The sequence below is a fragment of the Pseudomonas sp. DC1.2 genome, from assembly GCF_034351645.1.
GTDB lineage: Bacteria > Pseudomonadota > Gammaproteobacteria > Pseudomonadales > Pseudomonadaceae > Aquipseudomonas.
In genome coordinates, this window is the sequence record NZ_CP133782.1 from 5,251,534 (window position 1) to 5,363,236 (window position 111,703).

Genomic DNA, 111,703 nt, shown 5'->3' on the forward strand with positions numbered 1-111,703 from the left:
TCTGCCCCCCGAACTCGCCCACCGTGGTGTGCGCCCGGCCGATCGCCTCGGTTTTACCCTGTTGCTCGCGGCGCTGATTCACCTGGCCTTGCTGTTGGGCGTCGGTTTCACGATGGTCGAACCCAAACAGATCAGCAAAACCCTGGAAATCACCCTCGCCACCTTCAAAAGCGAAACCAAGCCGAAAAAAGCTGATTTCCTCGCCCAAGAAAATCAGCAAGGCAGCGGAACCCTGGACAAAAAGGCGATTCCCAAGACCACCGAGATCGCACCGTTTCAGGACAACAAGGTGCAGAAAGTCACGCCACCGCCCGCCGCCAAGCCTGAAGTGCAAGCAGCGGCCCCCAAGGCTGCCGTGACCACTATTGCGCCGAAGCCGAAAAAGGCCGAAGCCAAGACTGAAGCGCCCAAAACAGAAGCCAAACCCAAGGTCGCTGCGCCGACGTTTGACAGCTCGCAGTTGTCCAGCGACATCGCCAGCCTGGAAGCGGAACTCGCCAACGAACAACAGCTGTACGCCAAGCGCCCACGTATCCACCGCTTGAGCGCGGCGTCGACCATGCGTGACAAAGGCGCCTGGTACAAAGACGACTGGCGCAAGAAAGTCGAGCGCATCGGTAACCTCAATTACCCCGACGAAGCACGGCGCAAGCAGATCTACGGCAATTTGCGGCTTATGGTCTCGATCAACAGCGACGGCTCGCTGTTTGAAGTGCTGGTGCTGGAGTCCTCCGGCCAGCCGTTGCTGGATCAGGCGGCACAGCGAATCGTCAGGCTGGCAGCACCGTTTGCACCGTTTACCGGGGATTTGTCGGATGTCGATCGGCTGGAAATCATCCGCACATGGAAGTTTGCGCGTGGGGACACGCTCTCCAGCAACTGACCAGCGCAAATTTCCCCTGATGGGAGCGGGCCTGCTCGCGCCTGTATTTGATCTCGGTTGATTACAGGTTGGGGGCACTTGCGGTGCATCCCCGACTTGTCAGTTCGCCCCTCCAACGCCACACTAGCGCTCATGAAAAACGTCAGCCCCAGCTACCTCAAGCATCAATTCCTGATTGCCATGCCGCACATGGCCGACCCAAACTTTGCGCACACCTTGACCTACATCGTCGAGCACACGGCCAATGGTGCCATGGGGCTGGTGGTCAACCGGGCGCAAGAATTGAGCCTGGCCGACATCCTCGAACAACTGCGCCCAGACATTGAACCGCCACTGCTCTGCCAGCACGTGCCGATCTTTACCGGGGGCCCGGTGCAGACTGACCGTGGTTTTGTCCTGCACCCCTCGGGGCAACGCTATCAGGCGACCGTTGATCTGGAGGGCGAACTGTCGCTGTCCACCTCCCAGGACGTGCTGTTTGCCATCGCCGACGGCGTCGGGCCGGGCAAAAGCCTGATTGCACTCGGTTACGCCGGTTGGGAAGCCGGGCAACTGGAGGCCGAGCTGACCGACAACGCCTGGCTAACCTGCCCTTACGACGCCGACATTCTGTTCAACACCAGCAGCGAATTGCGCCTGGAAGCAGCCGCTCGGCACTTGGGCGTCAATCTCAGTTTGCTGACCAGCCAGGCAGGGCACGCCTGATGGCTCTTCGTTTGATTTTGGGTTTTGACTACGGCACCAAGCAGATCGGCGTGGCGGTGGGCCAGGTGATTACCGGCCAGGCCCGCGAGCTGTGTACGCTGAAAGCACAAAACGGTATTCCCGACTGGAATCAGGTGGAAGCCCTGATCAAGGAGTGGAAACCCGACGCCGTGGTGGTTGGCCTGCCGTTGAACATGGACGGCACGCCGAGCGACATGTGCCTGCGCGCCGAGAAGTTCGCCCGCCGCCTCAACGGCCGCTACAACCTGCCCTTTTATACCCACGACGAGCGCCTGACCACGTTCGAAGCCAAAGGCGAGCGACGTGATCGTGGCGGGCAAAAAGGCAGTTACCGCGACAACCCGGTCGATGCCATCGCTGCCGCCCTGCTGCTGCAAGGCTGGCTCGACGAAAACACAGCACTGTTCCAATCCTGAAGCGCCGCCAAGGCGTCTCTCTAAGCGACACCCCGAGCCACACCCAGCGCCGCACCCGCAAAGCGGGCACGGGCCCAAGAAGGAGCAACCATGAGCCTGCCCAATCCCGCCGAACTGATCAGCCAGATGGCGATCCGTCTCACGGCACACCTGGAACACCGAGGCATCAGCGAACCGCGTTACATCGGTATTCACAGCGGCGGAGTCTGGGTCGCCCAGGCGTTGCTCGATGAATTGGGCAGCGACTCGCCCCTCGGTATCCTCGACGTGTCCTTTTACCGCGACGATTTCAGCCAGAACGGCCTGCACCCGCAAGTGCGCCCATCCGCGCTGCCTTTTGAAATCGAAGGCCAGCACCTGGTACTGATCGACGACGTATTGATGAGCGGTCGGACCATCCGCGCCGCGATGAATGAACTGTTCGACTACGGCCGTCCCGCCAGCGTAACGCTGGTCTGCCTGCTCGATCTGGACGCCGGCGAGCTGCCGATCCGCCCGAACGTGGTCGGCGCAACCCTGTCGCTGGCCGCTCACGAACGGGTGAAACTGTCCGGGCCGTCGCCGCTTGAACTAGAACTGCAAGACCTCGCCCTTTAATTCGCCCTATTGAGAGTCCCCCTCGCGATGACGCCTCTAGAAACCAAGCGCCCGCTGCAGCTCAATGATCAGGGCCAGCTGCGCCACTTCCTCTCGCTCGACGGTTTGCGCCGCGAGTTGCTGACGGAAATCCTCGACACTGCCGACTCGTTTCTCGAGGTCGGCGCCCGGGCGGTGAAGAAAGTCCCGTTGCTGCGCGGCAAGACCGTGTGCAACGTGTTCTTCGAGAACTCCACCCGCACCCGCACCACCTTTGAGCTTGCAGCTCAGCGGCTGTCGGCGGACGTGATCACCCTGAACGTGTCCACATCGTCGGCGAGCAAGGGCGAAACCCTGCTCGACACCCTGCGCAACCTCGAAGCGATGGCTGCCGACATGTTCGTCGTGCGTCACGGCGACTCCGGCGCCGCCCACTTCATCGCCGAACACGTGTGCCCGCAAGTGGCAATTATCAACGGCGGCGACGGCCGTCACGCCCACCCGACCCAGGGCATGCTCGACATGCTCACCATCCGCCGGCACAAGGGCGGGTTCGAAAACCTTTCGGTGGCCATCGTCGGCGACATCCTGCACTCGCGGGTGGCGCGCTCGAACATGCTGGCGCTGAAGACCCTCGGTTGCCCGGACATTCGCGTGATCGCGCCTAAAACCCTGCTGCCCATTGGTATCGAGCAATACGGCGTGAAGGTCTACACCGACATGACCGAAGGCCTGAAGGACGTCGACGTGGTGATCATGCTGCGCCTGCAACGCGAACGCATGACCGGCGGCCTGCTACCGAGCGAAGGCGAGTTCTATCGCCTGTTCGGCCTGACCACTGCGCGCCTGGCCGGGGCCAAACCGGATTGCATCGTCATGCACCCAGGGCCGATCAACCGAGGGGTGGAAATTGAGTCGGCCGTGGCCGACGGCCCGCACTCGGTGATCCTCAATCAGGTCACCTACGGCATCGCCATTCGTATGGCCGTGCTGTCGATGGCCATGAGCGGGCAGACTGCCCAGCGCCAATTCGAGCAAGGCCAATTCGAACAGGAGAACGCCCAGTGAAGCTCAGCATTCTCGGCGCACGCGTCATCGATCCGGCCAGCGGCCTGGACACAGTCACCGACATTCATATCGAAGCCTGCAAGATCGTCGGCCTCGGCGCCGCACCCGCCGGTTTTGTCGCCATCGACACCCTGGACGCCACAGGCTTGGTGGCCGCCCCAGGACTGGTTGACCTGAACGTCGCCCTGCGCGAGCCGGGTTACAGCCGTAAAGGCTCAATTGCCAGTGAAACTCGCGCGGCGGCGGCCGGCGGCGTGACCAGCTTGTGCTGCCCGCCAAAAACCAAACCGGTGCTGGACACCTCGGCCGTGGCCGAATTGATCCTCGACCGCGCCCGCGAGGCCGGCAACACCAAAGTGTTCCCGATTGGCGCCCTGAGCAAAGGCCTGGAAGGCGAACAGCTTGCCGAGCTGGTCGCCCTGCGCGACGCCGGCTGCGTGGCCTTCGGCAACGGTCTGGAGAGCTTTCGCAATACCCGCACCCTGTGCCGGGCGCTGGAATACGCGGCGACGTTTGACCTGACGGTGATTTTCAACTCGCAAGATCATGATCTGGCCGAAGGTGGCCTGGCCCACGAAGGCCCGACCGCCAGCTTCCTCGGTTTACCGGGGATTCCTGAAACCGCCGAAACCGTGGCCCTGGCCCGTGATCTGCTGCTGGTCGAGCAAAGCGGCGTGCGTGCGCACTTCAGCCAACTCACCAGTGCTCGCGGTGTCGCCCTGATTGCTCAGGCACAGGCGCGCGGGCTGCCGGTAACCGCTGATGTCGCCCTGTACCAACTGATCCTGACTGACGAAGCCCTGATCGGCTTCAACAGCCTTTATCACGTCCAGCCGCCGCTGCGCACCCGCGCCGACCGCGAAGGCCTGCGCGCAGCAGTGAAGTCCGGAGTGGTCTCCGTGATTTCCAGCCATCACCAGCCTCATGAGCGGGACGCAAAACTCGCCCCGTTCGGCGCCACCGAGCCAGGCATCAGCAGTGTTGAACTGCTGCTACCACTGGCCATGACGCTGGTCGAAGACGGTTTACTGGACCTGCCGACCTTGCTGGCGCGCTTGAGCGCCGGGCCTGCCGAGGCGTTGCGCCTGCCGGCTGGAAAATTGGCGGTAGGCGGGCCGGCAGACATCGTGCTGTTCGATCCGACGGCCTCGACCGTGGCCGGTGAAACCTGGCGTTCCAAAGGCGAGAACTGCCCGTTTCTCGGCCACAGTTTGCCGAGCGTAGTGCGTTACACCTTGGTCGATGGGCGGATTAGTCACCAGGCTTAAAACCGCGTCACCCCATCGCGAGCAGGCTCCCACAAGGACGCATCAGTCCTGCGGGAGCGAGTCGGCTCGCGATGGTTTATTGGAAAGCGCCGCGATTCTGGGCGTTACGCTCAGAAATCTGATCATTGAGCGTCCAGAAGTCATACAGCACCCCGACAAAGAACAACCCGCCCGTCACCAGGTACAGCAACCCACTGATCCACTTCCCCTGATACATCCGGTGTACGCCGAGCACCCCAAGGAATGTCAGCAGAATCCACGCAACGGTGTATTCGATCGGCCCGCAAGTGAACCGCAGGTCAGCCTCACGGTCCATTGCCGGAATCAGGAACACGTCGATCAGCCAGCCAATACCGAACAAGCCGAACGTAAAAAACCAGAGCGTCCCGGTCACCGGCTTACCGTAATAAAAACGATGAGCACCGGTAAAACCAAAAATCCACAGCAAGTAGCCAATCACTTTGCTGTGTGTGCTTTGTTGTACGGCAGGATGTTGATAGGTGTTCATTGATGACCTCGTTTCACACGATAGATAAATATTGTTGAATTCTTTGTGACTTTTTTACAGGCGTCCGACGTGTGGCAAATGTTACCTTGCCTCCTGTCAAAGCCTTGTAACACCTGACTTCTGTCCGACAATTGCTTCTAACTGCCGCTTCTTTGCCGCAGTTGACCGCCAGGTTGAATCGACCAACGGCCTCGGAAGGGACAAAAAAGCTGTTATAAAGTTGCGCGCTAACCTATATGAGCCTTGCCTAATGCGTCCATTTTTCAAGACATGGCTAACCATTTGCCTATTAATGCCACTGGCCGCCCACGCCACCAATCGTGAGCAACGTCTTCCAAACGTTAACGGTTTCACCCCAAAATCCCATGTTTCGGCTCCTACGAGCAAAAACAAGCAAAGCGCCAAACACACCACCCATTTGGCTCACGCCAATAACAAGCTGGTGCCGCCGATGGCGACCAAGCAAAGCAGCAATGTGCTGAGCCGTGCGGTCAACGCCCTCGGTACTCCATACCGTTGGGGCGGCAGCAGCCCAAGTAAAGGGTTCGACTGCAGTGGTTTGGTGAAATATGCGTTTAACGACGCCACGTTCAACCTGCCACGCACCTCCAGCGCCATGGCCAGCGGTCATGGGCAGAAAGTCGAGCGCAAGGATCTGAAGCCGGGCGACCTGATTTTCTTCAACATCAAGAGCCGGCAGGTGAATCACGTTGCCATTTACCTGGGCAACGACCGCTTTATCCACGCACCGCGTCGTGGCAAGTCGGTGACCATCGACACACTGAAGAAACCGTATTGGGAAAGCCATTACGTGGTTGCCAAGCGGGTTCTGCCAAAAGAACCGCACCAGATGCGCGTTGTTCAGCGCTGATCTCTAGCGTTTGATCACTCCCACGCGCTGCGTGGAAGTGATTGACTGCTTGTCAGAAGTTATCCGGCGAGCGCGCCTTCTCCCGTGCGTGCTCGCGGCTGACCAACCCCTTGGTCACCAACTCCTTCAAACACATGTCCAACGTCTGCATCCCCAAGTTCCCCCCGGTCTGAATCGACGAGTACATCTGCGCCACCTTGTCTTCGCGGATCAGGTTACGGATCGCCGAGGTGCCGAGCATGATTTCGTGCGCCGCAATCCGACCGCCACCGATCTTCTTGACCAGCGTCTGCGACACCACCGCCAGCAACGATTCGGACAGCATCGAGCGCACCATGGACTTCTCGTCACCCGGAAACACGTCGACCACACGATCGATGGTTTTCGCCGCCGACGTGGTGTGCAGCGTGCCGAATACCAGATGCCCCGTCTCGGCGGCGGTCAATGCCAGGCGAATGGTTTCGAGATCCCTCATCTCTCCCACCAGAATCACATCCGGGTCTTCGCGCAGGGCCGAACGCAGGGCGGTGGCAAAACTGCGGGTATCGCGGTGAACTTCGCGCTGATTGATCAGGCATTTACGCGATTCGTGGACGAATTCAATCGGGTCTTCAATCGTAAGAATGTGGTGATGGCGATTGTTGTTGAGGTAATCAATCATCGCCGCCAGGGTCGTGGACTTGCCGGAGCCGGTAGGCCCCGTTACCAACACCAGGCCCCGAGGCGAATCGGTAATCTTGCGGAACACGTCGCCCATGCCCAGGTCGTCCATGTTCAAGACCTTTGACGGAATGGTACGAAACACCGCGCCAGCACCGCGATTCTGGTTGAACGCGTTGACCCGAAAGCGCGCGACACCGGGCACTTCGAAGGAAAAGTCGGTTTCCAGGTGTTTCTCGTAGTCCACCCGCTGGGTGTCGTTCATGATGTCGTAGATCAGCTCATGCACCTGTTTGTGGTCCAGGGCCGGCAGGTTGATACGCCGCACATCCCCGTCCACACGAATCATCGGTGGCAGGCCGGCAGACAGGTGCAGGTCGGACGCGCCCTGTTTGGCGCTGAAAGCCAGCAACTCAGTGATATCCATAGCGCTCCTCAATTCCAGTAGAATGCCGCGAACCTTCAGACCGCTGGCGCCTCTTGATGTCCACGATAGCAGACAACATCGCACGGGTTAGTTCGCGTATTCACGCTGCCGCCATCGCCGCACAGCGCGACGAGCACAACGTTCAGCTTTTGGCCGTGAGCAAGACCAAGCCCGCCCAAGCTCTGCGTGAAGCTCACGCCGCCGGCATTTGCGACTTTGGCGAGAACTATCTGCAAGAAGCCTTGACCAAACAGCTTGAATTGGCTGACCTGCCCTTGATCTGGCACTTCATCGGCCCCATTCAATCGAACAAGACGCGGGCTATCGCCGAACATTTCGCCTGGGTGCACTCTGTGGATCGTTTGAAAATCGCACAACGCCTTTCCGAGCAACGTCCCGCTGATTTGCCGCCGCTGAACATCTGCATCCAGGTCAACGTCAGCGGTGAGGCCAGCAAGTCCGGCTGCACCCCGGCTGATCTGCCGGCCCTGGCCAACGCCATCAGCGCCCTGCCGCGAATCAAACTGCGCGGGTTGATGGCGATTCCCGAGCCGACTGAAGATCGGGTCGCTCAGGACGCCGCGTTCGCCGCCGTGCAGCGCCTGCAAGCCAGCCTGAACCTGCCGCTCGACACTCTCTCCATGGGCATGAGCCACGACCTTGAGTCGGCCATCGCCATGGGCGCCACTTGGGTCCGCATCGGTACGGCCCTGTTTGGCGCCCGCGACTACGGCCAGCCGCCAATGGCTGACTCACTTATCCATAAGGACCTGACATGAGCAAGACTCGCATTGCCTTTATCGGTGCCGGCAACATGGCCGCCAGCCTGATCGGCGGCCTGCGCGCCAAAGGTCTGGACGCAGCGCAGATCCGCGCCAGCGATCCGGGCGCTGAAACCCGTGCTCGCGTTAACGCTGAACACGGCATCGACGTATTCGCCGACAACGCCGACGCCATTCTTGACGCCGACGTCGTTGTACTGGCGGTCAAGCCACAGGCGATGAAAGCGGTGTGCGAAGCCATTCGCCCAAGCCTGAAACCGAATCAACTGGTGGTGTCCATTGCTGCCGGCATTACTTGCGCCAGCCTGAACAACTGGCTCGGCGCCCAGCCGATCGTGCGCTGCATGCCCAACACCCCGGCGCTGCTGCGTCAGGGCGTGAGCGGTTTGTTCGCCACGGCCCACGTGAGCGCCGAGCAACGCCAACAGGCGCAAGACCTGCTGTCGGCTGTCGGCGTCGCCTTGTGGCTGAATGAAGAACAGCAGTTGGATGCGGTCACCGCCGTCTCTGGCAGCGGTCCGGCGTATTTCTTCCTGCTGATCGAAGCCATGACCGCAGCCGGCGTCAAGCTCGGCCTGCCGGCCGACATCGCCGCCCAACTGACCCTGCAAACCGCACTCGGCGCTGCGCACATGGCGGTCGCCAGCGATGTCGACGCGGCCGAATTGCGCCACCGCGTCACCTCGCCGGCGGGCACCACGGAAGCGGCCATCAAGTCGTTCCAGGCTGGCGGCTTCGAAGCGCTGGTAGAAAAAGCACTCACCGCCGCCGCACACCGCTCCGCCGAAATGGCCGAACAACTTGGTCGCTAATCAGTTCTTACGAAGGAATCAATGATGCTCGGACTCAATGACGCTGCCATATTCGTGATTCAAACCCTAGGCAGTTTGTACCTGCTGATCGTGTTGTTGCGTTTCATCCTGCAAGTGGTGCGGGCGAACTTCTACAACCCGCTCTGCCAGTTCACCGTGAAAGCCACTCAACCGCTGCTCAAACCACTGCGCCGGATCATCCCAAGCCTGTTTGGGCTCGACATGTCGTCGCTGGTGCTGGCGTTGATCGTGCAAATGGCGCTGTTCGCGGTCATCCTGCTGCTCAAAGGTTTCAGGGTGGACGTGCTGTTCCTGGTTCCGTGGGCGTTGATCGGCATCTTCTCGCTGTTTTTGAAAGTGCTGTTCTACGCAATGATCATCAGCGTGATTCTGTCCTGGGTCGCCCCGGACAGCCGCAGTCCGGCAGCGGAGCTGGTGTCGCAAATCACTGAGCCAGTCCTCGCGCCCTTCCGCCGACTCTTGCCAAACCTGGGCGGCCTCGATATTTCGCCGATCTTTGCGTTTATTGCCCTCCAGTTACTGCAAAGCTTCCTGATCCCGCGCCTGGCGTTCTGGACCTACATGCCGGACATGCTTTTCGGCCTGATCTGATGAGCTATTTTCGCTGGGACGGTGATGACCTGATTCTGGAGTGTCACCTGCAACCGGCAGCCCGCAGTGACGATTTCTGCGGGCTGCACGGTGACCGGCTGAAAATCCGCCTGACCGCGCCACCGGTTGAAGGCAAAGCCAATGCCTACCTGATGGCCTTTCTGGCCAAGGCGTTCGGGGTGTCCAAAAGCCAGGTGAGTTTGATCAGTGGCGAGTTGAACCGGCAGAAACGAGTGCGCATTTGCTCGCCGAAAAAGCTGCCGGAACTACCGGATTTTGGGCGCCCGGCAGTTTGATCGCGTTGTCGTTCTTCGCGAACACGCCACGCCACCACAGGTGTCTGCATTCCAATGTGGGAGCGCGGCTAACCCGCAAAGGCCGTACCACGGTTTAACTGAATGAAATCAGGCCCGGCCTTCGCTTGCCGCTGGCCACACCGGTCTTTAGACTTACGCCTCATTTCAACGAGAGCAGGGTCGATGCCAACTGCCTTTCCCGCCGATTCTGTTGGTCTGGTGACGCCGCAAGTGGCGCACTTCAGCGAACCCCTGGCTCTGGCTTGCGGTCGTTCGCTGCCAGCCTATGACCTGATCTATGAAACCTACGGCACGCTAAACGCCACGGCGAGCAACGCCGTGCTGATCTGCCACGCCTTGTCCGGTCACCACCACGCGGCGGGTTTCCATAGCCCCGAGGACCGCAAACCCGGTTGGTGGGACAGCTGCATTGGTCCCGGCAAACCGATCGATACCCGCAAGTTCTTCGTGGTCAGCCTGAACAACCTCGGTGGTTGCAACGGTTCTACCGGGCCGAGCAGCCTCAACCCGGAAACCGGCAAGCCGTTTGGCGCCGATTTCCCGGTGCTGACCGTCGAAGACTGGGTCCACAGCCAAGCCCACCTCGCCGACCGCTTGGGCATCGCACAATGGGCCGCCGTGATCGGTGGCAGCCTGGGCGGCATGCAGGCGATGCAATGGAGCATCACTTACCCTGATCGCATCAGGCACTGCGTTGCCATTGCCTCGGCCCCCAAGCTCTCGGCGCAAAACATCGCATTTAACGAAGTGGCGCGTCAGGCGATCCTCACCGACCCCGACTTCCACGGCGGATCGTTCCAGGAAGCGGGGGTGATCCCCAAGCGCGGGTTGATGCTGGCGCGGATGGTCGGGCACATTACGTACCTGTCCGATGACTCGATGGGCGAAAAATTCGGCCGGGGCCTGAAGAGCGAGAAGCTCAACTACGACTTCCACAGCGTCGAATTTCAGGTCGAAAGCTACCTGCGCTATCAAGGGGAAGAGTTCTCCGGGCGCTTCGACGCCAACACCTATCTGCTGATGACCAAGGCCCTGGACTACTTCGACCCGGCGGCGAACTTCGGTGACGACCTGGCAAAAACCTTCGCGCATGCCCAGGCCAGGTTTTGCGTCATGTCCTTCACCACCGACTGGCGCTTCTCCCCTGCCCGTTCGCGGGAACTGGTGGACGCGTTGATGGCGGCCAGGAAAGACGTCTGCTACCTCGAGATCGATGCTCCGCAAGGCCACGACGCCTTTCTGATTCCAATCCCGCGCTACTTGCAGGCGTTCAGCAACTACATGAACCGAATTCCGCTTATATGAGCCGTTATCACGTAGGGAGAAAGCCATGAGAGCTGATCTGGACATCATCCAGGAATGGATCCCTGCCGGCAGCCGCGTGCTCGACCTCGGCTGCGGCGACGGTGAGTTACTGACCTGGCTGCGCGACCACAAGCAAGTGACCGGCTACGGCCTGGAAAACGACGCGGACAACATCGCGCAGTGCGTGGCCAAGGGCATTAACGTCATTGAGCAGGACCTGGACAAGGGCCTGGGCAACTTTGCCAGCAACAGTTTCGACATCGTGGTGATGACCCAGGCGCTGCAAGCCGTGCATTACCCGGACAAGATCCTCGACGAAATGCTGCGAGTCGGTCGTCAGTGCATCATCACCTTCCCCAACTTCGGCCACTGGCGCTGCCGCTGGTACTTGGCGAGCAAGGGTCGCATGCCGGTGTCCGACTTTCTGCCGTACACCTGGTACAACACGCCGAACATCCACTTCTGTACGTTCGAAGACTTCGAAGCGCTGTGCCGCGAACGCGAAGCCAAGGTCATTGATCGGCTTGCCGTAGATCAACAGCACCGGCACGGGTGGGCCAGTAAGCTATGGCCTAATCTGTTGGGTGAGATTGGTATCTACCGCGTCAGCAGTCCAGGGCTCACCGACCACAAGGTCGCAGTCTGAACCACGACATTGCGAGGAGAACGATGATGCATCGTTTAGCGTTGTTTCTACTTACCGTCTGCCTGAGCGTCAGCGCCATGGCCGCCGATGCCATCAAAGGCGAGCGCCAGGAAACCTTTGGCGACGTCACCGTACATTACAACACCTTCAACTCCACCTACTTGCAGCCGGACATCGCCAAGGCTGCCGAGTTGATCCGCAGCAAAAACCAGGGAGTGATCAACGTCTCGGTGGTCAAGGGCGGCAAGCCGCTGATCGCCAATGTCAGCGGCTCTGTCAAAGACCTGACCAGCAAGAGCGTCGCCCTCACCTTCCGCCAGATTACCGAGCCTGGTGCGGTCTACTACGTCGCCCAGTTCCCGGTGGCGCAGCAGGAAACCCGGACCTTTGAAATCAAGGTCCAGACCGGCGACACGGTTAACACCCTCCATTTCAACCAAGAGCTTTTTCCCGGCGAATGATGAACTTCACGCAACTCGTACTGGCCAGCCATAACGCCGGCAAACTCAAGGAACTCCAGGCCATGCTCGGCGAATCGGTGCAACTGCGCTCGGTCGGCGAGTTCAGCAGCGTCGAGCCTGAAGAAACCGGCCTGTCATTCGTTGAGAACGCCATCCTCAAGGCCCGCAATGCCGCTCGCCTCTCTGGCCTGCCGGCACTGGCCGATGATTCGGGGTTGGCGGTGGATTTCCTCGGCGGCGCACCGGGCATTTATTCTGCTCGCTACGCTGACGGCCAGTGCGATGCGGCGAACAACGCCAAGCTGCTCGAAGTGTTGAAAGACGTGCCGCAAGACAAGCGCGGCGCGCAGTTCGTCTGCGTTCTGGCACTGGTGCGGCATGCCGACGATCCGCTACCGATCCTTTGCGAAGGCTTGTGGCACGGGCGCATTCTGCCCGCCGCCAGCGGAGCGCACGGTTTTGGCTACGACCCGCTGTTCTGGGTGCCAGAACGTGATTGCTCCAGCGCCGAGCTGAGTCCGAGCGACAAAAACCTCATCAGCCACCGCGCCCGCGCGATGGTTTTGCTGCGCCAGCGTCTGGGACTGAAATGACCCACGACTCGTCCGCCTCGCCACTGATTTTCGGCGGCGATGCACACTCGCCCCGGGCCGCGCTGCCCACGCTGCCGCCCCTGGCGCTGTACATCCACATCCCGTGGTGTGTGCGCAAATGTCCTTATTGCGATTTCAACTCCCACACCGCCAGCCCCGTGCTGCCGGAGCAGGAATACGTCGACGCGTTGTTGGCCGATCTCGATCAGGATCTGCACGCGGTTTACGGCCGCGAGCTGAGTTCGATCTTCTTTGGCGGCGGCACGCCAAGCCTGTTTAGCGCAGAGGCGCTGGGGCGTTTGCTCGAAGGCGTGGAGCAACGGGTGAGGTTTGCCAGCGACATCGAAATCACCCTGGAAGCCAATCCGGGAACGTTCGAGCAGGAGAAGTTCGTAGCCTACCGGGCGCTGGGCATCAATCGCCTGTCGATCGGCATCCAGAGCTTTCAGGAAGAAAAGCTCAAGGCGCTGGGGCGCATTCACAACGGTGACGAAGCGGTACGTGCCGCCGGCATGGCCCGTCAGGCCGGGTTCGACAACTTCAACCTGGACCTGATGCACGGTTTGCCCGATCAGTCGCTGGACGACGCGTTGAGCGACCTGCGCCAGGCCATCGCGCTAAAGCCCACTCATCTGTCCTGGTATCAACTGACACTCGAACCCAACACCGTGTTCTGGAACCAGCCCCCGACGCTGCCGGAAGACGACACGCTGTGGGACATTCAGGAAGCCGGCCAGGCGCTGCTGGCCGAGCACGGTTACGCCCAGTACGAAGTCTCGGCCTATGCCCAACCCGGTCGTGCGGCGCGGCATAACCTGAATTACTGGAGTTTCGGCGACTTCATCGGCATCGGCGCTGGCGCCCACGGCAAACTCAGCCATCCGGACGGGCGTATCGTGCGCACCTGGAAGACGCGGCTGCCGAAGGACTACCTCAACCCGGTCAAAAGCTTCAAGGCCGGCGAGAAAGCCCTGACCAACGATGAACTGCCCTTCGAGTTCCTGATGAACGCGTTACGCCTGACAGCAGGTGTGGAATCGCGGCTGTACCCAGAGCGCACCGGCCTGCCGCTGGAAAGCCTTGCCGAAAGCCGCCTCGAAGCCGAACAAAGTGGGCTGTTGCAGGTCGAACCGACACGTCTGGCGGCCACCGAGCGCGGACAACTGTTTCTCAATGACTTGCTGCAGACATTTCTGAGCTGATTTCAGCCTTAAGGGAACACCAATGGATTTGATACTCGACCTGCTCGCCACCGTGTCCCGCTGGAGCCGCAGCAATCTGTCGGAAATCTCCCTGGCGCTGGTGGGCTGCTTGCTGGTGCTGTTCGGCGCGGACATCAAAGGTTGGGTCGATCAACGCCTGGGCAGCATCGCCGGTGCCTTGCGCGTCCCACTGATGGCCCTGCTCTGCATGATCGGCAGCGGCGCTGCGCTGATCTACGCCACGCCCTGGATCGTTCGCGGGCTGAGCCAGTTCAACAACTACAGCCTGGCGCCGGTGTTGGTAGTGGTGCTGGTGTTGATCGGCGTAGTGGCAGACCGCCGCTAACCCCAAACGCATCACAAAACTAATGTGGGAGCGCGCCCGCCCCCACAGTTTTTATTGCGTGACGGCTTAGGACTGTTTCTCGAACTTAAGATCCCACACGCCGTGCCCAAGACGTTCGCCGCGGCGTTCGAACTTGGTGATCGGGCGCTCGGTCGGGCGCGGCACACATTTGCCGTCCTCGGCCAGGTTGCGGTAACCCGGTGCGACGCTCATCACCTCCAGCATGTACTCGGCGTAAGGTTCCCAGTCGGTGGCCATGTGCAGCACACCGCCGACCTTCAACTTGCTACGCACCAGCTCCGCGAACGAGGCTTGCACAATACGACGCTTGTGGTGACGGCTCTTGTGCCACGGATCAGGGAAAAACAGCATCAAGCGATCAAGGCTGTTATCGGCCACGCAGCGGTTGAGCACTTCGATCGCGTCGCAATCGTAGACCCGCAAGTTGGTCAGGCCCTGAGTCAGCACGCCATTGAGCAGCGCGCCGACACCCGGACGGTGAACCTCGATACCAATGAAATCGTGTTCCGGCGAAGCAGCGGCCATTTCCAGCAGCGAATGGCCCATGCCAAAGCCGATTTCCAGGGAGCGCGGCGCCGAGCGGCCGAACACCTGATCGAAGTCCACCGGCGCATCGGCCAGCGGCAGGACGAACAGCGGCGTGCCCTGCTCCAGACCTTTTTGCTGACCTTCGGTCATACGGCCCGCGCGCATCACAAAACTCTTGATGCGGCGGTGTTGGCGGTCTTCGCCTTCTTCCGGCTGGATAGGCGTGTCGTTTGATTCAGTCATCAATGGCTCTTACTTGATCAGACCATCCAGCGGCGAGGAGGCGCTGGCATAGAGTTTTTTCGGCATACGGCCGGCGAGGTAGGCCAGACGACCTGCGACGATGGCGTGTTTCATGGCTTCAGCCATCATGATCGGCTGCTGAGCATGGGCGATGGCCGAGTTCATCAGCACCGCTTCGCAACCCAACTCCATGGCGATGGTGGCGTCAGATGCCGTACCGACACCGGCATCCACCAATACTGGAATCTTGGCTTCTTCGAGGATGATCTGCAGGTTGTACGGATTGCAGATCCCCAGACCCGTGCCGATCAAACCGGCCAGCGGCATGACCGCGATGCAGCCGATTTCCGCGAGTTGACGGGCAATAATCGGGTCATCGCTGGTGTAAACCATGACGTCGAAACCTTCCTTGACCAGCACTTCGGCGGCCTTGAGGGTTTCGATAACGTTGGGAAAAAGGGTTTTCTGGTCAGCTAGCACTTCCAGCTTCACCAGGTTGTGGCCCCCGAGAAGCTCACGGGCCAGGCGGCAAGTGCGCACAGCCTCAGTAGCGTCAAAGCAACCGGCGGTGTTCGGCAGAAAGGTGTAGCGATCCGGCGACAGGATTTCAAGCAGGTTCGGTTCGCCCGGGTTCTGCCCAAGGTTGGTGCGGCGCACGGCGAAGGTGACTATCTCTGCACCCGAGGCCTCGATGGCCAGACGAGTTTCTTCCATGTCGCGGTACTTGCCGGTGCCTACCAGCAAACGCGACTGGTAAGTACGACCGGCCAGGACGAAGGGCTTGTCGCTACGAACGATGCTCATGGGAAATCCTCTGTAGGGGTGAGGTTCTTGCAGAATTGCTTATTAACCAAACGCGGTGAAAACGTCGCGAGCGAAGGAAAGACAAGGCAAAAGCAGTCTACGGGTTGTAAATGAGCATTCCGAGCCTGTTTTTAACGCAGTATTTCTTGCGTGCGCCAAAGGCGCCCAGCATGCAGCAGTTTTCACAGTGTTTGGCGACTAGCCGCCGCCGATGGCGTGTACCACTTCGACCGAGTCCCCGTCACTCAACGTTGTGTCGGCATGCTGGCTGCGAGGGACGATATCCAGATTGAGTTCGACCGCCACCCGGCGTCCGGTGAGTTCCAGACGGGTCAGCAGGGCCGCAACGGTTTCGCCGTCGGGCAGTTCAAGGGATTCGCCGTTCAACTGAATGCGCATACCGAATGCCGCCATCGTTTTTAGGGGCAGGCATTCTAGCTCGATCAGTCTTGGCGACCCAAGCCATTCATCATGAAATGGACTGCACGGTCAGCTCAACCGCCAGGCGGCAAGGCCCAGGCAGAACCAGCCCACCAGAAACGCCAGACCGCCAAAAGGCGTGATGATGCCAAGCTTGCTGACGCCGGTCAGGGTCAACAGGTACAGACTGCCGGAGAACAGCATGATACCGACGACAAACGAGGCGCCGGCCCAGGTGATCAGGCGGCCCGGAACCTGTGTGGCCAACAGCGCGACGCCCAGCAACGCCAAGGTGTGTACCAGTTGATAAGTGACGCCGGTATGAAAGATCGCCAGGTACTCGGGCGTCAGGCGGTTTTTCAGGCCGTGGGCGGCAAATGCGCCAAGGGCAACGCCAGTGAAGCCGAAGAAAGCGGCCAGCATCAGAAAGCCACGCAGCATGGAGAACTCCAGTCAGACTCGATCAACAGGGTCTGTATAATGGCCCGCTCAACGGGTTCGGCCAAGCCATCTCTATGCTGCGTTTAATTTTCCGTCGCTTCACAAAAGCCCTGTTCTGGTTCGCGGTCGGCAGCGTTGTGCTGGTGCTGATCTTTCGCGTCGTGCCGCCACCGGGGACGGCGCTGATGGTCGAGCGCAAGGTTGAGTCGTGGGTCGATGGCGAGCCCATCGACCTGCAACGCACCTGGACGCCCTGGAATGAAATTTCCGACGACCTGAAAGTCGCAGTGATTGCAGGCGAGGATCAGAAATTCCCGGAGCACTGGGGCTTTGACTTCGGCGCCATCCAGGCCGCCCTCGCCCACAACGAACTTGGCGGCACGGTCCGCGGCGCAAGCACGCTGAGCCAGCAAGTCTCGAAAAACCTGTTCCTGTGGTCTGGCCGTAGCTGGTTACGCAAAGGGCTGGAGGCCTGGTTTACCGGACTGATCGAAGTGTTTTGGCCCAAGCAGCGGATTCTTGAGGTGTACCTGAACAGCGTGGAGTGGGACGACGGCGTATTTGGCGCCGAAGCAGCGGCCCGTCATCACTTTGGCGTGAGTGCTCGGTCGTTGTCGCGCCAGCAGGCCAGTTATCTGGCGGCGGTGCTGCCCAATCCGCGCGTGTGGAGTGCGAGCCATCCGACATCCTATGTATCAAGGCGCGCAGGGTGGATTCGGCAGCAGATGAATCAGTTGGGCGGCGACAGCTATCTGCTGGGGCTCAATGATTCACGGCGAGCGCCTTGGGCTCCGTAGCCCAATACAGTGTCATGTACGCCTGAGAACGCCTGTGAGAGCCCGCTTGCTCCCACAATGGAAAACGGCAAAGCAGAAAAATCGACACCCACAAAAACGCCCCGACCATTTTGAACTGATCGGGGCGTTTTTTATTGTCGGTTGCGCGGCTTAGGCGGCGATCGACAACTTGAGCTTGTTCATCGCGCTCTTCTCGAGCTGACGAATACGCTCAGCCGACACGTTGTACTTCTGCGCCAGGTCGTGCAGCGTCGCTTTTTCTTCTGCCAGCCAACGCTGGTAGAGGATGTCACGACTGCGGTCGTCCAGCACTTCCAGCGCTTCGTGCAGATTGTGGTTGGAGTTGTCACTCCAGTCCGCGTCTTCCAGTTGACGCGCCGGGTCATACCGGTGGTCTTCCAGATAGTTAGACGGCGATTGGAAGGCGCTGTCGTCGTCCGCTTCGGCGGCCGGGTCGAAGGCCATGTCATGGCCAGTCAGGCGGCTTTCCATCTCTCGCACTTCCCGTGGCTCTACGCCAAGGCTCTCCGCCACACGGTGAACTTCCTCGTTGTTCAGCCACGCCAGACGTTTCTTCTGGCTACGGAGGTTGAAGAACAACTTGCGCTGAGCCTTGGTGGTCGCGACTTTCACAATGCGCCAGTTGCGCAGGATGAATTCGTGAATTTCCGCCTTGATCCAATGCACCGCAAACGACACCAAGCGCACACCCATTTCGGGGTTGAAGCGCTTGACCGCCTTCATCAGGCCAACGTTGCCTTCCTGGATCAGGTCAGCCTGGGCCAGGCCGTAGCCGGAATAGCTACGGGCAATGTGTACAACAAAACGCAGGTGGGCGAGCACCATCTGCCGAGCCGCCCCCAAATCCTGCTCATAATAGAGACTCTCGGCCAGTTCACGCTCCTGCTCCGGCGTCAGCAATGGGATGCTGTTCACCGTGTGCACATAGGCTTCCAGGTTTGCGCCTGGGACCAGAGCATAAGCAGGTTGCAAAGAAGTGGTCATACGAAAAAACCTCCGACTTACATAACTCGTGCAGTTCAGCACTGCGAAAATTGACCGGGAACCGTAGGACAAGTTCCCCTGAACGCTGAAAGGTAAATACGCACAAAAATATACTACTTCGGCGCCAACTCCCTGAGATGACGAGCGACTGCAATCCATGCACCGATATAACCCAACAGCACCGCGCCAAGCAAGAGCGACAGACCATCGGCAACTGGCACTCCGGCCAGCGCAAAATTACTGCCGTACAAGCCGGCCAGCCCAACCACGGCGTCGTTCAGCCAGTCCAGGCCAAACGCCAGCAAGCCCCAGGATAAAACCCCAGCACCCAAGCCGTACAACGCCCCCATGTAAAGAAAGGGCCTGCGCACATAGCTGTCCGTGCCGCCGACGAGTTTAATCACTTCTATCTCTGTGCGACGGTTTTCAATATGAAGACGAATGGTATTGCCTATCACCAAAAGTAATGCAGACACCAGGAGCACGGTCAGACCAAAGACAAATCGGTCGCCCAGCTTGAGGATGGCAGCCAGACGCTCGACCCAGACTAGATCAAGTTGCGCCTGTTGTACCTTTGGCAGCTCGGAAAGTTTTTGTCTCAATGCTTCAAGCGTCGGTTTATCGACTTCATTCGGTGTAACCAGCACCACCCCCGGAAGCGGATTTTCCGGCAATTCCTTCAGCGCGTCGCCCAGACCCGACTGCTGCTGGAACTCTTCCAGCGCCTGATCACGGCCGACGTATTCGGCATCTGCCACGCCGGGCATGCCTTTAATCTGCTCGCGTAACGATTCGCCCTGCTCGGGGCTGGCGTCAAGCTTCAGGTAGAGGGAGATCTGCGCCGCACGCTGCCAGGAGCCGCCGAGACGTTCGACGTTATTGAGCAAAAGTGACAGGCCCATCGGCAAACTCAGGGCAACCGCCATCACCATGCAGGTAAAAAAGCTGCCGATTGGCTGCTTGCCGAGGCGACGCACGCTGTCCATAAGACTGGCACGGTGGCTCTCTACCCAAGCGCGGAACAACGTGGCGAAGTCCGGACCGTCGTCATCGTCGCGTTTTTTCTTCTGCGGCTGCGGGTCAGCGGCCTTCGGCGCCACTCGCTCGGAAACCTTGGGGCTGCGTGTCGCACTCATACGCCAGCCTCCCCGTCGCCAATCAATCGGCCGCGTTGCAGGGTCAGCATGCGGTGGCGCATGCGGGCGATCAGTGCCAGGTCGTGACTGGCGATCAACACGCTGGTGCCCAAGCGGTTGATGTCCTCGAACACGCCCATGATCTCAGCCGCCAGACGTGGATCGAGGTTACCGGTCGGCTCATCCGCCAACAACAAGGCGGGGCGGTGAACGATGGCGCGGGCAATGCCGACACGCTGCTGCTGACCGGTGGACAGGTCGCCAGGGTACAGGTCGGTTTTGTCCGACAGCGCCACGCGCTCCAGGGCCGAGTCCACACGCTTGGCGATCTCGGCTTTGGACAAGCCGAGGATCTGTAACGGCAACGCGACGTTATTGAACACCGTGCGATCAAATAGCAGTTGGTGGTTCTGGAACACCACGCCTATCTGCCGCCGCAGGTAGGGAATCTGTGCGTTGCTGATGGTGCCCAGGTCTTGCCCGGCCAGCAGCAATTTGCCGGTGGTGGGGCGCTCCATGGCCAGCAACAATCGCAACAAGGTACTTTTACCAGCGCCGGAATGGCCGGTAACAAACAAAAACTCGCCACGACGGACTCGAAAGCTCAGCTCATGCAAGCCGACGTGACCGTTCGGGTAGCGTTTACCGACCTGTTCGAAACGAATCATGAACGCTCCCGCTCGGCAAAGAGTGCCTGGACAAAGGGTTCTGCTTCAAAAGTGCGCAAATCATCAATGCCTTCGCCGACACCGATGTAGCGAATCGGCAAACCAAATTGCTTGGCCAAGGCGAAAATCACGCCGCCCTTGGCGGTGCCGTCGAGCTTGGTCAGCGCCAGACCCGTCAATTGCACGGTCTGATTGAATTGCTTGGCCTGGCTGATAGCGTTCTGGCCAGTGCCGGCGTCGAGCACCAACAACACTTCATGTGGCGCATCGGCGTCGAGCTTGCCGATTACCCGGCGAACCTTTTTCAACTCTTCCATCAGGTTGTCTTTGGTGTGCAGGCGCCCCGCAGTGTCGGCGATCAGCACGTCAATGCCACGAGCCTTGGCGGCTTGCACCGCGTCGAAGATCACCGAAGCCGAATCGGCACCGGTGTGCTGGGCGATCACCGGGATCTTGTTGCGCTCACCCCAGACCTGCAATTGCTCCACCGCAGCGGCACGGAAGGTGTCGCCGGCAGCCAACATGACCTTCTTGCCTTCCAGTTGCAGCTTCTTCGCCAGTTTGCCGATAGTGGTGGTTTTGCCAGCGCCATTAACGCCCACCACCAGAATCACGAACGGCTTGTTCTGCGAAGTAATGTTCAGCGGCTGTTCGACGGGTTTGAGCATCGCCGCCAGTTCTGCTTGCAGGGATTTGTACAACGCATCGGCGTCGGCCAGTTCCTTGCGAGCAACCTTCTGCGTCAGGCGCTGAATGATCACCGACGTCGCCTCGACGCCGACGTCGGCAGTCAACAGGCGGGTTTCGATGTCTTCGAGCAATTCGTCATCAATGTTTTTCTTGCCCAGAAACAGGCTGGCCATGCCTTCGCCGATGCTGGCACTGGTCTTGGACAGGCCTTGCTTGAGGCGAGCGAAGAAACCGGCTTTGGTTTCTTCAGTGCGCGGCGGCTCGGCTGGGGGCTCGACGATGGCGACCGGCGCAGCAGCGACCGACGCAATAACCGGTACAGGCGCAGGCACTGGCGCTTGAACAATCGGGGCAACGAATATGGGCGCGACAGGCTCAGGAACAACCGGCTCAGGTTCGGCCACGATCACTGGCGCCACAACCGGCTCAACCACTGGCACGTGAACCGGCTCAGGATTAAACCCGATCGGCGCAGGAATCGGCGGAGTGACGTGAGGCGCCTGCTCATCTTCGACCAATGCCACAGGCTCTTCTGCCACCGGCAACGTCAGCCATGGTTCGGCGGCCGGCATTACCGACGGTTCGGCTTCAGGCTCCACCACCGGTTGCAGCACCGGTTGCAGCACCGGTTCAGCCATGGGCAAGACAATCGGCGCAGGCGCTTCTTCTGTTAACGGCGCGGGGATTGGTTCAGGCGTTGGCTGTGGCTGTTCGACGACGGGTTCCTGCGGCTTTTTGCGCAGCCATCCGAACAGGCTTTTCTTCTCACCAGCCGCAGCTGGGGTCTTCTTGTCGTCGTTGGAACCAAACATGGAGGACGGCTATCTCACAGTAGCGACGCGCCAAAGGGCGCCCCGGCAAATAAATATTCGATGCAGAACAGACTGCAATTGACCCAGCTTGTTCACGCGCAACATTTTCTTGAGGCGCCAACGGCAGCTCAAAGGTCGACTAATACTAAGCACTGGACCGGCATCTTCGGCGAAAACGCAGAGTTTCGCTGATAAACGCAAAGCTTCTGCCGGCAACCCATACAGCCTTATGGCCATTCAAAGGCCTGATAGGCGTGGCCGCCAGTAAAACGGATCAGTATCCTAGCACCCTCTCGCCCGCTGACGCTAAGACCAAGCGGGCAGCTCAACAGGTTTAAAAACGTATGAATGCTCTAGCCCGCCGCGCTGCAGGCCTGCTGCTCAGCACAGTATGTCTGCCTCTTTCAGCCTTGGCTGCCGATCCACAACCCACCCATGAATTCACCCTCGACAACGGCTTGAAGGTCGTCGTGCGCGAAGACCATCGGGCGCCGGTGGTGGTGTCCCAGGTCTGGTACAAGGTCGGCTCCAGCTACGAAACTCCGGGGCAAACCGGCTTGTCCCACGCCCTGGAACACATGATGTTCAAAGGCAGCGAGAAAGCCGGTCCCGGCGAAGCTTCGTTGATCCTGCGCGATCTAGGCGCCGAAGAAAACGCGTTCACCAGCGACGACTACACCGCGTACTACCAAGTCCTGGCGCGCGATCGACTGGGCGTGGCCTTTGAACTCGAAGCCGACCGCATGGCCAATCTGCGCCTGCCGGCCGACGAATTCACTCGTGAGATCGAAGTCATCAAAGAGGAGCGTCGTCTGCGCACCGATGACAAGCCGATGTCCAAGGCCTACGAACGCTTCAAGGCCATGGCCTACCCGGCCAGCGGCTACCACACGCCCACCATCGGCTGGATGGCTGACCTTGAGCGCATGAAAATCGAAGAACTGCGCCACTGGTACACGTCCTGGTATGTGCCAAACAACGCCACGCTGGTGGTGGTCGGCGACGTCACCCCGGACGAAGTCAAAGCCCTGGCTCAGCGCTACTTCGGCCCCATTGCCAAGCGCGACGTACCGCCCGCTAAAATCCCGCTGGAACTGGCCGAACCCGGCGAGCGGCAGATCACCCTGCATGTGCAGACACAGCTGCCGAGCCTGATGCTGGGCTTCAACGTGCCGAGCATCGCTACCGCTGAAGACAAACGCTCGGTGAACGCCTTGCGCTTGATCTCGGCCCTGCTCGACGGCGGCTACAGCGGTCGCATCCCGACGCAACTGGAACGTGGCGAAGAGCTGGTGTCAGGCGGTTCGTCGAGTTACGACGCCTACAGTCGCGGCGACAGTCTTTTCACCTTGTCGGCCACCCCGAATACCCAGAAACACAAAACCATCGCTCAGGCCGAGGCTGGTTTGTGGAAGCTGCTCGATCAGTTGAAAACCAGCGCACCCTCTACCGCCGAGCTGGAACGCGTGCGAGCGCAGGTGATCGCCGGTCTGGTCTACGAGCGAGACTCGATCACCAGTCAGGCCAGCGCCATTGGTCAACTGGAAAGCGTCGGTCTGTCCTGGAAGCTGATGGACACCGAACTTGCCGATCTTGAAAGCGTGACCCCGCAAGACATCCAGAAAGCCGCCAAGCTGTATTTCACCCGCGAACGTCTCAGCGTCGCCCATGTACTGCCACTGGAGACGACTCATGAGTGAGCGTAAAAACACACGTCTGGTACTGATCGGCTTGATCGTTATCGCACTGATCGGGTCCGCCGCCGTTTACCTGCTGCGCCCGGCTGACTCCAAGGCCAGCGAAGCCCTGGACAAGGCAACGTCCAGCCAGAAACTGCAATCGCTGGCAGAACTCGACGGCAAGCCGCCGAGCCACCGGACCCTGAACGTGCAAACCTGGAGCACCGCCGAAGGCGCCAAGGTGATGTTTGTTGAAGCCCGTGAACTGCCGATGTTCGACATGCGCCTGATCTTCGCTGCGGGCAGCAGCCAGGACGGCCCTGCTCCCGGCCTGGCGCTGCTGACCAATGCGATGCTCAACGAAGGCGTGGCCGGTAAAGATGTCGGTGCCATCGCTCAAGGCTTCGAAGGCCTCGGTGCCGATTTCGGCAACGGTGCCTACAAAGACATGGCCGTCGCGTCCCTGCGCAGTCTGAGCGCGGCGGACAAACGCGAACCGGCGCTGAAGCTGTTTTCTGAAGTCGTCGGCCACCCGACCTTCCCTGCCGATTCGTTCGCACGGATCAAGAACCAGCTACTCGCCGGCTTCGAATACCAGAAACAGAACCCAGGCAAACTGGCCGGCCTTGAGCTGATGAACCGTTTGTATGGGGATCATCCTTACGCCCACTCCAGCGACGGCACAGCGAAAACCGTTCCGGCAATCACCCTGGCACAGCTTCGCGCCTTCCACGAAAAAGCTTACGCCGCCGGCAACGTGGTGATTGCTTTGGTGGGCGACCTGTCGCGTAGCGAAGCCGAGGCGATTGCGGCGCAGGTCTCCAGCGCACTGCCAAAAGGCCCGGCCCTGGCGAAAATCCCGCAACCGGTAGAACCGAAAGCCAGCATTGGCCACATCGAGTTCCCGTCCAAGCAGACCAACCTGATGCTGGCGCAAGTGGGCATCGACCGTGACGATCCAGACTACGCCGCACTGTCCATGGGCAACCAGATCCTCGGCGGCGGTGGTTTCGGCACGCGCTTGATGAGCGAAGTCCGCGAAAAACGCGGCCTGACCTACGGCGTCTATTCGGGCTTCACGCCGATGCAGGCCCGCGGCCCGTTCATGATCAACCTGCAAACCCGCGCCGAAATGAGCGAGGGCACCCTCAAACTGGTGCAGGACGTACTCGCCGACTACCTTAAAACCGGCCCGACCCAAAAAGAGCTCGACGACGCCAAACGCGAACTGGCGGGCAGCTTTCCACTCTCAAACGCCAGCAACGCGGACATCGTCGGCCAACTCGGTGCCATGGGTTTCTACAACCTGCCGCTGAGTTATCTGGAAGACTTCATGCAACAGTCCCAGAACCTGACCGTCGAGCAAGTCAAAACCGCACTGAACAAACACCTGAGCACGGAAAAAATGGTCATCGTTACCGCTGGCCCGACCGTGCCGCAAAAGCCGTTACCGGCCCCTACTGATAAACCTTCCGAGCAGCCGCTCGGGGTTCCGGAGCATTAATGGCCACTCGCCCTAAAAAACCTGTTCACAACGTCCATAACGGCGTGAACCAACTGCGCATCATCGGCGGTGAATGGGGCAGCCGAAAGCTGAGTTTCCCCGATGCACCCGGTCTGCGCCCAACACCGGACCGGGTGCGTGAAACCCTGTTCAACTGGTTGGCACCGTATGTTGCCGGCGCCAAAGTGCTTGACCCTTTTGCCGGCAGCGGCGCGCTGTTCCTCGAAGCCTTGTCGCGCGGCGCGGCAATGGGCCAGGCGCTGGACGCCAGCAACATCGCTGTCGCCAGTATCAAGGAGCACCTGGGCACGCTGCGCTGCACCACCGGTCAGGTACAGACCGCCGACGCGCTGCGCTACCTTGAAACCCAGACAGCCATTGCATTCGATGTGGTGTTTCTCGACCCACCGTTCAACCAGAACCTGCTGCCGACCGTCTGCACGCTGCTCGAAGAGCGCCAATGGTTAGCCGCAGAGGCCTGGATCTACACCGAAAGCGAAGACAAGCCGTCGATCCTTGGCTTGCCAGGCAACTGGCGCCTGCACCGGGAGCAGAAATCCGGGCGGGTTTACTACGCGTTGTGGCAACGTATGGCAGAGATCGCGGGTTAAGAGACCCGCCTGAAAAAGGTGCGCACCGGTTGCGCACCGCTGCATCGAGAGCAATCGTGCCCCAACCGCCAGAACGTTTCACCCCCGCCTTCGGCCTCGGCAACCCACACCTGCAAACCTTGTGGGGACCGCTGTGGCGCAAAACGACACACATCGACCGCCAGCGCGAACGCCTGTGGCTCGACGACGGTGACTTCCTTGACCTCGACTGGCACGGCCCGCACAGCGCCGACGCGCCGTTGGTGGTGGTGTTGCACGGGCTGACTGGTTCGTCGAATTCACCTTACGTGGCCGGCCTGCAAAAAAAACTGGCCGAACAAGGCTGGGCCAGTGTTGCGCTGAACTGGCGCGGCTGCTCGGGCGAGCCGAATCTGCTGCCCCGCAGTTACCACTCTGGCGCCAGTGAAGACCTGGCCGAAACCCTCCGGCATTTGCGCGCCAAACGCCCGCTCGCCCCTCTGTATGCCGTCGGCTATTCATTGGGTGGCAACGTGCTGCTCAAATATCTGGGTGAGACCGGCAGCGACAGTGGCCTGCTTGGCGCGGTCGCGGTATCGGTGCCCTTTCGCCTCGATCAGTGCGCCGACCGTATCGGCCAAGGGTTTTCCAAGGTCTATCAAGCGCATTTCATGCGCGAGATGCTGGCCTACATCAAGAACAAACAACGGCAGTTCCAACACGATGGACGTGAGGAAGGGCTGGCGGCATTGGCAGCGCTGGGCTCACTGGAAAACATGCGCACGTTTTGGGACTTCGATGGCAGGGTCACTGCGCCGCTGCACGGTTTTGCCGATGCCGAGGATTACTATCGCCGCGCCTCCAGCCGTTATTTCCTCGGCGCCATTGCGACACCGACGCTGATCATTCAGGCGGCCGACGATCCCTTCGTGTTCCCGCACAGCCTACCGCACGCCGAAGAACTGTCCGCGTGTACTCAGCTTGAATTGCAGGCCAGGGGCGGGCATGTCGGTTTCGTCGAGGGCTCCTTCAGCCAGCCGGGGTATTACCTCGAACGGCGGATCCCGCAGTGGTTGTCCGCTATCGACAGTGACTAAGGCTCTGGCTCCCATCGCCGGATCGACGTTTACTCGCCGGTAGCGACGCCCCGCGCGGGATCATTGATCCACTCGCTCCACGACCCGGCATACAAAGCCCCCAACGGATAACCCGCCAGACACAACGCAAACAAATTATGGCAAGCGGTCACACCGGAACCGCAATACGCCACCAATTGCGCCGGCGAGCGCTTGCCGAGTTTCGCGGCAAACCGCTGGCGGAGCTGATCGGCCGGCAAAAATCGTCCGTCGCTGCTCAAGTTATCGCTGAAAGCCGCGCATTGAGCACCTGGGATGTGCCCGGCAATCGGATCGATCGGCTCCACTTCGCCCTTGAAGCGCGGCAAGGCGCGAGCGTCGAGTAAGGTCAGTGCGGGCTGGCCGAGGCGCTGCTGGAGTTGTTCAGCGCTGAGCAACAACGACGTATCCGGCGCGCCGCTAAAGGTGCCGCGAGTCACCGACGGCGCATCGAGGTTCAGCGGCAACCCCGCCGCGTGCCAGGCCTTGAGCCCGCCATCGAGGATAAACACGCCCTCGCGCTTGCCCAACCAGGCCAACAACCACCAGGCCCGAGCCGCGTAAGCACCGGGACCGTCGTCATACAGCACCACCTCGCTGTCAGCGTTGATGCCCCAGGCTTGCAGCCGTTCGATGAGGTCCTGGGCTTCGGGCAACGGATGACGCCCGGTAACACCCTTGACCACCGCGCCACTGAGATCACGTTCGAGGTCTGCAAAAAGCGCCCCGGCAATGTGCCCCTCAGCGTAGCTACGCTGCCCGTAATCAGGGTCTTCGAGGGCGAAACGACAATCCAGAAGCACTCGCCCCGGCGCCTCCTTTTTCAGGTCCAGCGCTTGGGGAGTGATCAGTTGCGCAATGGGCATAACAGGCTCCTGTGATTAAGTCGTGGCCGATGCTACTGCACTTCTTCAAGCGCTTGAGCCAACGGCACGTAAAACTCTTCAAAGAGTGCATTGACCGCTTCGCGGGACTGGTCCGTGACAAACCCGGCTTCCAGCACTAACACCTGATAGACGCCTCGCTTGACGGCCTGCTCACTCAGATGATTAGAGTTTTCCCGCGTGGTACACAGGAAACGTACCCAGGAAGTCAGGATGATCCAGGCGTTGAGGGTCAGGGATTCAATCTGCACCCGGTCCATATTCAGAATGCCGGCCTCAACGAAGCCTTTATAGATAGCCGAGCCCTGAATCAGGCAGCGCTGGGAAAAACGCCGATAACGGGCGGCAAGATCAGGATCGCTTTCCAGCAAATGTTCGAGGTCGCGGTGCAAAAACCGGTAGCGCCACATGGCTGACAACAACGCCTTCAGGTAAAAACGCTTGTCTTCCACAGTGGCCGCTCGGCCCAGGGGCGGGCGCAGAAAGCTGTCTACCAAGCTTTCGTATTCACTGAACAGCACGGCGATAATCGCCTGCTTATTGGGGAAGTGGTAATAGAGATTGCCCGGAGAAATCTCCATGTGGGCAGCGATATGGTTGGTACTAATGCTGCGCTCGCCGAGTTGATTGAACAACTCCAGGCTGTTCTGCACGATGCGCTCGCTGGTTTTTATTCTGGGGGCCATGGCTTGAGCTTTAATCCAGAGTGCGGTGGCGAACATCTTACGACCTATCCGCGAGCGGAGAAAAGAAAGCTACGCACGGATGTCATTTGACTTTTTAGAGCACAGACTCTAAAAATCCTCCCACTACAATAATTCCGGAGCCCGCCATGCCTGCTGACATTGCCTACATCAAGAATCTACAGCAGCCCCAGGAAGAGCTCCAAACCCTGTTCGACGCCCAGCGAGCGGCTTATGCCGCCAACCCGATGCCGCCTGCGGCGCAGCGCCAGCAGTGGCTCAAGGCGTTGCGAGAGCTGCTGAGCACGGAACGCCAAGCCCTGATTGACGCCATCAGCCAGGACTTCAGCCATCGCAGTGCCGACGAAACCCTGCTCGCCGAGCTGATGCCCAGCCTGCACGGGATTCATTACGCCAGTCAGCACCTCAAAGGCTGGATGAAAGCATCGCGACGCAAGGTCGGCATCGCCTTTCAACCGGCGTCCGCCAAAGTCGTGTATCAACCCCTGGGCGTGGTCGGCGTGATAGTGCCCTGGAACTACCCGCTGTACCTGGCCATCGGGCCGCTGGTAGGCGCGTTGTCGGCGGGCAATCGGGTGATGCTGAAACTGAGCGAATCAACGCCTGCCACCGGCCTGCTGCTCAAGGAACTGCTAGGCAGGGTCTTTCCACAAGACTTGGTCGGCGTGGTACTCGGTGAAGCCGATATCGGCGTAGCGTTCTCCCGACTGCGTTTTGATCATTTGTTGTTCACCGGTGCCACCAGCATTGGTAAGCACGTGATGCGCGCAGCGGCCGAGAACCTGACCCCGGTGACCCTCGAGCTGGGCGGCAAGTCCCCGGCAATCGTTTCTCGCGACGTGCCGCTGAAGGACGCCGCTGAACGCATCGCTTTCGGCAAGACCCTCAACGCCGGACAAACGTGCGTCGCGCCGGACTACGTGTTAGTGCCGCAAGAACGCGTCGGTGCGTTCGTCGAAGCTTATCGTCAGGCCGTTCGTGGGTTCTATCCGACATTGGCTGACAACCCCGACTACACCGCCATCATCAATGACCGACAACTGGCGCGACTCAACGGCTACCTCAGCGACGCCACCAGCAAAGGCGCGCTACTGATTCCGCTGTTCGACCAAGGTCAAGGCCGCCGCATGGGCCATAGCGTGCTGCTTAATGTCAGTGACGACATGACCGTCATGCAGGACGAAATTTTTGGCCCGGTGCTGCCGGTCGTGCCGTACAGCGATCTTGATCAGGCTTTTGCCTACATCAATCAACGGCCACGTCCACTGGCGCTGTACTACTTCGGCTACGACAAACGCGAACAAAATCGTGTGCTTCACGAAACCCATTCCGGCGGTGTTTGCCTGAACGACACGTTGCTGCACGTCGCCCAGGATGACATGCCTTTTGGCGGGATCGGCGCCTCGGGCATGGGCCATTACCACGGCCACGAAGGGTTCCTGACCTTCAGCAAGGCCAAGGGCGTGTTGATCAAACAACGCTTCAATGCGGCGAAACTGATCTATCCGCCCTACGGAAAGTCCATTCAGAAACTGATCCAAAAGCTGTTTATCCGCTAACGGTCTTCACACCGGGTAATAACAATAATGAGCCCAAGCCTGTCCGATACTCCCGCGCTGTCACGGCGCGGCCTGCTGAAATTTAGCCTGGGCGCCAGTGCCTTTCTGGCCACTGCCGGGCTGGGTGCAAGCCTTAGCGGTTGCTCATCGAGCGTTGCGGCCAACGGCTTCTCGATTCTACGTAGCAGCGACTTGCTGTTTTTGCGAGCGCTGATCCCGGTAATGCTCGACGGCGCCGTCAGCGTCTCCAACCTGTCCATCGCCGTTGAGGACACCCTGAAAGCGCTTGATAACAGCCTCAATCATCTGTCGCCGGAGATACTCAAACTGATTCAGCAGTTATTCGACGTCCTGCTGATGGCCGTGACGCGCGGACCGCTGACCGGAATCTGGGGCAGTTGGGAAAACGCTGGTGCGGATGACATCCGGCACTTTCTAGACCGCTGGGAAAACAGTTCATTGAGCCTGCTGAAAATGGGCCATAGCTCATTGCAGCAATTGGTGATGATGGCGTGGTACAGCCGGGCTGAATCGTGGGCGCATTGCGGGTATCCCGGACCGCCGACCGTCTGAAAGTGAGTCACACGCGATGACGTCAGCCGCCTCACCACTGAACCCAAAATAACAAGAGAACCTGAAAATGCCCGTACCCGATCCGTTCCGCGAAGGCCTTGCCCGTGGCTGGAAAACTTACAACGGCGCGCAACTGACCCAGGACCTGCACCTGGAAGCGGACGTCGCCATCATTGGCAGCGGCGCGGGCGGCGGAACCACGGCCGAGATTCTCAGCGCCGCGGGCTACAAGGTGTTACTGATCGAAGAAGGACCACTCAAGACCAGCAGCGACTTCAAGATGCTTGAAGACCAGGCCTACACCAGCCTTTATCAGGAAGGCATCGGCCGTATGAGCAAAGACGGCGCGATCACCATTCTCCAGGGTCGGGCGGTAGGCGGCACCACGTTGATCAACTGGACCTCCAGTTTCCGCACCCCAGAGCCGACCCTGGAACACTGGGCCAAAGAACATAACGTCAAAGGCCACAGCCCGGCCGAAATGGCGCCGTGGTTCGAAAAAATGGAACAACGGCTGGGCGTGGCGCCCTGGCAGGTCCCGCCCAACGCCAACAACGACGTGATCCGCAAAGGTTGCGAAAAACTCGGCTACGCCTGGCATGTGATACCGCGCAACGTTCGCGGTTGCTGGAACCTCGGCTACTGCGGCATGGGCTGCCCGACCAACGCCAAGCAATCGATGATGGTGACGACTATTCCAGCCACTCTGGAAAAGGGCGGCGAGTTACTCTATCTGGCCCGCGCCGAAACGCTCTCGATCAAGGACGGCAAGGTCACAGGGTTGCAATGCGTAGCAATGGACGACCGTTGTGTGGCGCCTACCGGGCACACCATCACCGTCAAGGCGCGGCATTACGTACTGGCCGGCGGCGGGATAAACAGCCCGGCGCTGCTACTACGTTCTGAGGCGCCCGACCCGCACAAGCGTCTGGGCAAGCGAACCTTCCTGCATTTGGTCAACATGTCCGCCGGGTTGTTCGACGAAGTGATCAACCCGTTCTACGGCGCACCGCAGTCTATTTACTCCGACCATTTCCAATGGCAGGACGGCACCACCGGCAAAATGTCCTACAAGCTCGAAGTACCGCCGCTGCAACCCGCACTGGCCGCTACCCTGCTCGGCGGCTTCGGCCAGGAAAACTCACAACATATGGAAAACCTGCCCCACACCCACGCCATGTTGGCTTTGCTGCGCGACGGTTTCCATCCGGACAGCCCCGGCGGCAGCGTCGAGTTGCGCGGCGATGGCAGCCCAGTGCTTGATTACCAGGTTTCACCCTATGCCTGGGATGGCGTGCGTCGGGCTTTTCACAGCATGGCCGAGATTCAGTTCGCCGGTGGCGCGAAGGCGGTGATGCCGATGCACGTCGATGCGCGCTACGTGAAAACCCTCGCCGAGGCCCGCACGCTGATCGATGGCCTGAGCCTTGAGCTGTATCGCACGCGTCTGGGCAGCGCCCATGTGATGGGTGGCTGTGCGATGGGTGAAGATCCGAAAAACACCGTTACCGACAGCCTTGGACGGCATCATCAACTGAGCAATCTGTCGGTACACGACGGCTCGTTGTTCCCTACCAGCATTGGGGCAAACCCTCAATTGTCGGTGTATGGGCTGACCGCGCAACTGGCGACTTCACTGGCTGATCGCCTGCAAAACCCATAAAAAACCAGATTATTCCCGTCGTCTATAGTGCTTTCTTATCCAACAGGCGACTTTCCCGACCGGGAAGGCTGCGATACCATCCGACTCCCCAACGGACTCCCGCCAGGACGACGCGATGAACCGAGTGTTGTACCCAGGTACCTTCGACCCTATTACCAAGGGCCATGGCGATCTGGTCGAACGCGCCTCGCGCCTGTTCGATCACGTGATCATCGCTGTCGCCGCCAGCCCGAAGAAAAACCCGCTGTTTCCCCTGGAACAACGAGTGGAGCTGGCCCGCGAGGTCACTAAACATCTGCCAAACGTTGAAGTCGTCGGCTTCTCGACGCTGCTGGCGCACTTCGCCAAAGAGAAGAACGCCAACGTGTTCCTGCGTGGTCTGCGTGCGGTCTCTGACTTCGAATACGAATTCCAGCTGGCTAACATGAACCGCCAACTGGCGCCGGATGTGGAGAGCCTGTTTCTTACACCGTCCGAGCGCTATTCGTTCATCTCCTCGACGCTGGTGCGTGAAATTGCGGCCTTGGGCGGCGATATCACCAAGTTCGTTCACCCAGCTGTCGCGGATGCACTCACCGAGCGCTTCAAGAAGTAACGACCGCTAGAGCGGCGCCCGCGTGCACTGCCGGCGCCAATGCGGCACAATTGCGCGCATTGATTTATTGCGCCCGGGCCTGCCGCCCTGGCTGGAGTTAGCATGTCCCTGATCATCACCGACGATTGCATCAACTGCGACGTCTGCGAACCCGAGTGCCCGAACGCTGCCATTTCCCAGGGCGAAGAGATCTATGTGATCGACCCGAACCTGTGTACGCAATGTGTCGGCCACTACGACGAACCCCAGTGCCAGCAGGTCTGCCCAGTGGATTGCATCCCCTTGGATGAAGCGCATCCGGAGACTGAAGAGCAGTTGATGGCGAAGTACAAGGTCATTACCGGCAAGGCTTAATTACTGCGGTGTTTGTGCTGACGACATCGCGGTCAAGCTCGCCCACACGGTGTCTGTGTGTTGTTAATCAGGTGACGTGAACACAAAAATCCCCGTGCGGGCGCGCGATTGCTCGCGATGAGACCATCCGCAGCTCTGCAACCGGTCTCACTGGCGCTCCTCAAACCCATCTCCGACACACCCCAGGCATCGCACAAACGCAGCCTTCGCCGGATCAACCACCAGCGCTTTGCCCGCATCGCCGACCCCGCCACCCAGCGCGGTAAACGGCAAAGACACCACAAACACACCGGCGCCGATCACTGTCGCTGCCACCAATAGCGGTCGAGCAATCAACAAATCGCCGATCATGGCGTAGGCCGGTGGATTCTGGATCGCATAGCGAGGGTCGCCGCTGCCACCGTTTTCAGACGCCAGCACCGGCTGACCGATACCCAGCAGCAAAACAATGGCAAAGGTTCGAAACGAATTCATGGGACGGTCCTTCGACTAGGCATTGAGAACACTGACTATAGACCTTCGGGCCTGATCAGCTCTGACAGTGAGGGCAAAAAACGCTGGCGCGCTGCCCAAGTTTCACTTCACGCAACGGCGTACCACAGACTTTGCAAGGCTCACCGCCACGGCCGTAGGCGAATAACTCCTGCTGGAAATAACCCGGCTGACCGTCGCCGCCGATGAAGTCGCGCAACGTCGTGCCGCCCCGCTCAATGGCGTGGGCAAGAATACGTTTGATCTCGAGCGCCAGTTTCAAATAACGCCCCCGGGAAATGCTCTTGGCTTCACGGCGCGGGTCGATACCTGCGGCGAACAGCGCTTCGGTCGCATATATATTGCCGACACCGACCACCACCGCGTTGTCCATGATGAACGGCTTGACCGCCATGGAACGCGTGCGCGATTGCTGGAACAGACGATCGCCGTCGAACAAATCGGTCAACGGCTCCGGTCCCAAACGGATCAGCAACTCATGATTGAGCGGGTCGAGGCTCCAAAGCATGGCGCCGAAACGACGCGGATCGGTGTAGCGCAGCGCCAGGCCCGATTCCAGCTCGATATCCACATGCTCGTGCTTGGCGGCCGGCATGCCGACTTCCACCAGGCGTAAATTTCCCGACATGCCTAAATGACTGATCAGCGTGCCGACTTCGGCATTGATCAGCAGGTACTTTGCCCGTCGCTCCACCAACACGATGCGCTGGCCGGACAACCGCACATCCAGGTCTTCGGGGATCGGCCAGCGCAGACGCCGGTCACGCACGATGACCCGGCTAACACGTTGACCTTCCAAATGCGGTGCAATGCCGCGGCGGGTGGTTTCGACTTCTGGCAATTCAGGCATAGCGCTCTCGGATCAGGCGATCAACTCAGGACACGTCCGACACTCAGTGGCGGCCGCCGAGGTCGTGAATCGTTTGCTTAAGGCTTTCGAAGTCGTAGTCCGAGAGGCCGACATAATCGAGCACCAACGGCGCGATGCTGTGCCACTCATGGTCTTCAGTCTGATTACCCAATACGCGATAGGACGCGCAAATATGTTCGGCCATCTTCAGGATCGCCAGCAGGTTCTTCAACTGACTGTTGCGCGATGATTCATCGCTGAAAATCGCCAAGGCATTGTGGTGATTGGCGATAGCCGCAGTCACGTGCTCAGGCAGATGCCACGACTTGGCGGTGTAGTAACCGACCACGGCGTGATTGGTGTTGAACACCCGGTTCTCGGTGTCCACCACACGGCACTCGGGACCGGCGTTCGCATACGCTTCTTCCAGAACACTCATGTAATCAGGGAAGCGCTGCAACATCAGCGGCACACCACAATCGTGAAACAGGCCCAGCGCATAAGCCTCGTCACCGGTTTGGGTGCCGATACGCTTGGCCAGGGTCAGGCAGGTCATCGCCACATCCTGCGCGGTGTCCCAAAACCGGTTCAGGGTCACGATGGTGTCATCGTTCATCTCGCCCTTGATCGACTGCGCGTTGATCAGGTTGATGATCGAACGGCTGCCCAACAGATTCACCGCACGCTGGATCGAGGCAATCTTGTTGCTCAAACCGTAATAGGGAGAGTTGACGATCTTCAGCAAAGAACCAGAAAGGCCCGGGTCCTGGGCGATCAGCTTCGCAATCACCTCCAGATCCGGGTCAGGCATGTATTGCTCCATCTGCAGGTCCACCATGATCTGCGGTTGGGCCGGCACACTGATGCCTTGCAGGGACTGTTGTATCTGTTCGTTAGTCAGCTCTTGGGACATAAATACGCACTCTGGGGCAGGCGGCGATTCTAACCTTTATAAAGTTGAATTCGATATTTTGGCCGGTAGATCGCCGAAAAACGCATCAATTCACTTCGCCCAAACCCCAAGCTTTAGTCGCAAGAGGACACGCTCCTTCGCCACAGGTCTATCCGCCCAGCCGAGGTCTTGCGCAACACGTTATACTTCCGCTCTTTTTTCCGGAGCGACGTCATGTCCCTGCCTAGCCTGCGCCTTAAAGCCAACGCCGACCGTCGCTTGCGAAACGGCCACTTGTGGGTCTACAGCAACGAAATCGACGTGGCCGCCACCCCGTTGCACGGCTTCAATGCCGGCGACCAGGCAATACTCGAATCCGCCAGCGGCAAGCCGCTGGGCATCGTTGCCATGAGCCCAAACAACCTGATCTGTGCTCGCCTGCTGTCGCGCGACATCAAGTTGCCGCTGGACAAATCGCTGCTGGTGCATCGCATCAACGTAGCCCTGTCGCTGCGCGATCGCCTGTTCGACAAGCCGTTCTATCGCTTGGTCTACGGTGATTCAGACCTGTTGCCAGGTTTGGTGGTCGATCGCTTCGGTGACATTCTGGTGGTCCAGATCGCCTCGGCGACCATGGAAGCGCATAAAGAAGACGTGATCGCGGCGCTGACCCAAGTGCTCAAGCCAAGCGGCATTCTGTTCAAGAACGACTCTGCTGCTCGCGATGCCGAAGGCCTCAACCGCTACGTCGAAACCGTATTCGGCCTGGTGCCGGAATGGGTAGCGCTGGAAGAAAACGGCGTGAAGTTCGAAGCGCCGGTCATGCAAGGCCAAAAAACCGGATGGTTCTACGACCACCGCATGAACCGTGCGCGCCTGGCACCTTATGCCAAAGGTAAGCGCGTACTTGACCTGTACAGCTACATCGGCGGCTGGGGCGTGCAAGCAGCCGCTTTCGGCGCCAGTGAAGTGTTCTGCGTTGACGCTTCGGCCTTCGCCCTCGATGGCGTAGAGCGTAACGCGGCGCTGAACGGTTTCGCCGACAAAATGACCTGCATTGAAGGCGACGTGTTTGAAGCCTTGAAAGAGCTTAAAGCCAGCGAAGAGCGTTTCGACGTCATCGTGGCCGACCCTCCGGCGTTCATCAAACGCAAAAAAGACATGAAGAACGGTGAAGGTGCCTACCGTCGTCTGAACGAGCAAGCCATGCGCCTACTGAGCAAGGACGGCATTCTGGTCAGCGCTTCGTGCTCCATGCACCTGCCTGAAGATGATTTGCAGAACATCCTGCTGACCAGCGCCCGCCACCTGGATCGCAACATCCAGTTGCTGGAACGTGGCGGCCAGGGTCCGGATCACCCGGTTCACCCGGCCATTGCCGAAACTCGCTACATCAAGAGCATCACCTGCCGCCTGCTGCCAAACAGCTAATTAGTCAGGGTAACGGGGGGCCAGCAGGCTCCCCGTTTGCGTTCAACCGATGACTTTCAATCGGCTTATTTTGTTGGCCCATCATTAAAACCATCTATTTCTGACTCTTGCCGGCTTAACATCGCGCAGGAAGTTTCCCTGCGCTTCTTATTTGAAAGAATCAGCCTACAAGTTGTTAAAAGCCATAGGATACTTCTCACAAAATTACTGGAACTTTCCTACCCAATATCCACTTGATAAGAATTCATTACAAACTATGATTGAGTTGTCACCAAGAAGTGACGCCCACTTTCAACTACAAGGAGTTACACCATGAAAGCAATTACTCTGGAAACCAAAAAAATCGCTAACCTGGCTTTTCTGGTTGCACCGAAAGCCCGCTAAGTAATTGAGACGTTGGGGAGTGCCGGCTACCCAGCGTTTTATATGGTCCTGTCCAGAGCGAACTGCCAATAATGTACATAAATCCGCATTTATTCATATTGCCTCGTACACCAAGCCAAATAGTATGGGATTACAAAAACCACAAACAATTTGAACTCAATCTTGAATATACAAATCGACTGGCGCAACTTACCTGCAACCCTGCATTGTTCGACAACAACAACACAATAGACACTCAGTTTTTTAACACCGGAATCCTGACAACTTCAATGCCCGACACGGTTGAATGGGGCTGGGATGAACTGTCCAAAATATTCCATATCGGCACCAAAAATATTCCTTGCGAACACATTCCCGAAAACATTCATGAATGGTCGAGAGACTACCTGGATCATTGCAACGAAGTACTGGCCTCGCCCGCGCCGAATGCCCGTCTCGCCCGCCACTCGGCCAGCGAACTGATTGCCCTGCCCGCACCTTGCGAATTACCGGCCTGCCATCTGGTTGATGCGCTGTTCCGTCGAAAGACCTGCCGCACCTTCACCGGCGAGGCAATGTCCCTGCGAGATATCAGCACGCTACTTTACCTGTCCCTCGGTTATCTGAAAGAACGCGAAAACGATGTCGATGACGCCGTCGCCGCTGGTCTAGGCGCCCGACGCAGCAGCCCTTCCGGTGGCGGATTGAATGCCTGCGAAGGCTTTCTTTATGTGCAAAACGTCAATTGCCTGGAACCCGGGCTCTACGCCTACCACCCCGCCGAACATGCCTTGAGCTTCGTCAACCCGCTGCCGGGATCGCCTTTGGGCCAGCTTCTGTGTGGCCAGCATTTCATCAACGATTTACCTGCAGGGCTGTTCATCAGCGCCCGTTTCGACAAGTTGTGGTGGAAATACGAGCACTCACGGGCCTACCGAATGGCCTATGTCGAGGCGGGCCATATTTCCCAGACCTTTCAACTGGTCGCCACGGCACTGGGCATGAGCACCTGGTTGACTGGAGCGCTGGCCGACGACCAGGTCGAAACGCTACTGCAGCTTGATCACAGCGCAGAACAACCGCTGTTTTTCGTCGGCTGCGGCCAAAGTAATGGCCAAGTAATGTGCGAGGAACTGAAAATACTGATGAACCGCCAGGGCGTGCAACCATGACCGATGCCAGCGGCAGTCAGCCGTCCCTCTCCGATGCCTGGGGCCAGCGTTTCACCCTTGGCGACTGGGATGCTCGCGCCTCAGTACGAACCAGCAAGAACAGCTATCTGTTGCCATCGGACCTGGAGCATCAACTGCAAACACGCCACTGGTTCCCACCAGCCTTTTTACCCTACCTGAGTCACCCGACCATCAAACAGGCCGGCCCGTCGATCGTCCATCGATTAACCGCCAATCACCTGGTGTATTTCCTCGACTACACCACGCTGCTCGAACACCGAATCGTCAACCGCTCCGTAGAAACCATTGTCCACGACGAATTGGGCGTCAATATTCCCCAACGGATGAAAACCGCTGCACTTCAGCTCTACACCGACGAGGGCTATCACGCACTGTTCTCCAATACCCTCGCGGAGCAGATTGCCAGCCTCTACGGCATTGCTCAGCGCCCAGTGATGCCCCAGCGAATCAGCCGCCTGAACAACCTGCTGGGACAAACGCCTGACCGGCATAAGGCCTTGGCCTGGTTTCTCGTCGGCTTTGTGTCCGAAACAATCATCGCCAGGGAGCTACTCGACATTTGCCGCGACACGCTGGTATCCGGGGTCCAGGAAATGCTCAGGGACCACCTCGCCGACGAGGCTCGCCACAGTCGCTACTTCTCAGAAGTGTTCCATTATTTATGGCTGACGCTGAACAGCAGCCAACGAACATTCGCCGCCAGGCTGCTGCTGGACATCCTTCTGATTTTCTTTGAAGTCGATGAACGCTGGCTAAAGGACAGCCTGCGAAGCGTGGCCCTGGAAGAGACGTGCATCGCTAACATTCTCGCCGACCTGACAGGTCTGCAAGCCCTGACGCAGCGCGCCCGCTCCGGGGCTGGCGCCACGCTTCACGCCCTGAACCAGGCAGGGTTCTTCGACCTGCCCTACAACCAGCAACTTTTCACACAGGCAGGACTCGTCGATGGCTGAAGAGCAATCTACTGTCAGTCTCAAAAAACGCCGCTCCGCAATCATCCTGTTGATGGCCATGGTGCTACTCGGGGTCTTCCCGCTCGATGTTCTACTGCCATCGTTTCCGGCGCTGGCCGCACACTTTCGCACGACACCTTCCGATATTGCGCTGTCCATCAGCCTATTCGCCGTCGGCATTGCACTGTCCCAGTTGCTGATCGGGCCACTGTCGGACGTGATCGGGCGCAAGGCGCTGTTGCTGGCAGGTATGGGAATTTCCATGCTGGGGGCGATAGGCTGCGTGCTGTCCACGGACTACGCCTCCTTTTTGGTTTTTCGCGTTATCCAGGCAGTGGGCTGCGGCTGCTTCGTCCTCTCTCAAGCACTGGTGCAGGACCTGTTCAAGGGTGCAGAACGTGATCGCTTGCGGATTTTCATGGTCACCGTCACCGGGGTTTTCATTTCTGTCTCGCCACTGGCCGGCACCTTCCTGCAAGCCACGCTGGATTGGCAAGGCAGCTTCGTGGTGTTCACCGCGCTGGCGGGGGTGGTATTCGTAAAATCCTGTTTTTTTCTGGAGCGCTCTCCTCAAGGCGCAGCGGGTGGACCACCCAACTTCATTCAGTCTTATCGACGGGTTTTCGCCGACTTCGAATTTCTGGGTTACTGGCTAATATCAGCCTTCGCCTTCGCCTGCCATTTCTCGTTCATTATCATTTCACCGCTGATTTTCATGGAGCAACTTCAGCTCTCCCCTTACGACTTCTCGCTGACCCTGTTGGTCTACGGTGCGGCCTACCTGTTCGGTGGCATGGCCGCGACACTGTTGAGCCACCGAATCAGTCCCGGACAACAGATTGTCATCGGTCTGACCCTGATCCTGCTGTCGGGCTTGGGCCTGCTTTACCTGGGTCAACATTTCCCGCTGTCGGCAGCCACCGTGCTCATTCCCATGATCATTTGCACCGCCGGCACCACCATTGCCCGTCCCGCCGCCACCTCCAAAGCCATGAGCTTGTTTCCAGACAACGCGGGGACTTCGGCGTCGGCCGGGAGTACCTTGATTTTCATCTGCGGCGGATTGATCAGTGCGCTGATCAGTTTGAGCGCCGCGAATCTGCAAATGACGCTGGGCTACGCCTTTGTGATGCTGAGCGTCATCGCCTTGGTACTCAATCGTCGCATTAACAGCCGCGCCAAAAGCCTGAGCCCAAGGACAGACTAACGGCGACCGGCGGTCATCGAGCAAGGTGGGTATGCGCAGGGTCAACACTTTCCGGCATTCCCTCCTGACGCCAGCGGTGTAGAATCGCGGGATTCATCGCCATTCATCCCCCGGCGGGTTTATGAGCTCAGGCTGAGGCAAGCGGCGATCCCGCAAAGTCATCGGCAACTTCCGGACACGCGGCTATTTCTGAGTGTTCCAGACGTCAATAGAAGCTCACTCCCCTTTTGATACCTGATTTAGCCGCCCGGAGTGCTCCATGCCTGATTATCGCTCGAAAACATCCACCCACGGCCGCAACATGGCCGGCGCCCGCGCACTGTGGCGGGCCACAGGGATGAAAGATGACGACTTCAAAAAGCCGATCATCGCCATTTCCAACTCCTTTACCCAGTTTGTACCGGGCCACGTCCACCTCAAGGACCTGGGCCAACTGGTCGCCCGCGAAATCGAACGGGCCGGCGGTGTCGCCAAAGAATTCAACACCATTGCCGTGGATGACGGCATCGCCATGGGCCACGACGGCATGCTGTATTCGCTGCCGAGTCGCGAGATCATCGCCGACTCCGTCGAATACATGGTCAACGCACACTGCGCCGATGCCATCGTCTGCATCTCCAACTGCGACAAGATCACCCCAGGCATGTTGATGGCGGCCCTGCGCCTGAACATTCCGGTGATCTTCGTCTCGGGCGGCCCGATGGAAGCCGGCAAGACCAAGCTGGCCAGCCACGGTCTCGACCTGGTCGATGCCATGGTCATCGCCGCCGACTCCAGCGCTTCTGACGAAAAAGTTGCAGAGTACGAGCGTAGCGCCTGCCCGACCTGCGGTTCGTGCTCCGGTATGTTCACTGCTAATTCGATGAATTGCCTGGTGGAAGCCCTGGGCCTGGCGTTGCCGGGCAACGGTTCGACCCTGGCCACCCACAGCGACCGCGAGCAACTGTTCCTGCAAGCCGGCCGGACCATCGTCGAGCTTTGCCAGCGTTACTACGGCGACAATGATGAGTCGGTGTTGCCGCGCAATATCGCTAACTTCAAGGCGTTCGAAAACGCGATGACGCTGGACATCGCCATGGGCGGTTCCACCAATACCATCCTGCACTTGCTGGCCGCGGCGCAGGAAGCCGAGATCGACTTCGACCTGAAGGACATCGACCGCTTGTCGCGTCACGTGCCGCAACTGTGCAAGGTCGCGCCGAACATCCAGAAGTACCACATGGAAGACGTCCACCGTGCCGGCGGGATCTTCAGCATCCTCGGCTCACTGGCGCGCGGTGGCCTGCTGCACACCGACCTGCCAACAGTGCATAGCAAGACCCTGGCCGAAGGTATCGCCAAGTGGGACATCACCCAAACCACCGACGAAGCCGTGCATCACTTCTTCAAGGCTGGCCCTGGTGGCATCCCGACCCAAACCGCGTTCAGCCAGTCGACCCGTTGGGAAACACTGGATGACGACCGCGAAAACGGCTGCATCCGCAGTGTCGAACACGCCTATTCGAAAGAAGGCGGCCTGGCCGTGCTTTACGGCAACATCGCGCTGGACGGCTGTGTGGTGAAAACCGCTGGCGTCGACGAGTCGATTCACATTTTCGAAGGCAACGCCAAGATCTTCGAAAGCCAGGACAGCGCGGTGCGCGGCATTCTGGCTGACGAAGTGAAGGCCGGCGACATCGTGATCATTCGCTACGAAGGCCCGAAAGGCGGCCCAGGCATGCAGGAAATGCTCTACCCGACGTCTTACCTGAAATCCAAAGGCCTGGGCAAAGCGTGCGCCCTGCTGACCGACGGCCGGTTCTCTGGTGGCACCTCGGGCCTGTCCATCGGCCACGCGTCGCCAGAAGCCGCTGCCGGTGGTGCTATCGGTCTGGTACAGGATGGCGACAAAGTGCTGATCGACATTCCTAACCGCTCGATCAATCTGTTGATCAGCGATGAGGAGATGGCGACCCGCCGTGCCGAGCAGGACAAGAAAGGCTGGAAACCGGTAGAAAAACGTCCACGTAAAGTGACCACGGCGCTGAAAGCCTACGCGCTCCTGGCCACCAGCGCCGACAAAGGTGCCGTGCGCAACAAAGCGATGCTCGACGGGTTGTAAGGCTTAACCGTCGAACAAAAAAGCCCCACCCAGTGTGAACTGATCGTTTCCATGCAGCGCATGGAAACGATTATCGCAGTGCTTACTGAATCTCTTCCGGCTTGACGATCACCCAGTTTTTGTCCGCAGTCACCGGCAGGCCTTCTTTGGCCTGTGCTGCTGCGTGCTTGGCCATCATGCCGTTGAGTTGGGTCATGTACTTGTCCTTGCGGTTGACCCACAAGTGAATGCCGCCCTTGGCCACGTCAACACTGTGGAACAGCATGTAACCGTCGCTGGTCGGCGTATCGCCGCCCACCAAAACCGGTTTTTTCCACTCATCGATGTACGTCAGGATCGCCGCATGCTTACCGGCCATCCAGGTTGCCGGCGTCCACAGGTACGGCGTCAGCTCCAGGCCCATGTTGGCCTTCTCGTCATACTTGCCCGCGATGATCTGTTTGCGTGCGGTGGTCAGCTCGCCGGTCTTACGGTCCTTGAGCAGCGTGCTTACGCCGATCACGTTCTGTGGTTTGACGTTGTAGCCATACTTCGGATCGGCGGCGACCATACGTACCAGCTCTTCGGAGGCCGCGGTCATCACGTAGACCTCAATGCCGTTCTCCATCAGCTTGTTGTACAGCTCGGCCTGACCGGTGAAAACTTTCGGCGGCTGGACATCGATGGTCTTGACCACGTCGCCGTCGTAATACGTACTCGGTACCGGTTTGCCGGATGCCATCAGCTCATCGACGTAACCCTTGAGCTCTTGCAGGGTGAAGCCCGAAAAAACCTGAGCAACCCATGGGTAGCACACCATGTCGTCGATTTCGCAGAGGCGATAGTAATAGCTGAACAGGCTTTCCTTATGGTCAGCGGTGTCCTTGAACGGAATCAGTTTCAGGGAGGGGTCGAGGGTGTCGCGGGTGATCAGCCCCTTGTTTTCCATAAATGGCAGCAACGACTCTTCGAGGTCGTAGCGGTAACTGGTGTTGTCCATGTCGAACACCGCGAAGTTACCTTTGTTAGCGTTGGCGGCGATCATCGCGTCCAGCGCCTTGGCCTGATCGGCTGGCCAGTGTTTCAAGTCCGTAGCAAATACCTGGCCGGCGAGGCCAAGGCAGAGTGCAGCAGCCAGAAATTTCGGTGCGAACTTCATTAGCTTTCTCCCTGATTCAAAGAGATCGACGCTAACAAAAAACTGTGACAGTTCTCGCCTGCCCGCGACCGCTTGCGTCCTGATTCCGTCAGGCGCATTCCCCAAAGCGGCGGCGGCTTATTCCAAAAACGACAGTCCACCTCAGTTTTTGGTATTAATTCATTAGATATCAAGCTGTTAGGCTTGCCGGTTCGCAGCTGCCCCGGAAGGCAGTTGGCACAAGTCTTATCGGAGTCCTTATGAATCTGCCGCTGATTCTCAATCTACTGGTGTTCCTCGCCCTGCTCTTTGGCCTGGCGCAAACCCGTCACACCTCCTGGAGCCTGGCCAAAAAAGTCCTGCTGGCACTGGCCTTGGGCGTGGTATTCGGCGTGGTGCTGCATACCATTTACGGTGCCGGCAACCCAGTGCTGAAAGCCTCAATCGGCTGGTTCGATCTGGTCGGCAACGGTTACGTGCAGTTGCTGCAAATGATCGTGATCCCGCTGGTGTTCGCCTCAATCCTTAGCGCGGTGGCCCGTCTGCACAACGCTTCGTCGCTGGGCAAGATCAGCTTCCTGACCATCGGTACGCTGTTGTTCACCACCGCCATCGCGGCGCTGATAGGTATCGGCCTGACCAACCTGTTTGGCCTCTCCGCCGAAGGTCTGGTCGCCGGCACCCAGGAACTGGCTCGCCTGCAAACTATTCAGACCGACTACGCCGGCAAGGTTGCTGACCTGAATGTGCCGCAATTGCTGCTGTCGTTCATCCCGCAAAACCCGTTCGCCGACCTGGCGCGTGCCAAGCCGACCTCAATCATCAGCGTGGTGATCTTCGCCGCATTCCTGGGTGTCGCGGCGCTGCAACTGCTCAAGGATGACGTCGAGAAAGGTCAGAAAGTGATCAACGCTATCGACACACTGCAAGCCTGGGTGATGCGTCTGGTGCGCCTGGTAATGAAGCTGACCCCTTACGGCGTGTTGGCGCTGATGACCAAAGTGGTCGCCGGCTCGAACCTGCAAGACATCATCAAGCTCGGCAGCTTTGTCGTGGTGTCCTACATCGGCCTCGGCCTGATGTTCGTGGTCCATGGCTTGCTGGTATCGGCCGCCGGAATCAACCCGCTGCGTTTTTTCCGCAAAATCTGGCCGGTGCTGACGTTTGCCTTTACCAGCCGCTCCAGCGCCGCGAGCATTCCACTGAGCATCGAAGCACAGACCCGTCGTCTAGGTATTCCGTCGTCCATCGCCAGTTTCGCTGCCTCGTTCGGCGCGACCATTGGCCAGAACGGCTGTGCCGGCCTGTACCCGGCGATGTTGGCCGTGATGGTGGCGCCGACCGTGGGCATCAATCCCCTGGACCCGCTGTGGATTGCAACACTGGTGGCGATCGTGACCCTGAGTTCGGCCGGCGTAGCCGGGGTCGGTGGCGGCGCAACCTTTGCCGCGCTGATCGTACTGCCGGCCATGGGTTTGCCGGTGTCACTGGTGGCGTTGCTGATTTCGGTCGAACCGCTGATCGACATGGGCCGCACGGCGTTGAACGTCAGCGGGGCGATTACGGCGGGGACGATTACCAGCCAGATCATGCAGCAGACGGATAAAGAGCTGCTGGATGCCGATGAGCATGCGGAGTTGGCTCACGCTTAAGTAGCGCCCGACAGACCGCTATCGCGAGCAAGTTCGATGCCACAGGGGTTATGTGTCGATCACAAACCTACTGTGCGATCCAGCCTGCTCGCGATGCCTCTAGGCTTTTTCCCACACCTCAAAGGTGTACGCAGGCTTATCCCCTTGCGCCGCATTCTCGGTGTTCGACACCAACTTCCACTGTTCCAAATCAAATTCCGGAAACCACGCATCGCCCTCAGGGCTCAGCGCCACCCGCGTCAGGTACAGCCGGTCGGCCTGCGCCAGGCCCTGGGCATACAATTGCGCCCCACCGATCAGCATCAACTCATCGACGCCCTGCTCGCGCGCCCACGCTTCAGCGCGCACAACGGCAGCCTCCAGCGACGGATAAACCTCTGCACCGTCGAGCATGAGGTCCACCTGCCGACTGACCACGATGTTCAACCGACCCGGCAGCGGACGACCGAGCGAATCCCAGGTTTTGCGGCCCATGATGATCGGCTTGCCCAGGGTGGTGGCCTTGAAGTATTTGAAGTCCCCCGGCAAGTGCCAGGGCATGCTGTTGTCGACACCGATCACACGGTTTTCACCGAGGGCTGCGATCAGGCTAAGGGGGAGTGATTTAGTCATACGGGCGAGGATACCAGAGCCTCCCTTTCCCCGATAAGCACCACAGCGGTTATGCTCAGCGCTCATTTGAGCGACGAGATGGCGCGTGACTGAACTGACTCCTCTGCAAAACCTCTGGCTGACCGAAACCGTGCGCCTGCGTGAAGAACACGCAGGCGCCCTGGACGATCTGGAAGCCAACCGACTGGCCCGCACGGCGGGCGGTGATCTGCCGACGCGAATTCAGCGTCGCGCCCTGTGGCTGGCCGAACGTGATGGTTTAACCCATGCGCTCACGCACTGGCTGCAAGGTGCCCGCCTGGCGCTGCTGGTAGTGGCGGTGCTGGCGGTGGTCAGCGGTGCAGGCCTGGCCTTCGCTGCACTGGGCGACGGACAGGTCTGGGTGAATGTGTTCTGGGCCTTGGGCAGCCTGCTCGGGTTGAACCTGATTCTGCTGCTGAGCTGGGCCTCGGGCCTGGTGTTTGCCGGTGAGCACGGCGCCACACTCGGTCGTCTATGGCTGTGGCTTAGCGAAAAACTTGCCCGCGACGCCAAAGCCGCGCAACTGGCACCGGCGCTGCTGCTGTTATTGCAACGGCATGCACTCAATCGCTGGGCCATCGGCGTACTGGTCAACAGCACGTGGTTGCTGGCGATGCTCAGCGCGCTGGCGATCATGCTGACGCTGATGGCAACCCGGCGTTATGGCTTCGTCTGGGAAACCACCCTCCTCAGCGCTGACACCTTTGTCACCCTGACCCAAACCCTCGGCGCCCTGCCAGCGCTGCTCGGGTTTAATGTGCCCACGGTGGACATGATCCGCGCCAGCGGCGACACCGCGCTCAACGTCGAAAGTGCTCGTCAAGCCTGGGCGACCTGGCTGGTCGGCGTGGTGGTGGTTTACGGCGTGGTGCCGCGCCTGCTGCTCGCGCTGTTTTGCCTGTGGCGCTGGAAAGCCGGCAAAGACGCCCTGCGCCTGGACATCAACCTGCCTGGCTATGCGCAACTGCGTGAACGGTTGATGCCCAGCAGCGAACGCCTGGGCATCAGCGATGCGGCACCGGATCAGTTGCACCGTGTCGAAAGCGGTGTCAGCGACCTGCACAGCGATGGCGCGCTGCTGGTGGCCATCGAGTTGGACGACCAACGGGCGTGGCCGCCTCAGCTGCCAAAATCCGTGAACAACGCCGGCATTCTCGATAGCCGTGAGTCTCGAAACAAACTTCTTGAACAGTTGAGCCGCTTTCCCCCTGCACGTTTGGTCATTGCCTGCGACCCGCGTCGCTCGCCGGACCGCGGCAGCTTGGCGTTAATCGCCGAACTGGCGCGCAACGCCACCGCCACGCGGGTCTGGCTGCTGCAAGCACCCACCGGCGAAGCGCTGGAAGCGGAACGACTCGGCGACTGGCACACGGCGCTGCAACAACTCGAACTGCCATTCGCCGATTGCGCGCCGCTCAACTGGCTGGAGACCGGTCATGACTAAACCTTTGAAACTGGCGGTCGTCGGCCATACCAACGTCGGCAAGACCTCGTTGTTGCGCACCCTGACCCGAGACGTCGGCTTCGGAGAAGTGTCGCACCGGCCCAGCACTACGCGACATGTCGAAGGGGCGCGGCTGTCGGTCGACGGCGAGCCATTGCTCGACCTCTACGACACCCCTGGCCTGGAAGACGCCATCGCTCTGCTCGACTACGTTGAACGGCTGGACCGCCCAGGCGAACGCCTCGATGGCCCGGCGCGCGTCGCGCGATTCCTGGAAGGCAGCGAAGCACGGCAGCGTTTTGAACAAGAAGCCAAAGTGCTACGCCAGCTACTGGCCTCGGACGCCGGGCTCTACGTGATCGACGCCAGGGAACCGGTGCTGGCCAAGTACCGCGACGAGCTGGAAGTGTTGGCCAGTTGTGGCAAACCGCTGTTGCCGGTGTTGAATTTCGTCAGCAGCGCCCACCAGCGCGAGCCGGCCTGGCGCGAAGCGTTGGCGCGCCTGGGGCTGCACGCCTTGGTGCGTTTTGACAGCGTCGCCCCGCCGGAGGATGGCGAGCGCCGACTCTATGAAAGCCTGGCCTTGTTACTGGAACATTCGCGCGAACAACTGCAACGCTTGATCGCCGACCAGCAGGCCCAGCGCCTGGTCCGGCAACACAGTGCGGCGCGGCTGATCGCCGAGTTGTTGATCGACTGCGCCGCGTGCAGGCGCAGCGTGGCCAGCGACGCCGAGCAGGAACAGCACGCCATCAGTGAACTGCGTAAAGCCGTGCGACAGCGTGAACAACGCTGCGTCGAAGCACTGCTCAAGCTCTTCGCCTTCCGCCCGCAGGACGCCGCCGCAACTGATTTGCCATTGCTCGATGGCCGTTGGGGCGATGACCTGTTCAACCCCGAAACCCTCAAGCAACTGGGCGTGCGGGTCGGCAGCGGGATCGCGGCCGGCGCAGCAGCAGGGGCCGGTGTCGATTTGCTGGTGGGCGGCCTGACCCTTGGAGCGGCGGCGTTGGCCGGTGCCATTGCTGGCGGCGCCCTGCAAACTGCGCGCAGCTATGGCAGCCGCTTGCTGGACAAGATCAAAGGCCAGCGCGAACTGACCATCGACGACAACGTATTGCGACTGCTCGCCCTACGCCAGCGGCAATTACTACTGGCACTGAACCTGCGTGGACACGCGGCGGTGGACAGCATTCAAGTGGCCGCGCCCCAGGACAAGACCTGGCGCGAAGGCAAGCTGCCCGACGTCCTGAATAAGGCGAGGGCGCACCCGCAATGGTCGTCGCTCAATCCGCAGGCGAAGTTGAGTCAGGCGCAAAGGCAGGAGCAGATTGAGGTGTTGGCGCAGCAGCTTTAGACCGGCGGGGCCGGATCTCGCGCCAACGACCCTACGCCGCCAGCAACCGCAACGCCTTTTCCTTCAACAGGCCAAGGTCCATCACCGGCACCCCGATTGCCTTGGCCTGCTCATCCCAGTGCCGCATGCGCAAACTGATGGTGTGCAGCGGCTCCTGCTCGAAGGCATATGCCTGGGCAGCACTCATCACCCCGCCCTGATACTCAAGCGTGCGGCGGCTGGCTTCGCTCAAGCGCTCGTAGTAACCCGGCTCTTTGAGCGTCAGATAACGCTTGGCCTGAACGTGAGACTCCACCAGCCACGCCAGGCGCTCGCTGAAACCGGCTCGACGCAAATAATCGGCCCCCAGCCGTTCGTGTCTGACCACACCAAAGCCCCCCATGTTCTCGCCACTTACGGCGCAAATGTGCCCAATATCGTGAAAGAACGCGGCCAACACCACTTCGTCGTCGAAACCTTCGGCCATGGCCAGCGCGGCGGTTTGCGACATGTGTTCGATCTGTGACACCGGTTCTCCAATGTAATCGGTGTCGCCAAAGCGCTCATACACTCCGAAGACCTCGGCGACCACCTGTTCATGACGCGCCATCAACCGTCTCCCAATAACAACGCAACATTACGCTCAGCCATCGCCGGCCCGACGCTCATGCCAACGCCGGTGTGCATCAGCGCCACGCTCACGCCTTCCGCCGGGCGCAGGAACGAGAACGGGCTCGGCCCAAACGCGCCATAGACACCCTGCCAACGCTCAAGCACCTGCACCCGGCAATCCAGCGTTTGCTCGGCCAGCTCAATCATCCAGTTATCCACCTGTTCGGCGTTGAACGGCGATGGATCCCGGCCGTAATGATGGGAATCGCCGATGATCAATTCGCCATACGGCGTCGGACTGATCAGCAAGTGAATGCCGTTTTCGTGCAAATGCGGCGTGTCGCGCAGGATCTGCGCCTGCACGTCAGCCGCTTCCGGTAAATCAGCAAACGCGCCGTAGTGAACGCAGCTCAGCCCAGTGAGCAAGGCGTGTTGCAGGTTCAGGTTGATCCGCGGTCGGGCACGGAGCATTTGCAGACGGCAAATGTGCGGATTGAGCGCGGCAATTGGCTCGGCCAGCAAGGTCTGATAATCGTGGCCGGAACAGACGATGATCTGCTTGGCGCTGAACAGCCCGGCAGTGCTGTGCAAGCGGCCCGGCTCGACATCGCGCACCAGGGTGGAGAAATGAAACTCGACGCCCAGTTCGCGACGCAGGTAATCGATCAGCAATGGAATCGCTTCGCGGGAATACAGTTGCTGGTCGTCCTTGCCATGCAGCGCCGCACGGTGATGGCCAAACTGGCCACCGTACACATCCCGCAATGCTGCACCTCGCAGCAGTTCGACATTGTACTGATGCTCCACAGCGCGACCGTTGCAAAAAGCTTGCAGAAGGTGCTCTTCAGCCTCGGTACGAGCGAACAGATAGGAACCGTTGCGCTTGAGTGGCAGGCCAGCCCGCTGCGACCATTGGCCCCAGATTTCGCGACTGGCCTTGGCCAGTTCGAGCATCGGCCCCGGCGGTTGGCCGGTGACCAGGGCCTGGCCGAAGTTACGCACCGAAGCGCCCACAGGCGTTTCGCTGCGTTCGAAAACCGTGACGTTGAGGCCGCGCTTGGCGGCGGCGTAAGCGTGCGACAGGCCCAGGATGCCAGCGCCGACGATCAGCATGTCGTTGTGTCGTGTCATGTTGCTTCCCCAATGATCATTCCCACGCCGCGCGTGGGAATGATAGGTGGTGCTTACTTGGCAACCACCTTCTCGGACTTGCCGTCATAGCGCTTACGCCACTCGGTCAGGATTTCGTCGCGATGCTTTGAAGCCCAGGCAAAGTCGTTCTTGATCAAACGCTGCTCGTAATCCGCCGGCAATTCGGTCTGCGGCTTGGCAATGCCAGGCTGAGCGAGGACCGCAAAGTTCTCTTTGTAGAGTTCCATCGCTGCCGGGCTGGCAGAAAAGTCAGCCAGTTTTTTGGCCGCCTCCTCATGGGCTGTGCCCTTGATCACGGCGGTGGCTTCGATTTCCCAGCCCAGGCCTTCTTTCGGCAGGATGATGTCGAGCGGCGCGCCTTGGCGCTTGAGCTGAACCGCTGGGTATTCAAAGGAAATACCAATCGGGAACTCGCCCGATGCGGCCAGTTTGCAAGGTTTGGAACCGGAATGAACGTACTGCCCGATGTTCTGATGCAAGTCGTCCATGTACTGCCAGCCCTGCTGCTCGCCGAAGGTTTGCAGCCAGGCGCTGACGTCGAGGAAACCTGTGCCGGACGAGGCTGGGTTAGGCATGACGATCTTGCCTTTGTACTCAGGCTTGGTCAGGTCCTGCCAGCTCACGGGTTTACTCAAACCCTGCTTTTCGGCTTCGACGGTATTAAAGCAAATGGTCGCCGCCCAAACGTCCATACCGACCCAGGCAGGTGGGTTGGCGGCGTCGCGGTAGTTGCCACCGATCTTGGCCAAATCCTTGGGTGCATAGCTTTGCAACATGCCTTGCTGGTCAAGAATCGCCAGGCTCGACGCCGCCAGGCCCCAGACCGCATCAGCCTGCGGGCGGGCTTTTTCGGCCAACAATTTGGCGGTGATGATCCCGGTGGAATCGCGCACCCATTTGATTTCGACGTCCGGGTTAGCTTTTTCGAAAGCGTCCTTGTAGGTCTTCAGTTGCTCGGCTTCGAGCGCGGTGTACACCGTCAGCTCGGTTTTTGCCGCGAAGGCGTTCAGGCTGAAAGCAGTGAGGACAGCAGCGGCCAGGGCCAAAGGCTTGAACATGTCGTTTCCCTTTTGTTTACCAGCAGTTGAGTGGCGCAGGTGAATCAGTGGCCGGGCGCGGTCTGCCGCCAGGCCTGGGAGCGGCGCAACAACCCGCGCGAGGCCCAGGCCAGCAGCAGCGACACGCCCGCCGAGGTGAACAGAATCAGAGTCGACATGGCCGCTGCGCCGCCAACGTTGCCGGCGTCGTCCATGTTCAGCACCGCCACTGCCGCGAGGATGGTGTCAGGGCTGTAGAGGAAAATCGCGGCCGAGACGGTGGTCATCGCCGAGACGAACAGGTAGCGCACGATGTCCAGTAACGCGGGCAGGCAGATCGGCACGGTGACCCGCAGGAAGTGCCGATACAACGGCGCCTTGAGCGACAGCGCAGCGGCTTCGAACTCGGCGTCGAGCTGGCGCAGCGCAGTGGTGGCGGTCATTTGTGCGGTGGTCAAATAGTGAGCGATGGTGCAGACCACCAGCAGGGTCATGGTCCCGTAGAGCACATGCAGCGGGTTGCCGTTGAGGTTGAAGAAGAAGACATAACCCAAACCCAGTACCAGGCCCGGCACCGCCATCGGCACAAAACTGAGCATGCGCAAAGCCAGATTCAGTCCCGACTGGCCCTTGGTTTTTTCCATCAGGTACGCACCGGTGAAAATCAGCAGACTGCCAATCAGCGCCGTACACAGGGCCATCTTCACGCTGTTGCTGTACGCCAGCCAACCGCCGCCCGCCGTGTCGTTGAACTGGTAGTGGTTGAGCGACAGCGACAGGTTGTACGGCCAGAACTTCACCAGCGAGGAGTACACCGCCATGCCGAACACCAGCAGCAACATCGCGCAGATCAGCAGCACAATGGCCAGGTAGCAAGCGTCCCGCCGCATCGACGGCGCCGGTTTAAAGACTTGCGCGCGACCGCTCATGGCATCGCCATGACGGCGACGCAGCCAGGCATCGACCGCAAAACTGAACAGCGCCGGCAGCAGCAGGACCATGCCGATCAACGCGCCGCGCCCGAATTGTTGCTGGCCGACCACCGCTTTGTATGCTTCTAGCGCCAGCACTTGATAGTCGCCACCAACCACCACGGGCACGCCGAAGTCGGTGATGGTCAGGGTGAACACCAGACAGAACGCGGCGAACACCGCTTGGCGAGTCGCCGGCCAAGTGATGCTACGAAAGGCTTTGGCCGGACTGGCACCCATGCTGGAGGCGGCATCGAACAATCGCGCATCCGCCAGAGACAACGCCGACAACAAAATCATCAAGGCATGCGGGAAGGTGTAGATCACTTCACCGAGCACAATGCCCCAGAAGCCATAGATATTGTCCGAGAGCAGACCGCGCAGCAGGCCTTGGTTACCAAACAGATAAACCAGGGCGATCCCCGGCAGCATCGACGGCGCCATCAGTGGCAGAAGCGACAAGCCGCGCCAAAGGCTTTTGCCGGGAATCAACGTGCGTTGCAGGGCGTAGGCAAACAGGTACGCCAACGGTACGACAATGGCCGCGACGCTGAGCGACACCTTCAGGCTATTGCCCAGCAACCAGTGAAAATTGGCACTGTTCAGCAATTCCCTGGCGGCGACCAGACCGCCCCCCTGCCCTGCTTCGGCGCTGAAGCCGCGCCAGAAGATCGCCAGCAACGGCATCAATACCGCGACGCCGAGCAACACCAGCAGTAAGACTTTGCCCCCGAGCACAAACACCCGGTCACCGATCTCCGCGCGAGACGTCTGCCGAACCTGCTTGCGCGGTAGCGGCAGCGCGAGGTTCGCGCTCATCCGGCAAATACCTGCAAGCTGCGCGGCGGCAAGGCGACCATGATCTGCTGCGCTCCGAGGCGTGGAAGGGCTTCCGGCGCCAGTTCCGCCAGCAACGCGTGACCGGGCAATTGCTCGAGCTCGAAGCTCATGCGGCAGCGGTTACCGAGAAACGTAATCTCCCGCACCTTGGCCGGGAACAGATTTTCCTCGTGTACCGGCGGATTGACGTTGATCGCCTCCGGACGACAGAACAACCGGCCAGAAGCCGTTTTGACGCTACCTTCGGCCAAGCGCATATTCAGCCCGCCTACCTGAGCGTGGCTCTCGCTGCTGCGGTTGAATGGCAGCCAGTTGCCCTGACCGACGAACTCCGCCACGAATGGTGTCGCCGGGCGGTTGTAGATTTCCTGCGGGGTGGCGTACTGCTCGACCTTGCCGTTGTTCATCACAGCAATACGGTCGGCCATCAACATCGCTTCGTCCTGATTGTGGGTGACCATCAGCGTGGTGATGCCGAGGTTGCGCTGTAATTGACGCAGTTCGGTACACAGGTGTTCGCGAACTCGGGCGTCCAATGCCGACATCGGCTCGTCCAGCAGCAACAGCGAAGGCGCCGGCGCCAAGGCCCGAGCCAGTGCCACCCGCTGCTGCTGGCCGCCAGACAATTGGCCAGGGTACTTTTTCTCACTGCCGAGCAGACCGACCAGTTCCAGCATCTGACCGACCCGCTTGCGCACTTCATCGCGACCGCTGCCGGCGAGACCGTAGGCAATGTTCGCTTCGACGGTCAGATTGGGGAACAGCGCGTAGGACTGGAACAGGATGCCGTAGTCCCGGGCTTGCGGCGCCAGGTGGGAAACGTCGCGATCACCGAGGTACAACTCGCCGCTGTCCTGCTTCTCCAGCCCGGCGATGCAGCGCAGCAACGTGGTTTTGCCACAGCCCGACGGGCCCAGCAGACACACCAGCTCACCGGCCGCCACGTCGAGGGAAACGTTATCCAGCGCGGTGAAAGCGCCAAAGCGTTTCTGCACGCCGCGCACTTTCATCGGCGCGCCGGGGTGGGTCAGGGCAGTTGCGATCGAGTGGTTCATGGACAGGCCTCATCAAGCAGATGAAAGCCATCCTAGGTTTGTAATGCGTCCGTCATGTGGCAGCGAGGCAAAAACGGCTGATAGTGGTATTCGGGGATTTTGGTTCGAGTGCTGCGGTGCCTGATCTGCCGCCATCGCGAGCAAGCTCGCTCCCATAGGAGAACGCCGTCAACTGTGGGAACGAGCTTGCTCGCGATGAGGGATTCAAGGTTTGGGAAGGTCCATTTTGTAACCCGCTCCAGGCGCACCCTCGTGCATCGCCGCCTGAATGTCCGCGTACAGAGCGTTCGCCTCAGCGGTCGTGATAGATCGCGAGCAGTCACGCAGCACTACGCGCAGCAGGACATTCTCCTGGCCCGGCAACAGCCCTAGACGTTCAATGGCCTGCACGGGCAAATCGGCGAATTCCCAACGCCCTTTGATCTGCATTTCTTCAATCCAGTCAGAACAATCACCGGCAGCGTGCAACATCCTTTCGGTCAAGACTTCCTCACTCAACCCCGGCGTTACCGCTAACGAGATGTCACGAGCAATCGACGGCAGACGCGACACCGGAGTCCATGGGAGCAAATCATGCATTTGCGCCTGTACGCGCACGTTTTGATCGCGCAACAAGCGAATATCAGGAATGCCCTTGCGCAGCATGGTCAGACGATCCAACCCCATTCCGAGCGCCAGCCCTCCATGCCGCAATGGATCTATCTTCAAGCGTTCTAACAACGACTTCGCGATACGACCACACTCCAGCACCTCGACCGGCGCGCCGTCGTTCAACAGATTCACCTCGATTCCGCCCTCCGTGTAGTGATGCGGACTGTTGCTGTAGACCCAGGGTTTATCAGGAACGGCGGACTTCAAGATGTCGCTGACCAAACGCAATAGATGCTCATGCGTAGTGCGTTCCCGTAGGAACGAGGCTTGCCCACGAACAGGCCAGCCCCGTCGCCGCAGGTATCAGGCCGGGGCCATTTCCTGCGCCAGCCCGAGAAACGCCGCTGGCAACCGCGCGCCTTTGCGCTCTTTGAGGCAGTACAGATACTCAAGGATGTGCGGCGCATTCTCGATGGTCAGTACCCGCAACTGCGGATCATGCGGCACTTCCTGGCGCGCAATGATGCTGATGCCGATGTTGCGCAGTACCGCCTCGCGGATGGATTCACGGCTGCCAATCTCCAGCAACGGGCCAAAACTCACGCCGGCGCTGGCCAGCAACTCTTCCGTCAGACGCCGAGTGGTCGAGCCCGTCTCGCGCATCAGCAAGGTATGTCCAGCCAGTGCGCTGAGCGGCACGTGATCGTGAACCGCCAACGGATGATTGCGATGCACCGCCAGCACCAGCGGATCGCTGCCCAACACCCGACGAATCAGCCGTGCGTCGTCCAGTAACTGCGACGACGCGGCGACGTCAACCCGGTAATCCTCCAGCGCTTCGAGCACTTGCTGGGAGTTGCCGATTTCCACCGAAACCTCCACCTGTGGCAAGCGCTCGCGAAAGGTCTTCACCAGATCGAGGATGTAATACGGCGCGGTGGCGGCGATGCGCAGCGTGCCTTGGACTTGGCCACTGTTGCGCAGGAAAAACTCTATGTCGGCTTCCTGCTGCAACAGCACCTTGACCATTGGCAGCAACCGCGCGCCGTCGTCGCTGACGCTCAGACGGCGGCCACCACGGTAGAACAGCTCAACCGAGTAATGACTTTCCAGGTGTTTGATCTGGGTCGTGACCGTCGGTTGACTCAGGCCGAGCTTTTTAGCTGCCAGGGTGATACTGCCCAAACGGGCCACCATGTAAAAAGCTTTTAGCTCGGCACTCAGCACAGCCGTTCCTCATCGTCTATTTGCGCAACAGGCGCAAACCGTTGAACACCACCAGCAGGCTGACGCCCATGTCGGCGAACACCGCCATCCACATGGTGGCGATCCCGGCGAAGGTTACTCCAAGAAAGATAGCTTTGATCACCAATGCCAAGGCAATGTTCTGTTTCAAGATGCTCGACGTCTGCCGCGACAGACGAATAAAGGTCGGAATCTTGCGCAGATCATCGTCCATTAAGGCGACATCGGCGGTTTCGATAGCGGTATCGGTGCCCGCCGCCGCCATGGCGAAACCGATTTCCGAGCGTGCCAGTGCTGGCGCGTCGTTGATCCCGTCGCCGACCATGCCCACCCGATGCCCCTGTGCATAAAGAGCTTCGATAGCTTGCAATTTGTCGGTTGGCAGCAAGTCGCCCTGCGCCTGATCGATGCCCACTTGTGCGGCAATCGCTTGGGCGGTGTGAACGTTATCGCCCGTGAGCATCAGGGTTTTGATGCCCAGGTCATGCAATTGCTGGATCGCCTCGCGGCTGGATTCTTTTACCGTGTCCGCCACGGCAAACAACGCCAACGGGCCGGACATGTCGAGCAGCAGCACCACGGATTTGCCCTGTTTCTCCAGCGCAAACAGTTTCTCTTCCAGCGCCGGCGAACACAGGTTCAGCTCTTCCACCAACCGATGGTTGCCCAGGTGGTAGACCTGACCGTTGATTTCGCCGCGAACGCCACGACCGGGCAACGCTTCGAAGTTATCCACAACCAGCGCCGCCCCCTGTTTATCCAACGCCGCGTTGGCGATGGCCAATGACACCGGGTGATCGGAGCGACCGGCCAGCGCCGCTGCAATGGACGGGGCAGAAGCCTCGGCGGTCGGGTCGAGGGACAGGTAATCGGTCTGCACCGGTTTACCGTGAGTGAGCGTCCCGGTTTTGTCCAACGCCAGGTAATCGAGCTTGTAGCCGCCCTCCAGGTACACGCCGCCCTTGACCAGAATCCCTTTGCGGGCCGCAGCCGCCAGGCCGCTGACGATGGTCACCGGCGTGGAAATCACCAGTGCGCAAGGGCACGCCACCACCAGCAACACCAGCGCCCGGTAAATCCAGTCAAACCACAAACCGCTCATGAACAACGGCGCAATCACCGCCACGCCCAGCGCAAAGGCAAACACTGCGGGCGTGTAGATTTTCGAAAACTGATCAACGAAGCGCTGAGTCGGCGCCCGCGCGCCCTGCGCCTGCTCGACGGCGTGAATAATTCGCGCCAGGGTCGAGTTATTGGCCGCCGCCGTCACGCTGTATTCCAGCGAGCCGGCCTGGTTGATGGTGCCCGCGAAGACTTTGTCGCCGACGGTTTTTTCGATCGGCAAGCTTTCGCCGGTGATCGGCGCCTGATCGATGGTGGACGTGCCGGAAACAACTTGGCCATCAAGACCAATCCGCTCACCCGGACGCACCCGCACCCGCGCACCCAACTCGATGGTTTTGACGTCTTGCTCGACCCAATTGCCGTCGGCCTGCTGCACCGTGGCCCGCTCCGGGGTCATCTGCATAAGCCCGCCGATGGCGTTGCGCGCGCGATCCAGGGATTTGGCTTCAATCAGTTCGGCCACGGTGAACAGGAACATCACCATGGCTGCTTCCGGCCACTGCCCGATCAGCACGGCCCCTGTCACGGCGATGCTCATCAGCGCATTGATGTTCAAGTTGAGGTTTTTCAGGGCAATCCAGCCCTTTTTATAGGTGGTGAGGCCACCGCTGAGGATCGACACCAGCGCGATGATTGCGACCACCCAGGTCGGTGCGGCGCTGGTGAAATGAATCACCTCAGCGGCCAGCGCACCGACACCGGATAGCGCCAATGGCCACCAGTGTTTTTTCTGGGCTGTCGGCGCGGGCGCTTCAGTCCCTTGATCCATCGGCTCGGCGTGCATGCCAAGGGACTTGATGGCCTCGATGATCGGCGCGGTGCTTGGCAGGTCGTGGGTCACACCCAGCACGCGGTTGATCAAGTTGAATTCCAGTTGCTGCACACCGCTGAGCTTGCCCAGTTTGTTCTGGATCAGCGTTTGCTCGGTCGGGCAGTCCATTGCGTCGATGCGAAAACTGCTCAATCGCGCACCGTCGGTCGGCGTTTCGCTCAACTTAATCAGCGAAGGTGGTGCCGCGCTGGAAGAACAGCAGGCATCACCATGACTGCCGTGGTCATGCTTACGCACGGGCTGCAGCGTGTGGCTATGGCTATGGCTATGGCCATGATCGTGATCGTGATCGTGATCATGCCCAGTCTTGGGGGCGTGGGTGTGCAAGGAGTCGCTCATGGGTCGCGTCCGTAAAAGTGCTTGTTGCCAAGTAAAGACCCTGTAGCCACTATAGGGTCAAGCACCCATTTGGAGACGACGACAATGAAGATCGGCGAATTGGCAAAACTCACCGACTGCGCGGTGGAAACCATCCGTTACTACGAGCGCGAAAACCTGTTGCCGGAACCGGCCCGCAGCGACGGCAACTATCGCGTCTACGCGCAGGCCCACGCCGAGCGCCTGACCTTTATTCGCAACTGCCGCACCCTCGACATGACCCTGGAAGAGATCCGCAGCCTGCTGGCCCTGCGCGACAGTCCGCAGGATCAATGCGAGAACGTCAACGCGCTGATTGACGAACACATCCAGCACGTCAAGGCCAGGATCGATGGGTTACTCGCCTTGCAGACACAACTGCTCGACCTGCGCCAACGCTGCGGCGAAGGGCCGGACGTCGATCAGTGCGGGATTTTGCAGCGGTTGGAAGTCAGTGGCGGCGTGGTGGCGACGGAGGTTGAGCATTCCCATGTCGGCCGAAGCCACGGCCACTAGTGGTCAATGATCGTTCCCACGCGAGCGTGTGAACGATCAATTTGCCACAAGAGGACTAGCGTCGAATTTTTAAACCGCCATCGGCGCGGTCATCGGCGCGTGGTGCTGATAACCCTCAAGCGTGAAGTCGCTCGGCTCGATTAACTCCAGCCACTGCGGCTGGTAAATGCCGGTCTTGGCAAACTCCGGCACGCGGTCACTGATCACCAGTTTGGGCATCGGGAACGGCTCGCGCGTGAGCTGTTCGTTGAGCATGTCCAAGTGGTTTTCGTAAACGTGAGCGTCGCCGATGAAGTAGGTGAACCAGCGCGGCGTGTAGCCGGTCAGACGACCGATCAGGCTCAGCAGTGCAGCGCCTTCGGTGAGGTTGAACGGCGTGCCCAACCCTAGGTCGTTGGAGCGGATGTAGAGGGTCAGGGAAATTTCCCGAGTCTCGACATTCGGGTGGAACTGGTACAGCAGGTGGCACGGCGGCAACGCCATTTCATCAAGCTGGGCAACGTTCCAGCCGTGGAACAGGATGCGGCGGCTGCCCGGGTCTTTGATGATGGTGTCGATGCATTGGCGAATCTGGTCGATTGCCTTGTACAGCACCACGTAGGCCTGACCGTCTTCTTGGCCTTCAGCGATCTGGCGATAACCCTGGCTGAGGGTCTGCTCGATGGCGGCGGTGTTGCTGAGCGGAATCTGCTTGTACGCCGGCCATTTGCGCCATTGCACACCGTAGATCTCACCGAGATCGTCGTCGCCCTGACGGAACGGGTTGGCCAGCCACTGTGCGTTTTCGTTGGCGTTCTGGTCCCAGACCTTGCAGCCCAACGCGCGGAATTCGGCGGCGTTGTTCACCCCACGCAAAAAGCCACACATCTCGCCGATGGCAGACTTGAACGCCATTTTGCGCGTAGTGATCGCCGGGAAACCTTCCTTCAGGTCATAACGCAGCATCGCCCCCGGAAAGCTGATGGTGTTGATGCCGGTGCGGTTGGCCTGTTTGGTGCCGTTCTTGATGACGTGGGCCACCAGATCGAGATATTGCTTCATGAGTTACCTGTGTCCTTGAACCCGGGACGCAAGTCCCGGGGTTCGAATGTAGAGCGCGGCGTCTTAAACAGCCGGGGCAGCGGGCGTTGCCGGAGCGCGGTGATACGCCAGCCAGATCAGGAAGAGACCGGCGACAATCATTGGGATGCACAGAATCTGGCCCATGGTCACCCAGCCAAATGCCAGATAGCCCAGCTGCGCATCAGGCACACGGACGAATTCGACGATGAAACGGAAGATCCCGTAGAACAGCGCGAACATACCGGACACGGCCATAGTCGGCCTAGGCTTGCGCGAGAACAACCAGAGAATGACGAACAGTGCGACGCCTTCAAGAGCGAACTGATACAGCTGCGAGGGGTGACGCGGCAGCTGCGCCGGGTCGCTGAACGGCGGGAAAATCATCGCCCACGGCAGATCGGTCGGCTTGCCCCACAACTCGGCGTTGATGAAGTTGCCGATGCGCCCGGCACCCAGGCCAATGGGCACCATCGGTGCGACAAAGTCCATCAGTTGGAAGAACGACTTGCCGTTGCGCCGGCCGAACCACCAAGCCGCGACCATTACGCCAATGAATCCACCGTGGAACGCCATGCCGCCCTTCCACACTTCGAAAATCAGTGTCGGGTTGGCGAGGTAAGCACTCAGGTCGTAGAACAGCACATACCCCAACCGGCCGCCGACAATGACCCCCATCGACATCCAGAAAATCATGTCGGAGAGCTTTTCCTTGGTCCAGGTCGGGTCGAAGCGGTTCAGCCGCCGTGACGCCAGCAGCCAAGCGCCGCCGATGCCGATCAGGTACATCAGACCGTACCAATGGATTTTCAGCGGACCGATGGCCAGGGCCACCGGGTCGATCTGCGGGTAAGGCAGCATTGCGACTCCTCGTTAAAATTGGAACTTTAAAAACCTGGGCGACGCTGTCACCTCAGGATTAAGCCAGGATTGCGCGGAACCTCAGAGCAAAAAGCTCAGCCCCACACAGAACAGCAAAGCGGCGAACAGTCTTTTGAGCAAACGCGGCGACAGCGTGTGGGCCAGTCGGGCGCCGAGGCGAGCAAAAAACATACTGGTCAGGGCGATCCCCAGCAACGCCGGCAAATAAACAAAGCCGAGACTATGGGGCGGTAGCAATGGATCGTGCCACCCCAAAATCATGAAACTTAATGCACTCGCCAAGGCAATGGGCAGACCACACGCCGAGGACGTGGCCACCGCTTGCTGCATCGGCACGCTGCGCCAGGTCAAAAACGGCACGGTCAGCGAACCACCGCCAATCCCGAAAATCGCCGACGCCCAGCCAATAAAGCTGCCAGCCAGGGTCAGACCGACTTTACCCGGCACCGTTCGACTGGCCTTGGGTTTGAAGTCGAGGGCGAGTTGAACGGAGATGATCAACGCAAATACACCGATGATTTTCTGCAAATTCGGGCCACTGATCGCTTCGGCCGTCAGCGCGCCGAAACCGGCGCCGAGGAGAATGCCCAGGGTCATCCAGGCAAAAATCGGCCAACGCACGGCGCCACGGCGGTGATGTTCGCGCACCGCATTGACCGAAGTAAAAATGATGGTCGCCAGTGAGGTGCCGATGGCCAGATGGGTCAGGATCGAGGCATCGAAGCCCTGCAGGGTGAAACTGAACACCAGCACCGGGACGATAATGATCCCGCCACCGACCCCAAATAGCCCGGCCAGAACGCCTGCGCAGGCGCCCAGCGCCAGATAGAGCAGAAATTCCATGGCCGTACCCCAAGCTTCCCGAAAATAGGAGCGGCATGGTAACGGATGCAGGCCCTTGGGCTCCACTGTGTAAGCCGATGGATCGATGAGCGATGTCTGCGTAGAGTGAGCAAAAAAACACACAAGGATCACCTTATGTGCCTGATTGTTTTCGCGTGGCGGCCCGGTCACGCACAGCCGCTGATCGTCGCCGCCAACCGCGACGAATTCTACGCCCGGCCTAGCCTGCCGCTGGCGTCATGGCCACATGCACCGCATGTGCATGCCGGCCGCGACCTCGAGGCCGGCGGCACTTGGCTCGGCATCGGTGCCCTCGGGCGCTTCGCCGCGCTGACCAATATTCGCGACCCCCATCAGCCACCCGCCCGCAAGTCTAGAGGTGAACTGGTGGCACGGTTTCTCAGCAGCGACCTGCCAATTGATGAGTATGTGAACGATGTGGTTGCACGCGCACTGGAATACGCCGGGTTTAACCTACTGATCGGCAATGCTCAGGAGCTGTGGCACTTCAATGCCCGTGCGTCGCAAGCGGTGAGGTTAACGCCAGGCGTGTATGGGTTGTCGAACGCAGGGCTGGATACACCGTGGCCGAAACTGCTCAAGGCCAAGGCAGCGTTGAGCGACGTGTTGGATGACCCGCAGCCGGCGGCTTTATTGGCGTTGCTGAATGACCCACAGACGGCGCCGTTTGCCGAGTTGCCGGATACCGGGGTTGGGCTGGCGACGGAAAGCCTGTTGTCGAGTGTGTTCATCGCCAGCCCCACGTATGGCACGCGGGCGAGTACGGCGCTGATTGTTCAAGCAGATGGGACGCGGGTGATGGTTGAGCGCAGTTTCGGACCGTATGGCGGGCATTTGGGGGAAGTGGAGATCCGCATTTAGCCTTATGCCAACTTTACTGGCTTCATCGCGGGCAAGCCCGCGATGAAGCCAGCGCCGGTTTAGAGGGTCTTGGCCGAAGCCGGATTGATCATCCGCGCCAACCCAAGGTTCTTCAGCGCCAGTTGCAGCGAGCTGTGGATAACTTGCGGGTTGTCGATGGTCATCAGCTCGGCCAGCAACTCCTTGGCCTTGCTCAGGTTGATCTGACGCAGCATCCACTTCACTTTCGGCAAGTTGGTAGCGTTCATCGACAGGCTGTCGAAACCCATCGCCATCAGCAGCACCGCGGCGGCCGGATCACCAGCCATCTCACCGCAAATGCTCACAGGCTTGCCTTCGGCGTGGGCGTCACGCACCACGTTCTGCAAGGCTTGCAACACCGCCGGGTGGAGGTAGTCGTAAAGATCGGCCACTCGCGGGTTGTTACGGTCCACGGCCAGCAGGTACTGCGTCAGGTCATTGGAGCCGACCGACAGGAAGTCCACCATCCGCGCCAGTTCCTTGGTCTGATAAACAGCCGCCGGAATCTCGATCATTACGCCAATCGGTGGCATCGGCACGTCAGTGCCTTCGTCACGGACTTCACCCCAGGCCCGGTGAATCAGGTGCAGGGCTTCTTCGAGTTCATGGATACCGGAGATCATCGGCAGCAAGATTCTCAGGTTGTTCAAGCCTTCGCTGGCCTTGAGCATCGCGCGGGTCTGCACCAGGAAGATTTCCGGGTGGTCGAGGGTAACGCGAATACCGCGCCAGCCGAGGAACGGGTTGTCTTCCTTGATCGGGAAGTACGACAGCGACTTGTCACCACCGATGTCAAGGCTGCGCATGGTCACCGGTTGCGGATGGAAGGCCGCCAGTTGCTCGCGGTAGATCGCCAGTTGCTCTTTTTCGCTGGGGAAGCGTTGGTTGATCATGAACGGCACTTCGGTGCGGTAAAGACCTACGCCCTCGGCACCACGCTTCTGCGCCCGTGCCACGTCCGCCAGCAGGCCGGTGTTGACCCAGAGCGGCATGCGGTGACCATCGAGCGTCTCGCACGGCAAATCGCGCAGGGCATCGAGCCCCAACGCCAACTGTTTCTCTTCCTCGACCACCTCGGCGAACTGCTTGCGCAGCAAGTCGCTGGGGTTGGTATAGACCTCGCCGTGGTAGCCATCGACGATCATCTGAATGCCATCGACCTTGGCGTAAGGCAGGTCAACCAGGCCCATCACCGTCGGGATGCCCATGGCTCGCGCCAGGATTGCTACGTGCGAGTTGCCGGAACCCAGCACCGACACCAGGCCCACCAGCTTGCCCTCCGGCACCTCGCCGAGCATCGCCGGCGTCAGTTCCTCGCTGATCAGGATCGTGTTGTCGGGGTAAACCAGGGTCTGTTGACGCTCTTCCTGTAAATAGGCGAGCAACCGACGGCCCAGATCCTTGACGTCCGAGGCGCGCTCGCGCAGGTAGGCGTCGTCCATCAATTCGAAGCGATTGACGTGATCAGTGACCACCTGACGCAACGCGCCCTGGGCCCACTGGCCAGTCTTGATCACTGTGGTGACCTCGCTGCCCAGCGACGCATCGTCAAGCATCATCAGGTACACGTCGAACAAGGCCCGCTCTTCTGGACGCAACTGCGTCGCGAGCTTGGCCGACAAGGTGCGCATGTCGGCGCGCACACCTTCAATCGCGGTTTTGAACAAACCAAGTTCGGCATCGATGTCGGTGATGTGCTTGTCTGGCACCACGTCCAGATCAGCCGGCGGCAGCATGACCACCGCCGTACCGACCGCCGCCCCCGGCGAACCCGGTACGCCGACGAACTTGGCTTCCTGAATGCCTTTGCCCTGACGGCCCAGGCCACGGATCGAACCGGTAGCCTCGGCGTGGGCGATAACGCCGGCAAGCTGTGCGCTCATGGTCACGAGGAAGGCTTCTTCACCTTCATCGAACTGGCGGCGCTCTTTTTGCTGGATGACCAACACGCCGACGACGCGACGGTGGTGAATGATCGGCGCCCCGAGGAATGAGGCATAGCGTTCTTCACCGGTCTCGGCGAAGTAACGGTAGCGCGGGTGATCAGCGGCGTTTTCGAGGTTCAGGGGTTCTTCACGCGTGCCGACCAGGCCGACCAAACCTTCATTAGGCGCCATGCTGACCTTGCCGATAGAGCGCTTGTTCAAGCCCTCGGTGGCCATCAGTACAAAACGGTTGGTCTCGGGGTCAAGCAGGTAGACCGAGCAGACCTGGCTGCCCATCGCCTCTTTGACGCGCAACACAATAATCCCCAACGCCGCCTTGAGATCCTTGGCGGAGTTAACTTCCTGGACGATCTTGCGCAGCGTATTGAGCATGGCTCGGGGTCGAACTCCGTCGTCAGTCGCGCGTTAAAAGGCGCGGGGCAAGCTCTTTGAGAGCGCGTCGATACACCTCGCGCTTGAATGTCACCACCTGGCCCAACGGATACCAATAACTGACCCAGCGCCAGCCATCGAATTCCGGTTTACCGGTTAAATCCATCCGCACCCGCTGCTCGTTGGAGATCAGGCGCAGGAGAAACCATTTCTGTTTCTGGCCGATGCACAGCGGTTGGCTGTGGGTTCGGACCAGACGTTGCGGCAAACGATAGCGCAACCAGCCCCGGGTGCAGGCGAGAATTTCAACATCTTCACGCTCCAGACCCACTTCTTCGTTCAACTCGCGGTACAAGGCGTCTTCCGGCGTCTCCTGGGGGTTGATCCCACCTTGAGGAAACTGCCAGGCATCTTGATTGATACGGCGAGCCCATAGCACCTGGCCGGCATCATTCGTAAGAATGATCCCGACATTGGGGCGGAAACCATCGGGGTCGATCACGGCAACAACCTCGCAAACGCATGTGGCCGCATTGTTCCACAAAGGTTGTGAAGGCAGCAACGAGCCGGCCTACCTTATGTGCACTCTTGTGAAAAGTACGTATTCTTCAGGCCTTTCTACAGACTTTTCAGCGAGTAACTGCAATGCGGTTGGCTTTATTCGACTTGGACAACACGCTGCTGTGCGGCGACAGTGACCACGCGTGGGGCGATTACCTGTGCGAGCGCGGCTTTCTGGATGCTGTGACGTACAAGGCGCGCAACGATGCGTTCTATCAGGACTACCTGGCTGGCACGCTGGATAACGCCGCGTATTTGAATTTCTGCCTGGAAATACTCGGCCGAACCGACATGGCCACCCTGGACCTTTGGCACCGCGACTACATGCGCGATTGCATCGAGCCGATCATGCTGCCCCAAGCCCTCGAACTGCTGGCCAAACACCGCGAAGCCGGCGATAAGCTGGTGATTATCACCGCCACGAACCGCTTCGTCACCGGGCCGATTGCCGCACGTTTGGGCGTCGACACCCTGATCGCCACCGAGTGTGAAATGGTCGATGGCCGCTACAGCGGACGCAGCACCGACATTCCGTGCTTTCGCGAAGGCAAGGTGACGCGACTCAATCGTTGGCTGGAAGAGACTGGGTATTCGCTGCAAGGCAGCTATTTCTACAGTGATTCAATGAATGATTTGCCGCTGCTGGAGCAGGTGACGCACCCGATAGCGGTTGATCCGGATCCGAACCTGCGCGCTGAAGCGCACAAGCGTGGCTGGCCGGTGATGTCGTTGCGCGACTGAAATCGCCATCGCGAGCCGGCTCGCGATGGCGTCGCCCACGTCCAGCGCTTTAAACCGGTTTAGCGCCCATCAATCCCGCAATCGCGATAAAGCAGACAAAACTGAACAGCGCCAAGGCCCAGGTAAACGTGCCATTGCTCGTCGCAGGTGCTGTGCGCAGTCTGTTGAGGCGTACCAACAGCCAAAACCACGCCAGCGCCGCCACGCTGTAAAGCGCGCTCGACGCTAGAATCCAGGTCTGCCCCAGCGGCCACCCCACCAGATGTGCCATCCACCAGCCGGTAAACGGCATACTCAGCAACGCCACGCCCATCAATACCCAGATGAACACCAGTGGACGCCGTAACGTGCGGGCAGGCGCCGTCGCGTCACCCTTACGCCGCGCGCGCCACACCCACATTGCCAGCCCCAGCGCACTGACCAGCAGCAATACCGTCGCCACCACATGAGCCACTTTCAGGGCCGTTAACGTTTCCATTGTGCAGTTTCCTTATGACGTGCCCATCAGCGTAGCCGCTCAGCCGAGAAACAGCTGATAGGCCGGGTTGTCGCTTTCGTCCCAATACGGGTAGCCGATTTCTTCCAGCGCCGCTGGCACCAGATGGCGTTCGTTGTGAGGCACTTGCAGGCCCGCGACTACACGGCCATCTGCTGCGCCGTGGTTGCGGTAGTGGAACATCGAGATGTTCCAGCGCCCGCCGAGCTTGTTGAGGAAGTTGAACAGCGCCCCCGGACGCTCCGGAAACTCGAAGCGCAGCACCACTTCATCGACGACCTGCGCCGCGCGGCCACCGACCATATGCCGAATATGCAACTTGGCCAGCTCGTTGTCGGTCAGGTCCAGCACCGGAAAACCCTGTTCGCTGAGGCTGGCGATCAATGCACTGCGGGGGTCGGTGTCCGGGTGAGTCTGTACACCAACGAAGATGTGCGCTTCGCTGCCGGTGTTGTAGCGGTAGTTGAATTCAGTGATCTGGCGTTTACCGATGGCTTCGCAGAACGCCTTGAAGCTGCCCGGTTTCTCAGGGATGGTCACCGCGATAATGGCTTCGCGGCCTTCACCCAGTTCGGCGCGCTCGGCAACGTGGCGCAGGCGGTCGAAGTTAACGTTGGCGCCAGAGTCGATGGCCACGAAGGTGTGGCCGGTGACGCCGTACAGCTCGACGTATTTTTTGATACCGGCCACACCCAAGGCGCCGGCAGGCTCGGTGATTGAGCGCGTATCGTCGTAGATATCCTTGATTGCGGCACAGATCTCGTCGGTGCTGACAGTGATCACCTGATCAACATGATCTTTACAGATTTCGAAGGTGTATTGACCGATCTGCGCCACTGCAACGCCGTCGGCAAAGATGCCCACAGTCGGCAGCACCACCCGTTCGCCGGCCGCCATGGCGGCTTGCAAGCAGTTGGAATCGTCCGGTTCGACGCCGATGATTTTTATTTCAGGACGCAGGTACTTTACGTAAGCCGCGATCCCGGCGATCAAGCCGCCGCCGCCCACCGGAACGAAAATCGCGTCCAGGCGGCCAGGGTGTTGGCGCAGAATCTCCATGGCCACCGTGCCCTGCCCGGCAATAGTGTGGGGATCGTCATACGGATGAATGTAAACGTAGCCTTTTTCGTCGACCAATTTCAGCGAGTAGGCCAGGGCTTCCGGGAACGAATCACCGTGCAGCACCACTTTGCCACCACGCGAACGCACGCCTTCCACTTTAATTTCCGGGGTGGTCTTGGGCATCACGATGGTCGCTTTCACGCCCAGCACTTTCGCCGCCAGGGCCAGGCCTTGTGCGTGGTTGCCCGCCGACGCGGTGACCACGCCACGAGCGCGCTCTTCTTCGCTCAGCTGAGTCAGCTTGTTGTAGGCGCCGCGAATCTTGAACGAGAACACCGGCTGCAAGTCTTCACGCTTGAGCCAAATGTTGTTGCCCAGCCGCTCGGAGAGCTGGCGAGCAGTCTGCAGTGGGGTTTCTACGGCAACGTCATAAACGCGCGAGGTGAGGATCTTTTTGACGTACTGTTCGAGCATCGGAAAGCATCACTGGGCGGGTTGGGCAGGGCCAAGGAGTCTAACCCGGCTTTCGCCCAAGCGACCACACACATCAAGAGGTTTTAGCCCGGCATGAGGCTATAATGCCGCCCTTTCCGTTCTATCCTTGCCCGCTTCGGAGCCCGCATGACCCAGGATCAACTCAAACAGGCAGTGGCTCAGGCCGCCGTCGACTTCATCCTCCCCAAGCTCGATGACAAGAGCGTCGTCGGGGTCGGCACCGGCTCCACCGCCAACTGCTTCATCGACGCACTGGCCAAGCATAAGGGCGCGTTCGATGGCGCCGTTGCCAGCTCCGAAGCCACCGCTGCACGCCTGAAGGGCCACGGCATCCCGGTGTATGAGCTGAACACCGTCAGCGACCTCGAGTTCTACGTCGATGGCGCCGACGAAAGCGACGAGCACCTGAACCTGATCAAGGGCGGTGGCGCAGCCCTGACCCGCGAGAAGATTGTGGCGGCCGTGGCCAAAACCTTCATCTGCATCGCCGATGGCAGCAAACTCGTCCCGGTACTCGGCGCGTTCCCACTGCCGGTCGAAGTGATCCCGATGGCTCGCAGCCACGTGGCCCGCGAACTGGTGAAGCTGGGCGGTGACCCGGTATACCGCGAAGGCGTGCTAACCGATAACGGCAACATCATCCTCGACGTGTTCAACATGCAGATCACCAACCCTGTGCAGTTGGAAACGCAAATCAACGCCATCGTCGGCGTGGTCACTAACGGTCTGTTCGCGGCACGTCCGGCTGATTTGCTGTTGCTGGGCACCCGCGAAGGCGTAAAAACCCTGCGCGCCAAGTAATCAGAGACACCGACCCGGCTGTGGGCGCCGGCCCACAGTGTTTTTTTGGAGGGGTGTTGATCAGTTTTGGACGGGTTTTTTGAAGGTGTAGAACAGGTTCGGCTCACTGACCATGTACAGCGTGCCCGCTTCGTCCATGGTCACACCTTCAGCGCGGGGGATCGCATGCTTCAGCCCGTTGAAACCGCCCAGCAGGGTCATGAAGCTGACCTGTTCACCCTTCTCATCCAGCTCCAGCAGCATGTGCGAATCGGCTGACAGCGCCAGGGTGTGCCCCGTGCGCGGGTCAATGGCCAAGGCCGACAGGTTGCGGATGTCCAGTTCGTCATTAACCAGTTTCTGTTTATCCCCTGTCAGGGTCTGGCTCCCGTCGCTCTTCCAACTGAACAGCGCAGGCGGGCGCTCTTCGCCCAACAATAGCTGATGATTGCGCGGATCCCAGGCGACAGCCTCGAAGGCTTTGTTCTGGTTCTTCGATGGGCCGAGGTCGTACTTGGGGAAGCTGTCGCGGTGCAGCTCGCGGGTATCGGCGTCAATCTTGACGATGGAAAGCATGTGCTCACGCTCGTCGACAATGCCTAACAGGCCGTTTTCCATCACTGTGACCCCTTCCGGATTACTCCACCCCAGCAGCGGTATCTTGCGCAGCACATCACCCTGCAACGTCAATTCCACCAGAAACGGGTTCTTGCCCATGACCGAGAACAGGGTTTTGGATTGGGGATTATAGGCAAGGTCGGACGCTTCATCCTTCTCCATGCCTGGCAGCAATTTGGCGTCGATCACCACTCGATAATCCGGTAGCCAGACGCTTTGTTGGCGCTCGACTGGGCTTTCGAAGTATTCCAGCACCCAAAGCATGCCGCGATCGTCCCAATGCATCGCAAACGCGAGGCCGTAGGCGGCGCCAGCCACCAGCAAAAGCCAGGCATACCAACGCATGGCGAAGCGCGAGCGGCGGGCAGTGTTGAGCGCAGGTTGTGGTTGCGGAGGCATCAGGGGACGAATTCCAGAAATTCAGGCTACGGGTAATAGCACAACGAGGTGAAATAAGACGCACTTCGCCCCGGAAATATCCAGACAACCGTTGAAAAATGTAGGTGGCGGGGACGCCATCGGTAGAAGGGCACCGTCACAAGCAATAGTGGGGGCCCGCAACCTGGCTCCCACAGGGTTCAGCAATGCCTCAGTCAGCGAACGCTGCTGTTGAAGCTGCTCGCGCCGGGTAATTCCAGCACCAGTTCGTCACCGACATTCAGCGGGCCCACGCCCACTGGCGTGCCCGTAAGGATCACGTCACCGGCTTGCAGCGAGAAGCAGCCAGCCATGTACTGGATCATCGGCACAATCGGGTTGAGCATGTCCTTGCTATTGCCATCCTGGCGAATTTCGCCGTTGATGGTCAGGCGGATGCCGATGTCGGTCAGGTCGGCAAAAGTACAGCTGGCCACGAACGGCGCGATCACCGCCGCACCGTCGAAGGATTTAGCGATTTCCCACGGCAGGCCTTTCGATTTCAGCTCGCCCTGTTTGTCGCGCAGCGTCAGGTCCAGGGCCGGGGCGAAACCAGAGATGGCATCGAGCACTTCTTCGCGGCTGGGCTTGGTCGACAGCGGCTTACCGATCAACACAGCGATTTCCGCTTCGTAATGCACCGAGCCACGCTCGGTCGGAATGACGAAACCGCCTTCCAGCGCCACCACGCAACTGCCTGGCTTGATAAACAGCAGCGGCTCGGTAGGCACCGGATTGTCCAGCTCCTTGGCGTGTTCGGCGTAGTTACGGCCAATGCACACCACTTTCCCGAGCGGGAAGTGAATACGCGTTCCGTCGACATACTGGTGCTGATAGCTCATTACCGACTCCTGCTTCGTGGATTCTTCAGGGACCGCTGTTTCAAACAGCGAAAATCTTGCCCGGGTTCATGATGCCGTTCGGATCGAATACGGCCTTGACCGCTTTCATGTACTCGATCTCAACCGGGGAACGGCTGTAGGTCAAGTAGTCGCGCTTGGTCATGCCCACACCGTGTTCGGCGGAGATCGAACCGTTGTACTTCTCGACGGTTTCAAACACCCACTTGTTGACGGTTGCGCACTTGGCGAAGAACTCATCCTTGTCGAGGTTATCCGGCTTGAGGATGTTCAGGTGCAGGTTGCCGTCGCCGATGTGGCCGAACCAGACGATTTCAAAGTCCGGGTAGTGTTCGCCGACAATCGCGTCGATTTCCTTCAGGAATGCCGGGACTTTCGATACCGTGACCGAAATGTCGTTCTTGTACGGCGTCCAGTGGGAGATGGTCTCGGAGATGTACTCGCGCAGCTTCCACAGGTTTTGCAGCTGGCTTTCACTCTGGCTCATCACGCCGTCCAGCACCCAGCCCTGCTCGACGCAGTGCTCAAAGGTTTCCAGGGCGTGGTTGGCGACGTCTTCAGTCGTCGCTTCGAATTCCAGCAGTGCGTAGAACGGGCAATCGGATTCGAACGGCGCCGGCACGTCGCCACGGGCCAGGACCTTGGCCAAGGCCTTGTCCGAGAAAAACTCAAACGCGGTGAGGTCGAGTTTGCTCTGGAACGCATGCAGCACCGGCATGATCGAGTCGAAATCAGTGGTGCCAAGAACCATCGCCGTCAGGTTTTTCGGCGCACGGTCCAGACGCATCGTGGCTTCGACCACGAAACCGAGGGTGCCTTCGGCGCCGATGAACAACTGGCGCAAGTCGTAACCGGTGGCGTTCTTGATCAAGTCCTTGTTCAGCTCCAGCAGATCGCCTTTACCGGTGACCACTTTCAGGCCGGCTACCCAATTGCGGGTCATGCCGTAGCGAATCACCTTGATCCCGCCGGCATTGGTGCCGATATTGCCGCCAATCTGACTCGAACCGGCCGACGCGAAATCCACCGGGTAGTAAAGGCCATGTTCTTCAGCCTTGTTCTGCAACTGTTCAGTGACCACGCCTGGCTGACAAACAGCGGTGCGGTCGGTCAGGTTCACGTCGAGAATCTGGTTCATGTAGTCGAAGGACACGACCACTTCGCCATTCGCGGCCACCGCAGCGGCAGACAAACCGGTACGACCGCCGGACGGCACCAGTGCCACGTTGCGCTCATTGGCCCAGCGCACAATGGCCTGGACCTGCTCGGTGGTCTTGGGAAACACGATGGCGGTGGGGGCCGGGGCGAAATGCTTGGTCCAATCCTTGCCATAAGCATTGAGGGAGTCGGCATCGGTCAGGACCTTGCCAGGCTCAACCAGGGTCTTCAGCTCATCAATCAGCGCAGGATGGGTCATCGACAGAACTCTCGAACAATTCATGGTCATCCTGAGTACGCTTCACGTCGCAGGAATGAGTGTTTAGCGGGGTGCGTATGCTAGCATACCGCCCCCGCAGGGTAGTGCCCAAAGGCTGTTCTGCGGTGACGGCTTTCTTGCCGTCCGGGTCAGCTCCCGCTGTCCGATTCCTGCCATTTTTCTCCGGGATACAGGTTTACGCAGATGAGCAAGACTTCTCTCGATAAGAGCAAGATCAAGTTCCTTCTTCTCGAAGGCGTCCACCAATCGGCTGTCGACGTCCTCAAGTCGGCGGGCTACACCAGCATTGAGTACCTCACCGGTTCTCTGCCGGAAGCCCAGTTGAAGGAAAAGATCGCTGATGCTCATTTCATCGGCATTCGTTCCCGCACTCAACTGACCGAAGAAATCTTCGATCACGCGAAGAAACTGGTGGCTGTTGGCTGTTTCTGCATCGGCACCAACCAGGTTGACCTGAACGCGGCACGTGAGCGCGGTATCGCGGTATTCAACGCACCGTACTCCAACACCCGTTCTGTCGCCGAACTGGTACTGGCTGAAGCGATCCTGTTGCTGCGCGGCATCCCTGAGAAGAACGCTTCCTGCCACCGTGGCGGCTGGATCAAAAGCGCAGCCAACTCCTTCGAAATCCGCGGCAAGAAGCTGGGCATCGTCGGTTACGGCTCGATCGGTACGCAGCTGTCAGTCCTGGCCGAAGGCCTGGGCATGCGCGTGTACTTCTACGACGTTGTGACCAAGCTGCCGCTGGGCAACGCAACGCAGGTCGGCAGCCTCACCGAACTGCTGGGCATGTCCGACATCGTCACCCTGCACGTGCCTGAAACCGCGGCCACCCAGTGGATGATCGGTGAGAAGGAAATCCGTGCCATCAAGAAGGGCGGCATCCTGATCAACGCCGCACGCGGCACCGTGGTCGAACTGGACGCTTTGGCGGACGCGATCAAGGACAAGCACCTGATCGGCGCGGCCATCGACGTGTTCCCGGTAGAGCCTCGCTCCAACGACGAAGAGTTCGAAAGCCCGCTGCGTGGCCTGGATAACGTGATCCTGACACCACACATCGGCGGTTCCACCGCTGAAGCGCAGGCCAACATTGGTCTGGAAGTGGCGGAAAAACTGGTCAAGTACAGCGACAACGGTACGTCGGTATCGTCGGTGAACTTCCCGGAAGTGGCCCTGCCGGCTCACCCTGGCAAGCACCGTCTGTTGCACATCCACGAAAACATTCCGGGTGTGATGAGCGAGATCAACAAGGTTTTCGCCGAAAACGGTATCAACATCTCCGGTCAGTTCCTGCAGACCAACGAGAAAGTCGGCTACGTCGTGATCGACGTCGACGCCGAGTATTCGGACCTGGCGCAAGAGAAGCTGCAACACATCAACGGCACCATTCGTTGCCGCGTGTTGTTCTGATCGCAACTTGAGTGACGAAAAAGGGAGCTCCTCGGAGCTCCCTTTTTCATGCCGACGGAAAAGTCACTTCACCGTTACGGTGATCTTTTCGGAGACGACCGGTGGTTCGAAAGCCATGTGGCTCTTGTCGCCCAGTTCCAGCTGCAAGGTGTGCTTGCCAGGGGTCAGGGTCAGTTCGGTTTCGGTCTGGGCTTTGCCGAAATGCACGTGATTGGCGTCGACCGGGATGACTGCACCGGCGGCAATCGGGTCCTTGGCGTCGATCAGCAAATGGTGGTGACCGGTGTTCTTGGTATCGTCGCCAGCCGGAGCCAGGGCGACGCCTTGGACGCCGAACTTGACCTTGAAGGTCTTGTCCACGGTGGCGCCATTCTGCGGTGAGACGATAAACACTTTGGAACCTGCCGGAGCCGGGGTCGCCGCGCTGGCCATCATTGATGCCCCCAGCAGCAGACCAGCCAAAGCAGCACGTGAAATAAAGGTTTTCATTCTCTTCTCCAGTTTTTTCGTAAAATCCGCCTGGCCATGACAACTTCATGGCCATTCGTTGTCGAAGGCACTCGACAACCATAGCAAAGCGAGCCTGAACAGAGCGTCGCATTAATGAAATCAAGGAGTGACCATGCGTTTTTTGCCTGGCCTGATCTGTCTGCTACCCCTTTTGAGCCCTTTGGCTCATGCCGAATTGATCGACGACGTCAACGACCGCGGTGAACTGCGTATAGCCCTGGAGGCCAATACACCGCCCTACAACTTCAAGGAGGACGGCAAACTCACTGGCTTCGAGGTTGAGTTAGGCCAACTGCTGGCCAATGAACTGGATGTGCGGGCCGACTTCGTCGTGACCGAGGCGGGCGAACTGTTACCGGGTGTTGAAACCGGCAAGTACGACGTCGCCATCAACCACATAGCACTGACCCCGGATCTGAAGGATCGTTTCGATTTCAGCGCGCCTTATAGCTATGCCGATGCGCAATTGATCGCGCAAAAACAACAACTGCACTCGATGCAGCTCATGCAGTCGCTTCAGGAAACGGCGCCAAAGGCGGGCGCACCCACAGGCTTGGTGATTCCGTTTCAGAAGGGCAACCCGGCGTTTCACAACAGCCTTCAAAACGCGTTGCAGCGAATCAAGGCCGATGGCCGCTTGGAAGCGTTGACGCAGAAGTGGTTTGGGGCGCAAACGAGCGCAGAGCCCAAACCTTGATTTCAAACTGAGGTATAACCCTGTGGGCGCCAGCTTGCTCGCGATAGCGCAGGATCAGTCGATATCCAGGTGGCTGACACCGCGCTTTCGAAAGCAGATTCGCACACAGGTTTTGTGCCAGGGCTTCAGTTGAGGGTTGCCAATGCCGCTGCAGCCTCAGGCAGTTCAAGCTCGCTGAACACTTGAACCCCATGCCGTTTGAGCAGTGCTGCGGTCACGCCTTCGCCACGGACTTTCACCCCGCTGAACGTTCCGTCATAGGTCAGGACATTGCCGCAGGACGGGCTGTTGGCCTTGAGCACGGCAATGCGGATACCGTGCTTTTGCACACACGCCAGCGCTTGATACGCCCCTGAAAGAAACTCGGCGCTGACATCCTCGCCCGCGGTCGTCATGACCGGCTGACGGCCGTCGAGCACTTCAGCGCCCTGCCCTCCGGGAATTTCCGCGGCGGCCCGCGGTGTCGGTAAGCCACCCGCCACTTCGGGGCACAGCGGCACGACCCGTCCTTCTTCAATCCATTGCTGAAGTTGATCGAACGGCCCGCTCGCGCCACCGTCGTAACGCACGCGATGGCCGAGCAGACAGCGGCTTATCAGAATTTTTTGCATGATCAGAACGGCTCGTTACCCCGACGCCGGAACCACCCCGTCAACGACAGGCGATCACGGGTCGCGGGCAGGACTTCGTGGGGCACCTCCCCGGACAGAAACACCACCAGGCATCCGCCGGTCGGCACCACATCATGTTCGATGCCGTCCTCAAGGTACATGCGCAACTGGCCACCGTGTTCAGGCAGCCAGCCGTCGTTAAGGTAGATCACCGCCGACACCATGCGCCGATCATCGTCGCGAAAACGGTCGACATGTTTGAGGTAGAACGCGCCGGGCGGGTACAGAGCGAAATGGCTTTCGAAGTCTTCCAGTCCCAGGAACAAACCGCGATTCATGGCCTCGCGCAGACTGTCCATCAACCCCAGATAACGGTCGCAGGGCCCGCCCTCGCCGGGTTCGAGCCACTGAATATGATCGCCCCGAATACCCTCGCGAATCTCCGAGGTCGGCCCGCGCCCCACCGCCGCCGGGACCAGTTCGCCTTCGGCGGCACGTTTACGGCACTCGGCCGCCAGTTCCAGGGTCAAAGACTGGGGCAGGAAAATAGTCTGCTGTGACCAGCCGCGTGCAGCCAGGTCGTCGACGATACGTAACAGCAGCGGGTGATCAGAGGGTATTTGCATGGCGCGCATAGTATTCCTGTGCCTGCAAATCCGACAGCGCCGCGCAGCGGGTTTGATACGAATTCTCGACAAGTTCTTGTACCGCACGGAGAATAGTCGCCTGCTGACAGGAGTCCCTATGCGCCGTTTGCTTTTTTCACTGTTGATGCTCTGTGTTTTGCCCGCTTGGGCAGACGGCCACGACCAGCTGTACAAGGTTACCGGCTGGCCAGACCAACGCGCGCATTTTAACGATGCGCTGTCGGCCGCCCAGCAGCGTTATCAGAACAGCCTGCCGCCAGCCGTGTTCGACGCATTGGTGAACAACAGCAACCAGCGCTTCGCCCCTCAAGCCATCGACCAACGGGCCAAAGCGCAATTGCGCAAGACCCTCGCCGACCCCAAGCCCGCGTTATCGTTTTTTCAATCGGCCCTGGGCAAGAAAATCGTCGCCGCCGAACTGTTGGCGACCCGCCGCGATCAGTTGGCGAAAACCGCCAAGGGCTTGCCGAAAATCCAGGCCAGCGACAGCCGTGTATTAATCATCGGCCACCTGGCCCAGGCCCTCCCCGCCCGTGAAGCCGGTGCCGAAGTCAGCCTGGCGATTGCCGGCGTGGCGGCAGACAGCCTGAGTTCGATGATCCCCGGTTTGCTGGGCAGTGCTCAGGCACAGGGCATGTTGAATGGTCAGCGTCAGCGCTTGATGGATCAGATTGGCGCCGACCTCAATAACACGCTGCTGTATGTCTACCGCGACTTGTCAGATGACGAGCTGGAGGAATTCGCCACGTTTGCCGAATCCGCCGAGGGCAAGGCGTATTACCAGGCCGCGCTGGCGGCAATTCGGGCGGGGTTGGCGGTGGGGCAAAGTACCTCGAACCTGAGCCCGTAATTTCAGCGTCTGGACGCACACCGTTGAACTGCGCACTCATGTCGAAGCGAGCCGGCTCGCGAAGAGGCACGGACCTTCGCTAAAGATTGCGCCCCTTGATCCGCTTGCTCAAAAACCCAAAAAACTCCTGCCGCAATGCCAGCGTCTCGTTCGCCAGGTGATGCCGCGCCTCGGGCAGCATCAATACCTGCGGCCGATCAAACTTGGCCTTCAACACCTCAAGGTTATGTGACCAATCCACCGTCATATCCGCTTGCCCCTGAACAATCAGTGGCCGGCGCGGGCTGCTCGGTGCCGCTTCGATGCGCTTGATCCAGCGCCCCAGCGCCCCGACCCAGGCGGTCGGCAATCGCAGCGGCTGCAAGGGGTCAGCTTGCAGAAAGGGCAAGAAAGCCGGGTCGTTGGAGTTTTCGCTGAAGCGCCGGGCAATCCCTTTGACGAAAGGTTTGAGTACGTAATAGCTCACCTGCGACCATCCCCAAGCACGGGGTCGCACCAGCGGCGACAACAAAATCACCTGGCCCTGAGCCGGGGTGTTCACGCCTTGATTGAGCACATGATCAATCACGATTGCGCCACCGGTGCTCTGCCCGCACAAGTGCCATGGTTGCGGCAACTCCAGCGCCTGAGCCTCGCCGAACAGACCTTGCAGGGTGTCTTGATACTCGGCGAAATCCTTGATGCTCGCGCGCTCGCCGCTGGACAGGCCATGCCCCGGCAGGTCACAGGCGATCACCGCAAACCCTTGCTCCAGCGCCCACTCGATGACATGCCGATAGAGCCCGGTGTGATCGTAGAAGCCGTGAAACAAGAACAACGTCGCCCTCGCACGCTCCGGCCACCAGACCTGGCTGACCACCTCATAACCATCGACTTCGAAACGGCCAAGCCCGGTACGAAGCTTACGTCCTGGGAAGTCCAGCGCATAAAACCGCTGATAGGCCAGCGCCTCTCCCGACAGCGGCTGCCACTCGGCCAAAGGCCGCAGGCTGGCGCGCAAATGATCGGGGTCGAAAGTGGCAGGCATGAGGTCATCCGAAACGTGAAACTGACTTTATGGGCCTGCGATATTCATCTGTCGCGACAAGCATGGCAAGCTAGCCGACCTTCGAGGACTCAAACCCATGCGTTCGGCCTACCGCACCTCCTTGCTTGCCAGCCTGGTCGCCCTCGTGTGTGCCGGCGTCTTGTGGGCCGCTTACGACTGGTTTCAGGGCCGCTATTTACGAGCGTTCAACGAGCACACAGCGGTGTTTTCCGGTGATTCGTTACGCCTGCCTGACGACCTCGCCGGCCCTGGGCCCGTCCGCCTCGTCCACTTCTGGGACCCGGCCTGCCCATGCAATGTTGGCAACCAACAACACCTCACTGAACTGGTTGAGCACTATGTACCGCAAGGTGTGGCGTTTTATGCGGTACAAAAGCCCGGCAGCCACGGTCAGTTACCCAGCACCCTGCGCGGCCTGAAAAGCATTGCCGTGCTGCCCGGTTCCGAGCAAGTCGCCGTCAGCCCGGCGGTGGCCATCTGGGACCGCGCCGGCAAGCTGGCGTATTTCGGTCCTTATAGCGAAGGCCTGACCTGCAATTCGAGCAACAGCTTTATCGAACCGATCCTGCAAGCGCTGAACGAAGGCCGTGCGGTGAATGCGACCCACACGCTGGCGGTGGGTTGTTACTGTCCTTGGCCGGTGGCTGAACCGTAAGGCATTCCGGACTTTTCAAGGACGGCAGTGCCCGGCACAGAACGACTGTGCTACATGTTTGCAGCCTGCACGGGCGGCAACCCCGAAAGAACAAGGAGTCACCATGAAACGCGTCCTGACCGTACTTGCCCTGCTGATCGTCGCGCTTGCCATCGGGGCCGGCGGGTACGTGTACAGCAAGCAGCCGACGCGCCAAGGCCAAGTGGAACTGAAAAACCTGCAACGTTCGGTGACCGTGCGTTACGACGAACGCGGCGTGCCGCACATTCGCGCCGAAAACGAAACGGACCTCTATCGCGCCCTCGGCTATGTGCAGGCCCAGGACCGGTTGTTCCAGATGGAAATCATGCGCCGTCTGGCCCGAGGCGAACTGGCCGAGGTCCTCGGCCCGAAACTGCTGGAAACCGACAAGCTGTTCCGCAGCCTGCGTATTCGCGAGCGCGCCGAGCGCTATGTTGCCGACCTTGATCGCCAGTCGCCGGCGTGGAAGGCGCTGCAAGCCTATCTGGACGGCATTAACCAATATCAGGACGGGCATGCCGCGCCCGTCGAGTTCGACGTACTGGGGATCCACAAGCGCACGTTCACCGCCGAAGACAGCATCAGCGTCGCCGGCTATATGGCTTACAGCTTTGCCGTCGCGTTTCGTACCGAGCCTTTGCTGACTTACGTGCGCGATCAACTGGGCCCCGATTACCTGGCCATCTTCGACCTCGACTGGCAACCCAAGGGCGCGCTGGCCAAGCGACGCGCCACCCCCGCGCCAGCCCTGGCCGCCAGCGACTGGAAAGACCTGAACGCCCTCGCCCGCTTGAGCGAACAGGCCCTGGCCGATAACGGCTTGCCACAGTTCGAGGGCAGCAACGCCTGGGTGATTGCCGGCAACCGCAGCAAAAGCGGCAAACCGTTGCTGGCAGGCGATCCGCACATTCGCTTCTCGGTGCCTTCGGTGTGGTACGAGGCACAACTGTCGGCGCCGGGATTCGAACTCTACGGCCACCATCAGGCGTTGGTGCCCTTCGCGTTCCTGGGGCACAACCTGGATTTCGGCTGGAGCCTGACCATGTTCCAGAACGACGATCTGGACCTGATCGCCGAGAAGGTCAACCCGGACAACCCGAACCAAGTCTGGTATCACGAAAAATGGACGGACATGGTCAACACCGAGCAGCAGATCGCGGTGAAGGGCCAGCCGGCGGTGACGCTGACGCTGCGCCAGTCGCCTCACGGTCCGATCATCAACGATGCGCTGGGCACTGCCGCCGGCAAGACACCGATTGCCATGTGGTGGGCGTTCCTCGAAACACCGAATCCGATTCTCGAAGGTTTCTACCAGCTCAACCGCGCCGATACCCTGGCCAAGGCCCGCGCTGCGGCCGCCAAGGTGCAGGCGCCAGGTTTAAACATCGTCTACGCCAACGCCAAGGGTGACATCGGCTGGTGGGCTTCGGCGCTGCTGCCCAAGCGCCCGGCAGGGGTCAACCCGGCTTTCATCCTTGATGGCAGCACGCACCAGGCAGACAAAGAAGGCTTTTACCCGTTCAGCGCCAACCCTCAGGAAGAAAACCCCGCGCGCGGTTACATCGTTTCGGCCAACTTCCAACCGGTGTCGCCAACCGGAATGGAGATTCCCGGTTACTACAACCTCGCCGACCGTGGGCAGCAGCTCAATCGCCAGCTCAGCGACAAGAGCATGAAATGGGACAACGAGGCCAACCAGCAACTGCAACTGGGCACCACCACCGGTTACGGCCCGCGCTTGCTGGCGCCATTGCTGCCGGTACTGCGTGAAGTGGTGAGCGATCCCGGCGAATTGAAACTGGTGGAACAACTGGCGCAATGGCCAGGCGACTACCCACTCGATTCCATCAGCGCCACGGTGTTCAATCAGTTTCTGTTCAACCTGGCCGACGCAACGATGCGGGACAAGTTGGGGAATGATTTTTTCGAGACGCTGCTGTCGAGTCGGGTGATCGATGCGGCGCTACCGCGTCTGGCGGCCAACCCGGATTCGCCGTGGTGGGATAACCGCACCACGCCAGTCAAGGAAACGCGCGCCGACACGGTGAAAGTCGCATGGCAGGCGAGCATGGCGCACTTGAAAGCGACGCTGGGTACCGATTTCGCCCAGTGGCAGTGGGGCAAGGCGCACACCCTGACGCACGGCCACCCACTGGGAATGCAGAAGCCGTTGGACCGCATCTTTAACGTCGGCCCATTCTCGGCGCCCGGCAGCCATGAAGTGCCGAACAACCTCTCGGCCAGGATTGGCCCGGCACCGTGGCCCGTGACCTACGGCCCCTCGACCCGACGGCTGATCGACTTTGCCGACCCGGCGCACAGCCTGACCATTAACCCCGTGGGTCAAAGCGGCGTGCCGTTCGACAAGCACTACGAGGATCAGGCTGAGGCGTATATCGACGGCATGTATGTGCAGGCGCACTTCAGTGATGAAGAGGTGACGGCCAATACCCGCAGTACCTTGAGGCTGCTGCCAGCGCGGTCTGCGCGGTAGATTTTCGTTGCCTGGCAGGCTCGCGCACAGCGTGGACCGCGATCAATGTGCATGCGGGCCTGCTCTGGAAGAGGCCCGCATCGACGGCAAACACCGCTCAAACCATCGCCGCAAAATTCACCCTGAACTGCTGTGGTGTCACCCCCAGCCTGCGGTTGAACACACTGCGCATGTGCTGGGCATCGCGAAAGCCGCATTGCCAGGCGACCGTCTTGAGCGCGGCACCGGTACTTTCGAGCATGACCCGCGCCGCATCGACCCGCGCCCGCTCCACGAACTCGGCCGGGGTGACTTTCGCGTCCCTGGCGAACACTCGGGAAAAGTTACGGGCGCTCATGTTGGCCGCACGGGCCAAGTCGGCGATGCTTAGGTCTGCGTTGAGATTGGCCAATACGTAGAGCTGCACCAGCGCCACTGCTGAGGTCTGTTCGGCGTGTGGGGTGAGGAACGGGCTGAACTGTGATTGACCGCCCGAGCGCTGGGTGAACACCACCAACCGTTTCGCCACGCTGAGCGCGACTTCCGGGCCGTGATCCTTCGCCAGCAAATACAGCGACAGATCGATCCCCGCCGTCACCCCGGCCGAGGTGTACAGCTCGCCGTCCTGGACGTACAGACGGTCCGCGTCGACATGCGTCGAGGGGCACAACTGCGCCAACGCTGCGGCATCACTCCAATGGGTGGTCACGGTCCGCCCCTCTAGCAGTCCAGCACGGGCGAGGACGAACGCGCCGTTGCAGATCGAGCCAAACCGTTGCGCGACCGCGCAAGCGTCACGCAGCCAGGCCTCGAATGCCGCGCCGAAATCCCTGAACGGCAACTGCGGCCCACCGGCCACCAGCAACAAGTCATAAGCCTCGCGCGCCTCACTGAAGTGTCGGTGAGCGTTCAGTGATAACCCGTTGGAACACGGCATCACCCCACGCTCAACGCCGATCACCTCCAGCCGATAGTGGTCCTCCGGCGCCAGAAAGCGATTGGCCTCGGCGAACACGTCCATGGGTCCGGTGACGTCCAGCGACTGAACCCCGGAAAACACCACGATGCCGACGGTTTTTTGCATGGTTCAAAACGCCCTCAATGGGGTGATGCCACAGTCGAGGCAAACACAAAACCTGTGGGAGCGAGCCTGCACCATGGAATCATCCACGTGGACCGCGCTGACTGCCCACCCTAGCCAATCCAGCCCCAACAAGCGAGGTTGGCGCGATATGCCTACTCATTGGCCGGGATCGCAGCCATGGATCAATGGTCGGGTTGGCGGTACGGGCACAGACTTTACTCGTCAGCGCCACCACGGCGTTCTCCATGAGGAAAGCTCCATGAGCAGCATCATTGCCGGCATCAGGATTCCCGATAGCGCACTGGCCCAAGCCACCACCGAATACATTCGCGACGTCGAATCCGACCTGTTGTACCACCACTCACGCCGAGTCTTTCTGTTCGGAGCCTTGAGCGGAGAGCGCCAGTGCCTGGCCTACAACGCGGAGCTGCTGTATGTCGGCGCCATGTTCCATGACGTGGGTTTGGTGGCAGGTCTGCGCAGTGACCGTGAGCGTTTTGAGGTCGACGGCGCCAATGCGGCCAAAGCTTTTCTCAAGCCCTACGGGCTCAGCGATGACGATATTGAGCAGGTGTGGTTGTCGATTGCGCTGCACACCACGCCAGGCGTGACCCGGCATCTGCGCCCGAACGTGGCGCTGGTCACGGCGGGGGTCGAGATGGATGTATTGGGGATCGATTACGCGGCGTTTTCCCACGCACAGCGTGAGGACGTGGTGCATGCACACCCGCGAGGAGAAGGGTTCAAAGAGTGCATCCTGTGCGCGTTTGCCAACGGTTTCAAACACAAGCCGGACACCACGTTCGGAACGGTGAACGCAGACGTGCTGATAGACAGCCAACCAGGATTCAAGCCGATGAACTTCGTCGAGATCATCCGCAAATCCCCTTGGGCGGCCTGAAACAACGGTGGGAACGAGCAAGCTCGCGCCCAAGGCTGAACCGGGTTGGCCACGGCTTCATGGCCAACCCTGCATCAGGTTCAAGTCGCTTGCGAAGGCTGTGCGCGACGCACGTCCGGTTGCTTCCAGGAGTCGGCAGCACTTTCATCGATGGCCTGCTGAATCGCACGTTTGCGCGCTTCTTCGGCACGGCGACTGAAGAACCAAACCATGAAGGTAACGATCGACACCGCCAACAGGATCAGGCTGGCCACGGCGTTGATCTCAGGTTTCACGCCCAGGCGCACAGCCGAGAACACTTCCATCGGCAAGGTCGTGGAACCGGGACCGGAGACGAAGCTTGCCAGCACCAAGTCATCCAACGACAGCGCAAAGGACATCATGCCCCCGGCTGCCAACGACGGCGCGATCATCGGAATGGTGATCAGGAAGAACACCTTCCATGGCCGCGCACCGAGGTCCATGGCCGCTTCTTCGATGGACAGGTCCAGCTCACGCAAGCGCGCCGACACCACCACCGCCACATAGGCGGCACAGAACGTGGTGTGGGCGATCCAGATGGTCACGATGCCGCGTTCCTGTGGCCAACCGATCATCTGCGCCATGGCCACGAACAGCAGCAACAGCGACAGACCGGTAATCACTTCGGGCATGACCAGCGGCGCGGTGACCAGACCCCCAAACAATGTACGGCCCTTGAAGTGAGTGATGCGAGTCAGCACGAACGCGGCCAACGTGCCCAGCGCTACTGCTGCAATCGCCGTGTAGCAGGCAATCTCCAGCGAACGCATCACTGAACCCATCAATTGCGTGTTATCCAGCAGGCCCACGTACCACTTGATCGACCAACCACCCCACACCGTGACCAACTTCGATTCGTTGAACGAATAGATCACCAGAATCAGCATCGGCAGGTAGATGAACAGCAACCCCGCCACCAGCATGAAACTTGAGAAACTGAAGCGCTTCATTCTTTGCCCTCCATTTCTTTGGCCTGGCTGCGGTTGAATAGGATGATCGGCACGATCAGGATCCCCAGCATGACAACCGCCAGGGCAGACGCTACCGGCCAGTCACGGTTGTTGAAGAACTCTTGCCACAGCACTTTACCGATCATCAGGGTTTCCGGACCGCCCAGCAGTTCCGGGATCACAAACTCGCCCACGACCGGAATAAACACCAACATGCAGCCGGCGATGATGCCGTTCTTGGACAGCGGAATAGTGATCTTCCAGAAGCTGTTGAAGGTGCTGGAACCAAGGTCCGAGGCGGCTTCGAGCAGGCTGTTATCGTGTTTCACCAAGTTGGCGTAAAGCGGCAGGATCATGAACGGCAGGTACGAATAGACCACGCCGATGTAGACCGCGATGTTGGTGTTGAGGATCTGTAGCGGTTCGTTGATCCAGCCCATGCTCATCAGGAAGCCGTTGAGCAGACCGTTGTTGCTGAGGATGCCCATCCACGCGTAAACGCGGATCAGGATCGCGGTCCAAGTCGGCATCATGATCAGCAGCACCAGCACCGTCTGTAGCTCTTTGCGGGCACTGGCGATGGCGTAGGCCATCGGGTAGCCGATGAGCAGGCAGAGGACGGTGCTGAAAAACGCCATCTTCAACGAGCCGAGGTAGGCAGCGATGTACAACTCGTCATCGCCGAGCATCGCGTAGTTGCCCAGGTTCAGCAGCACTTGCAGCTTTTGGTCAACGAAGCTGTAGATCTCGGTGTACGGCGGGATCGCGACGTCGGCTTCAGCAAAACTGATCTTCAGGACGATGAAGAAAGGCAGCATGAAGAACATGAACAGCCAGATAAACGGAACCCCGATGACCAGTTGGCGGCCACCGGGAATTATTCGACTGAGTCGGCGCTTGAGCTTTCGCATGTTCATGAGCGAAGCACCACGCCGCTGTCGTCTTCCCACCACACGTAAACCTCGTCACCCCAGGTCGGACGCGCGCCACGGCGCTCGGCATTGGCCACAAACGACTGCACCAGTTTGCCGCTCGGCAGTTCGACGTAGAACACCGAATGGCCGCCGAGGTAGGCAATGTCATGCACTTTGCCGCTGGACCAGTTGTATTCGCAGGTCGGCATTTGGGCAGTAACCAGCAGTTTTTCCGGCCGGATTGCGTAAGTCACGGATTTGTCTTGCACCGAGGTACTGATGCCGTGGCCCACGTAGATGTGACGGTCCAGGTCTTTGCAAGTGATGGTCGCGTGGCCTTCGGCATCGTCGATCACTTCGCCTTCGAATATGTTGACGTTGCCAATGAACTCGCAGACCAGACGGCTGGTTGGGGTTTCGTAGATGTCGATCGGGCTGCCGATCTGGGCAATCCAGCCCAGATGCATGATCGCGATGCGCTCGGCCATGGTCATGGCTTCTTCCTGGTCATGAGTCACCATCACGCACGTTACGCCGACGCGCTCGATGATCTCCACCAACTCCAGTTGCATCTGCGAGCGCAGTTTTTTGTCCAGCGCTCCCATGGGCTCATCGAGCAACAACAGCTTCGGCCGCTTGGCCAGCGAACGCGCCAGCGCCACCCGCTGACGCTGGCCGCCGGACAACTGATGCGGCTTGCGCTTGGCGTACTGGCTCATCTGCACCAGCCTGAGCATCTCGGCCACGCGGGCATCGACTTCAGACGACGGGATCTTGTCCTGCTTGAGACCGAAGGCGATGTTCTGCGCCACGGTCATGTGCGGAAACAAGGCGTAGGACTGAAACATCATGTTGATCGGCCGCTCGTAAGGCGGCATGTCGGTAATGTCTACGCCATCGAGGAAAATGCGCCCCTCCGTGGGTCGCTCGAACCCGGCGAGCATCCGCAGCAAGGTGGATTTGCCCGAACCCGAACCGCCAAGCAAGGCGAAGATTTCGCCTTTCTTGATTTCCAGGGACACGTCGTCCACGGCAATCGTCTCGTCGAACTTCTTCGTGACCCGGTCGATTTTGACCAACACCTCTTTAGGTGTCTGGTCGCCCTCGAGGGCTTTCTTGTAGGCGCCGGAGGCAACTGCCATTTACGAAACTCCCAACAAAATTTGCAGTTCGCCCGACACAGGCGAACCTTGGATAGTTTGAGCCTTGACGCTATTTACCCGACTTGACCTTCGTCCAGCTGCGGGTCATCAAACGCTGAATGTTCGGGGGTAACTCGACGGAGACGTAGGTTTTGTCGAGCACCGCTTGCGGTGGATAAACCGCCGCATCGGTGCGGATAGACTGCTCCATCAACGTGTCCGCCTTGGGGTTTGGGTTGGCGTAGCCGACAACATCGCTGACCTGTGCGATGACCTCAGGTTTGAGCAAATAGTTGATAAACGCATGCGCTTGCTTGACGTTGCTCGAGTCTTTCGGGATTGCCAGCATGTCGAACCACAGCGCGCCACCCTCTTTCGGAATGGCATAGGCGACGTTCACACCTTTACCCGCCTCGGCCGCACGCGCCTTGGCCTGGAAAATGTCGCCGGAGAAACCGATCGCGATGCAGATATCGCCGTTAGCCAGATCCGAGATGTATTTGGAGGAGTGAAAGTACGTCACGTAAGGGCGCACTGCCAGTAACTTTGCCTCAGCCTTTTTGTAGTCTTCGGGGTTGGTGCTGTTGGCGTTCAGGCCCATGTAATTGAGGACCGTGGGCATCATTTCATCGGCCGAGTCGAGGAACGCCACGCCACAACTGTGCAGCTTCTTGATGTTTTCCGGCTCGAACAACACGCTCCAGGAATCAATCTTGTCGATGCCTAATACCGCTTTGACCTTGTCGACGTTGTAACCGATGCCGTTAGTGCCCCACAGATACGGCACCGCGTACTGGTTGCCCGGATCGTTCTGCTCCAGGCGCTTGAGCAGCACCGGATCGAGGTTCGAGTAATTGGGCAACTGCGACTTGTCGAGTTTCTGGAACGCTCCGGCCTTGATCTGTTTGCCGAGGAAGTGGTTCGACGGCACGACCACGTCATAACCGGTGCGCCCCGCCAGCAACTTGCCTTCCAGGGTTTCGTTGGAGTCAAACACGTCATAGACCGGTTTGATGCCCGTGGCTTTCTGGAAATCAGCCAGGGTGGTCGGAGCGATGTAATCCGACCAGTTATAAATATGCACAGTGGGTGCAGCCTGGACACTGAAAGCGAGTGTCAAGCCAGCGCCAACCCACAGGGCATTGCGCAACAAAGAAAAAATAGGCAAGTAGAGGTCCTCTAAAATTAGTTGGGCCCAAGTTGCCCAGCGTTACATGACAGCCACGGCGGCCTGGCAACAAATCCGGCGCGCAACTTACCCTCGATAAACCAATCCAGCAAAACTTTCTGTCATTTAATGTTTCCTGTTGCCACCGCCGCGCAGACGACAGCAACAGGAAAGTGCTTCAAACCGGCTTATTTACCGGATTTGATCTTGGTCCAGCTGCGGGTCAGGATCCGCTGGCTTGCGGCCGGCAAATCGGCAATCGCGTACAGCTTGGCCTGCACATCCGCTGGCGGGTAGATGCCTGGATCGCTGGTGATTTCTTTATTCACCAGCGGTGTTGCCGCCGCGTTGCCGTTCGGGAAACGCACAGCGTTGGTGATTTCAGCCATGATTTCCGGCTTCTGCAGGAAGGTCATGAACTTGTAGGCGCCTTCGACGTTTTCGGCATCTTTAGGGATGGCGACCATGTCGTAGAAGCTGCCCGCACCTTCTTTCGGAATGTTGTAGCTGACTTTCACCTTGTCACCGGCTTCAGCCGCGCGGGACTTGGCTTGGTAGACGTCACCCGAGTAACCCACGGCGACACAGATATTGCCGTTGGCCAGGTCCGAGATGTACTTGGACGAATGGAAGTAACCGATCGAAGGACGGATCTTCAGGAACAGTGCTTCAGCTTCAGCCAGTTGCTTCTTGTCCTGGCTGTCGGTTGGATAGCCCAGGTAATGCAAGGCAATCGGAATCATCTCGGTCGGTGAATCCAGGAAGCTGATCCCGCACGACTTCAACTTGGCGGCGTTTTCAGGCTTGAAGATCAAGTCCCAGGAATCGGTCGGTGCATCAGCACCCAATGCGGCCTTGACCTTCTCGGCGTTGAAACCGATACCGATCGAACCCCACATGTAAGGGAAGGCGTGTTTGTTACCCGGGTCACTGACCGATACGGCCTTGAGCAGCGACTCGTTGAGGTTTTTCCAGTTAGGCAGCTTGGACTTATCCAGTTCCTGGTAAACCCCCGCCTTGATCTGCTTGGCCAGGAAGTTATTCGACGGGACGACGATGTCGTAGCCGGACTTGCCTGCCAGCAACTTGGCTTCGAGGGTTTCGTTGCTGTCGAACACGTCGTAGACGACTTTGATGCCCGACTCGGCTTCGAATTTCTTGATGGTGTCCGGGGCGATGTAGTCGGACCAGTTGTAGACGTGCAACACCTTGTCATCTGCCTGAACAGCACCCGCCATCACGCCCATCAGGGACATGGCGAGGAGGGTCTTGCCAGCTAACTTCATACCTAACGCCTTCATGGGTAATGCTCCAAATTTTCTTTTTTGAACCACTTGTTCAGCGGCCGAAACTGGGCAACTGGAACCGCGGCTAGTCTGGCAACATCCAAGGCGGTCTTTCAAGGAAAGGCCATCCTTTCTTAATGCTCTGAACGACAGTGCCTAAAGCACTCGCGCCCAGAGCCTAGCACTTAGCCTTCGAGCACCTGCAAGGTCAAGTCCAGGCACTTGCGTGCCTTGGTTACCAACTCATCGATCTCTGCCGGTGTAATCACCAGTGGCGGAGCAATGATCATGGTGTCGCCCACGGCACGCATGATCAGACCGTTGTCGAAGCAGAACTGTCGGCAAATCATGCCCACACCCTTACCGTCATATCGTTTGCGCGTGGCCTTGTCCTGGACCAGTTCGATCGCCCCCAACAGACCCACGCCGCGCACTTCCCCCACCAGCGGATGATCGCTCAGCGCCCTTAGACGCTTTTGCAAATAGGGTGCCGTTTCGGTACGAACCCGCTCGATAATTTTTTCGTCGCGCAGGATACGGATGTTTTCCAGCGCGACCGCAGCGGCTACCGGGTGCCCTGAATAGGTAAAGCCGTGGTTGAAATCTCCGCCTTCATTTAATACCGCGACTACTTCATCGCGCACGATGAGGCCTCCCATCGGGATGTAGCCGGAGGTCAGGCCCTTGGCGATGGTCATCATGTCCGGCTTCAAGTCGTAGTAGTCGCTACCGAACCACTCGCCGGTGCGGCCGAAACCGCAAATCACTTCATCGGCCACGAACAGAATGTCGTACTTGGCGAGAATTTCCTTGATGCGCGGCCAGTAGCTATCAGGCGGAATAATCACGCCGCCGGCACCTTGAATCGGCTCGGCAATAAAGGCGCCTACATTGTCCACGCCAACGTCCAGAATCTTCTCTTCCAGTTGATTGGCCGCCCACAGCCCGAACGCGTCAGGGCTCATGTCGCCCCCCTCGCCAAACCAGTAAGGCTGGGCGATGTGGACGATGCCCGGGATCGGCAAATCGCCCTGTTCATGCATGTAAGTCATACCGCCCAGGCTCGCGCCGGCAACGGTGGAACCGTGATAGCCGTTCTTGCGACTGATGATGACTTTCTTCTTCGGCTGGCCTTTGATCGCCCAGTAGTGGCGAACCATACGCAGCATGGTGTCGTTGCCTTCGGAGCCCGAGCCGGTGAAGAACACGTGGTTCATGCCTTCAGGCGCGATGTCAGAAATGGCTTTGGCCAGTTCCAGTACCGGAGGGTGGGCGGTCTGGAAGAACAGATTGTAGTAAGGCAACTCGCGCATTTGTTTGCTGGCGGCATCCGCCAGCTCATCGCGACCGTAGCCGATGGCCACGCACCACAGACCGGCCATGCCGTCGAGAATCTTGTTACCTTCGCTGTCCCAGAGGTAAACCCCCTTGGCGCTGGTAATGATGCGTGGGCCTTTCTCTTTGAGCTGTTTGAAGTCGCTGAACGGGGCCAAGTGATGCTCGCTGCTCAGGGCCTGCCATTCACGGGTTTGCGGGTTGCTGCTAGTCATGCGAATTCTCCTAAGATTCGAATAGTGGGCGCGGCCAAGTGCCGCCGCGCCCGACGCCTCAGACGGCAAAGAGCAGAAATTCCCGCTCCCACGAACTGATGACGCGCTTGAAGTTTTCATGCTCGGCCCGCTTGACCGCGACGTAGCCCGTAATGAATTTCTTGCCCAGGTACTTCTCGATGGTCGCGCTGTTTTCCATACGCTCCAGCGCGTCTTCGATGGTCAGCGGCAGGCGCAGGTTGCGGCGTTCATAACCGCGCCCAACCACCGGCGCGCTGGGGTTGATGCCTTCGACCATACCGATGTAACCGCAGAGCAGGCTCGCGGCAATCGCCAGGTAGGGGTTGGCATCGGCGCCCGGCAAGCGGTTTTCCACCCGACGGTTTTGCGGCCCGGCATCCGGAACCCGCAGGCCCACGGTACGGTTCTCTTCGCCCCACTCCACGTTCACCGGGGCCGAGGTGTCTGGCAGGAAACGGCGGAACGAATTGACGTTGGGAGCAAACAACGGCAGCAATTCAGGAATGAATTTCTGCAGGCCACCGATGTGGTGCAGGAACAACTGACTCATGCTCCCGTCTTCATTGGAGAAAACGTTCTTGCCGGTCTCAATGTCGATGATGCTCTGGTGCAAGTGCATCGCACTGCCCGGCTCACCGGTCATGGGTTTGGCCATGAAGGTCGCTGCCACGTTGTGCTTGAGCGCCGCCTCGCGCATGGTGCGTTTGAACACCAGAATCTGGTCGGCCAGGGACAGTGCATCGCCGTGACGGAAGTTGATTTCCATCTGCGCCGTACCGTCCTCATGGATCAGGGTGTCGAGGTCCAGCTCCTGCAATTCGCACCAGTCATAGACGTCTTCGAACAGCGGATCGAATTCGTTCGCCGCTTCAATCGAGAACGACTGACGACCGGTTTCCGGGCGACCGGAACGGCCTATGGGCGGTTGCAGCGGGAAGTCCGGGTCTTCGCAACGCTTGGTCAGGTAAAACTCCATCTCCGGCGCCACGATCGGCTGCCAGCCACGCTCGGCATAAAGCTTCAAAACCTTTTTAAGCACGTTGCGCGGCGACAGCTCGATCGGGTTGCCTTGCTTGTCATACGTGTCGTGGATCACCTGAGCGGTAGGCTCGACGGCCCACGGCACCAGAAAGACGGCGTTCTGGTCGGGGCGGCAGATCATGTCGATGTCGGCCGGATCGAGCAGTTCGTAATAGATGTCATCTTCGACGTAGTCGCCGGTCACGGTCTGCAACAGAACGCTCTCGGGCAGACGCATGCCTTTTTCAGCAATGAACTTGTTGGTCGGCGAAATCTTGCCCCGAGTGATACCGGTCAAGTCGCCAATCATGCATTCGACTTCTGTGATCTTGTGGTCTTTCAACCAATCAGTGAGCTGGTCGAGGTTGTTACTCATAAATGCCTCTAGGCTGGGTTTCCTGACTCTTATAAGTCAGGCGTTGTTTGACGCATCGGCGTCGCGTGATAAAGCGGGCCGGGCACACCAATACCCGTGTAAATCAACGGGAGGGTTATCACATCGCGTGCAGAATCATTAGCAGTACCCGATGCATAGGCTGGGCCGCTACCGTGAAACGGTTCTATATTGGAGAGAGTGTCGGTAAAGACAATGCCATACAGACCGTCCAGAATATCTGACGACCTTGGCAAATTAGCGGGGAACGAAAGAATCAACGGCACGGTGCTGACCATCGAGGCCACAGCGTGAACGTATGGATCGCCACTGATGTGATAAGCATACAGACCGACTTGCTTTGAGCAGGCGGTGATGCCGATTAACGGCAGGCGAGACATGAAGCACCCCTATATTATTGCTGTTATGGGTTTGAATCGAGCTTAGCCTTGTTCATTTTTTTACACAACACCCCCGTAAAAAATACAACACGGCACGCTCAAGCCCGCGGGCGCTACAAGCCCCAAGGCCAAAAAAACGCCCCAAAGTGCCTCAAAAAAGCCCTGCAAGCGCTTTTTTAGGGCAAAAAAGGCCTCGCTTGACTTCGGCATGCCGTTCGGGTTGACTGAAACCCGAAGAGCTCAATGATTGATATTTTTAACAACAAAGGTGTTGCATCATGTCGGTACCCCCGCGTGCCGTTCAGCTTAACGAAGCGAACGCGTTCCTTAAGGAACATCCTGAGGTTCTGTACGTTGACCTTCTGATTGCGGATATGAATGGTGTGGTGCGCGGCAAGCGCATCGAACGCACCAGTCTCCACAAGGTTTACGAGAAAGGCATCAACCTGCCGGCCTCTCTATTTGCTCTGGATATCAATGGCTCTACGGTGGAAAGCACCGGCCTGGGTCTGGACATCGGCGATGCTGACCGAATCTGCTATCCCATCCCAGACACCCTCTGCAATGAGCCTTGGCAGAAGCGCCCGACCGCGCAACTGTTAATGACCATGCACGAACTCGAAGGCACGCCGTTCTTCGCCGACCCTCGTGAAGTGCTACGACAGGTCGTGGCCAAGTTCGATGAGATGGGCCTGACCATCTGCGCTGCGTTCGAACTGGAGTTCTACCTGATCGACCAGGAGAACGTGAACGGGCGGCCTCAACCGCCGCGCTCGCCGATCTCCGGCAAACGCCCGCATTCGACACAGGTCTACCTGATCGACGATCTCGACGAATACGTCGACTGCCTCCAGGACATCCTGGAAGGTGCGAAAGAGCAAGGCATCCCAGCCGATGCCATCGTCAAGGAAAGTGCCCCGGCTCAGTTCGAAGTGAACCTGCACCACGTGGCCGACCCGATCAAGGCCTGCGACTATGCGGTTCTGCTCAAGCGCCTGATCAAAAACATCGCCTACGACCATGAGATGGACACTACCTTCATGGCCAAGCCTTACCCAGGCCAGGCGGGTAACGGTCTGCACGTCCACATCTCGATTCTCGACAAAGAAGGCAAGAATATTTTTGCCAGCGAGGATCCCGAGCAGAACGCCGCACTGCGTCACGCGATCGGCGGTGTGCTCGAGACCCTACCGGCGCAGATGGCTTTCCTCTGCCCGAACGTCAACTCCTACCGTCGTTTCGGCGCACAGTTTTACGTGCCGAATGCACCCTGCTGGGGTCTGGACAACCGGACTGTTGCAGTGCGCGTACCCACTGGCAGTGCCGACGCCGTTCGCCTGGAACACCGCGTTGCCGGTGCCGATGCCAACCCGTACTTGCTGATGGCTTCAGTCCTGGCCGGCGTACACCACGGCCTGACCAACAAGATCGAGCCGGGCGCGCCCGTGGAAGGCAACTCCTACGAGCAGAATGAGCAAAGCCTGCCGAACAACCTGCGCGATGCATTGCGCGAGCTGGACGACAGCGAAGTCATGGCCAAGTACATCGATCCTAAGTACATCGATATCTTCGTGGCCTGTAAGGAAAGTGAGCTGGAAGAGTTTGAACACTCCATCTCCGACCTTGAGTACAACTGGTATCTGCATACCGTGTAATCGGTTGCCGTAAAAAGAACGCCGCCGGCCTCAAAGCTGGCGGCGTTTTTTTATGGATTTTAGGCAATGGGACCGAGTCGACTGCCCGCGAAGGCGTCTGACAAGACAACATCAAACCCTGCTCGTACAATGCACGCTGCCCCGCAGGAGACGCCAATGACCCGCCCCGCCATTATTCGCAAACCTCGCGCACGCAGCCAGGCCCGGATCGATTCGATACTTGAGGCCGCCCGCACGCTGCTGGCCGCCGAGGGCGTGGCCAGTCTGTCGATCTACAGTGTTGCCGAGCGCGCACAGATCCCGCCCTCCTCCGTCTACCACTTCTTCGCCAGTGTACCGGCGCTGCTCGAAGCCCTGACTGCCGATGTTCACGCTGCGTTTCGTGCCTGCCTGCAAGCCCCCATCCATCACGAAACACTCAACTCCTGGCACGACCTGTCACGACTGGTGGAGCAGCGTATGCTCGCCATCTACGACGAAGACGCCGCCGCCCGACAGCTGATCCTGGCCCAGCATGGTCTGACTGAAGTGACCCAGGCTGACCGTCAGCACGACATCGAGCTGGGCGACCTGATGCACAAACTGTTCGACCATCACTTCGAATTGCCGAGACTTGCGACGGACGTCGATGTCTTTGCCCTGGCCATGGAGCTGGGCGATCGGGTTTATGCACGCTCGGTGCAGCAGCACGGGCAGATTACGCCGCGCATGGCGGAAGAAGGGATGCGGGTGTTTGACGCTTATTTGGGGCTATACCTGCCGCCGTATTTGCCCAAACGTTTACTGTGATTGTTCCACGAGTCATTCCCACGCAGCGCGTGGGAACGGCCGGGCTCGCACCCTCCGGGGTGTTCGCAATCACATGTTTATAGCTTGGCGATGGAGACTTCGGTGGATTTCACGAATGCAATCACTTCGCTGCCGACCACCAGTTCAAGCTCTTTCACCGAGCGAGTCGTGATCACCGACGTGACGATGCCGGAAGCAGTTTGAACGTCGATCTCCGACAACACGTCGCCCAGCACGATTTCCTTGATCGAGCCTTTGAACTGGTTACGAACGTTGATGGCTTTGATAGTCATGATGTTGATTCCTGTCGTTGAGAGGAGGCTTGAGTTATTGAGCCCAGCGCAGTTGCGTAGGCAAAGGTGAAACAGGTTCCGGCTCCGGCGGCTCGCCGGGCAGAGACAACACACGGTTGAGCACTTCGGTTTCCAGCGCCGCCAGCCGATGGGAGCCGCGCACCCGAGGGCGCGGTAGCTCAACATGAAGGTCGAGGCCGACTTCGCCCTCCTCGATCAGAATCACCCGATCAGCAATGGCCACCGCTTCACTGACGTCATGGGTCACCAGCAACACAGTGAAGCCGTGTTTTTTCCAGAGTCGTTCGATCAGTTGCTGCATTTCAATTCGGGTCAACGCATCCAGAGCGCCCAAGGGTTCGTCCAGCAGCAATAGGCGCGGTTTGTGGACCAACGCGCGGGCCAGGGCCACACGTTGCTTCTGTCCACCGGACAAAGCGGCTGGCCACTCGTCGGCGCGATCGGCCAGACCTACCGACTCCAGTGCTTCCAGTGCTTGCGGGCGCCAGTTGCCCTTGAGCCCAAGGCCGACGTTGTCGATGACCTTCTTCCAGGGCAGCAGGCGCGCTTCCTGGAACATCAATCGAGTGTCTTCCCGTGCCTCACTCAGCGGCGCGGCACCGGCCAGCAACTCACCGCCCGAGGGCAAGTCAAGACCGGCGAGCAAGCGCAGCAAGGTGCTTTTGCCGCAGCCGCTGCGACCGACCACGGCGACGAACTGACCCGCCGGGATGTGCAGGTCGATTTCACGCAACACCTGCCGCGAACCGAAGGTTTTTTGCAGTTTGCGCACCGCCAGCGGAATACCGCGCAGCAAGCGCGGGGGTTGTTGAGCCGTCATACCGCACCTCCCTTGGCGACTTGATAGGCCGGATGCCAGCGCAGCCACACGCGCTCAAGTCCACGGGCCGCGAGGTCGGCGAGTTTGCCGAGCACCGCGTACAGCAAAATGGCCACGACCACGACGTCGGTCTGCAAGAACTCTCGAGCATTCATCGCCAGGTAGCCGATGCCGGAACTGGCAGAAATGGTTTCGGCAACAATCAGCGTCAGCCACATGAAGCCCAGTGCAAAACGCACCCCGACCAGAATCGACGGTAACGCGCCCGGCAAAATCACTTGGCGGAACAGGCTGAAACCGGACAAACCGTAACTGCGCGCCATCTCCACCAGCGCCGGATCGACATTACGAATGCCGTGATACGTATTGAGGTAAATCGGAAATACCGTGCCCAAGGCCACCAGGAAAATCTTCGCCGACTCATCAATGCCGAACCACAGAATCACCAGGGGGATCAGGGCCAAGTGCGGCACGTTACGAATCATCTGCACCGAGCTGTCGAGCAACCGCTCGCCCCATTTCGACAGACCGGTGATGAACCCCAACGCCAGCCCGATGCTGCCGCCGATCACAAAACCCAGCGCCGCGCGCCAACTACTGATCGCCAGGTGCGTCCAGATTTCACCGCTGCGCACCAGATGCGTGGCGGCTTCGATCACGGCCACGGGTGAGGGCAGAATTCGCGTCGATAACCAACCCGCCGACACTGACAACTGCCACACCGCCAGCAACAGCAATGGCAACGCCCAAGGCGCGAGGCTGTGGATAATTTTCTTCATGATCGCGCCTCAGCTCTGAGACGCGGCTTTGGGAAGAATGTCGTTGGCGACCATCTCGCCAAACGGGCTAACGTAACTGGCACCTTTAGGCAGCTCAGGCCGTTCGATGTCCAGGTGCGGGAACAGCAACTCGGCGACGCGGTAGGACTCCTCCAGGTGCGGATAACCGGAGAAGATAAAGGTGTCGATGCCCAGGTCCGCGTATTCCTTGACGCGAGCGGCCACGGTCGGACCGTCCCCCACCAACGCGGTGCCCGCACCGCCGCGCACCAGACCGACGCCAGCCCAGAGGTTAGGGCTGACTTCCAGATTGTCGCGGCTACCACCATGCAAAGCCGCCATGCGCTGCTGCCCCACCGAATCGAAGCGCGCCAGAGACTCCTGGGCGCGCGCAATCGTCTCGTCATCGACATGGGAAATCAGCCGATCAGCGGCTTGCCAAGCTTCTTCATTGGTCTCGCGGACGATTACATGCAAGCGAATGCCGAAACGCAGGGTGCGTCCCAGCTTCGCGGCTTTGGCGCGCACCTGGGCAATTTTTTCGGCCACGGCAGCCGGGGGTTCGCCCCAGGTCAGGACCATCTCGACTTGTTCTGCGGCGAGGTCCTGAGCCGCTTCCGACGAGCCGCCGAAGTACAGCGGCGGACGCGGTTGCTGAATCGGCGGGTAAAGCAATTTCGCGCCTTTCACGCTGATGTGCTGACCGTCGTAGTCTACGGTTTCGCCTTCCAGCACACGGCGCCAGATGCGGGTGAACTCCACCGAGGCCTGATAGCGCTCTTCATGACTGAGAAACAAACCGTCGCCGGCCAACTCTTCCGGATCACCGCCGGTCACCAGATTGAACAGCGCCCGCCCGCCGGATAAACGATCCAGAGTCGCTGCCTGCCGCGCCGCCACCGTAGGGGAAATGATCCCGGGGCGCAGGGCGACCAGAAATTTCAAACGCTGGGTCACCGGGATCAGCGACGCCGCCACCAACCACGAATCTTCGCAGGAGCGGCCAGTGGGAATCAGCACCCCACCAAAACCCAAACGATCCGCCGCTTGCGCGATCTGTTGCAAGTAACCGTGGTCAACGGCGCGAGCGCCTTCGGCGGTGCCAAGGTAATGGCCGTCGCCGTGGGTAGGCAGGAACCAGAAGATATTGAGGCTCATGGAGTGGTCTCCTTAGGAAATCAAATTACTGCGCTGTGGCAACGGCGGGCGTGGGCGTGGGCGTCCAGATCACATCTTTAATGCTGAGCGGCTTCGGAATCAGCTTGAGCTGGTAGAAGCTGTCGGCAATTTTCTGTTGGGCGGCGACCACTTCAGGGGTCAGGAACGATGCACCATAGCCCTGGCGTTTTACCGACGTCAGGGTGATGTCCGCCGACAGACCGAGCAGTGGCGAAACTTGCTGGGTTACATCGTCAGGATTGGCCTTGGACCATTCGCCGACAGCGCGCACTTCTTCAATGAGGGCCTTGATCACCTGAGGATTTTTCTGTGCGTAAGGTTTGGTCGCCAGGTAGAACTGGTGGTTGTCAACGATGCCTTGGCCATCGCGCAGGGTGCGCGCTTGCAGTTGTTGCTCGGCAGCCGCCTGGTACGGATCCCAGATCACCCACGCATCCACGCTGCCCCGCTCGAACGCGGCGCGAGCATCAGCGGGCGGCAGGAAGACAGTCTGGATGTCGGTGTACTTGAGGCCGGCCTCTTCGAGGGCGCGGACCAGCAGGTAATGGACGTTCGAGCCTTTATTGAGCACGACCTTCTTGCCCTTGAGTTCCCGCACCGATTTGATCGGCGAATCCTTGGGCACCAGGATCGCTTCGCTGTGAGGCGCCGGTGGCTCGTAGGCGACGTACAGCAGGTCGGCGCCGGCCGCCTGCGCAAAGACCGGCGGAGTTTCGCCTGTGACGCCGAAGTCGATGGAGCCGACGTTCAGCCCTTCGAGCAACTGTGGGCCGCCGGGGAATTCAGTCCATTGCACTTCTACGCCTTGGGCAGCGAGGCGCTTTTCGAGGGTGCCTTTGGCTTTGAGCAGCACCAGAGTGCCGTACTTTTGATAGCCGATCCGAAGGGTTTCGGCCTGAGCTTGAGTAATGACGCCGAAGGACACAGCCGCAACAAACAGAGCGACCAGACCACGACGCAAAATGACAGTGCGCATGGCGCTCTCCTTTTTGCTGTTGGGTTTTGGCTGCACCTGCCAAGCCGTTAGCGGCTGAGTAAGGTGAGTGCTTCACATTTCAGGGTGGCTTGAGTGCTGCTTAAATACTCCAGCGAGCACTCAACAGACGTTCGTTCAATAAGCCGGGATCGAGCGGCTTGGGCCGCCGCGCCATGGCGCTGAAAAACTGCTCCAACGCCTCATTCAACCGTTGCTCCAGCGCTGGAACCAATTGCGCCTGGGCACTGCCTTCGCCATACGCAATCTGGCTGTCCTCGGCAAAAATCCCCTGGAGCATTTCCTGGGCTTTCAACGCTGACAACACTGGCTTGAGCGCGTAATCCACCGCCAGCATGTGGGCGATGCTGCCGCCCGTCGCCATCGGCAACACCACCTTGTGGCTCAAGGCGCGCTCGGGCAACAGGTCCAGTATGGTTTTCAGTGCGCCGGAGAACGACGCTTTGTAGACAGGCGTCGCGATCAACAGGCCATCGGCATTGTCGATCTGTTGCAGCAGGTCGATCACCTTCGGGCTGTCGAAGCGTGCATGCAGCAAGTCTTCGGCCGGGAAGTCCCGTACCTGATAACTCACCACTTCCACTCCTTGCCCTTGCAACCAACGCTGAGAATGCTCCAACAGCACTCCGGAACGAGAGCGTTGGCTGGGACTGCCACCGAGAGAGACGACCAGCATTCAGACGATTCCTTAAGCGGTGTGGGCGATTCGCGGTTCGCGATCTCGTTTCGAAGGAATGACCTTAACAGGTGATTTATATATCGATAAATCATATTTATTCATTTGATTATTCCTTAAGGTTCTATGCGGATTGCCTAATTCCAGGCAAAAAAACAGGCCGTCGGAACGGCCTGAAATCCCTTGCTGTGTGAATCCAGTTCACATCTGAATGCTGCGGCACACACACGACTTGAATACTTACCTGTTCGGCTGCGGCGTCAGGCGCAGGTAGGGCTTAACGGCGCGGTAGCCTTTGGGAAAGCGCTTGTTGATCTCATCTTCGTCCTTGAGCGACGGCACAATCACCACCTCGTCACCGTCCTGCCAGTTAGCCGGCGTGGCCACCTTGTAGTTATCGGTGAGTTGCAGCGAATCGATCACCCGCAGGATTTCATGGAAGTTACGACCGGTGCTGGCCGGGTAGGTGATGGTCAGCCGTACTTTCTTGTTCGGGTCGATCACGAACAGCGAACGGACCGTCAGTGTGTCATTGGCATTCGGGTGAATCAGGTCGTACAAGTCCGAGACCTTGCGGTCTGCATCGGCGAGGATCGGGAAGTTGACGATCGTGTGCTGGGTCTCGTTGATGTCTTCGATCCACTTGTGGTGCGAGTCCACCGGGTCCACGGACAGGGCGATGGCCTTGACACCCCGCTGCGCGAACTCTTCCTTCAGCTTGGCGGTAAACCCCAACTCAGTGGTACACACCGGCGTGAAGTCTGCCGGATGGGAGAACAGCACCCCCCAGCTATCGCCCAGCCATTCGTGGAAACGGATGGTGCCGGCGCTGGAGTCCTGCTCGAAATCGGGGGCGATGTCGCCCAGTCTGAGGCTCATGGTGCTGCTCCTGATGAGTGCTGATTGAGCTCAACTGTGCCTGTGTTTGCGATTAGTTAAAAAGAATAAATATCGATTTATTTAGAAGATAAAAGAATATTAAAGATCTGTTCACTGGACCCGAACGAGCATCAGGACGAACATCAGCCCCAAGGTTCGAGAAGGCCTTGAGTAGCTGCAAAGAGGGAAATTCGGGGAAGGCTTGCGGGGGTGAGTCTGAACTGAAAATGTAAAAAGCCCCACTCGGCGTGTTGCCGGGCGGGGCTTGTCTACTCAGGCTTGCAAGAACGCGCTGATTACAACAGCGGGATCGAGTAGCTGACGATCAGACGGTTTTCGTCTTGGTCGCGAGTAGCAACATCGGTGCGCCACATTGCATTTTTCCAGGCAACACCGAGGTTTTTCAGCGGGCCTTGTGGAACAACATAACCTACGGTCAGGTCACGTTCCCACTCAGTCTTGTCGCCAGTGGTAGAAGCAATGTTGTTACCACGCAGGTAGATCACACCAGCGGTCAGGCCTGGCAGGCCGACTTTGGCGAAGTCATACGCGTAGCGAGCTTGCCAGGTACGTTCGCCAGCACGGGCAAACTTCTGGATCTGCATGTCGGTAGTGGTGCTGTTCGACGAGCCATCACCTTGGTTCAGCCAAGGGAAATCGCTGTCGCCCTTGGTGTACTGGTAGCCGCCGCCGAAGGTGTGACCTTCAACCGAGTACAAAGCCAGGTAGCTGTAGAGGTCGTTGTCGACTTTACCGCTGGTCTGAGGCTTGTTGTCACTGTAGTAACCGGACGTGTAATACCCAGAAGTATTGCCGTTGGCACCGTTGTCACGGCTGCGGTAGTAACGCAGGTCACTTTTCAGGACGCCAGGACCGATGGACCAGTTATGTACCAGGCCCAGGAAGTTCTGCGAGTAGAAATCCTTCAGCTCGCCGTAGTAGTACGAAGCGGTCAGGTCTTTGGTGATTTTGTAGTCAGCACCACCGTAGTAGAACTTGTTGCTGAACTTGCCGGTGTCGTAGTTGGAGCCTTTGTTGGCGCCAGCGATCGACAGATCTTCGTCGTTGCTGGAGTTACGGCCCTTCGCGGACTCGATCTGACCAGCGGTCAGGGTCAGGTCTTTGATGTCATTCGAGGTGATCTGGCCACCGGTGAAGGTTTGTGGCAACAGACGACCGTCGTTGGACTTAATGACCGGGTTGTTTGGCTGCAAGGTACCGATTTTCAGCTCGGTCTGGGAGATCTTGACCTTACCGGTCAGACCCAGGCTACCGAAGTCTGGAACAGCGCTGTTGCCATCGCTCGGGAACACGGTGCCGCCAGAAGCGGTGCCGCTGGAGTTACCGCTTTTGGCCGGGCTGGAATCCAGACGCACGCCGTACAAACCGATAGCGTCAACACCGAACTGAACAGTACCTTGGGTGTAACCCGAGATGAAACGCAGATCGAAGCCTTGGCCCCATTCTTCGTTTTTGTTCGCGCCGGTACCGCTACGGTTATCGGTGTTGATGTAGAAGTTACGCAGACCCAGGGTGGCCTTGCTGTCTTCGATGAAACCCGCGGCGCCTGCTTGCTGCGCCAAAACCCCTACGGCCACTGCCAGGGCCAAAGTGGACTTATTCATGTTTCGCTCCTCTCGTTTCTAATTCTTGTGTTCCTGGTCCTGGGTCGTATGCCCTGGATCCTAACGGTTCGCGATTAGCGCCCGACCGTGACTGATAAGTCAATCGTAACCATCAGTGTCTACGACCTTGGTCTAATCGCCGTGATTTGGTCCATGCAGGGTAGTGAGTTCCTGATAAATCCAAAAAGAACTATTTCATTCTTTTTCATACCGCTAGGGAATATAGCTCATTGCTACAAATTCGCGCCGGGCTACGGGCTATCGGCGCATAAGCTCATTCCTAGAGGATATTTATTTGCCTTTTTTTTGATCGATTAGCTTTGGCGCATCAGGGATACGTCAATCCCTATCGAAAAGGCGACGCCATAATGGCCAAACGCGCACTATCCAGTCAAATTGTTACAGTTTGTATATCAATATTAATTTCATGAGGTATTCAAGCCGCCAACCCCAAGGTCGGCTATCAAACCGGTGTCGACCCCAGCAAAGTACCTCAGGCAGATGGCGTTTTTGAGACAGCAATGGGACAGAAAATTGACTGGCTCTGTTTCAACAGTGAAACAAACGAAGTCAGGACCATCGCGTCCGGCGATGTGCAGAGCGGCAACCCTGACTCCAGCACCCTGCGGCAGCAGCATCAATAAACCGGAAGATCTGATCGACAACCCCCTCGCGACACCCTTCGCTTCTACCGCCCATTACTGCCAGTTCAGCGCCTTAAAGCACGAAGGCCTGGACACTTCGAACGTTAAAGTAATGAACCCGCAACCGGCGCCAATCACCGCTGCTCCGAAACGTGATCACGTTGACGGCGCCTTGGCCTGGTCACCGGCCCTGGGGGAAACCCGTAAGACGGGCAAGACTTTGACCGACGCCGCAGAGGTTGGCTTATGGGGCGCACCAACCGTCGATAAAGATAGCTAAACCGCTGATTCGTTGGCGATGCAAAAACTCGCAAAATTGACGGAGGCCAATGCCGCCGGCATACCGAAACTGTTGACAACGAAGTTCTTGAAGGCGCAACGGAAAATAGAACCCGGGCTGTCCGACTGCGCGCCGTCTGACAGCGCGACATTCGTACAGCAGTAACGGTCATCTCGGGTGATGAGGGTTCCCACGCGCGACGTGGGGACCCTGCGTCAGAGGGTTTTTTCGAAGATTTTCGAGTTGCGCTGATAGTTGTAAAGCGACGCCCGCGCGGAAGGCAGGCGTTCGACGCTGCTCGGCTCGAAGCCTCGCTCGCGGAACCAGTGAGCCGTTCGGGTGGTCAGGACGAACAGGGTTTTAAGCCCTTGTGCCCGGGCCCGGGTTTCAATTCTTTCCAGCAACTCATCACCGCGACCGCCATGGCGGTACTCCGGGTTCACCGCCAGGCACGCCAACTCCCCGGCTTGCGAATCAGCAATCTGATAAAGCGCCGCACACGCGATGATCATTCCTTCGCGTTCGACCACACTGAATTGCTCGATCTCACGCTCCAGCACTTCACGGGAACGCCGCACCAGAATCCCCTGCTCTTCCAGCGGACTGATCAGGTCAAGCAAACCGCCGACATCTTCGATGGCGGCCTCGCGCACCACTTCGAATTGCTCCTGCGCCACCAGCGTACCGCCACCATCACGGGTGAACAGCTCCGTCAGCAACGCGCCATCCTCGGCATAGCTAACGATGTGACTGCGTGCCACGCCGCCCCGGCAGGCTTCAGCCGCCGCATCCAGCAGTTCCGCCTGATAGTTGCTGCCCAGCCGTTGCAAATGTGCCGGTACTTGTTGCGGCCGCAACTCGCGAACCAACCGACCGTTTTCATCGATCAGCCCCAAGTCAGCGCCAAACAACAGCAGCTTGTCCGCCGCCAGATCGATGGCGGCGCGGGTCGCGACGTCTTCGCAGGCCAAATTGAAGATTTCACCGGTCGGCGAATAACCCAACGGCGACAGCAGCACGATGGAGCGCTCGTCCAGCAGACGATTGATGCCCTTGCGGTCGACCCGGCGCACTTCGCCGGTATGGTGATAGTCGACACCTTCCAGCACACCGATTGGCCGTGCCGTCACCAGGTTGCCGCTGGCCACGCGCAGGCGAGAGCCCTGCATCGGCGACGAGGCCATGTCCATCGACAACCGAGCTTCGATGGCAATGCGCAGTTGACCCACCGCATCGATCACGCACTCAAGGGTCGCGGCATCGGTGATGCGCATACCGTGATGGTAATGCGGGGTCAGGCCACGCGCAGCCAGGCGGGTTTCAATCTGTGGGCGCGAACCGTGAACCAGCACCAGTCGCACACCGAGGCTGTGCAGCAGCACCAAGTCATGAACGATATTGCCGAAGTTCGGATGCTCGACGCCGTCGCCGGGGAGCATCACGATGAAGGTGCAATCGCGGTGGGCATTGATGTAAGGAGACGCGTGACGAAGCCAATTAACGTAGTCGGGCATGAACCTGGGCCTGTAATAAATAGCAGCCAAATAATGGGCAAAGCAGAAAACGCACAACGGGCTGATGGTTATCGTCGGAACAGGCTTGGCGACACGCGCGCTCTCCTCATGAATACGGGTTTGGACCCTGGCAATTTATACGAGCGATGCCGGTGTCAGGCAGTAATGCTCAATCAGTTGCCGTAATAGATGCACCGTAGGCTGCAAACGTGACATTTCGAGGTATTCCCCCGGTTGGTGCGCGCAGGCAATGTCGCCAGGGCCGAGCACCAGTGTTTCGCAGCCAAGGCGCTGAAGATAAGGCGCTTCTGTGCCGAATGCCACTGCTTCGGCGCGATGACCTGTGAGCTTTTCCGCGACGCGCACCAGCTCAGCGTCCTCGGCCTGCTCGAACGGCGGCACTTCCGGGAACAGCGGCGCGTAATCAATTTTCACCTGATGCCGTTCAGCAATCGGGTTGAGCTTCTGTAAAATCGCCGCGCGCAAAGCGGCAGGATCCATGCCTGGCAACGGTCGCAGATCGAATTCCAGCGAGCACTGGCCACAGATCCTGTTGGGGTTGTCGCCACCGTGGATGCAGCCGAAGTTCAGGGTCGGTTGCGGCACGCTGAACTGCGGGTTGCGGAACTCACGCTGCCATTGCAAGCGCAAGCCGCGCAGTTCGCCCATTGCATCGTGCATGGCCTCAAGGGCGCTATGGCCCAGGCTTGGATCAGAGGAGTGACCGCTGCGACCAAGAATGTCGATGCGCTCCATCATCACGCCTTTGTGCAGGCGAATCGGCTTTAGGCCCGTCGGCTCGCCGATCACCGCCGCCCGACCCAAGGGACGTCCAGCTTCAGCTAATGCCCGCGCGCCGGACATCGAACTTTCTTCATCGCATGTGGCGAGGATCAGCAACGGCTGCTTGAACGGTTGATCGAGCAATGGGATGACCGCTTCAATGGCCAGGGCGAAAAAACCCTTCATGTCGCAACTGCCCAGGCCCACCCAGCGACCATCGACTTCGCTCAACTTCAACGGATCGGTTTGCCACAAGGCACCGTCGAACGGCACGGTGTCACTGTGCCCGGCCAATACCAGGCCACCAGGACCGGAACCGAAACTGGCCAGCAGGTTGAACTTGCCGGGGCTGACCTGCTGGATATCGCAGGCAAAACCCAACTCGCAAAGCCAGGTCGCCAGCAAGTCGATCACCGGGCGATTGGATTGATCGAGGCTGGGCTGAGTGCAGCTCACAGACGGTGCGGCGATCAGCGCAGCGAACTGGTCTTTCATGGACGGTAAAGGCATCGCTGAATCCCAACGGCCGATTTGACGCTCATCATAGAACCATCTGACGTCAGGAATAAACCGCGGCGGCGCGTAGCACCTCACTCGCGGTCGTCCTCCAGCGTCAACAGACCTTATCGCGGGTGAGTCCTGTACACTGCTCGGCCTTGGCAGCCACACATTCCCCCGGCTGCGCTCCCGATCCTGGATTTTCCGGCCATGCAGAAAGAAACCGAAATCAAACTCCGCGTCAGCCGCGAAACCCTCGCCGCCCTGCGCGAGCACCCGCTCCTGAAGAAACGCAACAAAAGTGGCTGGGAACGCCGTGAGTTGATGAACCAGTACTTCGACACGCCTGAGCGCGACCTGGCCCGTGCCAAGGTTGCCCTGCGCCTGCGCCGCGATGGCGAAGAAGTGATTCAGACCCTCAAGACCCGAGGCCAGAGCGTCGCGGGCCTGTCCGAGCGTAATGAATATGACTGGAACCTGCCCAAAGCCAAGCTCGACGTGAAGAAACTCGACGGCGAATGCTGGCCCGAAGAGCTTGCCGAGCTGGACAAGAAAACCCTGAAAGCCATCTTCACGACCGACTTCGTGCGCGAACGCGCTGAAATCGCTTGGGGTCGCGGCAAGGCCAAAGTCGTCATTGAAGCGGCGCTGGACTTCGGTCACGTAATCGTCGGCAAACAGAAAGAAGAAATCTGCGAGCTGGAACTGGAATTGCGTGAAGGCGAGCCTGCCGCGCTGCTGGAACTCGCCGCCGAACTGGCCGCCACCCTGGCGCTGATGCCGTGTGACATCAGCAAAGCCGAGCGCGGCTATCGTTTGTACGACGCCAACAGCTACTCGCTAAGCCTTCCTGCACCGCAAATCAGCGCGGAAACTCCATTGGACGATGCCTTCGCCGCCTTGAGCTGGCACTTGCTGGGCAGCAGCCAGCGGCTCGCCGAGCAGTATCGTTTCAACGGCCACTGGCGCCTGTTGCAGGACTGGGTCGAAAACCTGGCTGAATTGCGCGCACTGCTGAGCAGCCTTGGCCAAGCCGCCCCGCGCCAGTCGACCCACGATCTGCGGGTGGCGCTGGATGCGTTGCTGGAAGACTGGCGTCCGCTGGTTCAAGCCGGACAAGACGACGAAGACGTGCGCAAAGCGGCGCCGGAACAGTTCCTCGAAGAACTCGAAGACCCGCGCTGGGGCCTGTTCTCGCTCAATACCTCGCGCTGGCTGTTGGCCCGCACTTGGGCGGCCGACCGTAACACCCGTGGCAATCGCCAGGGCGCAGCGCAACTGGGTAGCTGGCTGCCGCGCCTGCTGGGCGAAGAAGCCACGTCCTTGCAGTTGCAGCGTTACCAGCAACAGCCGGAAGACCTGGCAGAACAACTGCCGCGTATCGAGCGCATTCAGGCTTGGATGCACCATGCCCGCAACGTGCTGGACATCCCGGAAATGGATCGCCTGTACGGTGAGTTGAACAAACTGGCGCAACTGGCTCACGAACCGATCACCGACGAATCGCTGGATGCGCGTAAGCAGCAGGCGATTGCGGTGTATCAGAATCGCGCCTGGAAAATGCTGCTGCGCATGTAAGGACGCCCTCGCGGGTAAGCCTAGCGCCCACAGGATCGCCAAAAACCTGTGGGCGCCAGGCTTGCCCTTTCACTGCAAAAATTCAGACCGGCAAACTCGTCGTGGACTTGATCTCTGATAACGCCACGATCGAATTGACCTCTTGAATCCCCGGCACCATCGACAGCTTCTCGAAAAAAAAGCGCTCATACGCCTCGATATCCGCCGTCACAATCCGCAGTAAAAAGTCCACCGACCCCATCAGCACATAACACTCCAGCACTTCGGGGAAACCGCGAATCGCCTCGGTGAACTCAGTGAAGTTAGAGCGCCCGTGGGCGTTGAGTTTGATTTCAGCGAATATCTGCGTATTCAGGCCGATTTTCTTACGGTCCAGCAGGGTCACCTGAGCACGAATGATCCCCTCCTCCTTCATCCGCTGAATCCGCCGCCAGCACGGCGATTGCGAGAGCCCTACCTGCTCCGCGATCTGCGCACTGGAAAGCGAGGCATCCTCCTGTAGCAACGCGAGAATCCTGCGATCGTAACCATCCAACTCGGCACGCATAAAAAAACCCTTAAAAGATAGTTTGTCGAATCGAACGATTCGCCTAATAGGCAATTGACCCCATCATAGATAAGAAATACCCACAGCCGAATGTAAAAATTTCTCCAATGATTTTGGAGATCGACCATGCCCCACCTTGAAGCCGTGAACACCCCACCGAGCCGCGCCGATGTGTGGAACGCCAGCAATACCCATTGCCGAGTTCGCTACCACTTGCTGGCCGAAGCCGAACCGGACCTGCTGTGCCGCGCCCTCAACCTGTTTGCCTTGCAGATGCTGACCCCCGAACACGTCAACGCGCAGCGCCTGAACGATCTGCTGTCGATCGACATCGTCATCGATGGCCTGAGCAGACACCGCGCCCACGTGATTGCGGAAAAATTACGTAACGTAATCAGCGTCTGCTCCGTACACCTGCAAGACGCCGATTCAGCTTGGGATCAGCCGACACAAGCAGCAGGTTGAAAGAACTCGAAACGGCTTCGTCAGGTAGTGGCCCAACGGGTGGCAAGTGCGAGACTATCCTTTGCGAACTGTTGTTCATAAGGAGGCCCGCATGTCCGTTCAACTTGCCACTCAGGACCGTTGGCTGGATCTCAATGATTTGCTGAGAGAACTGGTCGCCCAGGGATTTATCAGCCAAGACTCGGCCGAGCAGGCGCTCAATGCCCGACGCCGCACCGCCGCCAATGGCCAGATGCACCCGCTGGAGTTCATTGCCAGCCAACACCTGAACGACCTTAGCCGGCCCGGCAAACACCTGGACTTGGAAAACCTGACGCTGTGGCTGTCGCAACAGGCCGGCCAGCCCTACTTGCGTATCGATCCGCTGAAGATCAACGTCGCGGCTATTACCCCGCTGATGTCCTACGCCTTCGCCCAGCGGCATAAGATTCTAGCCGTGTCCATCGACCTCGACGCGGTCACCGTGGCCAGCGCCCAACCCTACGTCAATGGGTGGGAAGCAGACCTGACACACGTGCTGAAGCTGCCGATCAAACGGGTGGTGGCCAACCCGGTAGACATCCAGCGCTTCAGCGTCGAATTCTTCCGTCTGGCCAAATCCGTCAGCGGCGCGACCAACACCGATCAGCAGATGAACACCCTGGGCAATTTTGAGCAGTTGCTCAACCTGGGCGCCAGCGATCAAGAGCCGGACGCCAACGATGCACACATCGTCAACATCGTCGATTGGCTGTTCCAGTACGCGTTCCAGCAGCGGGCCAGTGATATCCATATCGAACCGCGACGCGAGCAAGGCACGGTGCGTTTTCGCATTGATGGCGTGCTGCACAACGTCTATCAATTTCCGCCGCAAGTGACCATGGCCATCGTCAGCCGCCTGAAAAATCTGGGCCGGATGAACGTCGCGGAAAAACGCAAACCGCAGGATGGCCGGGTCAAAACCAAGACCCCGGACGGCGGCGAAGTCGAACTCAGGCTGTCGACGCTGCCCACCGCGTTCGGCGAAAAAATGGTCATGCGTATCTTCGATCCGGAGGTGCTGCTCAAGGACTTCGACCAACTGGGTTTCTCTGCCGAAGACCTGCGCCGCTGGCAGGACATGACCCGCCAACCCAACGGCATCATTCTGGTCACAGGGCCCACGGGCTCGGGCAAGACCACCACGCTCTACACCACCCTGAAGAAGCTGGCGACGACGGAGGTCAACCTCTGCACCATCGAAGACCCGATCGAAATGGTCGAGCCGGCTTTTAACCAAATGCAGGTCCAGCACAATATCGACCTGACCTTCGCCGCCGGCGTGCGCGCCCTCATGCGGCAAGACCCGGACATCATCATGATTGGCGAAATCCGCGACCTGGAAACCGCCGAAATGGCGATTCAGGCGGCGCTCACTGGCCACTTGGTGCTTTCGACCCTGCACACTAACGACGCGCCCAGCGCGATCAGCCGACTGCTGGAACTGGGCGTGCCGCATTACCTGATCAAAGCCACAGTGCTTGGGGTCATGGCCCAGCGTCTGGTACGAACGCTGTGCCCGCACTGCAAGGCACCGCTGACCTTGAGCGAAGAGGACTGGCAAACCCTGACCAAACCCTGGCAGGCACCGCTGCCGAGCAAGGCACAAAGGGCCATCGGTTGCCTGGAGTGCCGTGACACCGGCTATCGCGGGCGCGCCGGGGTGTACGAAATCTTGCAGATGACTGACGGCGTGAAAGCGCTGATCAGCGCCGACACCGACCTGCTGGCTATCCGGCGGCAGGCATTCAAGGAAGGCATGCGCAGCCTGCGGCTGTCGGGCGCACAGAAAGTAGCCGCCGGTTTGACCACGATAGAGGAGGTGCTGCGGGTGACACCGCAGAGCGAGCACCTCTGAAATATTTTGTGTCGCCTCATGATGCAAGAGGCGACTCATCGGTTCTTATCGCCGACCTGCACCGTTACACTCCTGCCATTGCAATTTCACTGAACCAGACATCAACAGGGAATCGTTATGCAGATCGGTAGCGTGCTTTTACTTTTTGTCGGCCTCGTGGTCGCTATTCTATTCATGGGCTTCAAGGTGGTGCCTCAGGGCTACCAGTGGACGGTCGAGCGTTTTGGTCGCTACACCAACACCCTCAAGCCTGGCTTGAACATCATCATTCCGGTCATGGACCGTATCGGCCGCAAGATCAACGTGATGGAAAGTGTGTTGGACATTCCACCCCAGGAAGTCATCACCGCTGATAACGCCACGGTGCAGATCGATGCCGTGTGCTTCTTCCAAGTGGTCAACACGGCCCAGGCCGCCTACGAGGTGAACAACCTCGAGCACGCCATTCGCAACTTGTTGCAAACCAACATCCGTACAGTCCTCGGCTCCATGGAGCTGGACGCCATGCTAAGCCAGCGTGACGGGATCAACGAAAAACTGCTGCGTACCGTCGACGAAGCTACGGCGCCTTGGGGAATCAAGATCACCCGGATCGAGATCAAGGACATCAGCCCACCGGCTGACCTGATGGCCGCTATGTCGGGCCAGATGAAAGCCGAGCGGATCAAGCGCGCGCAAATCCTCGAAGCCGAAGGCCTGCGAGCTGCTGCAATCCTGACCGCCGAAGGCAAGAAGCAGGCGCAAATCCTGGAAGCCGAAGGGGGTCGCCAAGCGGCATTCCTCGAAGCCGAAGCACGGGAACGTCAGGCCGAAGCTGAAGCCCAGGCCACGAAGGTGGTGTCCGAAGCCATCGCGGGCGGCAACGTGCAGGCGGTCAACTACTTCGTTGCGCAGAAGTACATTGATGCCTTGGGCAAGCTGGCCTCGGCCAATAACAGCAAAGTGATTCTGATGCCGCTTGAGGCCAGTTCGATGATCGGTGCTGTCGGCGGCATCGGCGAAATCGTCAAGGCCACGTTCGATAACAAGAAAGCCTGAGGCGCGCCATGTGGGCATTTTTGCAGCACTTATCGTTCTGGGACTGGTTAGCACTGGGCACGGTGCTGCTGATTCTTGAAGTGTTCGGCGCAGGTGGCTACCTGCTGTGGATCGGCATGGCCGCCGCGGCGGTGGGCGTGTTGACCTTTATGTTGCCCAACATGCCGTGGGAAATGCAGTTTCTGCTGTTCGGCCTGCTCTCGATTGGCACGGCTCTGTACTGGTGGTCACGCCAGCGCAGTGCGGTAAGGATGAGCGATCAACCGAACCTGAACTTGCGCGGACAGGAGCTGATCGGAAA

The 111,703-nt window shown here is 59.4% G+C and carries 109 protein-coding genes and 3 pseudogenes (2 of these 112 running past the window's edge); 53 read left to right on the top strand and 59 right to left on the bottom strand.

The window, feature by feature from the left end:
- From RHM68_RS23845 to RHM68_RS23870, 6 genes are all read left to right on the top strand, one after another.
- Positions 1 to 883 carry the 3' portion of an energy transducer TonB gene (locus tag RHM68_RS23845; RefSeq protein ID WP_322219449.1) on the top strand. The gene continues 17 nt to the left of window position 1, outside the view, so only the last 883 of its 900 coding nucleotides appear in the window; its start codon lies off the left edge, out of view; it ends in the stop codon at positions 881 to 883.
- Between the two features lie 132 nt (positions 884 to 1,015).
- Entirely contained in the window at positions 1,016 to 1,588 is a 573-nt protein-coding gene (locus tag RHM68_RS23850) for a YqgE/AlgH family protein (protein WP_322219450.1), read from the top strand.
- Positions 1,588 to 2,025, top strand: a complete 438-nt coding sequence (ruvX, locus tag RHM68_RS23855) for a Holliday junction resolvase RuvX (RefSeq protein WP_322219451.1) — start codon at positions 1,588 to 1,590, stop codon at positions 2,023 to 2,025. Before RHM68_RS23850 ends, ruvX begins: the two co-directional genes overlap by 1 nt.
- A 90-nt stretch (positions 2,026 to 2,115) precedes the next feature.
- Complete coding sequence (gene pyrR, locus RHM68_RS23860) at positions 2,116 to 2,622, top strand: bifunctional pyr operon transcriptional regulator/uracil phosphoribosyltransferase PyrR (RefSeq protein ID WP_322219452.1); 507 nt, start codon at positions 2,116 to 2,118, stop codon at positions 2,620 to 2,622.
- A gap of 27 nt (positions 2,623 to 2,649) precedes the next feature.
- Complete coding sequence (locus tag RHM68_RS23865) at positions 2,650 to 3,669, top strand: aspartate carbamoyltransferase catalytic subunit (RefSeq protein ID WP_322219453.1); 1,020 nt, start codon at positions 2,650 to 2,652, stop codon at positions 3,667 to 3,669.
- Entirely contained in the window at positions 3,666 to 4,937 is a 1,272-nt protein-coding gene (locus RHM68_RS23870) for a dihydroorotase (RefSeq protein ID WP_322219454.1), read from the top strand. Before RHM68_RS23865 ends, RHM68_RS23870 begins: the two co-directional genes overlap by 4 nt.
- A 76-nt stretch (positions 4,938 to 5,013) precedes the next feature.
- On the opposite strand, the gene RHM68_RS23875 is transcribed toward RHM68_RS23870, so the two are convergent.
- Positions 5,014 to 5,445, bottom strand: a complete 432-nt coding sequence (locus tag RHM68_RS23875; protein WP_322219455.1) for a TM2 domain-containing protein — start codon at positions 5,443 to 5,445, stop codon at positions 5,014 to 5,016.
- A gap of 250 nt (positions 5,446 to 5,695) precedes the next feature.
- Between RHM68_RS23875 and RHM68_RS23880 the strand changes: the two genes are divergently transcribed.
- Positions 5,696 to 6,316 carry a C40 family peptidase gene (locus tag RHM68_RS23880; RefSeq protein ID WP_322219456.1) on the top strand — a complete coding sequence of 207 codons (621 nt, stop codon included), beginning with the start codon at positions 5,696 to 5,698 and terminating at the stop codon, positions 6,314 to 6,316.
- Between the two features lie 52 nt (positions 6,317 to 6,368).
- Here RHM68_RS23880 and RHM68_RS23885 read toward each other — a convergent pair whose 3' ends face one another.
- Positions 6,369 to 7,403 carry a type IV pilus twitching motility protein PilT gene (locus RHM68_RS23885; RefSeq protein WP_322219457.1) on the bottom strand — a complete coding sequence of 345 codons (1,035 nt, stop codon included), beginning with the start codon at positions 7,401 to 7,403 and terminating at the stop codon, positions 6,369 to 6,371.
- Positions 7,404 to 7,459: 56 nt separating this feature from the next.
- Between RHM68_RS23885 and RHM68_RS23890 the strand changes: the two genes are divergently transcribed.
- The 10 genes and pseudogenes from RHM68_RS23890 (at position 7,460) to RHM68_RS23935 (ending at position 14,479) form a co-directional block, all read left to right on the top strand.
- A complete protein-coding gene (locus tag RHM68_RS23890; protein WP_322219458.1) occupies positions 7,460 to 8,182 on the top strand; it encodes a YggS family pyridoxal phosphate-dependent enzyme in 723 nt (240 codons plus the stop codon).
- Entirely contained in the window at positions 8,179 to 8,997 is an 819-nt protein-coding gene (gene proC, locus RHM68_RS23895; protein WP_322219459.1) for a pyrroline-5-carboxylate reductase, read from the top strand. The genes RHM68_RS23890 and proC overlap by 4 nt, the downstream gene beginning before the upstream one ends.
- Before the next feature lie 24 nt (positions 8,998 to 9,021).
- The gene (locus RHM68_RS23900; RefSeq protein WP_322219460.1) at positions 9,022 to 9,609 is read left to right on the top strand and encodes a YggT family protein; all 588 of its coding nucleotides are present in this window, start codon (positions 9,022 to 9,024) and stop codon (positions 9,607 to 9,609) included.
- On the top strand, positions 9,609 to 9,905 hold the full coding sequence (locus tag RHM68_RS23905; protein WP_322219461.1) for a DUF167 domain-containing protein: 297 nt from the start codon (positions 9,609 to 9,611) through the stop codon (positions 9,903 to 9,905). Before RHM68_RS23900 ends, RHM68_RS23905 begins: the two co-directional genes overlap by 1 nt.
- 183 nt (positions 9,906 to 10,088) lie before the next feature.
- Complete coding sequence (gene metX / locus RHM68_RS23910) at positions 10,089 to 11,231, top strand: homoserine O-succinyltransferase MetX (protein ID WP_322219462.1); 1,143 nt, start codon at positions 10,089 to 10,091, stop codon at positions 11,229 to 11,231.
- 22 nt (positions 11,232 to 11,253) lie between these two features.
- A pseudogene (gene metW, locus RHM68_RS23915) lies at positions 11,254 to 11,877 on the top strand (methionine biosynthesis protein MetW); the annotation flags it as partial.
- Positions 11,878 to 11,903: 26 nt separating this feature from the next.
- Positions 11,904 to 12,338: a DUF4426 domain-containing protein gene (locus tag RHM68_RS23920; protein WP_322223926.1), complete on the top strand. Its 435-nt coding sequence runs from the start codon at positions 11,904 to 11,906 to the stop codon at positions 12,336 to 12,338.
- Positions 12,335 to 12,931, top strand: a complete 597-nt coding sequence (gene rdgB, locus RHM68_RS23925; RefSeq protein ID WP_322219463.1) for an RdgB/HAM1 family non-canonical purine NTP pyrophosphatase — start codon at positions 12,335 to 12,337, stop codon at positions 12,929 to 12,931. Before RHM68_RS23920 ends, rdgB begins: the two co-directional genes overlap by 4 nt.
- A complete protein-coding gene (hemW, locus tag RHM68_RS23930; protein ID WP_322219464.1) occupies positions 12,928 to 14,133 on the top strand; it encodes a radical SAM family heme chaperone HemW in 1,206 nt (401 codons plus the stop codon). The genes rdgB and hemW overlap by 4 nt, the downstream gene beginning before the upstream one ends.
- Before the next feature lie 22 nt (positions 14,134 to 14,155).
- A complete protein-coding gene (locus RHM68_RS23935; RefSeq protein WP_322219465.1) occupies positions 14,156 to 14,479 on the top strand; it encodes a DUF3392 domain-containing protein in 324 nt (107 codons plus the stop codon).
- Between the two features lie 66 nt (positions 14,480 to 14,545).
- Here RHM68_RS23935 and trmB read toward each other — a convergent pair whose 3' ends face one another.
- The 4 genes from trmB to RHM68_RS23955 all read right to left on the bottom strand — a co-directional run bounded on the left by trmB (position 14,546) and on the right by RHM68_RS23955 (position 16,936).
- Positions 14,546 to 15,271, bottom strand: a complete 726-nt coding sequence (trmB, locus tag RHM68_RS23940; RefSeq protein ID WP_322219466.1) for a tRNA (guanosine(46)-N7)-methyltransferase TrmB — start codon at positions 15,269 to 15,271, stop codon at positions 14,546 to 14,548.
- A 9-nt stretch (positions 15,272 to 15,280) separates the two neighbouring features.
- The gene (locus RHM68_RS23945; RefSeq protein ID WP_322219467.1) at positions 15,281 to 16,075 is read right to left on the bottom strand and encodes a thiazole synthase; all 795 of its coding nucleotides are present in this window, start codon (positions 16,073 to 16,075) and stop codon (positions 15,281 to 15,283) included.
- A 198-nt stretch (positions 16,076 to 16,273) separates the two neighbouring features.
- On the bottom strand, positions 16,274 to 16,474 hold the full coding sequence (gene thiS, locus RHM68_RS23950; RefSeq protein WP_322219468.1) for a sulfur carrier protein ThiS: 201 nt from the start codon (positions 16,472 to 16,474) through the stop codon (positions 16,274 to 16,276).
- 90 nt (positions 16,475 to 16,564) lie between these two features.
- Positions 16,565 to 16,936, bottom strand: a complete 372-nt coding sequence (locus RHM68_RS23955) for a DUF423 domain-containing protein (RefSeq protein ID WP_322219469.1) — start codon at positions 16,934 to 16,936, stop codon at positions 16,565 to 16,567.
- Positions 16,937 to 17,010: 74 nt separating this feature from the next.
- Here RHM68_RS23955 and mtgA point away from each other — a divergent pair, with 74 nt between their 5' ends.
- Entirely contained in the window at positions 17,011 to 17,733 is a 723-nt protein-coding gene (gene mtgA, locus RHM68_RS23960) for a monofunctional biosynthetic peptidoglycan transglycosylase (protein WP_322219470.1), read from the top strand.
- A 150-nt stretch (positions 17,734 to 17,883) separates the two neighbouring features.
- On the opposite strand, the gene rpoH is transcribed toward mtgA, so the two are convergent.
- The 4 genes from rpoH to ftsY all read right to left on the bottom strand — a co-directional run bounded on the left by rpoH (position 17,884) and on the right by ftsY (position 22,044).
- Complete coding sequence (gene rpoH, locus RHM68_RS23965) at positions 17,884 to 18,738, bottom strand: RNA polymerase sigma factor RpoH (RefSeq protein WP_322219471.1); 855 nt, start codon at positions 18,736 to 18,738, stop codon at positions 17,884 to 17,886.
- 113 nt (positions 18,739 to 18,851) lie between these two features.
- Complete coding sequence (ftsX, locus tag RHM68_RS23970) at positions 18,852 to 19,874, bottom strand: permease-like cell division protein FtsX (protein WP_322219472.1); 1,023 nt, start codon at positions 19,872 to 19,874, stop codon at positions 18,852 to 18,854.
- A complete protein-coding gene (gene ftsE, locus RHM68_RS23975; protein WP_020295825.1) occupies positions 19,871 to 20,542 on the bottom strand; it encodes a cell division ATP-binding protein FtsE in 672 nt (223 codons plus the stop codon). The genes ftsX and ftsE overlap by 4 nt, the downstream gene beginning before the upstream one ends.
- Positions 20,539 to 22,044, bottom strand: coding sequence for a signal recognition particle-docking protein FtsY (ftsY, locus tag RHM68_RS23980; protein WP_322219473.1), 1,506 nt, complete (start codon positions 22,042 to 22,044; stop codon positions 20,539 to 20,541). Before ftsY ends, ftsE begins: the two co-directional genes overlap by 4 nt.
- 344 nt (positions 22,045 to 22,388) lie before the next feature.
- Between ftsY and RHM68_RS23985 the strand changes: the two genes are divergently transcribed.
- Genes RHM68_RS23985 through RHM68_RS24000 form a run of 4 tightly spaced genes read left to right on the top strand, consistent with a single transcriptional unit; the run spans position 22,389 to position 26,893 of the window.
- Positions 22,389 to 23,744: a pitrilysin family protein gene (locus RHM68_RS23985; RefSeq protein ID WP_322219474.1), complete on the top strand. Its 1,356-nt coding sequence runs from the start codon at positions 22,389 to 22,391 to the stop codon at positions 23,742 to 23,744.
- Positions 23,737 to 25,227, top strand: a complete 1,491-nt coding sequence (locus tag RHM68_RS23990) for a pitrilysin family protein (protein ID WP_322219475.1) — start codon at positions 23,737 to 23,739, stop codon at positions 25,225 to 25,227. The genes RHM68_RS23985 and RHM68_RS23990 overlap by 8 nt, the downstream gene beginning before the upstream one ends.
- Complete coding sequence (gene rsmD, locus RHM68_RS23995) at positions 25,227 to 25,838, top strand: 16S rRNA (guanine(966)-N(2))-methyltransferase RsmD (protein WP_322219476.1); 612 nt, start codon at positions 25,227 to 25,229, stop codon at positions 25,836 to 25,838. Before RHM68_RS23990 ends, rsmD begins: the two co-directional genes overlap by 1 nt.
- Before the next feature lie 56 nt (positions 25,839 to 25,894).
- Entirely contained in the window at positions 25,895 to 26,893 is a 999-nt protein-coding gene (locus RHM68_RS24000) for a hydrolase (RefSeq protein ID WP_322219477.1), read from the top strand.
- 29 nt (positions 26,894 to 26,922) lie between these two features.
- On the opposite strand, the gene RHM68_RS24005 is transcribed toward RHM68_RS24000, so the two are convergent.
- A complete protein-coding gene (locus RHM68_RS24005; protein ID WP_322219478.1) occupies positions 26,923 to 27,777 on the bottom strand; it encodes a sulfurtransferase in 855 nt (284 codons plus the stop codon).
- Positions 27,778 to 27,809: 32 nt separating this feature from the next.
- Positions 27,810 to 28,481, bottom strand: a complete 672-nt coding sequence (locus tag RHM68_RS24010; RefSeq protein ID WP_322223927.1) for a TetR/AcrR family transcriptional regulator — start codon at positions 28,479 to 28,481, stop codon at positions 27,810 to 27,812.
- A 146-nt stretch (positions 28,482 to 28,627) separates the two neighbouring features.
- On the opposite strand from RHM68_RS24010, the gene RHM68_RS24015 reads away from it, so the two are divergent.
- From RHM68_RS24015 to RHM68_RS24035, 5 genes are all read left to right on the top strand, one after another.
- The gene (locus RHM68_RS24015; RefSeq protein ID WP_322219479.1) at positions 28,628 to 30,058 is read left to right on the top strand and encodes a coniferyl aldehyde dehydrogenase; all 1,431 of its coding nucleotides are present in this window, start codon (positions 28,628 to 28,630) and stop codon (positions 30,056 to 30,058) included.
- A gap of 27 nt (positions 30,059 to 30,085) precedes the next feature.
- Positions 30,086 to 30,631 carry a twin-arginine translocation pathway signal protein gene (locus RHM68_RS24020; protein ID WP_322219480.1) on the top strand — a complete coding sequence of 182 codons (546 nt, stop codon included), beginning with the start codon at positions 30,086 to 30,088 and terminating at the stop codon, positions 30,629 to 30,631.
- Between the two features lie 67 nt (positions 30,632 to 30,698).
- Complete coding sequence (locus tag RHM68_RS24025) at positions 30,699 to 32,294, top strand: GMC family oxidoreductase (RefSeq protein ID WP_322219481.1); 1,596 nt, start codon at positions 30,699 to 30,701, stop codon at positions 32,292 to 32,294.
- 115 nt (positions 32,295 to 32,409) lie between these two features.
- On the top strand, positions 32,410 to 32,889 hold the full coding sequence (gene coaD, locus RHM68_RS24030; protein ID WP_045059801.1) for a pantetheine-phosphate adenylyltransferase: 480 nt from the start codon (positions 32,410 to 32,412) through the stop codon (positions 32,887 to 32,889).
- A 102-nt stretch (positions 32,890 to 32,991) separates the two neighbouring features.
- Positions 32,992 to 33,243, top strand: a complete 252-nt coding sequence (locus RHM68_RS24035) for a YfhL family 4Fe-4S dicluster ferredoxin (protein WP_322219482.1) — start codon at positions 32,992 to 32,994, stop codon at positions 33,241 to 33,243.
- A 147-nt stretch (positions 33,244 to 33,390) separates the two neighbouring features.
- Here the strand turns inward: RHM68_RS24035 and RHM68_RS24040 are convergent, their stop codons facing one another.
- From RHM68_RS24040 to RHM68_RS24050, 3 genes are read right to left on the bottom strand one after another with little or no spacing between them, the layout of a single operon-like run.
- A complete protein-coding gene (locus RHM68_RS24040; protein WP_322219483.1) occupies positions 33,391 to 33,717 on the bottom strand; it encodes a multidrug transporter in 327 nt (108 codons plus the stop codon).
- A 55-nt stretch (positions 33,718 to 33,772) separates the two neighbouring features.
- Positions 33,773 to 34,585, bottom strand: coding sequence for a bifunctional DNA-formamidopyrimidine glycosylase/DNA-(apurinic or apyrimidinic site) lyase (gene mutM / locus RHM68_RS24045; RefSeq protein WP_322219484.1), 813 nt, complete (start codon positions 34,583 to 34,585; stop codon positions 33,773 to 33,775).
- A gap of 43 nt (positions 34,586 to 34,628) precedes the next feature.
- The gene (locus tag RHM68_RS24050; RefSeq protein ID WP_322223929.1) at positions 34,629 to 35,444 is read right to left on the bottom strand and encodes an HDOD domain-containing protein; all 816 of its coding nucleotides are present in this window, start codon (positions 35,442 to 35,444) and stop codon (positions 34,629 to 34,631) included.
- A 267-nt stretch (positions 35,445 to 35,711) separates the two neighbouring features.
- On the opposite strand from RHM68_RS24050, the gene RHM68_RS24055 reads away from it, so the two are divergent.
- The 5 genes from RHM68_RS24055 to ilvD all read left to right on the top strand — a co-directional run bounded on the left by RHM68_RS24055 (position 35,712) and on the right by ilvD (position 42,725).
- Complete coding sequence (locus RHM68_RS24055) at positions 35,712 to 36,908, top strand: class I SAM-dependent rRNA methyltransferase (RefSeq protein WP_322219485.1); 1,197 nt, start codon at positions 35,712 to 35,714, stop codon at positions 36,906 to 36,908.
- Positions 36,909 to 37,363: 455 nt separating this feature from the next.
- Complete coding sequence (locus RHM68_RS24060) at positions 37,364 to 38,443, top strand: SagB family peptide dehydrogenase (protein ID WP_322219486.1); 1,080 nt, start codon at positions 37,364 to 37,366, stop codon at positions 38,441 to 38,443.
- Entirely contained in the window at positions 38,440 to 39,417 is a 978-nt protein-coding gene (locus RHM68_RS24065; RefSeq protein ID WP_322219487.1) for a diiron oxygenase, read from the top strand. The genes RHM68_RS24060 and RHM68_RS24065 overlap by 4 nt, the downstream gene beginning before the upstream one ends.
- Positions 39,410 to 40,624 carry an MFS transporter gene (locus RHM68_RS24070; protein WP_322219488.1) on the top strand — a complete coding sequence of 405 codons (1,215 nt, stop codon included), beginning with the start codon at positions 39,410 to 39,412 and terminating at the stop codon, positions 40,622 to 40,624. Before RHM68_RS24065 ends, RHM68_RS24070 begins: the two co-directional genes overlap by 8 nt.
- A 259-nt stretch (positions 40,625 to 40,883) precedes the next feature.
- Positions 40,884 to 42,725: a dihydroxy-acid dehydratase gene (gene ilvD, locus RHM68_RS24075; RefSeq protein ID WP_322219489.1), complete on the top strand. Its 1,842-nt coding sequence runs from the start codon at positions 40,884 to 40,886 to the stop codon at positions 42,723 to 42,725.
- A gap of 82 nt (positions 42,726 to 42,807) precedes the next feature.
- Here the strand turns inward: ilvD and RHM68_RS24080 are convergent, their stop codons facing one another.
- Positions 42,808 to 43,863 carry a haloacid dehalogenase-like hydrolase gene (locus tag RHM68_RS24080; protein ID WP_322219490.1) on the bottom strand — a complete coding sequence of 352 codons (1,056 nt, stop codon included), beginning with the start codon at positions 43,861 to 43,863 and terminating at the stop codon, positions 42,808 to 42,810.
- 239 nt (positions 43,864 to 44,102) lie between these two features.
- On the opposite strand from RHM68_RS24080, the gene RHM68_RS24085 reads away from it, so the two are divergent.
- Positions 44,103 to 45,494: an L-cystine transporter gene (locus RHM68_RS24085; RefSeq protein ID WP_322219491.1), complete on the top strand. Its 1,392-nt coding sequence runs from the start codon at positions 44,103 to 44,105 to the stop codon at positions 45,492 to 45,494.
- A 99-nt stretch (positions 45,495 to 45,593) separates the two neighbouring features.
- Here RHM68_RS24085 and RHM68_RS24090 read toward each other — a convergent pair whose 3' ends face one another.
- On the bottom strand, positions 45,594 to 46,106 hold the full coding sequence (locus tag RHM68_RS24090; RefSeq protein WP_322219492.1) for a dihydrofolate reductase: 513 nt from the start codon (positions 46,104 to 46,106) through the stop codon (positions 45,594 to 45,596).
- Positions 46,107 to 46,191: 85 nt separating this feature from the next.
- Here RHM68_RS24090 and RHM68_RS24095 point away from each other — a divergent pair, with 85 nt between their 5' ends.
- Together RHM68_RS24095 and RHM68_RS24100 are read left to right on the top strand one after the other, a co-directional pair.
- Positions 46,192 to 47,571 (top strand): DUF2868 domain-containing protein, encoded by a 1,380-nt coding sequence (locus RHM68_RS24095; protein WP_322219493.1) that lies wholly within the window; start codon positions 46,192 to 46,194, stop codon positions 47,569 to 47,571.
- Positions 47,564 to 48,928 carry a GTPase/DUF3482 domain-containing protein gene (locus RHM68_RS24100; protein ID WP_322219494.1) on the top strand — a complete coding sequence of 455 codons (1,365 nt, stop codon included), beginning with the start codon at positions 47,564 to 47,566 and terminating at the stop codon, positions 48,926 to 48,928. The genes RHM68_RS24095 and RHM68_RS24100 overlap by 8 nt, the downstream gene beginning before the upstream one ends.
- Before the next feature lie 31 nt (positions 48,929 to 48,959).
- Here the strand turns inward: RHM68_RS24100 and RHM68_RS24105 are convergent, their stop codons facing one another.
- The 8 genes from RHM68_RS24105 to RHM68_RS24140 all read right to left on the bottom strand — a co-directional run bounded on the left by RHM68_RS24105 (position 48,960) and on the right by RHM68_RS24140 (position 58,706).
- Positions 48,960 to 49,517, bottom strand: a complete 558-nt coding sequence (locus tag RHM68_RS24105) for a phosphonate degradation HD-domain oxygenase (RefSeq protein WP_322219495.1) — start codon at positions 49,515 to 49,517, stop codon at positions 48,960 to 48,962.
- Positions 49,517 to 50,650 (bottom strand): TIGR03364 family FAD-dependent oxidoreductase, encoded by a 1,134-nt coding sequence (locus RHM68_RS24110; RefSeq protein ID WP_322219496.1) that lies wholly within the window; start codon positions 50,648 to 50,650, stop codon positions 49,517 to 49,519. The genes RHM68_RS24105 and RHM68_RS24110 overlap by 1 nt, the downstream gene beginning before the upstream one ends.
- 53 nt (positions 50,651 to 50,703) lie before the next feature.
- The gene (locus tag RHM68_RS24115; RefSeq protein WP_322219497.1) at positions 50,704 to 51,729 is read right to left on the bottom strand and encodes a putative 2-aminoethylphosphonate ABC transporter substrate-binding protein; all 1,026 of its coding nucleotides are present in this window, start codon (positions 51,727 to 51,729) and stop codon (positions 50,704 to 50,706) included.
- Between the two features lie 44 nt (positions 51,730 to 51,773).
- Positions 51,774 to 53,498: a putative 2-aminoethylphosphonate ABC transporter permease subunit gene (locus RHM68_RS24120; protein WP_322219498.1), complete on the bottom strand. Its 1,725-nt coding sequence runs from the start codon at positions 53,496 to 53,498 to the stop codon at positions 51,774 to 51,776.
- Entirely contained in the window at positions 53,495 to 54,574 is a 1,080-nt protein-coding gene (locus RHM68_RS24125) for a putative 2-aminoethylphosphonate ABC transporter ATP-binding protein (protein ID WP_322219499.1), read from the bottom strand. Before RHM68_RS24125 ends, RHM68_RS24120 begins: the two co-directional genes overlap by 4 nt.
- Before the next feature lie 204 nt (positions 54,575 to 54,778).
- Positions 54,779 to 55,453 (bottom strand): hypothetical protein, encoded by a 675-nt coding sequence (locus RHM68_RS24130; RefSeq protein ID WP_416195215.1) that lies wholly within the window; start codon positions 55,451 to 55,453, stop codon positions 54,779 to 54,781.
- Positions 55,454 to 55,528: 75 nt separating this feature from the next.
- A complete protein-coding gene (locus RHM68_RS24135; RefSeq protein ID WP_322219500.1) occupies positions 55,529 to 56,392 on the bottom strand; it encodes a LysR family transcriptional regulator in 864 nt (287 codons plus the stop codon).
- Between the two features lie 16 nt (positions 56,393 to 56,408).
- Entirely contained in the window at positions 56,409 to 58,706 is a 2,298-nt protein-coding gene (locus tag RHM68_RS24140) for a heavy metal translocating P-type ATPase (RefSeq protein WP_322219501.1), read from the bottom strand.
- A gap of 84 nt (positions 58,707 to 58,790) precedes the next feature.
- Here RHM68_RS24140 and cadR point away from each other — a divergent pair, with 84 nt between their 5' ends.
- Entirely contained in the window at positions 58,791 to 59,240 is a 450-nt protein-coding gene (cadR, locus tag RHM68_RS24145; RefSeq protein WP_322219502.1) for a Cd(II)/Pb(II)-responsive transcriptional regulator, read from the top strand.
- A gap of 69 nt (positions 59,241 to 59,309) precedes the next feature.
- On the opposite strand, the gene RHM68_RS24150 is transcribed toward cadR, so the two are convergent.
- The 3 genes from RHM68_RS24150 to RHM68_RS24160 form a co-directional block, all read right to left on the bottom strand.
- Positions 59,310 to 60,281: a thymidylate synthase gene (locus tag RHM68_RS24150; protein ID WP_322219503.1), complete on the bottom strand. Its 972-nt coding sequence runs from the start codon at positions 60,279 to 60,281 to the stop codon at positions 59,310 to 59,312.
- Between the two features lie 63 nt (positions 60,282 to 60,344).
- Positions 60,345 to 61,160 carry a prolipoprotein diacylglyceryl transferase gene (lgt, locus tag RHM68_RS24155; RefSeq protein ID WP_322219504.1) on the bottom strand — a complete coding sequence of 272 codons (816 nt, stop codon included), beginning with the start codon at positions 61,158 to 61,160 and terminating at the stop codon, positions 60,345 to 60,347.
- Positions 61,161 to 61,241: 81 nt separating this feature from the next.
- Complete coding sequence (locus RHM68_RS24160) at positions 61,242 to 62,024, bottom strand: sulfite exporter TauE/SafE family protein (RefSeq protein ID WP_322219505.1); 783 nt, start codon at positions 62,022 to 62,024, stop codon at positions 61,242 to 61,244.
- A 135-nt stretch (positions 62,025 to 62,159) separates the two neighbouring features.
- Here RHM68_RS24160 and RHM68_RS24165 point away from each other — a divergent pair, with 135 nt between their 5' ends.
- Entirely contained in the window at positions 62,160 to 62,906 is a 747-nt protein-coding gene (locus RHM68_RS24165; protein ID WP_322219506.1) for an NRDE family protein, read from the top strand.
- Between the two features lie 59 nt (positions 62,907 to 62,965).
- On the opposite strand, the gene ptsP is transcribed toward RHM68_RS24165, so the two are convergent.
- Together ptsP and RHM68_RS24175 are read right to left on the bottom strand one after the other, a co-directional pair.
- A complete protein-coding gene (gene ptsP / locus RHM68_RS24170; RefSeq protein WP_322219507.1) occupies positions 62,966 to 65,245 on the bottom strand; it encodes a phosphoenolpyruvate--protein phosphotransferase in 2,280 nt (759 codons plus the stop codon).
- A gap of 22 nt (positions 65,246 to 65,267) precedes the next feature.
- Positions 65,268 to 65,747 (bottom strand): RNA pyrophosphohydrolase, encoded by a 480-nt coding sequence (locus tag RHM68_RS24175; protein ID WP_007945562.1) that lies wholly within the window; start codon positions 65,745 to 65,747, stop codon positions 65,268 to 65,270.
- Between the two features lie 143 nt (positions 65,748 to 65,890).
- On the opposite strand from RHM68_RS24175, the gene RHM68_RS24180 reads away from it, so the two are divergent.
- Positions 65,891 to 66,547, top strand: a complete 657-nt coding sequence (locus tag RHM68_RS24180) for an HAD family hydrolase (RefSeq protein ID WP_322219508.1) — start codon at positions 65,891 to 65,893, stop codon at positions 66,545 to 66,547.
- Positions 66,548 to 66,596: 49 nt separating this feature from the next.
- Here RHM68_RS24180 and RHM68_RS24185 read toward each other — a convergent pair whose 3' ends face one another.
- On the bottom strand, positions 66,597 to 67,025 hold the full coding sequence (locus RHM68_RS24185; RefSeq protein ID WP_322219509.1) for a DUF2269 domain-containing protein: 429 nt from the start codon (positions 67,023 to 67,025) through the stop codon (positions 66,597 to 66,599).
- 39 nt (positions 67,026 to 67,064) lie between these two features.
- The gene (gene ilvA, locus RHM68_RS24190) at positions 67,065 to 68,579 is read right to left on the bottom strand and encodes a threonine ammonia-lyase, biosynthetic (RefSeq protein ID WP_322219510.1); all 1,515 of its coding nucleotides are present in this window, start codon (positions 68,577 to 68,579) and stop codon (positions 67,065 to 67,067) included.
- A 147-nt stretch (positions 68,580 to 68,726) separates the two neighbouring features.
- Here ilvA and rpiA point away from each other — a divergent pair, with 147 nt between their 5' ends.
- Positions 68,727 to 69,401, top strand: coding sequence for a ribose-5-phosphate isomerase RpiA (gene rpiA, locus RHM68_RS24195; protein WP_322219511.1), 675 nt, complete (start codon positions 68,727 to 68,729; stop codon positions 69,399 to 69,401).
- A 60-nt stretch (positions 69,402 to 69,461) separates the two neighbouring features.
- Here rpiA and RHM68_RS24200 read toward each other — a convergent pair whose 3' ends face one another.
- The 3 genes from RHM68_RS24200 to RHM68_RS24210 form a co-directional block, all read right to left on the bottom strand.
- Complete coding sequence (locus RHM68_RS24200; RefSeq protein WP_322219512.1) at positions 69,462 to 70,397, bottom strand: SdiA-regulated domain-containing protein; 936 nt, start codon at positions 70,395 to 70,397, stop codon at positions 69,462 to 69,464.
- Positions 70,398 to 70,591: 194 nt separating this feature from the next.
- A complete protein-coding gene (locus tag RHM68_RS24205) occupies positions 70,592 to 71,257 on the bottom strand; it encodes a fumarylacetoacetate hydrolase family protein (protein ID WP_322219513.1) in 666 nt (221 codons plus the stop codon).
- Positions 71,258 to 71,297: 40 nt separating this feature from the next.
- The gene (locus tag RHM68_RS24210) at positions 71,298 to 72,692 is read right to left on the bottom strand and encodes an FAD-binding oxidoreductase (protein ID WP_322223931.1); all 1,395 of its coding nucleotides are present in this window, start codon (positions 72,690 to 72,692) and stop codon (positions 71,298 to 71,300) included.
- 204 nt (positions 72,693 to 72,896) lie between these two features.
- Here RHM68_RS24210 and serA point away from each other — a divergent pair, with 204 nt between their 5' ends.
- Positions 72,897 to 74,126: a phosphoglycerate dehydrogenase gene (gene serA / locus RHM68_RS24215; protein ID WP_322219514.1), complete on the top strand. Its 1,230-nt coding sequence runs from the start codon at positions 72,897 to 72,899 to the stop codon at positions 74,124 to 74,126.
- Between the two features lie 63 nt (positions 74,127 to 74,189).
- Here the strand turns inward: serA and RHM68_RS24220 are convergent, their stop codons facing one another.
- Positions 74,190 to 74,615: a DUF4399 domain-containing protein gene (locus RHM68_RS24220; protein ID WP_322219515.1), complete on the bottom strand. Its 426-nt coding sequence runs from the start codon at positions 74,613 to 74,615 to the stop codon at positions 74,190 to 74,192.
- Between the two features lie 133 nt (positions 74,616 to 74,748).
- Here RHM68_RS24220 and RHM68_RS24225 point away from each other — a divergent pair, with 133 nt between their 5' ends.
- Positions 74,749 to 75,333, top strand: coding sequence for a transporter substrate-binding domain-containing protein (locus RHM68_RS24225; protein ID WP_322219516.1), 585 nt, complete (start codon positions 74,749 to 74,751; stop codon positions 75,331 to 75,333).
- A gap of 125 nt (positions 75,334 to 75,458) precedes the next feature.
- Here the strand turns inward: RHM68_RS24225 and RHM68_RS24230 are convergent, their stop codons facing one another.
- Positions 75,459 to 75,944, bottom strand: coding sequence for a DUF523 domain-containing protein (locus RHM68_RS24230; RefSeq protein WP_322219517.1), 486 nt, complete (start codon positions 75,942 to 75,944; stop codon positions 75,459 to 75,461).
- Between the two features lie 2 nt (positions 75,945 to 75,946).
- A complete protein-coding gene (locus tag RHM68_RS24235) occupies positions 75,947 to 76,579 on the bottom strand; it encodes a 2OG-Fe(II) oxygenase (protein WP_322219518.1) in 633 nt (210 codons plus the stop codon).
- A gap of 109 nt (positions 76,580 to 76,688) precedes the next feature.
- Here RHM68_RS24235 and RHM68_RS24240 point away from each other — a divergent pair, with 109 nt between their 5' ends.
- On the top strand, positions 76,689 to 77,441 hold the full coding sequence (locus tag RHM68_RS24240; protein WP_322219519.1) for a hypothetical protein: 753 nt from the start codon (positions 76,689 to 76,691) through the stop codon (positions 77,439 to 77,441).
- Between the two features lie 79 nt (positions 77,442 to 77,520).
- Here the strand turns inward: RHM68_RS24240 and RHM68_RS24245 are convergent, their stop codons facing one another.
- Positions 77,521 to 78,468 (bottom strand): alpha/beta hydrolase, encoded by a 948-nt coding sequence (locus tag RHM68_RS24245; protein ID WP_322219520.1) that lies wholly within the window; start codon positions 78,466 to 78,468, stop codon positions 77,521 to 77,523.
- Between the two features lie 97 nt (positions 78,469 to 78,565).
- On the opposite strand from RHM68_RS24245, the gene RHM68_RS24250 reads away from it, so the two are divergent.
- Positions 78,566 to 79,144 carry a DUF6436 domain-containing protein gene (locus RHM68_RS24250; protein WP_322219521.1) on the top strand — a complete coding sequence of 193 codons (579 nt, stop codon included), beginning with the start codon at positions 78,566 to 78,568 and terminating at the stop codon, positions 79,142 to 79,144.
- 103 nt (positions 79,145 to 79,247) lie between these two features.
- Positions 79,248 to 81,659: a penicillin acylase family protein gene (locus RHM68_RS24255; protein ID WP_322219522.1), complete on the top strand. Its 2,412-nt coding sequence runs from the start codon at positions 79,248 to 79,250 to the stop codon at positions 81,657 to 81,659.
- Positions 81,660 to 81,756: 97 nt separating this feature from the next.
- Here the strand turns inward: RHM68_RS24255 and RHM68_RS24260 are convergent, their stop codons facing one another.
- On the bottom strand, positions 81,757 to 82,722 hold the full coding sequence (locus RHM68_RS24260; RefSeq protein WP_322219523.1) for a GlxA family transcriptional regulator: 966 nt from the start codon (positions 82,720 to 82,722) through the stop codon (positions 81,757 to 81,759).
- Between the two features lie 259 nt (positions 82,723 to 82,981).
- Between RHM68_RS24260 and RHM68_RS24265 the strand changes: the two genes are divergently transcribed.
- On the top strand, positions 82,982 to 83,623 hold the full coding sequence (locus RHM68_RS24265) for an HD domain-containing protein (RefSeq protein ID WP_322219524.1): 642 nt from the start codon (positions 82,982 to 82,984) through the stop codon (positions 83,621 to 83,623).
- A gap of 80 nt (positions 83,624 to 83,703) precedes the next feature.
- On the opposite strand, the gene RHM68_RS24270 is transcribed toward RHM68_RS24265, so the two are convergent.
- From RHM68_RS24270 to RHM68_RS24305, 8 genes and pseudogenes are all read right to left on the bottom strand, one after another.
- Positions 83,704 to 84,594: an ABC transporter permease subunit gene (locus RHM68_RS24270; protein ID WP_322219525.1), complete on the bottom strand. Its 891-nt coding sequence runs from the start codon at positions 84,592 to 84,594 to the stop codon at positions 83,704 to 83,706.
- Complete coding sequence (locus tag RHM68_RS24275) at positions 84,591 to 85,472, bottom strand: ABC transporter permease subunit (RefSeq protein WP_322223932.1); 882 nt, start codon at positions 85,470 to 85,472, stop codon at positions 84,591 to 84,593. The genes RHM68_RS24270 and RHM68_RS24275 overlap by 4 nt, the downstream gene beginning before the upstream one ends.
- A gap of 35 nt (positions 85,473 to 85,507) precedes the next feature.
- The gene (locus RHM68_RS24280; RefSeq protein WP_322219526.1) at positions 85,508 to 86,650 is read right to left on the bottom strand and encodes an ABC transporter ATP-binding protein; all 1,143 of its coding nucleotides are present in this window, start codon (positions 86,648 to 86,650) and stop codon (positions 85,508 to 85,510) included.
- Positions 86,651 to 86,720: 70 nt separating this feature from the next.
- A complete protein-coding gene (locus tag RHM68_RS24285) occupies positions 86,721 to 87,818 on the bottom strand; it encodes a polyamine ABC transporter substrate-binding protein (protein WP_322219527.1) in 1,098 nt (365 codons plus the stop codon).
- Positions 87,819 to 88,006: 188 nt separating this feature from the next.
- Positions 88,007 to 89,104 (bottom strand): polyamine ABC transporter substrate-binding protein, encoded by a 1,098-nt coding sequence (locus RHM68_RS24290; RefSeq protein ID WP_322223934.1) that lies wholly within the window; start codon positions 89,102 to 89,104, stop codon positions 88,007 to 88,009.
- A gap of 185 nt (positions 89,105 to 89,289) precedes the next feature.
- Positions 89,290 to 90,654 carry an aspartate aminotransferase family protein gene (locus tag RHM68_RS24295; protein ID WP_322219528.1) on the bottom strand — a complete coding sequence of 455 codons (1,365 nt, stop codon included), beginning with the start codon at positions 90,652 to 90,654 and terminating at the stop codon, positions 89,290 to 89,292.
- A 58-nt stretch (positions 90,655 to 90,712) separates the two neighbouring features.
- Complete coding sequence (locus tag RHM68_RS24300; protein ID WP_322219529.1) at positions 90,713 to 92,071, bottom strand: glutamine synthetase family protein; 1,359 nt, start codon at positions 92,069 to 92,071, stop codon at positions 90,713 to 90,715.
- An 80-nt stretch (positions 92,072 to 92,151) separates the two neighbouring features.
- Positions 92,152 to 92,469, bottom strand: a pseudogene (locus tag RHM68_RS24305) (gamma-glutamyl-gamma-aminobutyrate hydrolase family protein); the annotation flags it as partial.
- 278 nt (positions 92,470 to 92,747) lie between these two features.
- Between RHM68_RS24305 and RHM68_RS24310 the strand changes: the two are divergent.
- The gene (locus RHM68_RS24310) at positions 92,748 to 94,124 is read left to right on the top strand and encodes a glutamine synthetase family protein (protein WP_322219530.1); all 1,377 of its coding nucleotides are present in this window, start codon (positions 92,748 to 92,750) and stop codon (positions 94,122 to 94,124) included.
- 156 nt (positions 94,125 to 94,280) lie between these two features.
- Positions 94,281 to 94,913 carry a TetR/AcrR family transcriptional regulator gene (locus RHM68_RS24315; RefSeq protein ID WP_322219531.1) on the top strand — a complete coding sequence of 211 codons (633 nt, stop codon included), beginning with the start codon at positions 94,281 to 94,283 and terminating at the stop codon, positions 94,911 to 94,913.
- A gap of 77 nt (positions 94,914 to 94,990) precedes the next feature.
- Here the strand turns inward: RHM68_RS24315 and RHM68_RS24320 are convergent, their stop codons facing one another.
- From RHM68_RS24320 to RHM68_RS24355, 8 genes are all read right to left on the bottom strand, one after another.
- Positions 94,991 to 95,206 (bottom strand): TOBE domain-containing protein, encoded by a 216-nt coding sequence (locus RHM68_RS24320; RefSeq protein ID WP_003229256.1) that lies wholly within the window; start codon positions 95,204 to 95,206, stop codon positions 94,991 to 94,993.
- Between the two features lie 34 nt (positions 95,207 to 95,240).
- The gene (gene ssuB, locus RHM68_RS24325) at positions 95,241 to 96,047 is read right to left on the bottom strand and encodes an aliphatic sulfonates ABC transporter ATP-binding protein (RefSeq protein ID WP_322219532.1); all 807 of its coding nucleotides are present in this window, start codon (positions 96,045 to 96,047) and stop codon (positions 95,241 to 95,243) included.
- Positions 96,044 to 96,826 carry an aliphatic sulfonate ABC transporter permease SsuC gene (gene ssuC / locus RHM68_RS24330; RefSeq protein ID WP_322219533.1) on the bottom strand — a complete coding sequence of 261 codons (783 nt, stop codon included), beginning with the start codon at positions 96,824 to 96,826 and terminating at the stop codon, positions 96,044 to 96,046. The genes ssuB and ssuC overlap by 4 nt, the downstream gene beginning before the upstream one ends.
- 9 nt (positions 96,827 to 96,835) lie before the next feature.
- Positions 96,836 to 97,984, bottom strand: coding sequence for an FMNH2-dependent alkanesulfonate monooxygenase (ssuD, locus tag RHM68_RS24335; RefSeq protein ID WP_322219534.1), 1,149 nt, complete (start codon positions 97,982 to 97,984; stop codon positions 96,836 to 96,838).
- A 25-nt stretch (positions 97,985 to 98,009) separates the two neighbouring features.
- Entirely contained in the window at positions 98,010 to 98,981 is a 972-nt protein-coding gene (locus tag RHM68_RS24340; RefSeq protein WP_322219535.1) for a sulfonate ABC transporter substrate-binding protein, read from the bottom strand.
- Between the two features lie 100 nt (positions 98,982 to 99,081).
- Positions 99,082 to 99,675: an NADPH-dependent FMN reductase gene (gene ssuE / locus RHM68_RS24345; protein ID WP_322219536.1), complete on the bottom strand. Its 594-nt coding sequence runs from the start codon at positions 99,673 to 99,675 to the stop codon at positions 99,082 to 99,084.
- Positions 99,676 to 99,915: 240 nt separating this feature from the next.
- A complete protein-coding gene (locus tag RHM68_RS24350; RefSeq protein WP_322219537.1) occupies positions 99,916 to 100,554 on the bottom strand; it encodes a peroxiredoxin in 639 nt (212 codons plus the stop codon).
- 296 nt (positions 100,555 to 100,850) lie between these two features.
- Entirely contained in the window at positions 100,851 to 102,179 is a 1,329-nt protein-coding gene (locus RHM68_RS24355; protein WP_322219538.1) for an OprD family porin, read from the bottom strand.
- Between the two features lie 434 nt (positions 102,180 to 102,613).
- Here RHM68_RS24355 and RHM68_RS24360 point away from each other — a divergent pair.
- Positions 102,614 to 103,268 (top strand): annotated as a pseudogene (locus RHM68_RS24360) (hypothetical protein).
- A 50-nt stretch (positions 103,269 to 103,318) separates the two neighbouring features.
- On the opposite strand, the gene argA reads toward RHM68_RS24360, so the two are convergent.
- The gene (gene argA / locus RHM68_RS24365) at positions 103,319 to 104,617 is read right to left on the bottom strand and encodes an amino-acid N-acetyltransferase (RefSeq protein ID WP_322219539.1); all 1,299 of its coding nucleotides are present in this window, start codon (positions 104,615 to 104,617) and stop codon (positions 103,319 to 103,321) included.
- A 135-nt stretch (positions 104,618 to 104,752) separates the two neighbouring features.
- Complete coding sequence (gene argE, locus RHM68_RS24370) at positions 104,753 to 105,910, bottom strand: acetylornithine deacetylase (protein ID WP_322219540.1); 1,158 nt, start codon at positions 105,908 to 105,910, stop codon at positions 104,753 to 104,755.
- 198 nt (positions 105,911 to 106,108) lie between these two features.
- Between argE and RHM68_RS24375 the strand changes: the two genes are divergently transcribed.
- On the top strand, positions 106,109 to 107,476 hold the full coding sequence (locus RHM68_RS24375; protein ID WP_322219541.1) for an inorganic triphosphatase: 1,368 nt from the start codon (positions 106,109 to 106,111) through the stop codon (positions 107,474 to 107,476).
- Positions 107,477 to 107,558: 82 nt separating this feature from the next.
- Here RHM68_RS24375 and RHM68_RS24380 read toward each other — a convergent pair whose 3' ends face one another.
- Positions 107,559 to 108,023 (bottom strand): Lrp/AsnC family transcriptional regulator, encoded by a 465-nt coding sequence (locus RHM68_RS24380; RefSeq protein ID WP_322219542.1) that lies wholly within the window; start codon positions 108,021 to 108,023, stop codon positions 107,559 to 107,561.
- A 126-nt stretch (positions 108,024 to 108,149) separates the two neighbouring features.
- On the opposite strand from RHM68_RS24380, the gene RHM68_RS24385 reads away from it, so the two are divergent.
- The 4 genes from RHM68_RS24385 to RHM68_RS24400 all read left to right on the top strand — a co-directional run.
- Positions 108,150 to 108,488, top strand: a complete 339-nt coding sequence (locus RHM68_RS24385) for a hypothetical protein (protein WP_322219543.1) — start codon at positions 108,150 to 108,152, stop codon at positions 108,486 to 108,488.
- A gap of 91 nt (positions 108,489 to 108,579) precedes the next feature.
- Positions 108,580 to 110,364 (top strand): GspE/PulE family protein, encoded by a 1,785-nt coding sequence (locus RHM68_RS24390; protein ID WP_322219544.1) that lies wholly within the window; start codon positions 108,580 to 108,582, stop codon positions 110,362 to 110,364.
- Positions 110,365 to 110,481: 117 nt separating this feature from the next.
- On the top strand, positions 110,482 to 111,402 hold the full coding sequence (locus tag RHM68_RS24395) for an SPFH domain-containing protein (protein ID WP_008150402.1): 921 nt from the start codon (positions 110,482 to 110,484) through the stop codon (positions 111,400 to 111,402).
- Positions 111,403 to 111,410: 8 nt separating this feature from the next.
- Positions 111,411 to 111,703: the 5' portion of an NfeD family protein gene (locus tag RHM68_RS24400; protein WP_322219545.1), read on the top strand. Its footprint extends 202 nt past the window's final position; only the first 293 of its 495 coding nucleotides appear in the window; it begins with the start codon at positions 111,411 to 111,413; its stop codon lies off the right edge, out of view.

Bases quoted from the DNA above. Each gene is read 5' to 3' on its own strand.
- RHM68_RS23955 (WP_322219469.1), bottom strand. From the start codon at position 16,936: ATGCTGCGTGGCTTTCTGATGCTGGCCGCTTTCTTCGGCTTCACTGGC.
- cadR (WP_322219502.1), top strand. From the start codon at position 58,791: ATGAAGATCGGCGAATTGGCAAAACTCACCGACTGCGCGGTGGAAACC.
- ssuC (WP_322219533.1), bottom strand. From the start codon at position 96,826: ATGAAGAAAATTATCCACAGCCTCGCGCCTTGGGCGTTGCCATTGCTG.
- RHM68_RS24015 (WP_322219479.1), top strand. From the start codon at position 28,628: ATGCCTGCTGACATTGCCTACATCAAGAATCTACAGCAGCCCCAGGAA.
- mtgA (WP_322219470.1), top strand. From the start codon at position 17,011: ATGCTGCGTTTAATTTTCCGTCGCTTCACAAAAGCCCTGTTCTGGTTC.
- RHM68_RS24035 (WP_322219482.1), top strand. From the start codon at position 32,992: ATGTCCCTGATCATCACCGACGATTGCATCAACTGCGACGTCTGCGAA.
- rdgB (WP_322219463.1), top strand. From the start codon at position 12,335: ATGATGAACTTCACGCAACTCGTACTGGCCAGCCATAACGCCGGCAAA.
- RHM68_RS24375 (WP_322219541.1), top strand. From the start codon at position 106,109: ATGCAGAAAGAAACCGAAATCAAACTCCGCGTCAGCCGCGAAACCCTC.
- rsmD (WP_322219476.1), top strand. From the start codon at position 25,227: ATGGCCACTCGCCCTAAAAAACCTGTTCACAACGTCCATAACGGCGTG.
- RHM68_RS24245 (WP_322219520.1), bottom strand. From the start codon at position 78,468: ATGCCTGCCACTTTCGACCCCGATCATTTGCGCGCCAGCCTGCGGCCT.
- RHM68_RS24140 (WP_322219501.1), bottom strand. From the start codon at position 58,706: ATGAGCGACTCCTTGCACACCCACGCCCCCAAGACTGGGCATGATCAC.
- RHM68_RS23865 (WP_322219453.1), top strand. From the start codon at position 2,650: ATGACGCCTCTAGAAACCAAGCGCCCGCTGCAGCTCAATGATCAGGGC.
- RHM68_RS24060 (WP_322219486.1), top strand. From the start codon at position 37,364: ATGTACATAAATCCGCATTTATTCATATTGCCTCGTACACCAAGCCAA.
- RHM68_RS24020 (WP_322219480.1), top strand. From the start codon at position 30,086: ATGAGCCCAAGCCTGTCCGATACTCCCGCGCTGTCACGGCGCGGCCTG.
- RHM68_RS23850 (WP_322219450.1), top strand. From the start codon at position 1,016: ATGAAAAACGTCAGCCCCAGCTACCTCAAGCATCAATTCCTGATTGCC.
- RHM68_RS24235 (WP_322219518.1), bottom strand. From the start codon at position 76,579: ATGCGCGCCATGCAAATACCCTCTGATCACCCGCTGCTGTTACGTATC.
- RHM68_RS24315 (WP_322219531.1), top strand. From the start codon at position 94,281: ATGACCCGCCCCGCCATTATTCGCAAACCTCGCGCACGCAGCCAGGCC.
- RHM68_RS24355 (WP_322219538.1), bottom strand. From the start codon at position 102,179: ATGAATAAGTCCACTTTGGCCCTGGCAGTGGCCGTAGGGGTTTTGGCG.
- pyrR (WP_322219452.1), top strand. From the start codon at position 2,116: ATGAGCCTGCCCAATCCCGCCGAACTGATCAGCCAGATGGCGATCCGT.
- RHM68_RS23935 (WP_322219465.1), top strand. From the start codon at position 14,156: ATGGATTTGATACTCGACCTGCTCGCCACCGTGTCCCGCTGGAGCCGC.
- ftsE (WP_020295825.1), bottom strand. From the start codon at position 20,542: ATGATTCGTTTCGAACAGGTCGGTAAACGCTACCCGAACGGTCACGTC.
- RHM68_RS24255 (WP_322219522.1), top strand. From the start codon at position 79,248: ATGAAACGCGTCCTGACCGTACTTGCCCTGCTGATCGTCGCGCTTGCC.
- RHM68_RS24225 (WP_322219516.1), top strand. From the start codon at position 74,749: ATGCGTTTTTTGCCTGGCCTGATCTGTCTGCTACCCCTTTTGAGCCCT.
- RHM68_RS23900 (WP_322219460.1), top strand. From the start codon at position 9,022: ATGCTCGGACTCAATGACGCTGCCATATTCGTGATTCAAACCCTAGGC.
- RHM68_RS24040 (WP_322219483.1), bottom strand. From the start codon at position 33,717: ATGAATTCGTTTCGAACCTTTGCCATTGTTTTGCTGCTGGGTATCGGT.
- RHM68_RS24180 (WP_322219508.1), top strand. From the start codon at position 65,891: ATGCGGTTGGCTTTATTCGACTTGGACAACACGCTGCTGTGCGGCGAC.
- RHM68_RS24265 (WP_322219524.1), top strand. From the start codon at position 82,982: ATGAGCAGCATCATTGCCGGCATCAGGATTCCCGATAGCGCACTGGCC.
- thiS (WP_322219468.1), bottom strand. From the start codon at position 16,474: ATGCGCATTCAGTTGAACGGCGAATCCCTTGAACTGCCCGACGGCGAA.
- RHM68_RS23890 (WP_322219458.1), top strand. From the start codon at position 7,460: ATGTCCACGATAGCAGACAACATCGCACGGGTTAGTTCGCGTATTCAC.
- RHM68_RS24100 (WP_322219494.1), top strand. From the start codon at position 47,564: ATGACTAAACCTTTGAAACTGGCGGTCGTCGGCCATACCAACGTCGGC.
- mutM (WP_322219484.1), bottom strand. From the start codon at position 34,585: ATGCCTGAATTGCCAGAAGTCGAAACCACCCGCCGCGGCATTGCACCG.
- RHM68_RS24110 (WP_322219496.1), bottom strand. From the start codon at position 50,650: ATGACACGACACAACGACATGCTGATCGTCGGCGCTGGCATCCTGGGC.
- rpiA (WP_322219511.1), top strand. From the start codon at position 68,727: ATGACCCAGGATCAACTCAAACAGGCAGTGGCTCAGGCCGCCGTCGAC.
- RHM68_RS24150 (WP_322219503.1), bottom strand. From the start codon at position 60,281: ATGAAGCAATATCTCGATCTGGTGGCCCACGTCATCAAGAACGGCACC.
- RHM68_RS23885 (WP_322219457.1), bottom strand. From the start codon at position 7,403: ATGGATATCACTGAGTTGCTGGCTTTCAGCGCCAAACAGGGCGCGTCC.
- RHM68_RS24105 (WP_322219495.1), bottom strand. From the start codon at position 49,517: ATGGCGCGTCATGAACAGGTGGTCGCCGAGGTCTTCGGAGTGTATGAG.
- RHM68_RS24115 (WP_322219497.1), bottom strand. From the start codon at position 51,729: ATGTTCAAGCCTTTGGCCCTGGCCGCTGCTGTCCTCACTGCTTTCAGC.
- RHM68_RS24160 (WP_322219505.1), bottom strand. From the start codon at position 62,024: ATGGAATTTCTGCTCTATCTGGCGCTGGGCGCCTGCGCAGGCGTTCTG.
- metX (WP_322219462.1), top strand. From the start codon at position 10,089: ATGCCAACTGCCTTTCCCGCCGATTCTGTTGGTCTGGTGACGCCGCAA.
- RHM68_RS23920 (WP_322223926.1), top strand. From the start codon at position 11,904: ATGCATCGTTTAGCGTTGTTTCTACTTACCGTCTGCCTGAGCGTCAGC.
- RHM68_RS24185 (WP_322219509.1), bottom strand. From the start codon at position 67,025: ATGGAAACGTTAACGGCCCTGAAAGTGGCTCATGTGGTGGCGACGGTA.
- RHM68_RS24280 (WP_322219526.1), bottom strand. From the start codon at position 86,650: ATGGCAGTTGCCTCCGGCGCCTACAAGAAAGCCCTCGAGGGCGACCAG.
- coaD (WP_045059801.1), top strand. From the start codon at position 32,410: ATGAACCGAGTGTTGTACCCAGGTACCTTCGACCCTATTACCAAGGGC.
- RHM68_RS24250 (WP_322219521.1), top strand. From the start codon at position 78,566: ATGCGTTCGGCCTACCGCACCTCCTTGCTTGCCAGCCTGGTCGCCCTC.
- RHM68_RS24260 (WP_322219523.1), bottom strand. From the start codon at position 82,722: ATGCAAAAAACCGTCGGCATCGTGGTGTTTTCCGGGGTTCAGTCGCTG.
- RHM68_RS24220 (WP_322219515.1), bottom strand. From the start codon at position 74,615: ATGAAAACCTTTATTTCACGTGCTGCTTTGGCTGGTCTGCTGCTGGGG.
- RHM68_RS24295 (WP_322219528.1), bottom strand. From the start codon at position 90,654: ATGACTAGCAGCAACCCGCAAACCCGTGAATGGCAGGCCCTGAGCAGC.
- RHM68_RS24385 (WP_322219543.1), top strand. From the start codon at position 108,150: ATGCCCCACCTTGAAGCCGTGAACACCCCACCGAGCCGCGCCGATGTG.
- RHM68_RS24310 (WP_322219530.1), top strand. From the start codon at position 92,748: ATGTCGGTACCCCCGCGTGCCGTTCAGCTTAACGAAGCGAACGCGTTC.
- RHM68_RS24205 (WP_322219513.1), bottom strand. From the start codon at position 71,257: ATGAGCTATCAGCACCAGTATGTCGACGGAACGCGTATTCACTTCCCG.
- RHM68_RS24300 (WP_322219529.1), bottom strand. From the start codon at position 92,071: ATGAGTAACAACCTCGACCAGCTCACTGATTGGTTGAAAGACCACAAG.
- ruvX (WP_322219451.1), top strand. From the start codon at position 1,588: ATGGCTCTTCGTTTGATTTTGGGTTTTGACTACGGCACCAAGCAGATC.
- ftsY (WP_322219473.1), bottom strand. From the start codon at position 22,044: ATGTTTGGTTCCAACGACGACAAGAAGACCCCAGCTGCGGCTGGTGAG.
- RHM68_RS23880 (WP_322219456.1), top strand. From the start codon at position 5,696: ATGCGTCCATTTTTCAAGACATGGCTAACCATTTGCCTATTAATGCCA.
- RHM68_RS24165 (WP_322219506.1), top strand. From the start codon at position 62,160: ATGTGCCTGATTGTTTTCGCGTGGCGGCCCGGTCACGCACAGCCGCTG.
- ilvA (WP_322219510.1), bottom strand. From the start codon at position 68,579: ATGCTCGAACAGTACGTCAAAAAGATCCTCACCTCGCGCGTTTATGAC.
- RHM68_RS23905 (WP_322219461.1), top strand. From the start codon at position 9,609: ATGAGCTATTTTCGCTGGGACGGTGATGACCTGATTCTGGAGTGTCAC.
- RHM68_RS24025 (WP_322219481.1), top strand. From the start codon at position 30,699: ATGCCCGTACCCGATCCGTTCCGCGAAGGCCTTGCCCGTGGCTGGAAA.
- RHM68_RS24270 (WP_322219525.1), bottom strand. From the start codon at position 84,594: ATGAAGCGCTTCAGTTTCTCAAGTTTCATGCTGGTGGCGGGGTTGCTG.
- RHM68_RS24200 (WP_322219512.1), bottom strand. From the start codon at position 70,397: ATGCCTCCGCAACCACAACCTGCGCTCAACACTGCCCGCCGCTCGCGC.
- RHM68_RS23875 (WP_322219455.1), bottom strand. From the start codon at position 5,445: ATGAACACCTATCAACATCCTGCCGTACAACAAAGCACACACAGCAAA.
- RHM68_RS24395 (WP_008150402.1), top strand. From the start codon at position 110,482: ATGCAGATCGGTAGCGTGCTTTTACTTTTTGTCGGCCTCGTGGTCGCT.
- RHM68_RS24120 (WP_322219498.1), bottom strand. From the start codon at position 53,498: ATGAGCGCGAACCTCGCGCTGCCGCTACCGCGCAAGCAGGTTCGGCAG.
- RHM68_RS24080 (WP_322219490.1), bottom strand. From the start codon at position 43,863: ATGAAGTTCGCACCGAAATTTCTGGCTGCTGCACTCTGCCTTGGCCTC.
- RHM68_RS24065 (WP_322219487.1), top strand. From the start codon at position 38,440: ATGACCGATGCCAGCGGCAGTCAGCCGTCCCTCTCCGATGCCTGGGGC.
- serA (WP_322219514.1), top strand. From the start codon at position 72,897: ATGAGCAAGACTTCTCTCGATAAGAGCAAGATCAAGTTCCTTCTTCTC.
- RHM68_RS24125 (WP_322219499.1), bottom strand. From the start codon at position 54,574: ATGAACCACTCGATCGCAACTGCCCTGACCCACCCCGGCGCGCCGATG.
- ssuD (WP_322219534.1), bottom strand. From the start codon at position 97,984: ATGAGCCTCAATATCTTCTGGTTCCTGCCTACCCACGGCGACGGCCAT.
- RHM68_RS24210 (WP_322223931.1), bottom strand. From the start codon at position 72,692: ATGACCCATCCTGCGCTGATTGATGAGCTGAAGACCCTGGTTGAGCCT.
- proC (WP_322219459.1), top strand. From the start codon at position 8,179: ATGAGCAAGACTCGCATTGCCTTTATCGGTGCCGGCAACATGGCCGCC.
- ssuB (WP_322219532.1), bottom strand. From the start codon at position 96,047: ATGACGGCTCAACAACCCCCGCGCTTGCTGCGCGGTATTCCGCTGGCG.
- RHM68_RS24350 (WP_322219537.1), bottom strand. From the start codon at position 100,554: ATGAGCCTCAGACTGGGCGACATCGCCCCCGATTTCGAGCAGGACTCC.
- hemW (WP_322219464.1), top strand. From the start codon at position 12,928: ATGACCCACGACTCGTCCGCCTCGCCACTGATTTTCGGCGGCGATGCA.
- RHM68_RS24240 (WP_322219519.1), top strand. From the start codon at position 76,689: ATGCGCCGTTTGCTTTTTTCACTGTTGATGCTCTGTGTTTTGCCCGCT.
- RHM68_RS24340 (WP_322219535.1), bottom strand. From the start codon at position 98,981: ATGCGCACTGTCATTTTGCGTCGTGGTCTGGTCGCTCTGTTTGTTGCG.
- RHM68_RS23985 (WP_322219474.1), top strand. From the start codon at position 22,389: ATGAATGCTCTAGCCCGCCGCGCTGCAGGCCTGCTGCTCAGCACAGTA.
- RHM68_RS24290 (WP_322223934.1), bottom strand. From the start codon at position 89,104: ATGAAGTTAGCTGGCAAGACCCTCCTCGCCATGTCCCTGATGGGCGTG.
- RHM68_RS24380 (WP_322219542.1), bottom strand. From the start codon at position 108,023: ATGCGTGCCGAGTTGGATGGTTACGATCGCAGGATTCTCGCGTTGCTA.
- RHM68_RS24390 (WP_322219544.1), top strand. From the start codon at position 108,580: ATGTCCGTTCAACTTGCCACTCAGGACCGTTGGCTGGATCTCAATGAT.
- RHM68_RS24070 (WP_322219488.1), top strand. From the start codon at position 39,410: ATGGCTGAAGAGCAATCTACTGTCAGTCTCAAAAAACGCCGCTCCGCA.
- RHM68_RS24090 (WP_322219492.1), bottom strand. From the start codon at position 46,106: ATGACTAAATCACTCCCCCTTAGCCTGATCGCAGCCCTCGGTGAAAAC.
- ftsX (WP_322219472.1), bottom strand. From the start codon at position 19,874: ATGAGTGCGACACGCAGCCCCAAGGTTTCCGAGCGAGTGGCGCCGAAG.
- RHM68_RS24055 (WP_322219485.1), top strand. From the start codon at position 35,712: ATGTCCCTGCCTAGCCTGCGCCTTAAAGCCAACGCCGACCGTCGCTTG.
- RHM68_RS24005 (WP_322219478.1), bottom strand. From the start codon at position 27,777: ATGCCCATTGCGCAACTGATCACTCCCCAAGCGCTGGACCTGAAAAAG.
- ptsP (WP_322219507.1), bottom strand. From the start codon at position 65,245: ATGCTCAATACGCTGCGCAAGATCGTCCAGGAAGTTAACTCCGCCAAG.
- argE (WP_322219540.1), bottom strand. From the start codon at position 105,910: ATGCCTTTACCGTCCATGAAAGACCAGTTCGCTGCGCTGATCGCCGCA.
- trmB (WP_322219466.1), bottom strand. From the start codon at position 15,271: ATGACTGAATCAAACGACACGCCTATCCAGCCGGAAGAAGGCGAAGAC.
- RHM68_RS23945 (WP_322219467.1), bottom strand. From the start codon at position 16,075: ATGAGCATCGTTCGTAGCGACAAGCCCTTCGTCCTGGCCGGTCGTACT.
- ssuE (WP_322219536.1), bottom strand. From the start codon at position 99,675: ATGCTGGTCGTCTCTCTCGGTGGCAGTCCCAGCCAACGCTCTCGTTCC.
- RHM68_RS24010 (WP_322223927.1), bottom strand. From the start codon at position 28,481: ATGGCCCCCAGAATAAAAACCAGCGAGCGCATCGTGCAGAACAGCCTG.
- ilvD (WP_322219489.1), top strand. From the start codon at position 40,884: ATGCCTGATTATCGCTCGAAAACATCCACCCACGGCCGCAACATGGCC.
- argA (WP_322219539.1), bottom strand. From the start codon at position 104,617: ATGCCCGACTACGTTAATTGGCTTCGTCACGCGTCTCCTTACATCAAT.
- rpoH (WP_322219471.1), bottom strand. From the start codon at position 18,738: ATGACCACTTCTTTGCAACCTGCTTATGCTCTGGTCCCAGGCGCAAAC.
- lgt (WP_322219504.1), bottom strand. From the start codon at position 61,160: ATGCTGCCTTACCCGCAGATCGACCCGGTGGCCCTGGCCATCGGTCCG.
- RHM68_RS24320 (WP_003229256.1), bottom strand. From the start codon at position 95,206: ATGACTATCAAAGCCATCAACGTTCGTAACCAGTTCAAAGGCTCGATC.
- RHM68_RS24085 (WP_322219491.1), top strand. From the start codon at position 44,103: ATGAATCTGCCGCTGATTCTCAATCTACTGGTGTTCCTCGCCCTGCTC.
- RHM68_RS24230 (WP_322219517.1), bottom strand. From the start codon at position 75,944: ATGCAAAAAATTCTGATAAGCCGCTGTCTGCTCGGCCATCGCGTGCGT.
- RHM68_RS23990 (WP_322219475.1), top strand. From the start codon at position 23,737: ATGAGTGAGCGTAAAAACACACGTCTGGTACTGATCGGCTTGATCGTT.